At 65.0% G+C, this 90,337-nt stretch carries 86 protein-coding genes and 2 tRNA genes; 33 read left to right on the forward strand and 55 right to left on the reverse strand.

What is annotated here, in order from left to right; genetic code table 11:
- On the reverse strand, positions 1-255 hold a 255-nt coding region (locus tag B3446_RS19505; RefSeq protein ID WP_291384359.1), incomplete at its 3' end, for a winged helix-turn-helix domain-containing protein.
- A 184-nt stretch (positions 256-439) separates the two neighbouring features.
- Between B3446_RS19505 and B3446_RS19510 the strand changes: the two genes are divergently transcribed.
- Positions 440-1,363 carry a DMT family transporter gene (locus B3446_RS19510; RefSeq protein WP_291384244.1) on the forward strand — a complete coding sequence of 308 codons (924 nt, stop codon included), beginning with the start codon at positions 440-442 and terminating at the stop codon, positions 1,361-1,363.
- The gene (locus B3446_RS19515; protein WP_191578164.1) at positions 1,360-2,004 is read left to right on the forward strand and encodes a LysE family translocator; all 645 of its coding nucleotides are present in this window, start codon (positions 1,360-1,362) and stop codon (positions 2,002-2,004) included. Before B3446_RS19510 ends, B3446_RS19515 begins: the two co-directional genes overlap by 4 nt.
- An 8-nt stretch (positions 2,005-2,012) precedes the next feature.
- Here B3446_RS19515 and B3446_RS19520 read toward each other — a convergent pair whose 3' ends face one another.
- Both B3446_RS19520 and B3446_RS19525 read right to left on the reverse strand, forming a co-directional pair.
- Positions 2,013-2,705, reverse strand: a complete 693-nt coding sequence (locus B3446_RS19520; RefSeq protein ID WP_291384247.1) for an LrgB family protein — start codon at positions 2,703-2,705, stop codon at positions 2,013-2,015.
- Positions 2,695-3,099 carry a CidA/LrgA family protein gene (locus B3446_RS19525; RefSeq protein ID WP_291384249.1) on the reverse strand — a complete coding sequence of 135 codons (405 nt, stop codon included), beginning with the start codon at positions 3,097-3,099 and terminating at the stop codon, positions 2,695-2,697. Before B3446_RS19525 ends, B3446_RS19520 begins: the two co-directional genes overlap by 11 nt.
- 97 nt (positions 3,100-3,196) lie before the next feature.
- Here B3446_RS19525 and B3446_RS19530 point away from each other — a divergent pair, with 97 nt between their 5' ends.
- Entirely contained in the window at positions 3,197-4,084 is an 888-nt protein-coding gene (locus tag B3446_RS19530) for a LysR family transcriptional regulator (RefSeq protein WP_286939675.1), read from the forward strand.
- Positions 4,085-4,189: 105 nt separating this feature from the next.
- Positions 4,190-5,077, forward strand: coding sequence for an alpha/beta hydrolase (locus B3446_RS19535; protein ID WP_291384253.1), 888 nt, complete (start codon positions 4,190-4,192; stop codon positions 5,075-5,077).
- Between the two features lie 7 nt (positions 5,078-5,084).
- On the opposite strand, the gene B3446_RS19540 is transcribed toward B3446_RS19535, so the two are convergent.
- Positions 5,085-5,546, reverse strand: coding sequence for a multidrug/biocide efflux PACE transporter (locus tag B3446_RS19540; RefSeq protein WP_291384255.1), 462 nt, complete (start codon positions 5,544-5,546; stop codon positions 5,085-5,087).
- Positions 5,547-5,656: 110 nt separating this feature from the next.
- On the opposite strand from B3446_RS19540, the gene B3446_RS19545 reads away from it, so the two are divergent.
- Positions 5,657-6,520: a LysR family transcriptional regulator gene (locus B3446_RS19545; RefSeq protein WP_291384257.1), complete on the forward strand. Its 864-nt coding sequence runs from the start codon at positions 5,657-5,659 to the stop codon at positions 6,518-6,520.
- Here the strand turns inward: B3446_RS19545 and B3446_RS19550 are convergent.
- Positions 6,507-7,361 (reverse strand): ChbG/HpnK family deacetylase, encoded by an 855-nt coding sequence (locus B3446_RS19550; protein ID WP_291384259.1) that lies wholly within the window; start codon positions 7,359-7,361, stop codon positions 6,507-6,509. The genes B3446_RS19545 and B3446_RS19550 overlap by 14 nt on opposite strands.
- A 36-nt stretch (positions 7,362-7,397) precedes the next feature.
- Between B3446_RS19550 and B3446_RS19555 the strand changes: the two genes are divergently transcribed.
- Complete coding sequence (locus B3446_RS19555) at positions 7,398-7,793, forward strand: GtrA family protein (protein ID WP_291384261.1); 396 nt, start codon at positions 7,398-7,400, stop codon at positions 7,791-7,793.
- On the opposite strand, the gene B3446_RS19560 is transcribed toward B3446_RS19555, so the two are convergent.
- Both B3446_RS19560 and B3446_RS19565 read right to left on the reverse strand, forming a co-directional pair.
- Positions 7,753-9,336 carry an ArnT family glycosyltransferase gene (locus B3446_RS19560; RefSeq protein ID WP_291384361.1) on the reverse strand — a complete coding sequence of 528 codons (1,584 nt, stop codon included), beginning with the start codon at positions 9,334-9,336 and terminating at the stop codon, positions 7,753-7,755. The two genes, B3446_RS19555 and B3446_RS19560, sit on opposite strands and share 41 nt — an antisense overlap.
- Before the next feature lie 2 nt (positions 9,337-9,338).
- Positions 9,339-10,385, reverse strand: coding sequence for a glycosyltransferase family 2 protein (locus tag B3446_RS19565; RefSeq protein WP_291384263.1), 1,047 nt, complete (start codon positions 10,383-10,385; stop codon positions 9,339-9,341).
- A gap of 150 nt (positions 10,386-10,535) precedes the next feature.
- Between B3446_RS19565 and B3446_RS19570 the strand changes: the two genes are divergently transcribed.
- The 5 genes from B3446_RS19570 to B3446_RS19590 all read left to right on the forward strand — a co-directional run bounded on the left by B3446_RS19570 (position 10,536) and on the right by B3446_RS19590 (position 14,706).
- A complete protein-coding gene (locus B3446_RS19570; RefSeq protein WP_291384363.1) occupies positions 10,536-11,063 on the forward strand; it encodes a GNAT family N-acetyltransferase in 528 nt (175 codons plus the stop codon).
- Positions 11,064-11,216: 153 nt separating this feature from the next.
- Complete coding sequence (gltS, locus tag B3446_RS19575) at positions 11,217-12,425, forward strand: sodium/glutamate symporter (protein ID WP_291384265.1); 1,209 nt, start codon at positions 11,217-11,219, stop codon at positions 12,423-12,425.
- Positions 12,426-12,427: 2 nt separating this feature from the next.
- Positions 12,428-13,924: a TAXI family TRAP transporter solute-binding subunit gene (locus B3446_RS19580; protein ID WP_291384267.1), complete on the forward strand. Its 1,497-nt coding sequence runs from the start codon at positions 12,428-12,430 to the stop codon at positions 13,922-13,924.
- Between the two features lie 42 nt (positions 13,925-13,966).
- Positions 13,967-14,233 carry a ribbon-helix-helix protein, CopG family gene (locus B3446_RS19585; RefSeq protein ID WP_175139078.1) on the forward strand — a complete coding sequence of 89 codons (267 nt, stop codon included), beginning with the start codon at positions 13,967-13,969 and terminating at the stop codon, positions 14,231-14,233.
- 5 nt (positions 14,234-14,238) lie between these two features.
- Positions 14,239-14,706 carry a YaiI/YqxD family protein gene (locus B3446_RS19590; RefSeq protein ID WP_191578175.1) on the forward strand — a complete coding sequence of 156 codons (468 nt, stop codon included), beginning with the start codon at positions 14,239-14,241 and terminating at the stop codon, positions 14,704-14,706.
- A gap of 36 nt (positions 14,707-14,742) precedes the next feature.
- On the opposite strand, the gene B3446_RS19595 is transcribed toward B3446_RS19590, so the two are convergent.
- Positions 14,743-14,910, reverse strand: a complete 168-nt coding sequence (locus B3446_RS19595; protein WP_175125403.1) for a hypothetical protein — start codon at positions 14,908-14,910, stop codon at positions 14,743-14,745.
- On the opposite strand from B3446_RS19595, the gene B3446_RS19600 reads away from it, so the two are divergent.
- Entirely contained in the window at positions 14,899-15,168 is a 270-nt protein-coding gene (locus B3446_RS19600; RefSeq protein ID WP_291384272.1) for a hypothetical protein, read from the forward strand. The genes B3446_RS19595 and B3446_RS19600 overlap by 12 nt on opposite strands.
- Before the next feature lie 15 nt (positions 15,169-15,183).
- Here B3446_RS19600 and B3446_RS19605 read toward each other — a convergent pair.
- The 6 genes from B3446_RS19605 to B3446_RS19630 all read right to left on the reverse strand — a co-directional run bounded on the left by B3446_RS19605 (position 15,184) and on the right by B3446_RS19630 (position 21,817).
- Positions 15,184-15,258 (reverse strand) — tRNA-Val (locus B3446_RS19605).
- A gap of 87 nt (positions 15,259-15,345) precedes the next feature.
- Positions 15,346-16,071 carry a DNA polymerase III subunit epsilon gene (gene dnaQ / locus B3446_RS19610; protein WP_291384274.1) on the reverse strand — a complete coding sequence of 242 codons (726 nt, stop codon included), beginning with the start codon at positions 16,069-16,071 and terminating at the stop codon, positions 15,346-15,348.
- 44 nt (positions 16,072-16,115) lie between these two features.
- The gene (locus tag B3446_RS19615; RefSeq protein ID WP_291384276.1) at positions 16,116-19,214 is read right to left on the reverse strand and encodes an efflux RND transporter permease subunit; all 3,099 of its coding nucleotides are present in this window, start codon (positions 19,212-19,214) and stop codon (positions 16,116-16,118) included.
- Between the two features lie 30 nt (positions 19,215-19,244).
- Complete coding sequence (locus B3446_RS19620) at positions 19,245-20,327, reverse strand: efflux RND transporter periplasmic adaptor subunit (RefSeq protein WP_175139094.1); 1,083 nt, start codon at positions 20,325-20,327, stop codon at positions 19,245-19,247.
- A 198-nt stretch (positions 20,328-20,525) separates the two neighbouring features.
- A complete protein-coding gene (rnhA, locus tag B3446_RS19625; protein WP_175125411.1) occupies positions 20,526-20,987 on the reverse strand; it encodes a ribonuclease HI in 462 nt (153 codons plus the stop codon).
- A gap of 50 nt (positions 20,988-21,037) precedes the next feature.
- Positions 21,038-21,817 (reverse strand): class I SAM-dependent methyltransferase, encoded by a 780-nt coding sequence (locus B3446_RS19630; RefSeq protein WP_175125413.1) that lies wholly within the window; start codon positions 21,815-21,817, stop codon positions 21,038-21,040.
- A gap of 19 nt (positions 21,818-21,836) precedes the next feature.
- On the opposite strand from B3446_RS19630, the gene gloB reads away from it, so the two are divergent.
- From gloB to fabI, 3 genes are all read left to right on the forward strand, one after another.
- Entirely contained in the window at positions 21,837-22,658 is an 822-nt protein-coding gene (gene gloB, locus B3446_RS19635) for a hydroxyacylglutathione hydrolase (protein WP_291384278.1), read from the forward strand.
- A 7-nt stretch (positions 22,659-22,665) separates the two neighbouring features.
- Positions 22,666-24,084 (forward strand): transglycosylase SLT domain-containing protein, encoded by a 1,419-nt coding sequence (locus B3446_RS19640; RefSeq protein ID WP_191578180.1) that lies wholly within the window; start codon positions 22,666-22,668, stop codon positions 24,082-24,084.
- Between the two features lie 141 nt (positions 24,085-24,225).
- On the forward strand, positions 24,226-25,011 hold the full coding sequence (gene fabI / locus B3446_RS19645; RefSeq protein ID WP_175125419.1) for an enoyl-ACP reductase FabI: 786 nt from the start codon (positions 24,226-24,228) through the stop codon (positions 25,009-25,011).
- 81 nt (positions 25,012-25,092) lie between these two features.
- On the opposite strand, the gene B3446_RS19650 is transcribed toward fabI, so the two are convergent.
- Positions 25,093-25,491, reverse strand: a complete 399-nt coding sequence (locus B3446_RS19650; RefSeq protein ID WP_291384282.1) for an OsmC family protein — start codon at positions 25,489-25,491, stop codon at positions 25,093-25,095.
- 206 nt (positions 25,492-25,697) lie between these two features.
- Here B3446_RS19650 and B3446_RS19655 point away from each other — a divergent pair, with 206 nt between their 5' ends.
- Positions 25,698-26,375, forward strand: a complete 678-nt coding sequence (locus B3446_RS19655) for a tellurite resistance TerB family protein (RefSeq protein WP_105237303.1) — start codon at positions 25,698-25,700, stop codon at positions 26,373-26,375.
- A 59-nt stretch (positions 26,376-26,434) separates the two neighbouring features.
- On the opposite strand, the gene B3446_RS19660 is transcribed toward B3446_RS19655, so the two are convergent.
- From B3446_RS19660 to B3446_RS19670, 3 genes are all read right to left on the reverse strand, one after another.
- Complete coding sequence (locus B3446_RS19660; protein ID WP_291384284.1) at positions 26,435-27,421, reverse strand: tripartite tricarboxylate transporter substrate binding protein; 987 nt, start codon at positions 27,419-27,421, stop codon at positions 26,435-26,437.
- A gap of 20 nt (positions 27,422-27,441) precedes the next feature.
- Positions 27,442-28,326 (reverse strand): carboxylating nicotinate-nucleotide diphosphorylase, encoded by an 885-nt coding sequence (gene nadC / locus B3446_RS19665; RefSeq protein WP_291384286.1) that lies wholly within the window; start codon positions 28,324-28,326, stop codon positions 27,442-27,444.
- Between the two features lie 82 nt (positions 28,327-28,408).
- Positions 28,409-29,338, reverse strand: a complete 930-nt coding sequence (locus tag B3446_RS19670; protein ID WP_291384288.1) for an NUDIX hydrolase — start codon at positions 29,336-29,338, stop codon at positions 28,409-28,411.
- Between the two features lie 221 nt (positions 29,339-29,559).
- Here B3446_RS19670 and B3446_RS19675 point away from each other — a divergent pair, with 221 nt between their 5' ends.
- Positions 29,560-29,787 (forward strand): hypothetical protein, encoded by a 228-nt coding sequence (locus B3446_RS19675; protein ID WP_291384290.1) that lies wholly within the window; start codon positions 29,560-29,562, stop codon positions 29,785-29,787.
- A gap of 76 nt (positions 29,788-29,863) precedes the next feature.
- Here B3446_RS19675 and B3446_RS19680 read toward each other — a convergent pair whose 3' ends face one another.
- The 9 genes from B3446_RS19680 to ribD all read right to left on the reverse strand — a co-directional run bounded on the left by B3446_RS19680 (position 29,864) and on the right by ribD (position 41,123).
- The gene (locus B3446_RS19680; RefSeq protein WP_291384292.1) at positions 29,864-30,829 is read right to left on the reverse strand and encodes a Bug family tripartite tricarboxylate transporter substrate binding protein; all 966 of its coding nucleotides are present in this window, start codon (positions 30,827-30,829) and stop codon (positions 29,864-29,866) included.
- 69 nt (positions 30,830-30,898) lie between these two features.
- Positions 30,899-32,077, reverse strand: coding sequence for a CaiB/BaiF CoA transferase family protein (locus B3446_RS19685; RefSeq protein ID WP_291384294.1), 1,179 nt, complete (start codon positions 32,075-32,077; stop codon positions 30,899-30,901).
- A gap of 29 nt (positions 32,078-32,106) precedes the next feature.
- Positions 32,107-33,045, reverse strand: a complete 939-nt coding sequence (locus tag B3446_RS19690; RefSeq protein WP_291384296.1) for a hydroxymethylglutaryl-CoA lyase — start codon at positions 33,043-33,045, stop codon at positions 32,107-32,109.
- Between the two features lie 196 nt (positions 33,046-33,241).
- Positions 33,242-34,174 carry a LysR substrate-binding domain-containing protein gene (locus tag B3446_RS19695; RefSeq protein ID WP_291384297.1) on the reverse strand — a complete coding sequence of 311 codons (933 nt, stop codon included), beginning with the start codon at positions 34,172-34,174 and terminating at the stop codon, positions 33,242-33,244.
- A gap of 115 nt (positions 34,175-34,289) precedes the next feature.
- Positions 34,290-34,380, reverse strand: a tRNA-Ser gene (locus B3446_RS19700).
- Positions 34,381-34,525: 145 nt separating this feature from the next.
- Positions 34,526-36,079: a SpoVR family protein gene (locus B3446_RS19705; protein ID WP_291384299.1), complete on the reverse strand. Its 1,554-nt coding sequence runs from the start codon at positions 36,077-36,079 to the stop codon at positions 34,526-34,528.
- A complete protein-coding gene (locus B3446_RS19710) occupies positions 36,076-37,335 on the reverse strand; it encodes a YeaH/YhbH family protein (protein WP_175125456.1) in 1,260 nt (419 codons plus the stop codon). Before B3446_RS19710 ends, B3446_RS19705 begins: the two co-directional genes overlap by 4 nt.
- Before the next feature lie 12 nt (positions 37,336-37,347).
- Positions 37,348-39,264: a PrkA family serine protein kinase gene (locus B3446_RS19715; protein ID WP_370633001.1), complete on the reverse strand. Its 1,917-nt coding sequence runs from the start codon at positions 39,262-39,264 to the stop codon at positions 37,348-37,350.
- Positions 39,265-40,007: 743 nt separating this feature from the next.
- Entirely contained in the window at positions 40,008-41,123 is a 1,116-nt protein-coding gene (ribD, locus tag B3446_RS19720; protein ID WP_409558264.1) for a bifunctional diaminohydroxyphosphoribosylaminopyrimidine deaminase/5-amino-6-(5-phosphoribosylamino)uracil reductase RibD, read from the reverse strand.
- 213 nt (positions 41,124-41,336) lie between these two features.
- On the opposite strand from ribD, the gene B3446_RS19725 reads away from it, so the two are divergent.
- Together B3446_RS19725 and B3446_RS19730 are read left to right on the forward strand one after the other, a co-directional pair.
- The gene (locus tag B3446_RS19725; protein WP_291384305.1) at positions 41,337-41,900 is read left to right on the forward strand and encodes a cysteine hydrolase family protein; all 564 of its coding nucleotides are present in this window, start codon (positions 41,337-41,339) and stop codon (positions 41,898-41,900) included.
- 19 nt (positions 41,901-41,919) lie between these two features.
- Positions 41,920-42,912, forward strand: coding sequence for a GlxA family transcriptional regulator (locus tag B3446_RS19730; RefSeq protein ID WP_291384306.1), 993 nt, complete (start codon positions 41,920-41,922; stop codon positions 42,910-42,912).
- A 49-nt stretch (positions 42,913-42,961) separates the two neighbouring features.
- Here the strand turns inward: B3446_RS19730 and nrdR are convergent, their stop codons facing one another.
- The 4 genes from nrdR to tyrS all read right to left on the reverse strand — a co-directional run bounded on the left by nrdR (position 42,962) and on the right by tyrS (position 47,152).
- Positions 42,962-43,441, reverse strand: coding sequence for a transcriptional regulator NrdR (gene nrdR / locus B3446_RS19735; RefSeq protein ID WP_191578192.1), 480 nt, complete (start codon positions 43,439-43,441; stop codon positions 42,962-42,964).
- A 223-nt stretch (positions 43,442-43,664) separates the two neighbouring features.
- Positions 43,665-44,915, reverse strand: coding sequence for a serine hydroxymethyltransferase (gene glyA, locus B3446_RS19740; RefSeq protein WP_175139111.1), 1,251 nt, complete (start codon positions 44,913-44,915; stop codon positions 43,665-43,667).
- A 282-nt stretch (positions 44,916-45,197) separates the two neighbouring features.
- Positions 45,198-45,851: a YbhB/YbcL family Raf kinase inhibitor-like protein gene (locus B3446_RS19745; protein WP_175125462.1), complete on the reverse strand. Its 654-nt coding sequence runs from the start codon at positions 45,849-45,851 to the stop codon at positions 45,198-45,200.
- Positions 45,852-45,922: 71 nt separating this feature from the next.
- Complete coding sequence (gene tyrS / locus B3446_RS19750) at positions 45,923-47,152, reverse strand: tyrosine--tRNA ligase (protein WP_291384310.1); 1,230 nt, start codon at positions 47,150-47,152, stop codon at positions 45,923-45,925.
- 256 nt (positions 47,153-47,408) lie between these two features.
- Here tyrS and B3446_RS19755 point away from each other — a divergent pair, with 256 nt between their 5' ends.
- Positions 47,409-48,818 carry a M23 family metallopeptidase gene (locus B3446_RS19755; RefSeq protein ID WP_175139114.1) on the forward strand — a complete coding sequence of 470 codons (1,410 nt, stop codon included), beginning with the start codon at positions 47,409-47,411 and terminating at the stop codon, positions 48,816-48,818.
- An 87-nt stretch (positions 48,819-48,905) separates the two neighbouring features.
- Positions 48,906-50,039, forward strand: coding sequence for an anhydro-N-acetylmuramic acid kinase (locus tag B3446_RS19760; protein WP_291384314.1), 1,134 nt, complete (start codon positions 48,906-48,908; stop codon positions 50,037-50,039).
- A gap of 150 nt (positions 50,040-50,189) precedes the next feature.
- On the opposite strand, the gene erpA is transcribed toward B3446_RS19760, so the two are convergent.
- The 12 genes from erpA to pmbA form a co-directional block, all read right to left on the reverse strand.
- Positions 50,190-50,561 (reverse strand): iron-sulfur cluster insertion protein ErpA, encoded by a 372-nt coding sequence (gene erpA / locus B3446_RS19765; protein ID WP_063951957.1) that lies wholly within the window; start codon positions 50,559-50,561, stop codon positions 50,190-50,192.
- A gap of 86 nt (positions 50,562-50,647) precedes the next feature.
- Positions 50,648-51,397 carry a DUF6776 family protein gene (locus tag B3446_RS19770; RefSeq protein WP_175186499.1) on the reverse strand — a complete coding sequence of 250 codons (750 nt, stop codon included), beginning with the start codon at positions 51,395-51,397 and terminating at the stop codon, positions 50,648-50,650.
- A gap of 42 nt (positions 51,398-51,439) precedes the next feature.
- On the reverse strand, positions 51,440-52,504 hold the full coding sequence (argC, locus tag B3446_RS19775; RefSeq protein WP_191578195.1) for an N-acetyl-gamma-glutamyl-phosphate reductase: 1,065 nt from the start codon (positions 52,502-52,504) through the stop codon (positions 51,440-51,442).
- A 193-nt stretch (positions 52,505-52,697) separates the two neighbouring features.
- Positions 52,698-53,090, reverse strand: a complete 393-nt coding sequence (rpsI, locus tag B3446_RS19780; protein ID WP_008163098.1) for a 30S ribosomal protein S9 — start codon at positions 53,088-53,090, stop codon at positions 52,698-52,700.
- A 9-nt stretch (positions 53,091-53,099) separates the two neighbouring features.
- Positions 53,100-53,528, reverse strand: coding sequence for a 50S ribosomal protein L13 (gene rplM, locus B3446_RS19785; protein ID WP_056564379.1), 429 nt, complete (start codon positions 53,526-53,528; stop codon positions 53,100-53,102).
- Between the two features lie 290 nt (positions 53,529-53,818).
- On the reverse strand, positions 53,819-54,529 hold the full coding sequence (locus tag B3446_RS19790; RefSeq protein ID WP_175139116.1) for an ABC transporter ATP-binding protein: 711 nt from the start codon (positions 54,527-54,529) through the stop codon (positions 53,819-53,821).
- Positions 54,526-55,314 carry an ABC transporter ATP-binding protein gene (locus B3446_RS19795; protein WP_175139117.1) on the reverse strand — a complete coding sequence of 263 codons (789 nt, stop codon included), beginning with the start codon at positions 55,312-55,314 and terminating at the stop codon, positions 54,526-54,528. The genes B3446_RS19790 and B3446_RS19795 overlap by 4 nt, the downstream gene beginning before the upstream one ends.
- Positions 55,307-56,182, reverse strand: a complete 876-nt coding sequence (locus tag B3446_RS19800) for a branched-chain amino acid ABC transporter permease (protein ID WP_105237282.1) — start codon at positions 56,180-56,182, stop codon at positions 55,307-55,309. Before B3446_RS19800 ends, B3446_RS19795 begins: the two co-directional genes overlap by 8 nt.
- Positions 56,183-56,185: 3 nt before the next feature.
- Positions 56,186-57,067, reverse strand: a complete 882-nt coding sequence (locus B3446_RS19805) for a branched-chain amino acid ABC transporter permease (protein ID WP_291384324.1) — start codon at positions 57,065-57,067, stop codon at positions 56,186-56,188.
- Positions 57,068-57,235: 168 nt separating this feature from the next.
- Entirely contained in the window at positions 57,236-58,390 is a 1,155-nt protein-coding gene (locus B3446_RS19810; RefSeq protein ID WP_191578196.1) for an ABC transporter substrate-binding protein, read from the reverse strand.
- A gap of 254 nt (positions 58,391-58,644) precedes the next feature.
- Positions 58,645-59,739 (reverse strand): TRAP transporter substrate-binding protein, encoded by a 1,095-nt coding sequence (locus B3446_RS19815; RefSeq protein ID WP_291384326.1) that lies wholly within the window; start codon positions 59,737-59,739, stop codon positions 58,645-58,647.
- A gap of 197 nt (positions 59,740-59,936) precedes the next feature.
- Positions 59,937-61,301, reverse strand: coding sequence for a metalloprotease PmbA (pmbA, locus tag B3446_RS19820; RefSeq protein ID WP_191578198.1), 1,365 nt, complete (start codon positions 61,299-61,301; stop codon positions 59,937-59,939).
- A gap of 58 nt (positions 61,302-61,359) precedes the next feature.
- Here pmbA and yjgA point away from each other — a divergent pair, with 58 nt between their 5' ends.
- The 6 genes from yjgA to B3446_RS19850 all read left to right on the forward strand — a co-directional run bounded on the left by yjgA (position 61,360) and on the right by B3446_RS19850 (position 66,349).
- Positions 61,360-61,911, forward strand: coding sequence for a ribosome biogenesis factor YjgA (gene yjgA, locus B3446_RS19825; protein ID WP_175125487.1), 552 nt, complete (start codon positions 61,360-61,362; stop codon positions 61,909-61,911).
- A gap of 19 nt (positions 61,912-61,930) precedes the next feature.
- Positions 61,931-62,605, forward strand: coding sequence for an alpha/beta hydrolase (locus B3446_RS19830; RefSeq protein WP_291384330.1), 675 nt, complete (start codon positions 61,931-61,933; stop codon positions 62,603-62,605).
- A 382-nt stretch (positions 62,606-62,987) separates the two neighbouring features.
- On the forward strand, positions 62,988-63,992 hold the full coding sequence (locus B3446_RS19835) for an ABC transporter substrate-binding protein (RefSeq protein WP_175139120.1): 1,005 nt from the start codon (positions 62,988-62,990) through the stop codon (positions 63,990-63,992).
- Positions 63,992-64,807, forward strand: coding sequence for an ABC transporter ATP-binding protein (locus tag B3446_RS19840; RefSeq protein WP_056564409.1), 816 nt, complete (start codon positions 63,992-63,994; stop codon positions 64,805-64,807). Before B3446_RS19835 ends, B3446_RS19840 begins: the two co-directional genes overlap by 1 nt.
- Positions 64,808-64,810: 3 nt before the next feature.
- Positions 64,811-65,647, forward strand: a complete 837-nt coding sequence (locus B3446_RS19845; protein ID WP_191578201.1) for an ABC transporter permease — start codon at positions 64,811-64,813, stop codon at positions 65,645-65,647.
- 9 nt (positions 65,648-65,656) lie between these two features.
- Positions 65,657-66,349: an isochorismatase family cysteine hydrolase gene (locus tag B3446_RS19850; RefSeq protein WP_291384332.1), complete on the forward strand. Its 693-nt coding sequence runs from the start codon at positions 65,657-65,659 to the stop codon at positions 66,347-66,349.
- Positions 66,350-66,436: 87 nt separating this feature from the next.
- Here B3446_RS19850 and B3446_RS19855 read toward each other — a convergent pair whose 3' ends face one another.
- Complete coding sequence (locus B3446_RS19855; protein WP_291384334.1) at positions 66,437-68,875, reverse strand: GNAT family N-acetyltransferase; 2,439 nt, start codon at positions 68,873-68,875, stop codon at positions 66,437-66,439.
- A gap of 134 nt (positions 68,876-69,009) precedes the next feature.
- Here B3446_RS19855 and gltX point away from each other — a divergent pair, with 134 nt between their 5' ends.
- Positions 69,010-70,416, forward strand: a complete 1,407-nt coding sequence (gltX, locus tag B3446_RS19860) for a glutamate--tRNA ligase (protein ID WP_291384336.1) — start codon at positions 69,010-69,012, stop codon at positions 70,414-70,416.
- Positions 70,417-70,538: 122 nt separating this feature from the next.
- Here the strand turns inward: gltX and B3446_RS19865 are convergent, their stop codons facing one another.
- The 3 genes from B3446_RS19865 to B3446_RS19875 form a co-directional block, all read right to left on the reverse strand.
- Entirely contained in the window at positions 70,539-71,738 is a 1,200-nt protein-coding gene (locus B3446_RS19865) for an MFS transporter (protein WP_191578205.1), read from the reverse strand.
- 98 nt (positions 71,739-71,836) lie between these two features.
- Positions 71,837-72,343, reverse strand: coding sequence for a hypothetical protein (locus tag B3446_RS19870; protein WP_191578206.1), 507 nt, complete (start codon positions 72,341-72,343; stop codon positions 71,837-71,839).
- 232 nt (positions 72,344-72,575) lie between these two features.
- Positions 72,576-73,025: an Lrp/AsnC family transcriptional regulator gene (locus tag B3446_RS19875; RefSeq protein WP_175126229.1), complete on the reverse strand. Its 450-nt coding sequence runs from the start codon at positions 73,023-73,025 to the stop codon at positions 72,576-72,578.
- Positions 73,026-73,155: 130 nt separating this feature from the next.
- On the opposite strand from B3446_RS19875, the gene B3446_RS19880 reads away from it, so the two are divergent.
- The 5 genes from B3446_RS19880 (at position 73,156) to B3446_RS19900 (ending at position 82,950) form a co-directional block, all read left to right on the forward strand.
- Positions 73,156-76,662: an indolepyruvate ferredoxin oxidoreductase family protein gene (locus tag B3446_RS19880; protein WP_291384339.1), complete on the forward strand. Its 3,507-nt coding sequence runs from the start codon at positions 73,156-73,158 to the stop codon at positions 76,660-76,662.
- A 304-nt stretch (positions 76,663-76,966) separates the two neighbouring features.
- Entirely contained in the window at positions 76,967-79,897 is a 2,931-nt protein-coding gene (locus B3446_RS19885; protein WP_191578208.1) for a ribonucleoside-diphosphate reductase subunit alpha, read from the forward strand.
- Between the two features lie 20 nt (positions 79,898-79,917).
- Positions 79,918-81,117: a ribonucleotide-diphosphate reductase subunit beta gene (locus tag B3446_RS19890; protein WP_191578209.1), complete on the forward strand. Its 1,200-nt coding sequence runs from the start codon at positions 79,918-79,920 to the stop codon at positions 81,115-81,117.
- 350 nt (positions 81,118-81,467) lie between these two features.
- Positions 81,468-82,199: a histone H1-like DNA-binding protein gene (locus tag B3446_RS19895; protein ID WP_286939723.1), complete on the forward strand. Its 732-nt coding sequence runs from the start codon at positions 81,468-81,470 to the stop codon at positions 82,197-82,199.
- A gap of 190 nt (positions 82,200-82,389) precedes the next feature.
- Entirely contained in the window at positions 82,390-82,950 is a 561-nt protein-coding gene (locus B3446_RS19900) for a YggT family protein (RefSeq protein WP_056566878.1), read from the forward strand.
- Between the two features lie 76 nt (positions 82,951-83,026).
- Here B3446_RS19900 and B3446_RS19905 read toward each other — a convergent pair whose 3' ends face one another.
- From B3446_RS19905 to B3446_RS19940, 8 genes are all read right to left on the reverse strand, one after another.
- Positions 83,027-84,475, reverse strand: a complete 1,449-nt coding sequence (locus B3446_RS19905) for a D-alanine--poly(phosphoribitol) ligase (protein ID WP_291384344.1) — start codon at positions 84,473-84,475, stop codon at positions 83,027-83,029.
- Between the two features lie 16 nt (positions 84,476-84,491).
- Positions 84,492-85,619, reverse strand: a complete 1,128-nt coding sequence (locus tag B3446_RS19910) for an MBOAT family O-acyltransferase (protein WP_175126234.1) — start codon at positions 85,617-85,619, stop codon at positions 84,492-84,494.
- Between the two features lie 7 nt (positions 85,620-85,626).
- Entirely contained in the window at positions 85,627-85,800 is a 174-nt protein-coding gene (locus B3446_RS19915; protein WP_191578213.1) for a hypothetical protein, read from the reverse strand.
- Positions 85,797-86,984, reverse strand: coding sequence for a D-alanyl-lipoteichoic acid biosynthesis protein DltD (locus B3446_RS19920; protein WP_175126236.1), 1,188 nt, complete (start codon positions 86,982-86,984; stop codon positions 85,797-85,799). The genes B3446_RS19915 and B3446_RS19920 overlap by 4 nt, the downstream gene beginning before the upstream one ends.
- On the reverse strand, positions 86,962-87,201 hold the full coding sequence (locus tag B3446_RS19925; RefSeq protein WP_008159625.1) for an acyl carrier protein: 240 nt from the start codon (positions 87,199-87,201) through the stop codon (positions 86,962-86,964). The genes B3446_RS19920 and B3446_RS19925 overlap by 23 nt, the downstream gene beginning before the upstream one ends.
- 328 nt (positions 87,202-87,529) lie before the next feature.
- On the reverse strand, positions 87,530-88,033 hold the full coding sequence (locus B3446_RS19930) for a glycine zipper 2TM domain-containing protein (protein ID WP_279974948.1): 504 nt from the start codon (positions 88,031-88,033) through the stop codon (positions 87,530-87,532).
- A 205-nt stretch (positions 88,034-88,238) separates the two neighbouring features.
- Positions 88,239-89,180, reverse strand: coding sequence for a carbohydrate kinase family protein (locus tag B3446_RS19935; RefSeq protein ID WP_175126238.1), 942 nt, complete (start codon positions 89,178-89,180; stop codon positions 88,239-88,241).
- 12 nt (positions 89,181-89,192) lie between these two features.
- The coding region (locus tag B3446_RS19940; protein ID WP_409558263.1) for a DUF3426 domain-containing protein at positions 89,193-90,337 on the reverse strand (1,145 nt) is incomplete at its 5' end.

The following is a 90,337-nucleotide window of genomic DNA, read 5'->3' on the forward strand; positions in this document are numbered from 1 at the left end:
AGCCACCGCCGTCAGCGGGCCGCTACGCGCCTTTACGAAAAACCCCGCGCCCCGGCGCGACTGCACCAGCCCGCGCGCCACGAGGCGGTCGTAGGCTTCGACCACGGTGAAGCGGCTGACGCCCGACTGTTCGGCCATCTTGCGGATGGACGGCAGGCGCGTGCCGGGCCGCAGGCCTTGCTCGTCGATGCGGCGGGGCAGGCCATCGGCCNNATCGGCCAGTTGCGCCACCAGCGTGGCATCGGCCTGGCGCACGGGCTGCCAAGGCAGGGAAGAAGGGGGGGAGTGAGCAACTGTCATGGAGATTTGACCAGGCCAGTGGTTAAAGTGACTGCAAAGGTGTACCGGTACTGTACTGACGGCTGTGCGTAGAGTGACAGCAATGCCGCAAACCTGCAACCGCAGGCGCTGCGGCCATGTCACTTTTTACGGTGCCGTCATGTCCCGTCCCGCGCTTTATGCCACGCCTTCGGCCGCCTCCGCCGCCTCGTCTTCCCTCTGGGAGGGATACGGCTACGGTTTCCTGGGCGTGCTGGTGTTTTCGCTGACCCTTCCGATGACCCGCGTCGCAGTGGCCGAGTTGTCGCCCTTGCTCGTCGGATTGGGTCGTGCGCTGATCGCTGCCCTGCCCGCCATCGCCCTGTTGTGGCTCACGCGAAGCCGCCGACCCAACCGGCACGAATGGCCGGGCGTGATTCTGGCGGCGCTGGGCATCGTGGTCGGCTGGCCGCTGGCATCGTCGATGGCGATGCAGACGGTGCCTTCGTCGCAGGGCGCGGTATTCAACGGTCTGCTGCCGCTGTCCACCGCCGCCTTTGCCGCCCTGCGCAGCGGCGAGCGTCCGTCGGCCGCCTTCTGGGGCTGGGCCGTCGCCGGCGCCGCGCTGGTCACCGCCTATGCGCTGCGCCAGGGCGAAGGCACGCTGACGGCCGGCTACCTGTGGCTGCTGGTGGCGGTCGTGCTGGGCGGAATGGGGTACGCCGAGGGCGCGCGGGCCTCGCGCACGCTGGGCGGTTGGCGCACAATATGTTGGGCGCTGACCATCAGCGCACCGGTGGTGGCCCTGCCCGTCGGCTGGATGGCGGCGCAGCAGCCCCACTGGCCCAGTTCCGATGTGGTTGCCGCCTTCGCCTACCTGGCTTTCGGCTCAATGTTCCTGGGATTTTTCGCCTGGTATCGCGGCTTGGCCGCCGGCGGAATTGCCCGGGTCGGACAAGTGCAATTGCTGCAACCCTTCCTTACCGTCGTGGCCGCTGCTTTGCTGTTTGGCGAAACCGTGGAGGCGACGACGTTCGTGTTTGCCGCCGCCGTGATCGCCGTTATTGCCGGCGGACGCCGCGCCATCGTAAGGACCCCGACATGAACCTGTTTCCCGCCAATTGGGCCGACGTCCCGCTGGCCTCGCTTTCCCTCCTGGGTCCGCTGGCGCTGTTTGCACTGGTCAGCTCGATCACGCCCGGCCCCAACAACGTGATGCTGGCGTCGTCGGGCCTGAACTTCGGATTCCGGCGCAGCGTGCCGCACCTGCTGGGCGTGAACCTGGGCTTCACGCTGATGATTTTTCTGGTCGGTGTCGGCCTGGGCTCGGTGTTCCAGCAGACGCCTGTGCTCTACACCATCCTGAAGTATGCCGGCGCGGCCTATCTGCTTTACCTCGCCTGGAAGATCGCCACCTCGGGTCCGCTGGACGAGGGCGAGACGCGCGGCAAGCCGTTCACGTTCCTGCAGGCCGCCGCCTTCCAGTGGGTCAATCCCAAGGCCTGGGTGATGGCGGTGGGCGTGGTGGCCACCTACACGCCGCAAAACGGGTTCTTTGCCAACCTGGTGATCGCGACTCTGGTCTGCGGCATCGTCAACCTGCCCAGCATCGGCATCTGGGTGACGTTCGGTACAGCCCTGCGCCGCGTCCTGCACCGGCCTGCCGCGATCCGCGCCTTCAATGTGGGCATGGCCCTGCTGCTCGTCGCCTCGCTGTATCCGGTCGCGCTGGAACTGCTGCACTGAAAAGCGGCTCAGGCCAGCAATCCCACCACGACGGCCGGCGTGACCAGCACGTTGAACAAGCCCGCCATCACCATCACCAGGCCCGCGACCGCCCCCTCTTCTGCGGCAAGCTCGCGGGCCTTGGCCGTGCCGGCGCCATGTGCGCCCATGCCGAACAGCGCGCCGCGCGCCAGCGCCGAACGCAGCGGCAGCCAGCGGCACATGAGCTGGCCGATGGCCGCGCCGAAAACGCCCGTGACGATGACGAAGACCGCCGTCAGGTCGGGCACCCCGCCCACGTGGGAAGACACCGCGATGGCGAACGGCGTGGCGACCGATCGCGGCACCAGGCTGAGCCGCAGGTCGGGCGGTAAATCCAGCAGGCTGCCCAGCAGCCACGCGCTGACGCCCGCGATGCCGCTGCCCACGGCCACACCCGCGGCCAATACCGGCCAGTACCGCCGGATCAGCGCCCGCTGCTCGTAAAGCGGCAGCGCGAACGCCACGATGACCGGTCCCAGCATGGCCATCAGCCAGTGCGAACCGGACATGTAGTCGCGATAGCCGGTATGCAGCAGAATGGCCAGCGTCAGCAGAAGCGCGGGCGCGACGACCAGGGTGGATGTCCACCAATAGGCAAAGCGGCGGTAGAACAGGCGCGCGCAGACATACGCGGCGACGGTGGCCGCCGGCCAGAACAGCAGGTTGAATTCAGGCTGCATGGCGGTTCATCCAGCGATAGCAAAAATCGATCGTCAGCGCCGTGCCGGCCATGACAAGCGCCGTGCCCAGCAGGATCACGGCCAGCAGCTTCACGCCGAGCAGACCAAGAAATTCGCGGTGGTCCAGCAACGACATCACCGCCGGCACAAAGAACAGCAGCATTTCCCCCAGCAGCCAGCTCGCCCCGCGCTGCACGTTGCGCACGCGCAAGCGCCGCGTCGCCAGCAGGATGAGCACCAGCGCCATCCCGATGACGCCGCCCGGCACCGGCAGCCCTGAGGCCTGCGCCATCGCCTGGCCCAGCACGGAAAAAAGGACGATCAATGCAATCTGCAGCAAACGGCTGCGGCGCAGCGCGCTGCGGATAAGGATGGAATGGCGAAAGCGGGGCATGAGACGTAGAACCAGCGGCAAGCCCTTGTTTTACGCTTCGTAGGCGCATAGATAAAATGAATTCGATGAATCCCATTTATTCCAAACTGGCATAGCGATGGAACTGCGAACGCTGCGCGCGCTGGTGGAGGTCGTCAGGCAAGGCGGTTTCTCCCAGGCGGCCAAAGTGATCCACGCGACCCAACCCACGATCAGCAAGGCCGTTCGGCAGCTGGAGGATGAGCTGGGCATGCTCTTGCTGGACCGGCAGGCGCAGCCGCTGCGGCTGACGGCCGCAGGCGAGATCGTGTATCGGCGCGCCCTGAACATGCTGGCCGAACGCGACGACCTGAACGCCGAGTTGGATGACCTGAAGGGCCTGAAACGAGGTGTGCTGCGCCTGGGCCTGCCGCCGCTGGGCAGCAGTTCGCTGTTTGCGCCGATGTTCGCGCGCTTTCGCAGCCGCTATCCGCGCATCGAGATCAGTCTGGTCGAACACGGCAGCCGCCGGCTTGAAGAAATGGTGATGGCCGGCGAAATCGAACTGGCGGGATCGCTCAAGCCCGTGCCGGACCACTTCGAATGGCAGCCCGTCGCGCGCGAACCGCTGGTGGCGCTGATGCCCGCCGATCACCCTCAGGCCCGCGCCGAGTCGGTAGGGCTGCACGATCTGCGCGACTCGCCCTTCGTGCTGTTCGAAACAGGGTTTGCCCTGAACCGCATCATCCACGACGCGTGCCAACGGGCGGGGTTCGTCCCGACCATCGCCGCGCGCAGCGGTCAGATCGATTTCATCGTGGCGCTGGTGGCGGCGGGGCTGGGCGTGGCGTTTCTGCCGCGCATGAAGGCCAACGAGGAACTGCACGCGAGCGTGGCTCGCGTGCCTTTGCGCGATTCGGGGACGGACTGGGAGATGGTCCTGGTGTGGCGCCGTGGCGGTTATCTGTCGTATGCCGCGCAGGCGTGGCTGGCGTTGACGCGCGAGGTCCATCCCGGCACCGCCTGATGGCGGGCCGCGCCCGGACCGGCAGACCTCGGGACAAACTTCCGGCGACCGCGCCGGAGTATGCTGATGCCGGAACCCGGCCCGACTTGCCGGGTCACACCATACATGCCCGCCCTGCCCCGACTCTCCGCCCGCCGACTGTTTGCCGCCGCCGTGCTTGCCGCCGCCGGCGTGGTCGGCTGCTCCCAGCTGGATTCCTGGCAGCGCCAGACCATTTTTTCGCCGCAATCCGAGCCGCAATCCTGGTGGCGGGACCCTGCCGCGGGAACGCAGGTGTACGACCTGACGCTCGACAACGGCGACAAGATCCGCGCCTGGTATCTGGCCAGCCCCAAAAAAGGCGCCCCCACCGTGCTGTATCTGCACGGCGCGCGCTGGAACCTGAATGGCAGCGCGTTCCGCATCGACGGCTGGAGCCGCATGGGGTATTCCATACTGGCGATCGATTACCGTGGCTTCGGTGCGTCCACGCCGCGTCTGCCCTCTGAAGACAGCGCGCTAGAGGACGCCATGGCGGGCCTGAAGGAACTGGCGCGCCTGCAGCCCGATCCGGCGCGCCGCTTTGTGTACGGGCACAGCCTGGGCGGCGCGATTGCCATCGACCTGGCCTCACGCCCCGAGCAACCGGACTTCGCGGGCCTCATCGTGGAATCCAGCTTCACCAGCATTGGCGCCATGCTGGCCACCCTGCGCTGGGGCAATGTGCCCGGCGCCAGCCTGCTCGTCACGCAGCCGTTCGCATCCGTGGACAAGCTGGCCCAGCTGCACACGCCCATGTTGTTCATGCACGGCACGGCGGACCGCGTGGTGCCTCACACCATGAGCGACGAACTCTTTGCCGCTGCCCGCAACGTGGCGCCGGACCTGAAGCGGCTGGTGAAGATAGAAGGCGCCTCGCATTCGGGCGCTTTCCGCAGCGGCACGCAGTACGAGACCGCTGTCAGAACCTTCATGCAGGACGCCAGCCAGGCGTACCAGCGCAAGAAGGGCTGACGAGGCGTCAGACGCCGGCGGCAGCGGCGCCGCTGCGGCGGGACAGCCACGCCATCACGCGGGGACGGCTGCGGTCGTACGCCAGGTTGTAGAAGAACGCGTAGGGCAGATAGAACAGCACCAGCGCGATGTCCAGGACGAAGGCTTCCCACAGGCTGATGCTGAGCCACCAGGCCGCCAGCGGAATCACGATCAGGATCAGGCCGAACTCGAAGCCGAACGCATGCAGTACGCGGATGCGGAACGTACGGGTCCAGCCGAAGCGGTTTTCGACACGGTCGAAGCCCGCGTTGTAGATCATGTTCCAGACCAGTGCGATCCAGGCGATGACCGCGGTGAGCACGCCCATTTCGAACAGCGACTTGCCCATGGCCCACGCGGCCACGGGGGCACACAGGCCGATGGCGATGATTTCGAACAAGAAGGCGTGGATGAAACGTTCTTTGAGGGTTTTCTTGGCTTGGGTCATGACCCACCTGCGGTCGATTGCTGAAGAGTGACCGCATTGTCCGCGACATTTCCGTTACGAAAAAGATAATATCCATCGGAAAAACCGATACAACTACCGACGGGCCACTGATGCGCCACTCCCTCGAATCCCTCGCCGCCTTCGCCCAGGTCGCCTCTGAAGGCTCGTTCTCGGCCGCGGCCCGCAAACTGGGCAAGAGCCAGTCCACCATCAGCGAGACCATCGCCAATCTCGAGGTGGACTTGAACGTCGCCCTGTTCGACCGCAGTCAGCGCCAACCTTCCCTGACCGCCGCCGGCAAGGTGCTGCTGGGGCAGGCCTTGCAGGTGCTGGCCGCCAACGATCGCCTGAACCGCAGCGCCAGCCAGTTATCCGAAGGCCTGGAACCCCGGCTCACGGTCGTGCTGTCCGACACGTTCCAGTCGCGCACATTCGAGGCCATGCTGAGCCAGATCGACGCGCGCTATCCGGCGCTGCGCTTCGAGTGCCTGATCGCGGAATACGAGGACGTGGTGGCGCTGGTGCAGCAGGGCCGCGCGCACGTGGGGCTGATGGCGGCGCAGGAAAGCTATCCGCCGGACGTCGCGCACGCCTGCCTGGCCGAACGTTCTGAAATCGTCTTGTGCGTGGGGCGTTCGCATCCGCTGGCCAGCCTGCCGGCGGTCACTTCCGATCACTTGAAGACCGAGCGCGAACTGCGCCTGAGCACGTACGAGCTCGACGACAAAGAGGCGACGCCCGCGCATTCGACGTGGTCGGCGCCGGGCTATCTGATGCTGCTGGAAATGGCCAGCCTGGGTTTTGGCTGGACCGAGCTGCCGCGTTGGATGATTCAGCGCTTCGGCCGCGACCAGCTCGTGGAATTGAAGGTGCCGGGTTGGCCGCGCCACATCCATGTCGACGCGGTCTGGTCCACACGCCGCGCGCTGGGACCGGCGGGCGCCTGGCTGCTGGAAAGCCTTACGCAGGGATAGCGCGCGCCGCCAAGGGGCACACGGGATCCGCGTGCGTTGACGCCAAGCGCGTGATGCTGACGCCATTGGCGCGCAGCCATTCACCCAGCTTCGGATCGGCCAGCACGTCGAATTCGGCGCGCCGCTGGCGAGCCATGGCGCTGCCCCGCTCGCTGCCCAGCGCCGGATGGCACATGACGAGGTCGCCTTCACGCGCGTTGAACAGCCAGGTCTGCAATAGGTGCGCGTAGCGGCGCTTGCCGCCGTCGAACGCATAGACGCCCAGCAGCCGTCTGTTGGTTCGCAAGCCGCATGAACGGGCCTCGCGCGCCAGCGCCGACGCCCCCAACGCGCCGATCACGCGCGCCTTCAACGACTCCTTCAGCGGAATTCCGCACTGCATGCCGGGCGCGGTCTGGCGCAGCCAGGGCGCCTGCGTGCCATAACGTCGCGCCAGCAATGCCAGCAAGCGCTGACGGATGCCGGGCAGCTGATGCACGTGCTGGTGTCCATCCACATAGTCCGGCGCCCGGCCGAACGCCGCCTCGAACGCATCGAACTGCCGGACAAGCTGCGCCTCGACCCACGCCGCGTCGAGCAGGCCCGCGTAGGCCTTGAGGATCAGCGCGCCTAACGCGGGCATCGGTTCGGCGCCCACGCTCAGCGTTTCCGACAGATTCAGGTGCAGGCCGATGTCCACGTCCAACGCGGCGAGCCGCGGCGCGTTGGCCGCGAAGGTGGGTCCCAGCGTCAGGCAGCTGACCGCACTGACGCGCCCCATGTCGGCCAGCGCAATCATGCCCTCGTCGACATCCGCATTCATGCCAAAATCATCACCGCACACCACGACGCGTTTGTTCATCACCGCCTCTCCATCTTTCCGTCCGCCATATCCCACATGCGCGCCCTCATCCGGCAAATCAGCCTGTTCATCGCCGTCGGTTGCGCCGCCGCGGCAACGCATTGGGCCGTTGCCGTGGGCTGCGTCGAAGCGTTCGGCGCCCCCCCGCTGGCGGCCAACCTGATCGGCTGGATGGTCGCCTTCGTGGTGTCTTTCAGCGGCCATTACCGGCTCACGTTCCGACATTCGCCCATCCCCTGGACCGTAGCTGGCCGTCGTTTCCTTTTCATTTCAACGATCGGCTTTTTGATCAATGAAACGGCCTACGCCTGGCTGTTGCACGCCACCGACGTGCCGTACGACACGCTACTGGCGCTGATTCTGATCGGCCTGGCGTTCGCGACGTTCATCGCTAGCCGGCTGTGGGCGTTCCGGCACAAAGCCGGTTCTTAAGCGCCGCGTCCGCCTGCAGTAACCACATTGCATGCCGGGCACTGGCGACGGCAGGCTTCACGCCTTGCAGCGGCGCGTAGACCGCGCCGTCGCCATGATTGCCCCACACCCAGAACCGCGCGCCCTCCGGCGCCGCGCACAGGCGGGCATTGAACTGGGCCGCGCTGACCAGCACCAGCCCGCCGGTGACCGGATCGAACTTCGCGGCGTCGTACAGCTCCTTGCGCCAGTTGTCGCGCACCGGCACTTCCGGATTGAGCCAGTCGTCCACGACCCACGTGGGCCGCGGCGCGCGCGCGTACAGCGCCAGATCGAAGGGGTAGGCGTGCAGCGAGACAAAGGTGTCGTCCGGCCGCGCCTCCTGCCGCACCACCGTGGCCAGCGGCGAGGCGCTGCCCCGGCCATTGAACGCCGCAATGCCCACGGCGATGACGCAGATCCCGGCTGCGACGGCGGCGCTGATGCGCACCAGACGCGGCGTCATCCCACCGGTGTCGCCGCGCCACGCCGCCCGAATGACCTCGGCCAGCAGAAAAGCGAGCGGCGCCAGCGCCGGCAGCACATACCCAATCAGTTTGGAATGCGGCAACGAAAAGAACACCACCACCACGGCAAACCAGACCGCCGCCAGGCGCCGCAGACTGCGCGCCGGCCCTTCGGCCCAGAAGGCGCGGCGCAGGATGCCGCCGCCCCATAGTGACCACGGCAGGCTCAGGCCAGCCAGCACCGGCAGGTAGAACCAGAACGGCTGGGCGTTGTTGAAGCCGCTGGCGGCGAAGCGCTGGAAATGCTGATAGACGAAGAAATAGTCGTAAAAGCCGGGATACCGCACCTGCATCAGCACGAACCACGGCGCCGCCACTGCCATGAACACCAGCAGCGCCGGCGGCCACACCAGCGCCGCCAGCCCGCGCCAGCGCCGCTCCCAGACCAGCCAGAGCAGCAGGATCGCCCCCGGCAACACCAACCCGATCAGCCCTTTGGCCAATACCGCCAGCGCGGCCAGCGCCGCGGCAGCCACGGACATCCCGCGCGCCCCTTCCGCGCGTTCAACGCGCAGCGCGGTTTCAGCAGCGGCCAGTACGCACAACGTGATGAGCCCCGCGACCAGCATGTCCAGGTTGGCGAACTGCGCGCCTCCATAGAAGAACGGCATGGTGCAAAGCGCCAGCACGGTCAGCGTGGCGGCAAACGCATCGCGATGACGCCGCACAAAAAAATACAACCCCGCGGCGGCGGCCCACGCAGCCAGCCACGAGGGCACGCGCGCCGCCCACGGATGCACGCCGAACACCGAGAACGACAACTCTGTCAGCCAGTAGTACAGCGGCGGCTTGTGGAAGTACGGCATGCCGTCCAGCAACGGCACGGCGTGCGAGCCGCTGCGCAGCATGTCCCAGGCAACGCCGGCATAGCGCCCTTCATCGGGCAAGGTCAGCGGACGTATCCACGCCAGCCAGGCCAGCCAGATGCCGACGGCCAGCAAAAACCGTCCTGCCGGCGGGGTCCATTCGGAGCGCGCCGGTGTGCTGGAGTCCGCCATCATCAGCCCTGCGCCTTACCAGCGGGGCGGCCGCGGTTGCGCCGCACGACGAACAGCGGGCGGCCCTTCACCTCGTCGAAGATGCGGGCGACGTATTCGCCCACCACGCCCAGCGAGATCAGATTGACGCCCGCAAAGAACAGCACCGCGGTGACGATGGTCGTCCACCCGGAGACGGCGTTGCCGGACATCAGGTAATCGCCCACGAGAAAGGCCGCGTAGGCCAGCGCCAGCACGGCAAACGCCACGCCCACCAGGCTGACCATGCGCAGCGGCCACGTCGTGAATGCCGTCAGGCCGTCAAGCGCCAGGCGAAAAAGGCGCAGCCCGCTATAGGTGCTGGTACCGTGCATGCGCTCGTCCGGCGTGTAGGGCACGGCCTCACCCTTGAAGCCGACCCAGGCATACAGGCCCTTCATGAAGCGGGTGCGCTCGGGCAGCGCGATCAGCGCATCGACCACGCTGCGGTCCATCAGCCGGAAGTCGCCGGCGTGCGCTGGCACCTGCACGCCGCGTGCATTGCTGAGCAACTGATAGAACCAGCGCGCGCCCGAGCGCTTGAGCCAGGATTCGTCGGCGCGGTCGCGCCGCACGGCGTACACCATCTCGGCCCCCGCGGACCATCGCGCCAGCATCAGCTCGATCAACGCGGGCGGATGCTGCAGGTCGGCGTCCAGGCAGATGACCACGTTGCCGCTGGCGGCTTCCAGACCTGCGCTCAGTGCCGCCTCCTTGCCGAAATTGCGGGACAACTGCACGTGGCGAAAGCCTTCGTACTCGGTCCATTCCGCCATCAGCGCGTCCGTGCCGTCGGTGCTGCCATCGTCGGCCACGATGATCTCCCAGCTGGTGCACAGCGCGGAAAGGCGGTTGCGCAGCAGCGGCAGCAACACGCGCAGGTTCTCGCACTCGTTCAGGCACGGAATCACGCAGGTGACGCGGATGTCATACGGCACGTCGGCGGCCTGCGGCGGCCACACGGACCTGAGCGGCAGAGATTTTGCCAGCACCTGCGGCGCAGGCGGGTCGGACCGGAACTGGATGTGCATGAGGTTCTGCAATGACGGAATGCGGGACACGATGCGGTGCAGTATGCGCAGGGGCTCGTCGAATTTTCATGAAATGCCGGCCCGCGCCCGGCCGCTAAAATGGCGGGCATCTCCAGTCTTCGGGTTGTCATGCAATACCAAGTCCGTGCCATGATGGTCAGCGATGTGGACGCCATCCTGCAGGCCCAGGCGCTCGCTTATCCACGCTTTCTGCTGGAAGGCGCCGGCTTCTTCCTGAACCGTCTCGCGCTTGCGCCGCAATATTGCTGGGTCGCCCAACCCGCCTCGCCCATGTCTTCTGGCGCGCTGCTGGGCTACCTGATTTCCTACCCGTGGGACGCGGGCCTGCCGCCCGCCCTGGACGTGCCGCTACCCGCGCTGCCGGCGCGGGCCGATCACTGGTTTCTGCATGACTGCGCGGTCGTGCCGGCGGCGCAGGGCATGGGCGTGGGCCAGGCGCTGGTGGGCGCCGCCGCCGCAAGCGCCATGGACAACGGCCTGACGCGCGCCAGCCTGGTGTCCCTGGCATCGGCGGCCGGCTATTGGTTGCGTCACGGCTACGCGCCGCTTGCGCCGCAGACGCCGGGTCTCGCCGAAAAACTCGCAGGCTACGGCGAGGGCGCCAGTTACATGTCGCGCGCCTTTCCCTTCCCGGCCGCGCGCCCGTCACGCGCCTGACGGCGTCCCCCTCGTGTACACGAGCACTGGCCTGGACGTAAGATAGCTTCGCAGTCCGCGAGCGATGCGGCGGAAAATGGCCTGAACAGCGGGCTTGAACATCGGGTTTGAACAGCTAGTCTTGCTGCGCCCCGGCGGGGCGCGAAGGTTCATATGATCTCCCTTTCGCCCGTCCAATCCCTCCTCGCCTGCTGCCTCGTGCTCGTCATCGGACGCGTCATGACCACGCGCATCGGCGTCCTGGCGCGCTACAGCATTCCGGACCCCATCGTGGGCGGGCTGCTGTTCGCGGTATTGGCCTATCTGCTGTCGACGTGGGGCGGCGTCGCCGTCTCGCTGGAGACCAGCATCAAGCCCACGTTGCTGCTGCTGTTCTTCGGCTGCATCGGGCTTACCGCCAACCTCAAGCTGCTGGCGCGCGGCGGGCCCCGTCTCATCGCCTTTCTCCTCGCGTTGATTCCGTTTCTGGTCCTGCAGAACGCGGTGGGACTGGGGATGGCATGGCTGCTAGACATGCACCCGCTCATGGGCCTGCTGGGCGGCACGATCACGCTGGTGGGCGGCCACGGCACCGGCGCGGCCTACGCGACGCGCTTTGCCGACTTCAACAACATCCAGGACGTCATGCCGCTGGCCATGACGGCGGCGACGCTGGGACTGGTGCTGGGCGGCGTGGTGGGCGGCCCCGTGGCGGAATGGATCATGCGCCGCCATAAGGTGTCGGGCAGCCTGGACCACACCGCAGCCGAGGGCCACCAGGCCATCGACCTGAATGAAGCGCATCAGCCGCCCACCCCCGGTACGTTCATCCTGTCCATGACCGCCGCGTTCGTCTGCCTGGTCGTCGGCGGCATGCTGGCAGCGCTGGTGGAAGATGCCCCGGTCAGCCTGCCCAACTTCCTGTGGTGCCTTGCGACCGGGGTACTCATCCGCAACGCAGGGCCGCTGGTGGGCATCCGGCTCGACGATCGCGCCACCGACATCATCGGCACGATCTCGCTGTCGCTGTTTCTGGGGATGACCATGATGACGCTGGACCTGTCCAGCGTCGCGCGCCTGGCCGGTCCGCTGGCGCTGATGCTGGCGGTGCAGACGCTGGTCTGCGCGCTGTACGCCGCCTGGGTGGTGTTCCGGATGCTCAAGCGCGACTACGAGGCCGCCATCATGTCCGCGGCGTTCTGCGGCTTTGCGCTGGGCGCCACCGCCACCGCCATCGCCAACATGCAGGCGCTCACGCGCCGCCACGGCCCGGCGCCGGAAGCGTTCATCGTGGTGCCGGTCACCGGGGCCTTCCTGGTGGACATCCTGAACGTGATCGTACTGAGTTCGCTGATTTCCTTGCCGTTCGTGGGAGGGATGTAGCCATGTTCAAAAGACTCTTGATGGTCTTGCTGTGCGCGGTGCTGGCCGCGTGCGGCCGCGCGCCCGATGCCGACGCGCTTCGCGCGGACGTCACGCGCAGCCTGGACGCGACTTACGGGCAGGACCTGTTCCGCATCGCTGACCTCAAGCGCATGGGATCGGCCACGGACAGCACCGCCCCGGCGGGCGAAACCCGTCGCGTCGTGTACTACGACATCGACCTGGAACTGACCCGCGACATTTCGCTGGGCGCATGGGACCAGCCCGGCGCGGCGTCGCTGGTGACGTTGCTGGGCGCCGGTCCGCGCAGCATCAGCGGCGTGAAGTCCGGCGGCAACAAGGCCGGCGACCGCATCGTTGCCCACGCCAGCGCCATCTACCGTGAAGCGGACGGCGCGTGGAAGCTGGTGACGCCCGCAGGCTTCAAGGCAGCCGAGGCGCCCTCCCTGGATACCGGGGCCCCGCCGCCCGTCACGCGTCAGCTGCTGGACACGCTGGACCAGATCACCCACTCGGTAACCTACAGCGCGTCCAGCACGGCCCAGCACGTCGTCCAGCAGGAGCTGGAACGCTCGGTGGCGCGCATCAATGGCCGGCTGTCCCGGCTCCAGCAGGGTTACCCGCTGGCCGGCGGTCCGGACCGCGGCGAGTACCTGGCCTTTTCCCGCGCCCTGAGCGACGTGGCGCGCGCGCGCCAGATCCGGGTGTCGCCGCTCATCACCGGCGGCGGAGCCGACAACATCGCATTGCTGCGCAGCGGCGACGCCGTCGTCGGCCTGGCGCAGGCCGATACCGCACAGATGGCCTACGAGGGCACGGGTCCCTTCGCGGGTCAGGGGCCGTTTCCCGGCCTGCGTGCCCTGGGCAGCCTGTATCCGGAAATGGTCCATATCGTCGTGCGCGACGATCCCTCGATTCGCGGTGTGCGGGACCTGAAGGGCAAGACGATCGCGCTCGGCCCGGAAGGGTCGGCCGTGCGGGCCACATTGCAAACCGTGTTGGCGGCGCATGGCCTGCAGGCCGGCCGTGATTACCAGGTGTCCGATACGCCGTTCGTTGCCGCCCTGCCGCTGCTGCAATCCGGTGCGATCGATGCTGCCGCCCAGGTGATCGGCGTGCCGGCCACGCCGCTGCGCGACGCGCTGATTCCCGCGCAGCTCAAGCTGTTGCCGCTCGACGCCGATGCCATCAAGACCCTCACGGCGGGCGACAGCGTGCTGATGCCGCTGGACATCGCGGCCGGCACGTATCCCAATCAGCAGGAACGCATCCCCACCGTCGGCGTGGCCGCGCTGATGTTGACCACCACCGACCTCACGCGCGACGAAGCGCTGGTCGTGGTGCGCGCGGTGTACCAGGCAGGCCAGGACCTGCTGGCGGCCGGTTCGACGCAGGGCTCGCAGGTATCGGCGGCCACCGCCCGGCTCGGCCTGAGCGTGCCGCTGCACGACGGCGCCGAAGAAGGGATCGCCCAACTGGAGCACGCCAAACCGCGCTGAGGCGCGTTGCGTCTATGATGGCGCTCCCTATCAGGAATTCCGATGAACAAATTCGATCTTCAAAAGAACCAGGCCCTCAAGCTGGCCGGCCAACTCAAGCAATCGGCGACGCCCGACCGTTTTGGCGCCTCGTCCCAAGTGCCCGACCGCCGCGAGCAACGCAAGCTGGATCAGGCCGCCGGTCTGGTGCCCTTCCCGCTGAAGCTGTCGCAGGCGCAGGCCGACAAGCTGCGCGCCGCCGCCGCCGAACGCGGCGTGTCGACCAACGACCTCGTGGCCGAGGCGCTTGAGAAAGCGCTGGGCAAGTAAGCGCTATGCGCATCTGGGTCGACGCGGACGCCTGCCCCGCCGTCATCAAGGACATCCTGTTCCGCGCCGCGCAGCGCTGGCAGGTGCCCCTGACGCTGGTGGCCAATCAGGCGCTGTACACGCCGCCGTCGCCGCTGATCCGGGCCGTGCAGGTGCCGCGCGGCTTTGACGTGGCCGACGCGCATATCGTGGAGCGGGCAGAAAAGGGCGACCTGGTCATCACCGGCGACATTCCGCTAGCTGCGCAGGTGCTGGAAAAGGGCGCGATGGCGCTCAACCCCCGCGGCGAACGCTACTCGCCGGAAACCATTCGCGAGCGGCTGGCGATGCGGGACATGATGGAAGAACTGCGCGCCAGCGGCGTGGACACGGGCGGCCCGTCGTCATTCAGCCAGTCCGACCGCAAGGCGTTCGCGAACCAACTCGACACGCTGCTCGCGCGGGTGGCCCGCCAGCAGGCGCAGAAAAACTGAAAACCGCCGGCAGCCCCGGCGGTCAATTATAAGTGGTCAGTAAAAGGTGATGTACGCCTTGTAGATGATCGCGCCGATCGCGGTGACAAGGCCCAGGCCCATCAGGGTCATGCCGAGATTGCGGTCACGGAACCCGAAGCCGATCAACATGAGCGCCACGCCGGTGCAGATGATGATGAGCATGGTGTTGGTATGCGGACCCATGGCCTTCTCCTGTTTTGCTCGGCAGTCATTCGCCGTTTTATCGATGATAGACAGGCGTGGAACAGGCTTGGCGCAACCGAAAGCTGGCCGATTGCGACAGATCAGAAGAAGATTAATGAATCAAAAACAAAAAAGCCAACCGATGAAGGTTGGCTTTTTGCATACTGCCCGAAGAACAAAACCGATATCGCTGAATTACTGCTGCATTGCTGCGACGACATGGGCGTTGTCTTTTGGGGCTCTTCAAAGAGCCGTTAAGCCCCAGAAGGTCTTTGGTGGGTAGTACTGGGTTCGAACCAGTGACCCCTGCCGTGTGAAGGCAGTGCTCTACCACTGAGCTAACCACCCCGAAAGAGGCGAAATAATAGCACGAATTTTTAAACGTGCGCAAGTCGCCTCGGGAAAACTTCTTTGCGGCCGTGCTGTGCAGCCCTTTTACGCTGCCGTTGCAACAGGCGCATCGAGCTTGCGCCAGATGCTCTCGCCGCCCACGCTCTTGTCCAGCGCAGCCACGTAAGCCTCGTGCTCGGCCAGCTCTTCCGCATTGGCATACAGCACCGGCAGCCCCGAGGCGTCGAACTTGGCCAGCACCAGGCCATCGCTGCCGGTGCCTGCGTTGTCGTCCACGTCGATCAGCAGCGCGTCCTGGCCGCGCGTCATCGCCAGCCAGACTTCGGCCAGAAGCTGCGAGTCGAGCAATGCGCCGTGCAGCGTGCGGTGCGCGTTCGAGATGCCGAAGCGGTCGCACAGCGCGTCCAGCGAGTTGCGCTTGCCGGGGAACATGGACCGGGCATGCAGCAGCGAGTCGGTGACGGTCTCGCAGAATTCGGTAATGGGACCGCGCCCGGTCTTGGCAAGCTCGGCGTTGAAGAACTTCACGTCGAACGCGGCGTTGTGCGCGATCAGCTCGGCGCCCTGGATGAACTTGACGAATTCGTCCGCGACCTCGGAAAAGCGCGGCTTGTCCGACAGGAACTCAGTGGTCAGCCCGTGCACCGCGAGTGCCTCGGGATCGCTGTCGCGGTCAGGATTCAGATAGATGTGCAGGTTGTTGCCCGTGGCCATCCGGTTGACGAGCTCCACGCAGCCGATTTCGACGATGCGATGACCCTGTGCAGGGTCCAGTCCGGTGGTTTCAGTGTCAAAGATGATCTGGCGCATAACGATTCCGACCCGTCGATTCCGACGGGTCTATTCCGAAGGGTTTATTCCGATGCTTGAGGCTGCGAGGCCGGCGGCGTATGCGGTTGATGCGCTTCGCTGCCGGACTCGCCTGCCTTCTTGCGTGCGGTGGCAATCAGCGTGTAGGCCACCGGCACGACGAACAAGGTCAGTAGTGTACCCAGCAACAGCCCCCCGACCAGAACCCAGCCGATCTGCTGCCGCGATTCCGCGCCCGCGCCCGTAGACAGTGCCAGGGGGACGGTACCGAGCACCATGGCGCCCGTGGTCATCAGAATGGGCCGCAGGCGCAGCACGCTGGCTTCGACCACGGCCTCGAACAGCTCCCTGCCCTCGTCGCGCAACTGGTTCGTGAATTCCACGATCAGGATGCCGTGCTTGGTGATCAGGCCGACCAATGTAATGAGCCCGATCTGGCTGTAGATGGACAGCGTGCCGCCCGTCAGCCACAGCGCCAGCAACGCCCCCGTCATGGACAGCGGCACCGACAGCATGATGATGAACGGATTGCGCCAGCTTTCGAACTGCGCGGCCAGCACCAGGTAGATGAACGCCAGCGCCATCCCGAACACCAGATAGATGCTGCCCGACGAATCGCGGAACTCGCGCGACTGGCCGTCCAGGTCCGTGATGATCGTGTTGGGCAGGACCTCACGCGCCACCTGATGCATGTGTTCCAGCACTTCGCCCAGCGCGTAGCCCGGCGCGACAGCCGCATCGATCTTCACGGCGCGCAGGCGGTTGAAGTGGTTGAGCGACTGCGGCGACACGCCTTCGTGCACACCCAGCAGGTTGTCCAGCTGGACCATGCTGCCGTCGCGCGCGCGCACATAGATGCCCGAGATATCGGTGGGATTGGCGCGGTCGCGCGGCGTGACCTGCACGATCACGTCGTACTGCTCGCCCTCGTCCTTGTAGCGGGTGACCTGGCGCCCGCCCAGCATGGATTCCAGCGTGCGGCCCACGACGTCCACGTTGGCACCCACGTCGGCCATCTTGTCGCGGTCCACGCGCACGCGCAGCTCCGGCGTGTTCAGGCGCAGGTCGGTGTCCAGGTTCAGCAGGCCCGGATACTTGCGCAGCTCGGTCAGGAAAATCTGGGTCAGCCGCGACAGCTCTTCATACGAGGCCTGGCTCATGATGATGAACTCCACCGGCTTGGACCGGGCGGACTGGCCCAGCGACGGCGGATTCGTGGGAAAGGCGCGCACGCCCGGCAGCGAGGCAAACTGCGGCTGCAATTGCTGCGTGATGGCCTGCTGCTTGCGCTCGCGCTCTTCCCAGGGCTTCAAGCGCAGGATCGCGGTGCCGTCCGTGACCGTCGGAAAGCCCACCGTGACCTGGCTGCCGCTGGCTTCCGGAATGTCGGCATAGAACTTCTCGATGCCCAGCATGCTGTCCAGCGTGTAATTCAGCGTCGCGCCCTCGGGCGCGTTCACGATGCCGAACACCACACCGCGGTCCTCGACCGGCGCCAGCTCGCTCTTGACCACCTTGAACAGCACGCCGCTGCCTGCAGCGACGGCCAGACCGATCACCACGACGATCCAGCGATGCCGAAGCGACGCGCCCAGCATGCGGCGATAGCCGTTGCTCATGCCGTTCAGCCAGCCTTCGATCAGGTTGTACCAGCGGCTATGGCTGGTCTCGTGCCGCAACAGCACGGAACACATCATGGGCGTGAGCGTCAGCGCCACGAAGCCCGACACCAGCACCGCGCCGGCCAGCGCCAGCGCGAACTCAATGAACAGCCGGCCCGTACGCCCCGTGGCGAACGCCAGCGGCGCATACACGGTGACCAGCGTCATGGTCATGGCGACCACCGCAAAGCCGATTTCCTTTGACCCCCGAAGCGCCGCTTCCTTGCGCGGCATGCCGTCCTCGATGTGGCGGTAGATGTTCTCCAGGACCACGATCGCGTCGTCCACCACCAGGCCGATCGCCAGCACCATGGCCAGCAGGGTCAGCGTGTTGATGGAAAAGCCGAACAGGTACATCAGCGCACACGCGCCCACCAGCGACACCGGGATGGTGACGATGGGAATGATGCTGGCGCGCAGGTTGCGCAGGAAGAAGAAGATCACCAGCACCACCAGCACGATGGCCTCGATGATGGTGTGGAACACGGAATCGATCGACCGCTCGATGAACACCGACGAGTCGTACGCGATGTTCAGCTTCATGCCGGCGGGCAAGGTCTCGTTCAGCCGGGCGACTTCCTGGCGCGCCGCCTTGGACAGTTCCAGCGGGTTGGCGGTGGACTGCCGCGTGACGCCGATGTTGATGGCGGGTTTGCCATTGAAGCGGGACAGGATGCGGTCATTGGCGGCGGCGATCTCGACCTTGGCCACGTCGCGCATCCGCACCGGATAGCCCTTCACGTTGGCGACGATCACGTCTTCAAATTGGGCCGGCGTCTGCAGGTCGGTCGCGGACACCACCGAGAATTCCCGCGCGCGCGATTCGATGCGCCCCGCCGGAATTTCCACGTTCTGGCTGCGCAGCGCGGCTTCCACGTCCTGCACCGTCAGGCCGTACGCGGCCAGCTTGTCGCGGTCGACGTAGATGCGCATGGACGGCAGCCGCTCGCCAAAGACGCGCACTTCGGCCGCCCCCGGCAGCACCGACAGGCGGGTCTTGATATAGCGATTGATGTAGTCGGACGTCTGGATGGCCGAAAACGATCCCGATTCCACCGCGATGTAGATGATGGGCTGGGAATCCGCCTCGACCTTGCCGATGATGGGCTCGTCGATCTCATCCGGCAGAAAGCGCCGCGCGCGCGAGACCTTGTCGCGGACTTCAGCCGCCGCGGCGTCCGGGTCGCGCGTCAGGTTGAACTTGATGTTGATCTGGCTGCGCTCGGAGCGGCTGCGTGAGGTCATCACGTTCACGCCTTCGATGCCGGCCAGCTGGTCTTCCAGCGGCTTGGTCACCTGCGATTCGATCACCTCGGGCGAAGCGCCCTTGTACGTGGTGTCGACCGATACGATCGGTTCGTCGATCTTGGGGTATTCGCGCACCGTCAGGCGCGAATACGAGATCAGGCCGATCAGCACGATGATCAGCGACAGGACCGACGCGAACACCGGGCGCTTGATACAGGTTTCCGAGATACGCATGGCGCTATCGCTGAAAGGGTAAGGGGCCGGCTATTGGCCGTTGCCCACGATGGTCACGGGCGCGCCATCGGTCACGCGCTGCAGGCCCGAGACCACCAGCTGGTCGTTCAGGGCGACGCCGGTCAGGATCTCGACTCGGCCCTCTCGGCGCTCGCCGATGGTCACTTCGCGCCGGTGCGCCACGCCGTTCTCGACCCGGTAAACGTACTGCGTTTCGCCCGACGGCGATAGCGCGGCCTCGGGCGCGACCAGCGCCTTGTCCTCGTTGAACAGCAGTTGCACCCGGGCGAACATGCCGGGGCGCAGCACGCCGTCCTGGTTGGCAACGGTGGCGCGCAGCAGGATGGACCGCCCCCCCGCGTCGACCAGCGGGCTGACCGCGTAGACGAGGCCCCGGCGCTCCTGGCCGGGCAAGGCGTCCAGACGCAGCGTCAGTTGCTGGCCGACCCGCACCTTGCTCAAGTACATCTCGGGCACGCGGAAATCCACCTTGAGCGGATCGATCGCCTCGAGCGGCGCCAGATCCTGCCCCTGATTCACGTAGTCGCCCACCGACACGCTGCGCAGACCGACGATGCCGGCGAATGGCGCGGTGATCGTCATTTTGTCGAGGCGAGCCTGGGCCAGCGCCACGGCGGCCTCCTGCACCTTCAGCGTGCTGGCCGACTCGTCGCGCGCCTGCTGGCTGACGAATCCCTTGCCCTGCAGTTCGACGGCGCGGCGGTAATGGCTTTGTGCCAGCGTCAGGTTCGCGCGCGCCTGTGCAAGTTCGGCGCGCGGCACCGAATCGTCCAGACGGATGAGCAACTGACCCTGCTTGACGGGCTGGCCTTCCTTGAAATCAATGGCCTGGATGCGCCCGGCCACTTCGGGGCGCAGGACGACGGACTCATCGGAACGCAGGCTGCCCACTGCGGACAGGCCGCGAGCAAAGGGAATTTCCTGGACGGCGGCCACCGCCACGCGGGACGGCGCGGCGGGCGCGGCTTGAGATTTGGTGGTGACCGGGGCGGGAGCGGCGGTCGGCGCCAGCCAGCGCGGCACAAATACGCCGAGCGCGGCCCCCGCGGCCAACCCTGCCGCGACGGCGGCCAGCAGTACAGCTTTTTTCATGCGCGAAAGTGGCGGTGTTGCGGCGCGGACCGGGCATGCCCCACTCGGACGTCGCCGCAGGAACTGGAGGAAGGGAAGGCACTTTAGCACCCGGATTTACATACTGGAACAATCCTGAAGCGCGATGAAAGAACTAAATCTGCCCTAGTGGGCCGATTTGAGGGTATTTCCGGATGCCGGCGGGGCGGCCGATACCGTTCAGGCGCGGCGCGCGACCTCGACGCCCATGTTGGCAAGCTGGTCGGCGCGCTCGTTGCCGGGGTCGCCCGCGTGACCGCGAACCCAGCGCCACGACACCGTGTGCCGCTGCACCTGCTCATCCAGCGCCTGCCAGAGCTCGGCATTCTTGACCGGCTTTTTCTCGGCGGTGATCCAGCCGCGCCGTTTCCAATTGGCCAGCCACTCGGTCATGCCTTTCATGACGTATTGCGAGTCGGTGTGGATGGTGACGACGCACGGGCGCTTGAGGGCGCGCAGGCCTTCGATGACCGCCAGCAGTTCCATCCGGTTGTTCGTGGTCTGGAGTTCGCCGCCATGCAGCGTCTTTTCATGCGCGCCGGCGCGCATCAGCACGCCCCAGCCGCCGGGACCCGGATTGCCCTTGCAGGCGCCGTCGGTCCACATTTCCACTTTCTGATCGTTCGCTTTGTTGTCCTGCATGGTGCTGCGTGCTTGTCCTTGTTCTTGCAATGTGAGGCCGGCCCGGCCGTTCAGGAGGGGTCGAAGCCGTCGTCCGCCTGGCGGTTGACCACCACCGACGCCGCGCGTGCGCGCTTGGGTTTGGTCTTCCAGGCAGGCCCGATGATACGCATGCCGGTCACGCGCTTGACTGCCGAGACCATGTACACCGCGCCGCCAAGGCTCCACCAGCGGGCGCCGGCGGACTCCAGGAAGCTCCAGCGCTGCAGCCATTTTTCGCTGCGGCAGGCCGGTGCGTAGCAACCGAACTGGCTTTCATCGACTTCCAGCGACAGCAGCTTGAACCAGTCCTTGAGCCGCACCAGCGACACCTGGGACGACGGCGGCTGCGGCAGCCAGGGTTCCATGCCGGGCATGCGGGTGCGCGCGCCCCACATGCTCCAGGGATTGAACCCCGAAATGACGACCCGCCCCTCGGGCACCAGCACGCGCTCGACCTCGCGCAGCACGTTGTGGGGATCGGGCGTGAGTTCGAAGGTGTGCGGCAGGATCAGGAGGTCGACGCTTTGCGATTCGAACGGCAGGGCCTCGGGCTCAGCGACGACCACGCGCGACTGCCAGCCGGGCATGTTTTCCGGCGCGGGGGTCTCGGTGCCCACATAACCCTTGAACGGCATCCGGTTCGCCCGCAACAGGTTCAGGTCGGCAAGGCCGACCTGCCAGGCGTAATATCCGAAGACATCCGCGACGGCCGCGTCGAACTGGGCCCGCTCCCAGGCCAGCACGTACTGGCCCGGCGGCGTCTGGAACCATTCGGCCAGTTCTACAATCGGCGGAGTTTCTTCTGCCACGTTTTTTCCTTCGAATCCCATGCAAGCCTTGACCGCCCCCGCAGGCGGCCGCGAACGCAACGCCGCGGTCTTGCCTTTGCCAGCCTTTTCCGACAACTACATCTGGGCAATCGTCCAGGACGGCCTGGCGGCTGTCGTGGACCCCGGCGAGGCCGGCCCCGTGTTGCAGTTCCTGGATCAGCATGGCTTGAAGCTGCGCGCCATTCTACTCACGCACCACCATGGCGACCATGTGGGCGGCGTGCTCGAATTGTCCCGCATCGAGGGCATCACCGTATATGGTCCGGCGCGCGAAAAGCTGCCGCGCTGCGACGTCCGTTTGGCCGAAGGCGACCGCGTGACGCTGCCGGAACTGGACCTGGACCTGGCCGTGCTGGACGTCCCGGGCCACACCGCCGGGCACATCGCCTATGCCGGCCGCGCGGCCGGCGTCGAGCACGCGCTGTTCTGTGGCGACACGCTTTTCGCGGGGGGGTGTGGCCGGCTGTTCGAAGGCACCCCAGCGCAAATGTTTGATTCCTTGGAAAAATTTTCTGCTTTACCGCCGGATACAAAAGTTTTTTGCGCACACGAGTACACTCTAGCGAACCTTCGCTGGGCATCGGCCGTCGAACCGGCCAACCGCGACCTGCAAACGTGGCAACTGCGGGCCCAGCAATTACGCGCGGATGGTCACCCCACGCTTCCTTCGACCATCGGCCAGGAACGCGCGACCAATCCGTTCTTGCGCACGCAGCAGCCCGACGTCGTCCAGGCCGCCGCAAGCTGGGCCGGACGCCACCAGCAAACGCCGGTAGAGGTTTTTGCCTCCCTTCGTGAATGGAAGAACGATTTCAAGTGACCACCTGATGAATCTATCCCGACTCCTTCTGCCGCTCATGCTGGCAGTCCTCGCCGGTTGCGCAGGAACCAAAGCCCCCGATAGCAAGAACCTCACCACCAATTCCCAAGGCCGATACATCGCCCGGGACACGTCCCGCACGATCGACCTGACCAACCCGCCGGCCGACGCCTGGGACCGCATCCGCCGCGGTTTCGCGATCCCCAACCTGAACACCGACCTCTCCAAGCAGTGGACCGACTACTACGCGTCCCACCCCGAGGCGGTGCAGCGCATGGCGGAACGTGCGGGCAAATACCTGTATTTCATCGTCGACGAGATCAACCGCCGCGGTCTGCCGACCGAACTGGCGCTGCTGCCCTTCGTGGAAAGCGCGTACAACCCGACGGCGCTGTCGCGCGCGCAGGCCTCTGGCCTGTGGCAGTTCGTGCCGGCCACGGGCCAGCACTTCAACCTGAAGCAGGACTGGTGGCGCGACGAGCGCCGCGATCCCATCGCCTCGACCAACGCAGCGCTGGACTACCTGGAAAAGCTGTTTGAAATGCAGGGCGACTGGTACCTCGCCCTGGCCTCGTACAACTGGGGCGAAGGCTCGGTGCAGCGCGCCATGGCCAAGAACGAGGCCGCCGGCCAGAACACCGACTACCTGTCGCTGAACATGCCGGACGAGACCCGCAACTACGTGCCCAAGCTGCAGGCCATCAAGAACATCATTGCCGATCCGCAGCGCTACGCAGTGGCCTTGCCGCCCGTCGGCAACACGCCGTACTTCGTGACGGTGCAGAAGAACAGCGACATCGACCTTGAAATTGCCGCCAAGCTGGCCGAAATGCCGCTGGACGAATTCAAGGCCCTGAACCCGTCCTTCAACCGCCCGGTCATCCGCGGCGACCACGGCCCCACCCTGCTGCTGCCAGCCGATCGCGTCGAAATCTTCAACGCCAACCTCACCAATTACAAGGGCGACCTGTCCGCCTGGAAGGTCTACCACTCCCGGCGCGGCGAATCCTACGCGGCCATCGCCAAGCGCTTTGGCGTGTCCGAGGCCTCGCTGCGCGAGACCAACGACATCAGCCGCCGCCAGAAGTCCGCCAACGGCCAGGCGCTGCTGGTGCCGGGCGAACCCGGCACGGGCGGCGTGCAGATTGCATCGCTGGCTCCCCCGGTGGGCGCGCTGGACGCGGCGCCGCAGGACAACAAGGCCGCCGCCCCGCGTGGCCGCACCACGCAGGCGCCCGCCGCCCGCGTTTCCAGCGCCCGCCCCAATGTCCGCAGCCACAAGGTCCGCCAGGGCGACACCCTGTTCTCGCTGGCCAAGCAATACGGCACCACGGTCGACGCGCTGCGCGCGCTCAACAACATCAAGGGCAGTGCCCTGAAGATCGGCACGCAGCTTCGTGTGCCGGGCACGAACGCGCGCGGGTAATCCCCCGCCACAATCGACGCACACTCGGCGCGACACCCCGGCGCGGCGCTCCGCAAGGGGGCCGCGCCGGCTCGCCCGCTGGACCGCCAAATTCCCTAAAATAGGCGGCCTCCAGAAGGGAAAAATTTCAAGGACACATCTATGGGCTTTCTCGCCGGCAAGCGCATCCTGGTCACCGGGGTGCTTTCCAACCGTTCCATCGCCTACGGCATCGCGCGCGCCTGTCATCAGCAAGGCGCAGAACTGGCGTTCACCTACGTGGGCGACCGCTTCAAGGACCGCGTGAGCGAATTCGCCGCCGAATTCGGCAGCAACATCGTGCTGCCCTGCGACGTGGCCGAAGACAGCCAGATCGACGGCGCCTTCGCCGAACTGGGCAAGCACTGGGACGGCCTGGACGGCCTGGTCCACTCCATCGGCTTCGCCCCGCGTGAAGCCATTGCCGGCAACTTCCTGGACGGCCTGTCGCGCGAAGGCTTCCGCATCGCCCACGACATTTCGGCCTACAGCTTTGCCGCCATGGCCAAGGCCGCGCTGCCCCTGATGGAAGGCCGCAACGGTTCCGTGCTGACGTTGACGTACCTGGGCGCCGAGCGCGTGGTTCCCAACTACAACACGATGGGTCTGGCCAAGGCGTCGCTTGAAGCCAGCGTGCGCTACCTGGCCACGGCGCTGGGCCCGCGCGGCATCCGCGCCAACGGCATCTCGGCCGGCCCGATCAAGACCCTGGCCGCCAGCGGCATCAAGGACTTCTCGGCCATCCTGAAGTTCGTGGAAAACCAGTCCCCCCTGCGCCGCAACATCACCATCGAAGACGTCGGCAACGTCGCGGCCTTCATGCTGTCGGACCTGGCTGCCGGCGTGACCGGCGAGATCACCCACGTGGACGGCGGTTTCTCGACCATCGTTCCGGGCATGGAAGAGTAAGACTTTCCTGGGACGGGGCCTGGCGCCCCGCCTTGCCGAACGGGGCCGGTTTCTCCGGCCCCTTCTCCGATTTCCTGTTTCTCAGTCCGGCCGCACGATCAGCGTGGACACCTGCACGTCCACCGCCGTCATCAGCTTGTGGATGGGGCACTTCTCGGCCACGGCCAGCAATTCGTCGATCTGCGCATCGGACAACTCGCCGTGCAGCGTCAGCTTGGCGGTCAGGCGGTAGATGCCACGGCGTTCCTCGCTGGCATCGCGCACCACTTCCACCCCCACCGATTCCAGCGGCAGGCCCTTGCGCTGCGCGTAGACCATCAAGGTCATCGCCTTGCAGCCGCCCAGCGCGGTATCGAAGTAATCGTGCGGATCCGGCCCCTCACCTTGCGGCTTGGGCATATCCAGCGGCAGGTCGTGGCCTTCGGCCGTTGCAGTGAATTTCAGGGACTGGGGCGCATTCTGGCGCACGCGGATGCTCATGAATCGGTTCTCCTGTGTTGGGACTATCAGGGACAGCCTGAATGAACTGGCTGCGCCTGCATGGGGCGGCCGGTCGGCCGGCGGCAAGGACGGTTGTAGCACTTGCCGCAGCCGTCCGGGGCCGGATCGGCCGCCTGACGGATAGCTGAACTTCCTGCGACGGCCGCGGTCCGATATCCCTGACCGACCGTTTTACAGGAGGCCGCATGAGCGCCCGGCAATTACTCGATCAACTGTTGCAGTCCGGACAAGGGCTGCTTTCCGACACCACGAACCGCGTGCAGAACGCCACCGGCGGCAAGGGATCTTCCCTGCTGTCCGGCCTGGGCGGCGGCGCCCTGGGCGCAGGCGCCCTCGGACTCTTGATGGGCAGCAAGAAGGCCCGCAAGATCGGCGGCAAGGTCGCCATGTATGGCGGCATGGCCGCGCTGGGCGCATTGGCCTATCGCGCCTATGGCGACTGGCAGCGCAAGCAGGCCGGCGCGCCCACTGCCCCGCCCCAGACGCTGGACCGCCTGCCCGCCCCCGAGGCCGAACAGCACAGCAACGCCGTCCTCACCGCCATGATCGGCGCGGCCAAGGCCGACGGCCACATCGGCCCCGAGGAAAAAACCCTGTTGGAAACGGAACTGGCCAAGCTGTCGTCCGACGCCCAGGACCGCCGCTGGCTTGAGGCCGAGCTGTCCCGTCCGCTGGATCCCAGCGTGATCGCCCAGTCGGCCAAGACGCCTGAAATGGCGGCGGAAATGTACCTGGCCAGCCTGCTCGTGGTGGACGAGGAAAGCTACATGGAGCGCGCGTACCTGGACGAACTGGCGCGTCAGCTCAAGCTGGAACCGGGCCTGAAGGAGCAACTGGAGCAGCACGCCAAGGCGGCTGCCTGATAGCAGCGGCTGACGCTGCAGCTGTGGTTTCAGCCCCCGGATCGGCCGCTTTGCCGTTCTCAATCCGCCCGCAGCCCGATCGCCTCGGTCAGCGCGGTATAGCGGTCGATATCCGCGCCGATCATCTGCTGAAATTCCTGCGGCGAGCTGCTGGCAGGCGTGAAGCCCTGCTCACGCAGCGCGGCCTGCACATCCGGCCGCCGCACGATCTTCCCCACCGCCGCATTCAGCTTGTCGACCACTGCCGGCGGCGTCGCCGCCGGGGTCAACAGCCCGTGCCACTGGTCCAGCGCATAGCCTGACACGCCCTGCTCGGCCACCGTCGGCACGATGGGCATGAGCGGTGACCGCGCGGGCGACGTCACGGCCAGCGCGCGCAGCTTGCCCGCGGCAATCAACGGCGCCGCGCTGGAAGCCGTCACCACCCCCACGCCCACCTGCCCCGCCATCACATCGGTCAGCGCCGGGCCACATCCCTTGTACGGCACCTGCTGCATCACCGCACCCGTCTTGCGCGACAGCATCTCGCCCGCCAGATGCTGCGGTGTGCCGTTGCCGCACGTCGCAAACGCCAGCGGCTTGTCCGGCACGGCGGCCACGATCACGTCATCAAGATTGCGCAAAGGCGACGCCGCCGGCACGACAAACACCGAGGGCACGAAAGCCACATTGATGACCGCCGCAAAATCCCGCTTCGGCGAAAAACCGAGATTGCGATAGACCCCCGGGTTGATCGCAAACGAGCTGTTCACCATCAGCAGCGTGTAGCCGTCGGGCGGCGACTCGGCCACGATCCGCGCGCCGATGTTGCCGCTGGCGCCCGGCCGGTTCTCCACCACAACCGGCTGACCCAACGACTCCTGCAGACTGGCGCCGATGCGGCGTGCAAGCAGATCGGTCCCGCCGCCGGGCGGAAACGTCACCACGATCGTGATGGGGTGCGACGGATACGACGCATCGCCCGGCGCCTCGCCCGACGGCGGATTACCGCAGGCCGTCAGCGACAGAACAACAAGCGTAAGAGACGAAAGCAGTTGGCGTTTCATGTTCGGGGACCAATCAAAAGTCAGGCGTCCAGACCGATGTCCAGCACCTTGGCGCTGTGTGTCAGCCAACCCACGGCGATCTGGTCCACGCCGGTAGCGGCCACGGCCGCCGCGGTCTCGGGCGTGATGCGGCCCGAGGCTTCGGTAATCGCCCGGCCTCGCGCCATGGCGACGGCGCGGCGCAGGTCATCCAGGCTCATGTTGTCCAGCAGCACCACGTCCACGCCCAGCGACAGCGCCACCTCAAGCTGCTCCAGCGTGTCCACTTCCAGCTCGATCTTCACCATGTGGCCCACGCCGGCGCGCGCCCGTTCGACGGCCGTCGCCACGCTGCCGGCCAGCGCGATGTGGTTGTCCTTGATGAGCACCGCGTCGTCCAGCCCATGGCGGTGATTGCTGCCGCCGCCCACGCGCACCGCGTACTTCTGCACCGACCGCAGCCCCGGCATGGTCTTGCGCGTGCACGTGACGCGAGCGCCAAAGCCGGCGATGGCCCGGGCAATCGACGCCGTGGCTGTCGCCACGCCACTCAGGTGACACAGAAAGTTGAGCGCCACGCGCTCCGCGCTGAGCATCGCGCGCGCATTGCCCTGGATGCGCGCGATTTCCATCCCGGGCTCGAGATCGCTGCCGTCGCGGCGCGACACCGTGAATGCCAGGCCCGGATCCATCGTGCGGAACGCCAGCCGGGCCAGATCCAATCCCGCCAGCACGCCCTCCTGCCGTGCCACGAGCCGCGTCTCGGCGGTGGCGTCGGCCGGCACGATGGCGTCGGTGGTCAGGTCGCCGGCGCGGCCCAGATCCTCCAGCAACGCCGCCCGCACGAGCGGCTCCAGCATGACGTCCGGCAGCGGCGGAACGGGAAGGCGATCGGCTGCGAGGGGCTTTGCGGCTTTAATGCTCATTTTGAGTATTTGTAGCGTAAAAAAAGGCGCGCAAGATTTGCGCACCACTTATGCTAAATATGAGTATAAGCCTTGTCAAGCGTCAAACGACGCGCGACACGGGCAGCTTGCTGCCTGCAATGGCCCGTTCCAGCAGCACATCGCGCCGGAATCGGAACAGCTTGGCGGGTCTGCCCGCAGTGCCGGTCGCCATGGCGCCGGTCTCTTCAACCAGATCCTGCTGCTCGATGAAGCGGCGAAAGTTCTGCTTGTGCAACCCACGCCCCGCCAGCGCCTCGACTGCCATCTGCAGTTGCAACAGCGTGAATTCGTCCGGCATCAGTTCAAACACCACCGGGCGGTACTTGATCTTGGCGCGCAGCCGCGCAATGCCGGTGGCCAGGATGCGCCGGTGGTCGTGGCGCATCGGCTGTCCGGGCACCACCGCGGTTTCGCCGGTGCGCCGCACCGCCTCGGGCACCAGCCCGGCTTCGAACAGCAGTTCGTAGCGCTGCAGCACCATATCCTCATTCCACGCCGCGCCATCCAGTCCGAACGTGATCGCCGCGCGCTGCTGGCGGCGCGCGCGGACCGATGCGTCCGCGCTGCCTTCGCACCACGCGGTAAGCCGCGGCACGATCACCTCCTCGACGAGCGCCGGCGTGCCCGCGCGCCGGTCTTCCCACGGAAAGTAGCGATACCAGTCCTGCCAGCCCACTTGCGCAACGCCCGTCTCGCCCGCTTCGCGCGTGAGGCCCAGGTAGCTGACCGAGATGACCCGCCCGCCGGACTCATCCGAGCGATCGCCGTCCGCAAAGGTATATAGCTGCTCGACATACCCCAGCGGATGATGCGTCTGCGCCTCCACCCAATCGCGCAGGCCAGCCTGCAGTGACCGGTGCGACAACTCGAACGGGCCGGCCGGCAACGCCCGCGCATCGTCCGTCGTCAGCACGCGCGGCTCGCCGTGGGTCACGGCAACCAGCACGGCAACGAGTTCAGCATGGACGGAGCGTTCGACGGATTCGGTCAAGGTGGGCGTGGGGTATCGAGAATGGGCGGTCGGCAGAAAACGGCAGCGCGAAGCTCGAGATTATAAGGACGCAGTGTGGCAACTTTTGATGGCCTCGTCCTGCAACAGCCCCTTGCAATCGTGACATCCAGAACGCTGCCTCACCCCGACGACGGTTCTAAGATGGATCAATGTCCAGGCGCGGCGCCATCCTGGCCTCGCGCGCAGTCGGAGCAATCGCCATGCTGAAAACCACCCCTGATCCCACCACTGCGTCCAAGGGTGCGGACGAACAAAAGCCCCCGACCGACCCGCGCAAGGGCACCGAGACCTTGCCCATGCCCGAGGAAAGCAACATCGTCGCAGGCATGCCGCGGCGTGGCCGCGCCATTGCGGAACCCGGCGAACCGGGCGTCATCACGCCGGAAGACGACGTGTTGGATACGTCGTACGACACGCCCAAGACGTGACGCGCGCGGAGTTCCGCGCATAGGGATCGCCGGCGTAAAGCCGGCGATACCGTCAGTCCAACTTCACCTTCGCCCCTCAGTCCAACTTCACCTTCGCGCCCTCGATCACGGGCTTCCATTTCTGGTAGTCCTGCTTGATGGTCGCCGCGAACTGCTCCGGCGTCGTAGGCATGGCCTGCGCGCCCTGAGCCGCCAAGGCCTCCTGCATCGCCGGCAATGCCAGCACCTTGTTGAGCTCCGTGTTCAGCGTCTGGATGATGGGCTTGGGCGTCTTGGCGGGCGCCAGCAAGCCATACCAGACCCGTACGTCAAAGCCGGGATAACCCAGTTCCGCCACGGTCGGCACGTCGGGCAGCGCCGGGCTGCGCTGCGGCGAGGTGACGGCCAGCGCGACCGCGCTGCCTGCCTTGAGTTGCGGCGCTGCCGAGGGGATCGACGTGAAGATCACTGGCACCTGACCGCCCAGCAGGTCGGCCATGGCGGGTCCCGACCCCTTGTACGGCACGTGGACCAGCTTGACGTCCGCGCGCTGCTGAAGCAATTCGGCAGCCAGGTGCGTGATGGTGCCGGCGCCCGGCGACCCGTAGTTGACGGCTCCGGGCGCCTTGCGGGCCGCTTCGATCAGCGCCTGCAAGGTCTGGTAGGGACTGGATTTGCCGGCCACGATGACCAGGGGTGCTTCGCCCACGATGCCAATCGGCGCAAAGTCCTTGATCGGGTCGTAGGGAAGCTTGCTGTAGATCGAAGGCGCCACCGCCAGGTTGTCGACCTGCCCCATGACGATCTCATAGCCGTCCGGCTTGGCGCGCGCAGCCGCGCCGATGCCGATGGTGCCGCCGGCGCCCGGCCGGTTCTCGGCCACCACGTTCCATTTGCTCGTCTCGCCCAGCTTGGCGCTCACTGTGCGGGACAGGAAGTCCGTGCCGCCGCCCGGCGTGAACGGCACGATGATGCGGATAGGTTGATTCGGGTAGGACTCCTGGGCCTGGGCGCCTGCCGCGACGCCCAGCACGCAAGCTGAAAGCAGAAGGTTGCGTAGCATGTCGTTTGTCTCCGTCGTTATTGCTTTATGGGCAGGCTGTGTCGCCTTGGTGGTCCTGCCGCGGCGCGCTCAGATGACGCCACGTTCCTGCAAACCGCGAATGTCCTCCTGCGCGAATCCGAATCGCAGCAGCACATCGCGGGTATCGGCGCCCAGCGCGGGCGCGGCTTGCACGGGCCGGGCTTCGGCCTGCGCAAACTTGATCGGGAAGCCCAGCATCCGGACGTCACCATGGTCGCCATGCGGCACGTCGACGGCCATGCGCTGGTCCTGCACCTGAGGATCCTCGAACACTTCCTGCAGGTTCAGCACCTGGCCGCACGGCACGCCGAACCGGTTCAGGCGTTCGATCCAGTGGGCGCTGGTGTGCTGGCGCGTGCGCGTCTGGATGGCCTCGGTGATGGCGCCACGATTGCGCATGCGATCGGCGTTCGTCGCAAAACGGGGATCGGCGCGCAGTTCCGACAGCTCCAACGCGTCCAGCAGCTTGTGATAGACGACGTCGTTGCTGGGCGCGATCGCGACCTGCCCGTCGGCCGTCTCGAACAGCCCGTAGGGCGACGCGATGCCATGATCGTTGCCCGTGCGCGCCGGCAGCCGGCCGTCGGCGAAATAGTTCGACGCCTGAAAACTCAAGAGGCCGATCATGCTGCCCAACAGGCTCACGCTGACGCTGTCGCCCTGCCCGGTGCGCTCGCGGCGCAGCAATGCCGCCACGATGCCGAGCGCACCATTCATGCCGGCCACCAGATCGCTGATGGGAGGGCCCGCGCGCATGGGCGGCTGACTTTCTGCGCCATTCAGGCTCATGAACCCGCTCATCGCCTGCGCGATGAAATCGAACGCCGGCCGGTCGCGATAAGGCCCCGTCGTGCCAAAGCCGTTGATGCTGCAATGAATGATGTCGGGTTTCAACGCCTTGAGCGCCTCGTCGCCCAGCCCCATCTTCTGCATCACGCCCGGCCGGTAGTTCTCGACGATGACATCGCATTCAGCGATCAGGCGCCGCAGCACGGCCTTGCCTTCCTCGCTGTAAAGGTCGAGCGTGACGGATTTCTTGTTGCGGTTGTAGTTGGCGAAATACCAGCTCAGGCCATCGCGTATCACGCCCTGGGCGCGCACCGGGTCGCCTTCGCCCGGCGTCTCGATCTTGATGACCTCTGCGCCCATGTCGGCAAGCAGAGAGGTGCAGAACGGGCCCGAGATGATGCGGGTCAGGTCCAGAATGCGAAATCCGGATAAAGGCATAGGATCTTATGAATCAAGAGTTGCTGAAATCAGCCCACGGCGGCCAAGGCGCCGTCGTAGTCATGCAATGCCAGTCGCGGCCCGGCCTTCATCACCTGTCCTGATAACGGGCGCTTCATCACCTGCTCAAGATGCCGCGACGCCTGGATCAGCGCCGCCAGGTCGATGCCCGTCTCGATGTCCATCTCGTGCAGCAGGTTGACCGTGTCCTCGGTGCAGACATTTCCCGTCGCGCCGGGCGCGAAGGGACAGCCGCCCAAGCCGCCCAGCGACGATTCAAAGGACGTGATGCCGGCGTGCAGCCCCTCGACCACGTTCACCAGCCCGAGGCCGCGCGTGTTGTGAAAGTGCAGCGAAAAATCCATGTCGGGAAACGCGGCGCGCAGCGCGTCGACCGTCTTGCGCACGAGCCGCGGCGTCGCCATGCCCGTCGTGTCGCCCAGCGTGACGGCGTCGAAATCCAGGCGGGCAAACTCGGCCACGATGGTCTTCAACGTGGCGATATCGACATCGCCTTCAAACGGACAACCGAAGGCGACCGCGATAGCGCCCTTGCGCCGCATGGGATGTTCCTGCAACAGCGCCGCCACATCCTCGATGTCGCGCAGCGATTGCTCCACGGACCGGTTCAGGTTCTTTCTGTTGTGGCTTTCGCTGGCCGACAGGAACACCACGACTTCATCGGCACGCGATGCCAGCGCGCGTTCAATGCCGCGCGGGTTCGGCGCCAGCGCGCTCAACACGACGCCCGGCCGCTTGTCCGCCAGCGCCAGCAACTCTGCAGCGTCGCGCATCTGCCGCACCGCCCGGGGCGAAACGAACGAGGTCGCCTCAATGTGCTGCACGCCAGCAGCAATCAATTCATTCAGGATGGCAGCCTTGGTGTCGGTGGGCACAAACTCGGGTTCGCTTTGCAGTCCGTCCCGCAGTCCCACCTCCACGATCTGCACTCGGCTTGGAAGGCTCACGTCTCTCTCTCCTCGCGCCCGCGCGGCGGGCGGTCCATGGGCTTGATGAGCCATCTTCCGAGGTCCACCGCCGTGGCACAAATCGCGATTCTTCAGCGGGCCATCGCCATTCACGATGGCTGAGCGCGGCGGCGCCTGCGTTGGCCGTCCGGATTTTGCTACGCAACATCCGCGTCCGAATCCCGAAAGACCTGCCTCAACTGCCGGAGGCGGCGGCCTCTTGCAGCAGGTGCTCCATCAGCAACCGGGCAGCGCCGGACAGGGGCTCATTGCTGCGCACGCACAACTTGAGCTGGCGACGCGCCCACGCGTCCGTCAAAGGGATAATCCTTAGATCGCCGCAATCGAAGAGGGACAGCGCCTCCACCGGCACAATCCCGATACCCAGCTCGCAGCGCACCATCGACACCAGCGCGTCGTATGACGTGACCTGGAACCGCAGCCGCACCGTCCGATTGATGGCTGCCGCCTCGCGCGTGAACAGGTAGTTCGCCGCGCTGCCCCTGTGCATGCCGACGTGGTCGTACTCCAGCGTGTCGGCAAACGCCACACGCTCCCGCGCGGCCAGCGGATGAGACCGGTTGGCCAACAGCGTCATCACATCGCGCCGATACGGAAAACTCTGCAGCCCGCTGTCGTCGTCGGTCTGGGTATAGATACCGATATCGCTCATGTTCTGCTGCACCGCGCGCGTCACCGCGGAACTGACGTTCTCCTCCAGATCGATCTGCACGCCGGGGTGCAGATCCAAAAAGCGCCGCAGATCCTGGGGCAGGAACTGCGTGATGGAAGACAGGTTGGCCGCAATGCGCACATGCCCGCGCACGCCCGATGAAAAATCGCGGATCTCGTCGGTGAGGCCGCGCGCCTGATGCAGCAGCGCCCGCGCATGCCGCGCCAACGCATGGCCAGCGCCCGTCGCCGCCACCCCTCGAGCATGCCGCGTGATCAGCACCACATCCAGGATGCGCTCCAGCTCCGACAGCCGCTTGCTCAGCGCCGAGGGGGCAATGTGCTCACGCGCGGCGGCCGCGGCAATGCTGCCCTCTTCAACCACGGCCACAAAGACCTGCAGGCTGTAGAGATCCAGGCGAGGCGCGGATGATCGGATCGGCAGGTCGAAAGTCATGGGACGAGCGTACCGTAACGATTCCCGGAAATGCAAAAAGCCCCGATTTCTGGGAAATCGGGGCTTTTTGGGGCTTGGCCGCTTTTTTGAGGCTTGGCGGCCTTGCCAGTATTCCTGGCGGACAGAGGGGGATTCGAACCCCCGATACGCTTTTGACGTATACACGCTTTCCAGGCGTGCGCCTTCAACCACTCGGCCACCTGTCCTACTGCACTTCCAGGGGCCTTTCGGTGCTGATGAAAGACGCTGCTGAAAATGCGAATCCGCGATTCTAGCAGAATCGGCGACAGCACAGCAAGCGGGCAAACAAAAAGGGACGCACTACGCGCGTCCCTTCCCCTGCCGGCGCCATTACTTCGACGCGGGCGGGTCCTGCTCCCGGTAGGAGCTGATCGTGCCGTCCGGTTCGGTTTCTTCCAGCCGGACGCGGAATCCCCACAGACGTGCCAGGTGCTTCATGACCTGTTCGGCATCTTCACCGGCCAACGGCCGGCCGCGGCTCTTCAAGTGGCGCAGCACCAGCGAGCGGTCGGTGTCGCGATTGAAGCGAACAACCTGGATGTCGGGCACCAGGTTGTCGCGGTTATGCTGCGCGGCGAGCAAGCGCCGGATGTCGCGGTAGCCCTCGTCGTCGTGGATCGCGGCCACTTCCAGCTTGGGGTTGGCCTGGTGGTCCGAGATCGCGAAGAAACGGAATTCGCGAATGAGGCGCGGGGACAGATACTGCGAAATGTAGGACTCGTCCTTGAAGTTGCGCATGGCGAAGTCCAGCGTCTTCAACCAATCGCCGCCCGCGATGTCGGGGAACCAGCGGCGGTCTTCGGGCGTGGGCGATTCGCAGATGCGGCGGATGTCAGACATCATCGCAAAGCCCAGCGCGTACGGGTTGATGCCGCCATAGCCGCGCTCGTCAAAGCCGCGCTGGCTGACGACGTTGGTATGGCTTTGCAGGAACTCCATCATGAAGCCATCGTTCACCAGGCCCTTCTCGTGCAGGCGGTTCAGGATGGTGTAGTGCCAGAACGTCGCCCAGCCCTCGTTCATGACCTTGGTCTGGGTCTGCGGATAGAAATACTGCGCGACCTTGCGGACGATGCGCACCAGCTCCTTCTGCCAGGGGGCCAGCTTGGGCGAGTACTTCTCGATGAAGTACAGCAGGTTTTCCTCGGGCTCGGGCGGAAACACGGACGCCGCGACGCGCGTGTCCTTGTCTGCTTCGATGCGCGGCAACGTGCGCCACAAGTCGTTGTACTGCAGGCGCGCGTGTTCCTCGCGCTCAGCCTGACGGGTGGCCTCTTCCTTGAAGGAGACCGGCGTCGGGCGCTTGTAGCGGTCCACGCCGTGATGCGACAGCGCATGGCACGAATCCAGCAGCGACTCCACGGCGTCGATGCCGTAGCGGTCTTCGCACGCCATCACGTACTTGCGCGCGAACACCAGGTAATCCAGCACGCCGTCGGCGTCTGTCCATTGTCGGAAAAGGTAGTTGCCCTTGAAGAAGGAATTGTGCCCGTAGCAGGCATGCGCGATCACGAGCGCCTGCATCGGCATGGAATTCTCTTCCATGAGGTAAGAAATGCACGGGTTGGAATTGATGACGATTTCGTACGCCAGCCCCTGCATGCCGCGGCGGTAGTACTGCTCGTTGCGGATGAATTCCTTGCCGTACGACCAATGCGGGTAGCCAATGGGCAAACCCGCCGACGCGTACGCGTCCAGCATCTGTTCCGAGGTGATGACCTCGATCTGGTTCGGATAGGTGTCCAGGCCGTACTCGCGCGCAATCTGCGAGATCGCGTCGTCATAGGTCTGGATCAGTTCGAACGTCCATTCGGAACCCTGCGAGATCGGCCGGACACCGCCGTCCGATCCCGGCTCCACGAGCGCACCCATGTTGGCGTTCATGCGGTCTCCTTCTTGAACAGGTCGTGGAACACGGGGAAGATCTCCCCGCGGTCGCAGATGCGCCGCATGACGAAGTGCGGTTCCAGTTTCTGTTCATACTCGGCCCACAGACTGCTCTTGCGGGCTTCCTGCGAGTCGGGGATTTCGATGTAGGCAAAGTAGCGCGACGAAGGCAGCAGATGCTCGGCCAGGAATCGCGCACTCTTGCCCGCATCGGCGCCAAACGAGTCGCCGTCGCTGGCCTGCGCCGCATAGACGTTCCACGCGGACGGCGGATAGCGCTTTTCCAGGATCTCGCGCATCAGCTCCAATGCCGACAACACGATCGTGCCGCCGCTCTTGGGGTCGTAGAAGAACGTGTGCTCGTCCACTTCCTCGGCGTTGTCGGTGTGGCGGATGAACACCAGATCGACGTGCTCGTACTTGCGCGACAGGAACAGGTAGAGCAGCGTGAAGAAGCGTTTGGCCAGATCCTTTTTGCCCTCGTCCATGGAGCCGGATACGTCCATCAGGCAGAACATGACGGCGCGCGCCATGGGGATGGCGACCGACACGCGGTTGCGATAGCGCAGATCCAGGTCGTCCAGGAACGGCACGCGCGCCAGACGCTCGCGGCAATCCTCGACCTCCTGTTCCAGCTCGCGGATTCGAGCCTGCGACACCCCCGCAGCCTTAGCCTCTTCGAGCGCGTCCTCGGCATCGCGCAGGTCAGCGCGCGCCTTCACGCCCAGCGACACGCGACGCGCCAGCGACGACTTCAGCGTGCGGCTGATGCTCAGCGTGCTGGGCGAGCCGGTGGTGGTGTAACCGGCGCGCTGCCACTTCTTCTGGCTGACTTCGCCAAGCTGGTTGCGCGCCAGGTGCGGCAGTTCCAGATCCTCGAAAAAGAGGTTCAGGAATTCGGCGCGCGAGAGGCTGAAGGTGAACTGGTCCACCGATTCACCTTCACCCGGCTCGGAGCCGCCCTCGCCCTGCCCGCCCTGCGGCCGGTCGAAGGTGTCGCCCTTGGCGAATTCGCGGTTGCCCGGATGCACCATTTCGCGGTCGCCGCCCGCGCCGTGCCGGAACGTCGGCTCGGAAATATCGCGGGCGGGCAGGTTGATCTCGCCGCCTTGATCCATGTCCTGGATCGAGCGGTCACGGATCATCCCGTGTACCGCCTTGCGGATCTGATCCTTGTAACGCCGCAGAAAGCGTTCCCGGTTAACGGCGCTCTTGTTGCGACCGTTAAGACGGCGATCGATCAGTGAATTCATGATTCACCTCGCTCAGGAAGACTTCCTCACACGGAGATACCACTCGCACAGCAGCCTGACCTGCTTTTCCGTGTAGCCCTTCTCCACCATCCGGTCGACGAAGCTCTGGTGTTTCGTCTTGTCCTCGGCCGAGGCCTTGGCGTTGAACGAAATCACCGGCAGCAGGTCTTCCGTGTTCGAGAACATCTTCTTCTCGATCACTTCGCGCAGCTTTTCATAGCTGGTCCAGTTCGGATTGCGGCCGCTGTTGTTGGCGCGCGCCCGCAGCACGAAGTTCACGATCTCGTTACGGAAGTCCTTCGGATTCGCAATGCCTGCGGGCTTCTCGATCTTTTCCAGCTCATCGTTCAGCGCGCTGCGGTCGAAGCTTTCGCCGGTTTCAGGATCGCGGAACTCTTCGTCCTGGATCCAGCAGTCGGCAAACGTCACGTAGCGGTCGAAGATGTTCTGGCCGTATTCGGAGTACGACTCCAGGTAGGCGGTCTGGATCTCCTTGCCGATGAACTCCGCATAGCGCGGCGCCAGGAAGCCCTTGATGAACTCCAGATAGCGCCGGCGGATCTCGTCGGGATAGTCTTCGCGGCCGATGCGCTGCTCCAGCACGTACATCAGGTGCACGGGATTGGCGGCCACTTCAGTCTGGTCGTAGTTGAAGACGCTGGACAGGATCTTGTACGCGAAACGCGTTGAGACGCCGGTCATGCCTTCGTCGGTGCCCGCGTAGTCCTTGTATTCCTGCAGCGCCTTGGCCTTGGGATCGACGTCCTTCAGGCTTTCGCCATCGTAGACCCGCAGCTTGGAATAGATGCTGGAATTCTCGGGTTCCTTCAGGCGCGTCAGCACCGAGAACTGCGCCATCATGTCCAGCGTTCCGGGCGCGCACGGCGCTTCGGACAGCGAGCTGTGATGCAGCAGTTTTTCGTAGATGCGGACCTCTTCGGACACCTGCAAGCAGTAAGGCACCTTGACGATATAGATACGGTCAAGGAACGCCTCGTTGTGCTTGTTGTTGCGGAAGGTCTGCCATTCCGATTCGTTCGAGTGGGCCAGGATCGTGCCGTTGAACGGGATGGCCGAGAAGCCTTCCGTGCCCTTGAAGTTGCCTTCCTGGGTGGCCGTCAACAGCGGATGCAGCATCTTGATCGGGGCCTTGAACATTTCCACGAACTCAAGCAACCCCTGGTTCGCCAGGCACAGACCGCCGGAATAGCTGTACGCGTCCGGGTCGTCCTGCGAATGGCGGTCGAGCTTGCGGATATCAACCTTGCCCACCAGCGACGAAATGTCCTGGTTGTTTTCGTCGCCCGGTTCGGTCTTGGCGATGGCGATCTGGCGCAGCACCGACGGATTCAGGCGCACGACACGGAACTTCGAGATGTCGCCGTCGAATTCCTTCAGGCGCTTGACTGCCCACGGCGACATGATGCCGGTCAGGTAGCGCTTCGGGATGCCGTATTCCTTTTCGAGCGTGTCGCCGAACCGTTCAGGATGGAACAGCCCAAGCGGCGATTCGTTTACCGGCGATCCCTTCAACGCGTAGATGGGAAAACTTTCCATCAGCGCCTTTAGCCGTTCCGCAATGGACGACTTGCCGCCGCCCACCGGTCCCAGCAGATAGAGAATTTGCTTACGCTCTTCCAGTCCCTGCGCAGCGTGTTTGAAGAACGCGACGATCTGTCCGATCACGTCCTCCATGCCGTAGAACTCCTGGAACGCGGGATAGCGCCGGATGGTCCGGTTGGAAAACAAACGGGAAAGACGTGGGTCGTTGCGCGTATCCACGATTTCAGGTTCGCCGATCGCGGCCAGCATGCGCTCAGCGGGGCTGGCGTAGGCCATGGGATCGCGCTTGGCGAGGCTCAGATACTCCTCGAGTGAGAGCTCTGACTCCTGCTCTCTTGCATACTGCGACTTGAAGCCTTCGACGATGTTTTGCACGGAAACCTCCTACATACAACACGCGAAAAATTCAATACGTCCCTACATGCCCATTGTGCATCAGCGTCTGCGAATTACTAAACAACTTCGCGGTTGGCGCTTTCGGCAAGTTGTTATGTTGCTTTCGCCACACATCAACCATAAGCACGATCGGACCCTTTGTGTTTAGGCTGCACCCCTTTCGCACTAGTTCCGTCAGGGATTGCAACTAACGTGAGCAAGTTAACTCGTCGTCTCGAGCATAGACCCGCATATAGCGTGCCTGACGCAACCGCACATGAAATGGTCGGCAACGAAACGACGGAATGAGCGATATCCGATGGATTCTTGTTGGCCCGGGATAAACCCGGAGCGTTCGCCATGCGATCGCAGCGAACGGGCTGAACGGCGCTGGGCGACTTCGTTCAGTGGCGTGCCGGTCGGTGTTGAACTGCGCCGATTCGCGGCACGGGAATCCGTGGTGACGAGGGCGCGCGGCGGCTGTGCGGGTGGTCCGTGAGCGCGTAGCGCCAAGTCATGCCGCTTATGCTAAGCCCGTGACTCTTTTGTGGCAATTCATTTTGCGCGAATATTTACTCGCGTAATCACGCGAAACGCCTTCGTGCGCTTTGCGGCGCACGCCCATCGCGCATGCCGATCTCCTCGCATCGAGAAGGTGCATCGTGCAGACGCAGGCTGCGCGCGGCCTTCAAACCATTGGCAGCCGAACGCGCGGAGTGCTAACAGCAAATCCGTTACGACAACGTGGGCAACGCCACGCTTTCCATCAACTGCCGCCACGTGCCTGCCACGCGCGCGCGCACGCACAGATCGGCGCCTACGCGCTTGGTATCGGTAAATTCGTAGCGCCGCGCGGCGTCCAGGTGTTCGAGTATCGGCAAGCGCACCATGCCCGCCGCGTCGCCCAGCAGCACAGGCGCCAGATACAACAGCAGTTCGTCAACGCAGCCAGCCGACACCAGCGCACCGCTCAAGCCCGCGCCTGCCTCGACGTGAACCTCATTGAACTGCTGCTCGGCCATCCAGCGCATCATATCGAGCAGATCGACGCGGCCAGGCTCCGTGCCCGGCAAACACACCACGCGAGCATTCTTGCCGGCCAGGCGCGCTGCCTTCGCGGCATCTTCGCGCGCGGTGAACACGATGACTTCTGCGCCATCGAACAACCGCGCGGTTTCCGGGATCTGGAAATGTCCGTCCACCACAGCCTTGCGCGGCTGGCGCGGCGTATCGACGTCGCGCACGTTCAGTTGCGGATCGTCCTTGAGCACGGTGCCCATGCCGGTCAGCACGACGCAGCTGCGCGCCCGCCAGCGGTGTCCGTCCGCCCGCGCTTCCGGTCCGGTGATCCATTGCGACATGCCGTTATGCAGCGCGCTGCGGCCGTCCAGCGACGCCGCCATCTTCATCCACACCCACGGCAGGCCTCGGCTCATGCGCGAGATGAAGCCAGCGTTCACCGCCAGCGCCTCTTCGCGGCAGACGCCGGTGGTCACCGCGATACCCGCTTCGCGCAGCCGCGCCAGCCCCTGCCCGTTGACGAGCGGATTCGGATCACCCATGGCGACCACCACGCGCGCCGGCCGCGCCGCCAGCACCGCATCGACGCATGGCGGCGTGCGGCCAAAGTGGCTGCACGGCTCCAGCGTGACGTACAGCGTGGAACCGGCGACCGTCTCGCCGCGCGCTTGCGCGTCGCGCAGCGCGCAGATTTCGGCGTGCGGACCGCCGGGCGGCTGTGTCGCGCCTTCGCCCAGCACGCGGCCGTCACGCACGATCACGCAGCCGACCCGGGGATTGGGCGCGGTGGTGAACATGACGGTGTGCGCCAGCGCCAGGGCGCGTCGCATCCAGAAGAGATCGTCGGAGTCGCGGGTAATGTCCATGCCGAGGATTGTATGTCCGCCGCGCACGGATCTACCGCGCGCCCCGTGCGCATTCCGGCTGCCAGCCCGCCATGTCCGTTTTGGGCCGCCGGCCGTCTTGGAACGCGCTCGCGGATCCGGCCAATCGGGAGTAAAAATGGCGTCACCCCCACGAATCCATGGCTAGGAGGCCCGGAAATGAAACAGGCACTTATCGTCATCGACGTCCAGGAATCCTTTCGCCAACGTCCGTTTTGGGACGAATCGGAGTATCCGGCGTTCATTTCGCAGATCCAGCCGCTGATCGACGCCGCCGCCGAAAAGGACATTCCGGTCCTGCAGGTATTCCACACCAGCCCCTCCGACGACCCCGCCAATCCGTTTTCGCTCGCCTCCGGCCACGTCAGGACGCTCAAGGAAGTGCGAATTTCGCCCACGGCGGTGTTTCACAAGACGGTGCATTCGTCGCTGTACGCCAAAGACGAGAATGGCGCCTCGCTGCACGATTGGCTGCTCAAGCACGGCGTCGAAGGCATCATCGTGGCCGGTATCCGCACGGAACAATGCTGCGAAACGACGTCGCGCCATGCCAGCGACGCCGGCTTCAAGGTGGTGTTTCCCACCGACGCCACGCTGACCTTTGCCATGCAAAGCCCGTCCGGCAGGCACTACACCCCGGCCGAGATCCGCGACCGGACCGAGCTGGTTCTACAGGGCCGCTTCGCCCGCATCGTTCGCGCTGCCGACGCGCTGGCGGCGTAGCGACCGGCGGGAAGCGCAGATGATCCCGGTGTATTTCGTGGTGCCGCGGGGCATCGTCCTGCTGGACCTGGCGGGTCCGGCGGAAGCCTTTCGCGTGGCCAACAAGCTGTGTCCGGGCACGTTCGCGCAGCATTTCTGCGGCCCTTCCCGCGACGTCGAAAGCGGCATTCCGGGCCTGCACCTGGCGCACGTGCAACCGCTGCCGGCGGCCGTGCCCGGCAACGCGCTGGTCATCATCTCGGGCGTGGTGGGCAAACACACGCGCCTGGACGACGACGATGCGCGCGCCATCGTCGACTGGCTGGCGGTTCGCCATCCGGCCGACGGCTTCACCTTGATGACGGTGTGCGCGGGCGCGCTGTTCGCGGCCGCAGCCGGCCTGACGCGGCAGCGTGAGTGCACCACGCATCACACCTGTCTGGAACAGCTTGCCGCGCTGGATCCCACCGCCCGCGTGCTGGACAACCGCATCTTCGTCGAGGACGGCAACCTGGTCAGCAGCGCGGGCATTACGGCCGGGATCGATCTGGCCTTGCACATGGTGTCGCGCCATTGCGGCCCACGTGCGGCCAGCGAGGCGGCGCGCGACATGGTCGTCTACCAGCGCCGGGCGGGCTCGGATTCCGCGTTGTCGCCCTGGCTGGACCATCGCAGCCATATGCACCCGGGCGTGCACCGGGTCCAGGATGCCGTCATCCGCGATCCGGCCGCGCCCTGGTCGGCCCAGTCGCTGGCGGATCAGGCGCACACCAGCGCCCGGCATCTGACGCGCCTCTTTCGTGAACACGCCGGCTGCACGCCGATGGACTATCTGTATCAGATCCGCGTGGCGCTGGCGCGCGACTTGTTGCGCGACACCCGGCTGGACCTGGAGCGCGTGGCGGAAAAGTCCGGATTCGGGTCGGCGCAACACATGCGCCGGGTATGGCGCAAGTTTCAGCCGCTGACGCCGAGCCTGATGCGCGGGGAGTTCACGCCTGGAGATGCCCTGCTCGGGACGCCAATGCAATGAACGGCGCCCCAGGCGCCGTTCATTGTCAGTCAGGCCGCGCCGTGCAGCGCTAGTCCTTGCGCAGCTTGCCGGGCAGCAGCGGCCCCTGCATCTCGCGGATCGCCTCGACGAACTCGCCGATGTCCTCGAAGCTCTTGTAGACCGAGGCAAAGCGCACGTAGGCCACCTTGTCGAGCTTGCGCAGTTCGGTCATGACCAATTCGCCGATGTGCTCGGACGGTACTTCACGCTGGCCGCTGGCCAGCAGCTGTTCCTCGATGCGCGCGACGGCCGCATCCACGTCTTCCGTGCTGACGGGGCGTTTGCGCAGGGCCAGGCTCAGGCTGGCGCGCAGCTTGGCCGGATCGTATTCGCTGCGGCTGCCATTGCGCTTGACGATCGAAGGCATGGCGAGCTCCACCCGTTCATAGGTGGTGAACCGCTTGTCACAGGACAGGCAACGGCGGCGACGGCGAATGGCGTCGCCCTCTTCGGAGACCCGGCTGTCGACGACCTGCGTTTCGGCATTGCCGCAAAATGGACACCGCATGTGTGATCCCTAAAGGCGCTGAAGGCAAAAATTGAGCATATTGTAACGACGGCATGATGCAAAGCGGCATTAGGGACGAATCCGACGCCGCCGCGACATCGGCTCATCGTGCGGCAGATGCCAACGCCTGCCCGCCCATAAAGATCAAGGGACGGCACCCTTCGGCGCCGTCCCTTGGTATGAATCTGCCCGGAAGCGGCCAGGCCGCGTCCGGGGCACCTGCTTACTTCTTGCCGTACACCGGCAGACGCGAGGTCAGTTCATTGACCTTGGCGCGCACGGCGGCGATGTTCGCTTCGTCGCGCGGGTTGTCGAGCACGTCGGCGATCAGGTTGGCGGTCAGCTCGGCATCGGCTTCGGTGAAACCGCGGGTGGTCATGGCCGGCGTGCCCAGGCGGATGCCGCTGGTCACGAAGGGCTTTTCCGGGTCGTTCGGGATGGCGTTCTTGTTGACCGTGATGTGGGCCTGGCCCAGCACCGCTTCGGCTTCCTTGCCCGTGATGCCCTTGGAACGCAGGTCCACCAGCATGACGTGGCTTTCGGTACGACCCGAGACGATGCGCAGGCCACGCTTGACCAGCGTGTCGGCCAGCACCTTGGCGTTCTTGACCACTTGCTGCGCGTAGTCCTTGAACGAGGGTTCCAGCGCTTCCTTGAAGGCCACGGCCTTGCCGGCGATGACGTGCATCAGCGGACCGCCCTGGATGCCGGGGAAGATCGCCGAGTTGATGATCTTCTCGTGCTCGGCCTTCATCATGATGACGCCGCCGCGCGGGCCGCGCAGCGACTTGTGCGTGGTCGAGGTGACGAAGTCGGCGTGCGGAACCGGGTTGGGGTAGGCGCCGCCGGCGACCAGACCCGCGTAGTGGGCGATGTCCACCATGAACAGCGCGCCGTTCTCACGAGCGATGCGGGCCATGCGTTCGAAGTCGATATGCAGGGCATAGGCCGATGCGCCTGCCACGATCAGCTTGGGCTTGTGTTCCTTGGCCAGCTGTTCGACCTGCTCGTAGTTCAGGACTTCGTTTTCATCCAGGCCGTACGAGATGAAGTTGTACAGCTTGCCCGACGCGTTGACCGACGCGCCGTGCGTCAGGTGACCGCCTTCGGCCAGGCTCATGCCCAGCACGGTGTCGCCCGGCTTGAGCACGGCCATGTACACGCCCTGGTTCGCCTGCGAGCCGGAGTTGGGCTGCACGTTGGCGGCCTCGGCGCCGAAGATCTGCTTCAGGCGGTCGATAGCCAGTTGCTCGACCACGTCCACGTATTCGCAACCACCGTAGTAGCGCTTGCCCGGGTAGCCTTCGGCGTACTTGTTCGTGAGCTGCGTGCCTTGCGCTTCCATGACGGCCGGGCTGGCGTAGTTCTCCGAAGCGATCAGCTCGATGTGCTGCTCTTGGCGCTGATCTTCCTTCTGGATGGCGGCCCAAACGTCCGGGTCAGCCTTGGACAAGGTGAGGTTGCGGTCAAACATGACGGGGGTTTCCTGAGGCGGTAAATGAGGAGAAACGGCAAAAATGAAAACAGCGTCGGGTGGGTAAACCCGCAGAATGCTGAGTAGTTTACCCCGTCACGCGGGATCATTTGCGCTCAAAACGGCCGGAACCGGGCCAAATTCCGGCGGACGGGCGCGAAAACCACGGCATCGCCGCGGGCCGGGAAACGGCTCTCATGACGACTTGAGAAAGATTCATGCAAAGGGCAGCGGCAATAAAAAGGGCCGCGCTTGGCGGCCCTGCGTACATGGCGGTGTCGATCAGGCCGACGTGGCCCCGATTTGCTTGGGCGCCAGCGCCGGATTGAGCGTATAGGTGCCGGTCAGCGACGCTTGCGCCAGCACATGCTTCTGAATGGCCCGCAGCGCGTCTTCGCCATTGAAAGAGCCTTGCAGGTTCAGGCTGGGCACGTCCAGCGCGTACAGCGTGAAGATGTAGCGATGGACCAGGGCATCGTTCCAGGGCGGGCACGGGCCGTCGTAGCCGAAGTACTCGCCGCTCATGTCGTGGTCATTGGCGAACCACGACGAGTAGGAATTGATGCCTTGGCGCGCATCCATGGGGGCCAACGGGCCGCCCTTGCCGCGCGGCGTGATGCCGTTGGAAAACGCGCCTTCGTCGATCTCGCGCAGGTCGGCCGGCAGGTCGACCAGCACCCAATGGAAAAAGTCGACGCGGGCGAGGTCGGCGGGGACTTCGCGGCCTTCCTGGTTGACGTCGTCAGGACGCGAGGGCACATCGGGATCATGGCAGATCAGTGCAAACGACTGCGTGCCCGCGGGGACGTCGTCCCAGGAGAATTGCGGGTTGCAGTTGTCTGCCAGCGCGACGTGCGATTGCGCATCGATCTTGCCGAAAGCGTAGCGTTCGGGAATCGACTCGTGATCGGAAAAAGACAAACTCGAAAGTTCCATGTCGTGCTCCTTTAAATGCCGCAAAGGCGCCAGGCGTTTGTATGTACCCTGAGCGTATCAAAACTTCGCATTTACGGGTTCAAGTTAACACGCGCAAACTTGCGCTTGCCCACCTGAACGACGTAAGTCCCGGCCGGCAATTGCAACGATTTGTCTTCCACGCGATCGCCGTTGACGCGCACGCCGCCTTGCTCGACGTTGCGCTGCGCTTCCGAGCCGGAAGCGACCAGCCCAGCTTCACGCAACAGCTTCAGGATGCCCACTGGCGCGCCGCCGATGTGGACTTCGGGCATGTCGTCAGGCATGGCGCCGTCGCGGAACCGTGCCTCAAACGAGGCCAGCGCGTCGTCCGCCGCCTTGGCGGAATGGAAGCGCGCGATGATTTCCTGGGCCAGCATGACCTTGGCGTCGCGCGGATTACGGCCGCCGTCGATTTCCTGCTTGAGCGCGGCGATGTCCTCCAGTGAGCGGAAGGAAAGCAGCTCGAAGTAGCGCCACATCAGCGTGTCGGAGATCGACATGAGCTTGCCGAACATGGAATCCGGCGACTCTGAAATGCCGATGTAGTTGCCCTTGGACTTGGACATCTTCTCTACGCCGTCCGTCCCGACCAGGAGCGGCATCGTCAGGATGCACTGCGGCTCCTGTCCATATTCCTTTTGCAGCTCGCGTCCCACCAGCAGGTTGAACTTCTGATCGGTGCCCCCCAGCTCCAGATCGGACTTCAGCGCGACCGAGTCGTAACCCTGCATCAGCGGATACAGGAATTCATGCACCGAGATGGGGATGCCGCCCTTGAAGCGCTTGGTGAAGTCTTCGCGCTCCATCATGCGGGCGACCGTATAGCGCGATGCCAGCTGGATCATGCCGCGCGCGCCCAGGGGATCGCACCACTCGGAGTTGTAGCGGATCTCGGTGCGGGCCGGATCCAGCACCAGGCTGGCCTGCGCGTAATACGTCTTGGCGTTGGCCTCGATCTGTTCGCGCGTCAGCGGCGGGCGCGTGCTGTTGCGGCCGCTGGGGTCGCCGATGGTCGAGGTGAAATCGCCGATCAGGAAGATGACGTTGTGCCCCAGGTCCTGCAGCTGGCGCATCTTGTTCAGCACCACCGTGTGGCCCAGGTGAATGTCCGGTGCGGTCGGATCCAGGCCAAGCTTGATGCGCAGCGGCACGCCGGTGGCGCGGCTCTTGGCCAGCTTGCGGGCGAATTCGGACTCGACCAGCAGTTCATCGCAGCCGCGCTTGGCTATACGCAGATCCGCTTCGACTTCGGGGGTAATGGGGGCTTCGGTGGGTGACATGACAGGGGGCCCAAGGCGGCTTCAGCCGACAAAAAGGTGTAAAAAGTGACGAAAACTATCGTAAATTCTAGCCGAATCGGCTAGGATACCGGCCTAATCATACGCAACTGCCATATGTACGCAGGTGCGTTCGCTCTACCATCCCTTGTTCACAAGATGCGCCCCGCGCCAGCCCTTGCCCCGGAAACGTGGCGCGCGAGGGCCGTTCGTGTACCGCACCCTGAGAGTTCAAGCCACCTGAGAGGGTATTTTCACGATGACTCGTGGCCTCCACGAACTGGCGAGTGGCCTCAAGCGCAAAGTCGCTGCCGTATTTGCGCCCGTTGAGCCCAAGCCCCATCGCTCGGGACTTTTCCGCCGCACGCTTCTCGTCACCGCAATTGGTCTGTTCGCAGGCGCCGCCGCTCTCGGCATGGTGCAGCAACCCGACCGCACCGAACTCCCCCCCTCGCGCGTCATCCAGAGCATTCTGCCGCTGACCGCCGAGCAAGTCGAAGTCAGCACGCCCAGCGCCGCCCCTTACATCAGCGAAACCCGGATCCGTCCGGGCGACACGCTGTCGGCCGTGCTGCAGCGTCTGGAACTCGACGCCCCCAACCTGCAATCCTTCCTGACGCACGACGCCAGCGCCCGCAGCATCTACAAGCTGTACCCGGGCCGCTCGGTGCAGGCCGCCACGGACGAACAGGGCAATCTGGTCTGGCTGCGGTACATCCACACCCCCGGCAACGAAACCGACGGCCAGGTCGTGACGCGCATGCTGCACGTGGCCCCGTCCGGCGACAGCTACAAGGCCGAGGAAGTCACCGAAAGCACCGAACGCCAGACCCGCGTCGCCGTCGGCACCATCAAGTCTTCGCTGTTCGGCGCCACGGACTCCGCCGGCATCCCGGACTCGGTCACCATGCAGATGGCCGACATCCTCAGCGCCAAGATCGACTTCCTGCGCGATCTGCGCCAGGGCGATCAATTCCGCGTGGTCTACGAAGTGCGCTCGCACGACGGCCGCTACGCCGGCGCCGGCCGCGTGCTGGCCCTGGAATTCATCAACGGCGGCAAGACCTTCAACGCCGTCTGGTTTAGCCCCGACGAAAAGTCGGGCTCCTACTACGACTTCGACGGCACCAGCCTGCGCGGCGCATTCCTGCGCACCGCCCTGAAGTTCAGCCGAATCAGCTCGACGTTCGGCATGCGCATGCACCCCATCCACAAGACCTGGACGGGACACAAGGGCGTCGACTACGCCGCGCCGTCGGGCACGCCGATCCACTCTACCGCGGACGGCACGGTCGAATTCTCGGGCTGGCAGAACGGCTACGGCAACGTGGTCATCGTCAAGCATCACGGCAAGTATTCGACGCTGTACGCGCACCAGAGCCGCATCGCCGAAGGCGTCACCAAGGGCTCCAAGGTTTCGCAAGGCCAACTGCTGGGCTATGTCGGCTCCACCGGCTGGGCCACCGGCCCTCACCTGCACTACGAGTTCCGCGTCGACAACCAGCCTATCGACCCGCTGTCGGTAGACCTGCCCGTGGCCCGCGCCCTCGAGCCCGCGGAAGTCCGCGCGTTCAACCAGGCGGTCGGCCCCTACAAGCAGCAGATCCAGTTGCTGACGCAATTCCAGCAGACGCTGCCCGACGCGCTGACCAACGTGGCCAGCCGCTAAGGCAGGTCCGCAATAAACAAGCCCGCGCGCAGCGGGTGCGGCGGCGGGGCGAAAAGCCCCAGCCGCCTTTTTTATTTGGAGGCGCCCGTGAATGCCACCCTGCCCTTGCAGCAAGACCGCCGCACGCTCTACATCGGCCTGATGTCGGGCACCAGCGTTGATGGCGTCGACGGCGTGCTGGCCCGCCTCGAGGACGGCCGGCCGCCGCAGGTATTGGCCAATGCCAGCCTGCCCATGCCTGAGAATCTGCGGCGAGAGCTGCTGGCGCTGAATGTCTCCGGCGGCGACGAGCTTGCCCGCGCCGCCCTCGCGGCCAATGCGCTGGCGCGCGTGTATGCCCAGGCCGTGGCAAAGCTGCTTGCGGATGCCGGCGTGGCCGCGGCCGATGTCAGCGCCATTGGGGCACACGGTCAGACCGTGCGGCACCGACCTGACCTGGGCTACACGCTGCAGCTCAACGCGCCTGCCCTGCTGGCGGAACAGACCGGAATTTCGGTGATCGCCGACTTCCGTACGCGCGACGTCGCCGCAGGCGGCCAAGGCGCGCCGCTGGTGCCGCCGTTTCACGCCGCCATCTTCGGCGCCAGCCACGGCCGCGCCGTGCTGAACCTGGGCGGCATTGCCAATGTGACATTGCTTGAGCCGGGGCAGCCAGCGCGCGGCTTTGACACCGGTCCGGCCAACGTGCTGCTGGATGGCTGGTGCCAGCGCCACCTGGGCCGGCCTTACGATGCCGGCGGCCGCTGGGCCGCAACGGGGCAGGTGCTGGCGCCCCTGCTCGAACAACTGATCGGCAGCGAGCCGTGGTTCGGTTTGCCGCCCCCCAAGTCCACGGGCCGCGACCTGTTCAACATGCAGTGGCTGGACGCCCGACTGGCGGAGTTCGACGGTGCCGCGCCCGCCCCTCAAGATGTGCAGGCGACGCTGCAGCGGCTGACCGCCAGAACGGTTGCCGATGCGATCGACCGGGCCGCCGCGGGGACGCAGGAAGTCTTTGTGTGCGGCGGCGGGGCGCACAACGCCGGCCTGATGCAGGAACTGGCGTATTGCCTGCAACGCCCCGTTCGCCCCACCGATGCGCTTGGCGTGCCGGCGCAGCAGGTGGAGGCCTTGGCATTTGCGTGGCTGGCGCATGCGTTCATGATGGGCAAGCCGGCCGGCCTGCCCAGCGTGACCGGCGCACGTGGCCCGAGGATTCTTGGAGCGCTGTATCCGGCTTGAGCTCCGCATCAGCCCCAGGCGGCGGTCTAAGCTTGGCGTGCCAAGCCCACGGCAGGGACGCGCCGCATCCCCCGCCGCGCGTCAAGCGCCACCCCAATGCAAAAAGCCCTTCGGAAAACCGAAGGGCTTTTTTCTTTCCTGCCTTGGCGATTACACCGAGAACGAGGAGCCGCAGCCGCAGGTGGTGCTGGCGTTGGGATTGCGGATGACGAACTGCGCGCCTTCCAGGTCTTCTTTGTAGTCGATCTCGGCGCCGACCAGGTACTGGAAGCTCATCGGGTCGACGAGCAATTGCACGCCGTCCTTGTCCAGCACGGTGTCGTCTTCGTTGACGACTTCGTCAAACGTGAAACCGTACTGGAAGCCAGAACAGCCGCCGCCCTGCACGAACACACGCAGCTTCAGTTCGGGATTGCCTTCTTCGGCCAACAGGTCTTTCACTTTGGCGGCAGCCGAGTCGGTGAACACCAGGGGAACAGGCGGGGGGGCCTGAAGGTCGACGGTTTCGGTCACTGCATTCATGGTTCACTCCTGGCCGATTCGGCCATATTTCAGTGAGCGGCGTCGCCGCTCGTATGGTGTCACTATAGCGCAGGGCTTGACCAGACTCAAAGTTCCAGTTTGACACTGCGCGACGCGCGGACGGTTTCACCCTCGAGGACGCTGACGGTCACACTTTCGGGGACAAATCCCTCGGGCACGGCCAGGATGCCCTGGCTGCGCTGGTATTGGTCGAACTGCAGGGCGAGCGAGGCGGCGGCCAGGTTTTCGCCCGTGGCTGTAACGGGACCGGTTTCGGCCTTGACCTGCATGGGCGCGAGGTCGACGGTGACGGTTTCGCCCTTGAGCACCCCGGTGGCCTGGAAGCGCAGTGCACCCGCGAAGGGCGTTCCGCCATTGCGGCCGCTGCGCATCAGCAGCACCTTGTAGCGCAGACCGCCGCCTTCGCGGTCGATCTGCACGCCGCGGATGTCCACAGACCCTTCAGGACCGGGCGGCAGCAGTTGCTCATAGAACGCAAGCTGGTCGCGCACGCGGCCGACTTCGGCTTGCGCGGCGTGGAGTTGGGTTTCGAGCTCTTGGCGGGCGGATCGTTCGATGACCAGTTCGCCGTCGGCGGTATCGAGTTGGCCGCGGATGTAGCGCAGCTGCGTGGCCTGCTGTCGCATGGCCTCGTCCTGGGCTTCGGCCTGCTGGACGCTGATGACCACGGCGTCCTGCGGACGGTAGAGGTGCCGCGCATGAAAGAACCCGGCGGCGCCACCCGCCAGCACGCCCAGCAGCAGCATCGCGCATAGGCGCACGATGGCGCCATGACGGGCGCGAGGCGGGGAACTGACTGACGGATCTGCAGGCATAAAGAGCATTATTGGCGGCCCGCCGAGCGGGCCGCCCTGGCCTTACGGCAGGATGGCGACCTGGTCGAGGCCGACCGTTTCGGAGATGCCGAACATGAGGTTCATGTTCTGCACCGCCTGGCCGGCGGCGCCCTTGACCAGGTTGTCCTGCACCACCATGACGATCAGCAGGTCGCCATTGTCCGGGCGGCTGAGCGCGATGCGCAGGTTGTTGGAGCCGCGCACCGAACGCGTTTCGGGATGGCTGCCGGCGGGCATGACGTCCACGAAGGGTTCGTCGGCATAGCGCTGCTCGAACAGCGCCTGGAAATCGGTGTCGCGCGCTTCGGGCTTGATGCGGGCATAGATGGTGGAGAACATGCCGCGGATCATCGGCACCAGATGCGGCACGAACGTCAGGCCCACCTTGCCGCCGGCCAGCTTTTCGAGCTGGGCGGAGATCTCGGGGTGGTGACGATGGCCGGCCACGCCGTAGGCCTTGAAGTTGTCGGAGGCTTCGGAGAACAACGAGCCCACTTCAGCTTTGCGGCCCGCGCCGGACACGCCCGACTTGCAGTCGGCGATCAGCGTTTGCGTATCGACCAGCGCCTTGCCGCCTTCAAGTAGCGGCGCCAGGCCCAGCAGCACCGTGGTCGGGTAGCAGCCGGGGTTGCCGATGACGCGCGCCTTGGAGATGGCTTCGCGGTTCAGTTCAACCAGACCGTACTGCGATTCGGCCAGGATGTCCGGGCAGGTATGGGGAATCTTGTACCAGCGTTCGAACGTGGGGATGTCCTGCAGGCGGAAGTCGGCGGCCAGGTCGATGACGCGGGTGCCGGCGGCGATGAGCTCTTGCGCCTGCGCCATGGCCACGCCGTGCGGCGTGGCAAAGAAGACGACGTCGCAGTCGGTCAACGAGGCCTTTTCCGGCGCCGAGAAGGCAAGCTTCACACGGCCGCGCAGGTTGGGATACATGTCGGCGACGGGCAGGCCGTCTTCCTTGCGGGACGTGATGGCAGTCAGTTCCACGTTGGGATGCTGCGACAGCAAGCGCAGCAGTTCGACGCCGGTATATCCGGTGCCGCCGACGATACCAACCTTGATGCGGGTGTTCGATGCTTGGGCCATGATGGATGCTCTTCGGAGAACGAATGACGATTGTATCGCTCGGGAATCGGGGGATTGCACCGGCGTGCCGGATTTGGCACTGCAAACCTTTTTTCCGACCGGGCGGGTGGCGCGGAGTTCCGCGCTGGGCTGGCGATGACGCATTGCCGGCCCAAAAACAAAAAGCCCGCCGAAGCGGGCTTTTTGCAGGGCATTAACGCTTGCTGAACTGCTTGCGACGACGCGCCTTGCGGAAGCCGACCTTCTTACGTTCGACTTCACGGGCATCGCGCGTGACGAAGCCAGCTTGCGACAGCGAGGGCTTGAGCGTGGCGTCGTAATCGATCAGGGCACGCGTGATGCCGTGACGGATTGCGCCGGCTTGGCCGGTTTCGCCGCCGCCGTGCACGTTGACCTTGATGTCAAACGACTCCAGGTGGCCGGTCAGTTCCAGCGGCTGGCGCACGACCATACGGCCGGTTTCACGAGCGAAGAACTCGTCGACGGGCTTGCCGTTGACGACGATCTTGCCAGTGCCCTTCTTGATGAAAACGCGAGCCACCGAAGTTTTGCGACGGCCGGTTCCGTAATTCCAGTTACCGATCATGGCGTTTCCTTAGAGATCCAGCGTCTTGGGCTGCTGGGCGGTATGCGGGTGCTCGGCACCGGCATAGACCTTAAGCTTCTTGATCATGGCGTAGCCCAGAGGACCCTTGGGCAGCATGCCCTTGACGGCCTTCTGAATGGCACGGCCGGGAAAACGCTCTTGCATTTTCTCGAAGTTCGTTTCACGGATACCGCCCGGGTACGTCGTGTGGCGGAAGTACTTCTTGTCCTTCGCCTTGGCACCGGTAACAACGATATCGGACGCGTTGATGATGACGATGTAGTCACCGGTATCAACGTGAGGCGTGAATTCAGGTTTGTGCTTGCCACGCAGACGACGTGCGACTTCGCTGGCCACACGACCGAGGACTTTGCCCTTGGCGTCGATCACAAACCAGTCACGTTGGACTTCATGCGGCTTGGCCACAAAGGTCTTCATGATGGTTCCTAAGAATAAAAATTTGCTCTGGCCGGAACATCCCGCCAGTGTTCTTTCCCAAACTAGGCCGCGTATTGCAGCGCTTTGGCCACAAACTACAGCCCTTAATCGCCCCCCGCCTAAGCGTTATGAATCCGCCCGTGCAAAGGTCAAAATGAGGGAAAGCCTGAAATTCTAACACGGTTGCTCAAAAAATGGGCAAGCGGAAAGAATTCGAGTGACTTACGGCTGACCGCCGCCAGACGGCAGCCGCAATTTGGATAAGGGGACAAATGATGCCCCCTGCCCGCTCAGGCGCCCAGATAGGCTTCCAGCACGCGGGGATGGCCGAGCAGTTCGCGGCCGGTGCCCTTCAGCGCCAACGCGCCGTTTTCAAGCACGTAGCCGTGTTGCGCGATCTTCAAGGCCTGGCGCACGTTCTGCTCAACGAGGAACAGCGTGAGGCCGTCGGCGTTGATGGCGCGCAGTGAACGGAAGATTTCCTGGACCACGATCGGCGCCAGGCCCATCGACGGTTCGTCCAGCAGCAACAGGCGCGGCTTGGCCATCAAGGCGCGGCCGATGGCCAGCATCTGCTGTTCGCCGCCGGACAGGTTGCCGGCCATGCCGTTGATCCGTTCCTTCAGGCGCGGAAACAGGTTGAACACGTATTCCAGATCGGTGGCGACGTTCTTCAGGCCGCGGCGATAGGCGCCGAGTTCCAGGTTTTCCAGCACCGTCATGGTGGTGAGGATGGCCCGGCCTTCCGGCACCTGCACGATGCCGCGCGCGACCAGCTGGTTCGGCGCGAGATTGGTGACGTCTTCGCCCTCGAAGAGGATGCGGCCGCGCGCTTTGGGCAAGAGGCCCGACAGCGCCAGCAGCGTGGTCGACTTGCCGGCGCCATTGGCGCCGACCAGGGCGGTGATTTCGTTGGCGTTCAGGTCCAGGTCGATGCCGCGCACGGCTTCGATGTGGCCGTAGTTGACCTCGAGTCCGCGGACTTCCAGCATGGCGCTCATTTGGCGGCCTCCGCTTGTTCGGTGTCTTCGTCGTCTTCACGGCCCAGGTAGGCCTCGATGACCTGCTCGTTGTTGCGGATTTCCTCGGGACCACCGCAGGCGATGATCTTGCCGAAGTTCAGCACCGCGATGCGTTCGCACAAGCCCATGACGAAGCGCATGTCGTGCTCGATCATGAGGATGGTGTAGCCGCGGTCGCGGATCGCCAGGATCTCGCGCATCAGTTCGGCGCGTTCGCCGGTGTTCATGCCGGCGACGGGCTCGTCCAGCAGCAGCAGCTTCGGCTCGGTGGCCAGCGCGCGCGCCAGCTCCAGGCGGCGCTGCTCGCCGTAGGACAGGTTATCGGCCAGATCGTTGGCCTTGTGATCCAGGCGCATCCACGTCAGCAGCTCGTGCGCGCGTTCACGGGCGCGCTGCTCGTGCTCGCGGTAGCCGGGCAGGCCCAGGAGCAGGCTGGGGAAACCGTAGTTCATGTGGCGGTAGGCGCCCACGACGACGTTTTCCAGCAGCGTCATTTCCTTGAACAGACGGATGTTCTGGAACGTGCGGGCGATGCCCATGCGCGTGATGCTGTGCGGCTTCTTGCGCAGGACGCTTTCGCCCTGGAACGTGATGGTGCCGCCGCTGGGCGGCAGCAGGCCGGTGATGAGGTTGAAGACCGTGGTCTTGCCTGCGCCGTTCGGGCCGATCAGGCCGAAGATGGCGCCTTCGGGCACGGACAGGCTGACGTCATGCAGCACATGCAGGCCGCCAAAGCTCTTGGAGACGGAGGACAGCTCAAGCATGACGCTTTCCTCCCTGGCGGCTTTGACGCATCCAGCGCTTGAAGCGCGCCGGATCCCAGATGCCTTGCGGCAGGAACAACACAATCACCACCAGGATCACTCCATTCGCGATCAGGCGCAGATCCGCAAATCCACGCAGCAATTCAGGCAGCACCGTAATGATGAAGCTGCCGATCACGGGACCAGCCAAGCCGCCGATGCCGCCCAGGATCGCCATCGTCAGGATTTCGACGCCACGATCGAAGCCGTATTCGTTGGGACCGATGAAGAACGTCAGGTGCGCGTTCAACGCGCCAGCCAGGCCGGCGATCATGGCGCCGGCAACAAAGGCCAGCATCTTGTTCGAACGCACGTTGATGCCCATCAGGCCAGCCGCCGTCTCGTCGCCACGAATGGCGTCGAAGGAGCGGCCGATCTTGGAAGCACGCACGCGCCACAGCACGAACAGCACGATGATGACGGCCAACAGGACGTGCCACCACTGCGTGAGTTGCGGGATGCCGTTCAGGCCCAGCGCGCCGCCGGTAATGGACTCGGTGTTCAGGATGGTCACGCGGACCACTTCACCGAAGCCCAGCGTGGCCATCGCCAGGTAGACCCCCGACAGCCGCAACGTCGGCAGGCCGATCAGGGCCGCCACCAGCGCGGGCGCGGCCATGCCGCCAGCCAGCGCCACCGTGAACGGGGCGTCGTAGTTCATGGTGAGCAGCGCGGCGGTGTAAGCCCCGATGCCCATGAAGGCGGCGTTGGCCATGGCCAGCATGCCGCAGGCCAGCGTCAGCCAGATGGAGAGGGCCAGGAGTGCATTGGTGCCAAGCGTCAGCACCAGGTTGCCGTAGATGGCCCAGAAATTTTCGAATCCGCTCATACCTTAAGCCTTGCGTTGAACCACTTTGCCGAACAGACCTTGCGGGCGGACCAGCAGGATCAGGAACAGCAGGCCGAAAGCCACCGCGTCGCGCATGGTGGAGCCGATGTAAGCCACGGACAGCACCTCGGCGAAGCCCAGGAAGAGACCGCCCAGCATGGCGCCGCGGATGTCTCCCATGCCGCCCAGGATGATGACCGCGATGCCCTTGTGCAGCATCGGCTGGCCCATCAGCGGGAACAGCGCGTTCGAGTACAGGCCGATCAGCACGCCGGCCACGCCGCCCAGCGCGGCCGCGGCGAACGAGGTGGTGATGAACAGCTTTTCGACGTTGATGCCCAGCAGCCAGGCGGCCTTGGGCGATTCGGCGATGGCGCGCAGCGCGCGGCCGAACTGCGTGCGGCGCATGACGTACATCAGCACGGCCATCAGCGCGAACGACAGGAAGATGATGCCCAGTTCGATGACGGTCAGGTGCAGGCCGACGACTTCGATGACTTCCTCGGGCACGGTGCCGTGCGGGAAGCGCAGGTTGCTGGCGCCAAAGATGCTTTGGGCGCCGTTGTTCAGGATGATCCCGACACCGATGGTGGCGATCATGGGAATCAGGTGGGGTGCGTTGCGCTTGCGCAGCGGCTTGAGGACCAGGTAGTCGATGATGACCCCGGTGAAGCCGGCGACGAAGAACGCGACCATCAGCGCGGCCCACAAGGGCAGGCTGAACTGCTGGACCACGACGAGTGCTGCGTAGGCGCCAACCATGAAGACGGCGCCATGCGCCAGGTTGATCACCCCGAGCACGCCGAAGATCAGCGTGAAGCCCAGCGCGAACAGTGCATACACACAGCCCAGCGACAAGGCATTGACGAATTGTTGTTCGAACATGATGGGACTTTCCAGATCTGAGAGGGCCACCTCGCCGTGCCCACAGCGAGGTCTTTTCTGCTTCCGGGGAAGCTTTCTACTTGGGACGGCCCTGCGATAAAAAGCGCCTTGCAGACGGCCGGCAGGCCATCCGCAAGGCGCATCCCCCCGCGCGGGGATGCGTACTGCTTACTTCTCGATGACGTACTTGCCGTCCTTGGTCACGCTGACGATCGGCGCCTGGTCGGCGTCGTAACCGGCCGGCTTGCCGGCGCGGTCGTTGGCCTGGCGGAACTTGAACGGGCCGGTGGCGCCGGTCCAGGTCACGGACGGCAGCGCATCGCGCAGGGCAGCGCGATCCTTGGCCAGCTCGCCGGTGATCTTGGTGTTCTTCAGGGCCTGGGCAACGATGTACATGGCGTCGTACGACTGCGCCGCGAACTGGTCGGGGGCATTCGTGAACTTGGCCTTGTAGGCGTCGATGAACTTGACGTTCTCGGGAGCCTTGTTCTCGATCGACCACGGGCTCCCGATCCACAGATTGTTCGACGCGCCGCCGGGGGCCAGGTCGAAAATCTTGACCGAGTTCATGCCGTTGCCGCCGATGACCGGCACGTTCAGGCCGAGCTGGCGGGCCTGGACCATGATCGGGGCGCCTTCGGCCAGCAGTGCGGACAGCACGATGGCGTCGGGGTTGGTGCCCTTGATCTTGGTGAGCTGGGCCTTGAAGTCCACGTCGCCCTTGGCGAACGTTTCGGTCGTGGTGACCGGGATCTTCTGGTCTTCCAGAGCCTTCTTGAAGTTGTCGTAGCCGCTCTTGGTGAAGACGTCGTCGTTGCCGTAGAGCACCGCCACGTTCTTCAGGCCGGTCTTGGCCTTGACGGTGGAGATGGTGGCGGGCAGCACGTCGGCTTCGGTGACCGAGTTGCGGAACACGTAGTTGCCGATGGAGGTGATGCCGTCAGCGGTATTGGAGGTGCCGAAGGCGACCGTCTTGGCGGCCTGGGCGACCGGGTCGGCGGCCTGGGCGGAGTTCGACAGGGTGGGACCGAAGACCATCAGGACGTTGTCCTTGAAGATCAGCTTCTTGAAGACGTTGATGGCTTCTTCTTTCTTGCCTTGTTCGTCTTCGATCACCAGGACGATCTTGTTGCCGTTGATGCCGCCTGCGGCATTGATTTCATCGGCAGCGAGCTGGAAACCGTTGCGGATCGACACGCCGTACTGGGCGGCGCCGCCGGACAGGGCTTCAGCCACGCCCAGCTTGATGTCGGCAGCGTGGGCAGCCGGGACGATACCGGCGGCGATCAGCGCGGCCAGCAGCTTTTTGGTCTTGGATTGCATGGTTGTTACCACCTTAAAGTCTGTCTCGGAATATTGGTAATCCGGGCTGATGTAATCCTGCCGGATTGACGTCGATGCCGCCTAAAGGCCGCATGTATGCGCGTCAAGACCCGGGATATTACTCCTTTGTATCAGGCCGAAACTCGAATGCCGTTCAACAAAAGCCTCAAAACCGCCCATTTTTTTGTAAAAAACGTGTGGTTACTAGCACAAACCCTGAAACTCGCCGAATGCCATTCGGCACCGGCTTCCTCCTAACTCCTGGCCGAAAGCGCCACGCCCAGGTACTGGCCGAACGCGCCTTCAGTCAGGCGAAACCAAGGCATCTCGCTGTCGCGAAAGCCCATGTAACTATCATGCATTGCCTTGAATCTGGGGTCTTTGGCGCCCAAGTCCTTGTAGACCTGCTGCGATGCCTCAAACGCGGCGTCCATGATCGACCGGGGGAATGCGCGCACTTGCGCGCCATTCGAGGTCAATTGGGCCAGCGCTTGAGGGTTCAGCGCATCGAACCGCGCGGTCGCGGTGGTATGCGCGGCTAACGCGGCGGCCTGCACCACGGACTGGTAATGCTTGGGCAGCTGGTTCCAGGCCTCGTCGTTGATATACAGCGACAACTGTTCGCCGCCGGCCCACCAACCGGGTGCGTAGTAATACTTAGCTACTTTATTCAGTCCGAGCTTGGCATCTTCGTACGCGCCCGCCCCCGCCACTGCCTGCAGACCCTCTTTTTCGAAGAGCTCGGCCAGCTTGGCCAGATCGGCCTGCTGGGGGACAACGCCCAGACGGGACAGCACATCGCCGGCCAAGCCGCCGACTCGCATCTTCAGGTCTTTCAGGTCGCCGGTGCGCTTGATTTCCTTGACGTACCAGCCGCCCATCTGGGCGCCGGTGTTGCCCAGCGGAAAGTTGATGATCTTTTCGGGTTTGAAGAGCTCGCGCGTCAGGCGCAGGCCCTCGCCTTCGTTCATCCAGGCGTTCATCTGGCGTGCGTTCAGGCCGAACGGCACGGCCGCGTCGAAGCTGAATGCGGGGTTCTTGGCGTAGTAAAGGCGCGAGGAGACGTGACCGCATTCCACCTTCTTGGTGGACACCGCTTCCATCAGGTCGGCGGCGGCAACGACGTCGCCGTCGGGGAAGTGGCGGATATTGAATTTGCCGCCCGTGGATTCGGCAACGAACTTGCAGAAGTTTTCGGCAGCGCCGACGCGCAGGTCCAGGGCGCTGGGAAAGCCTGAAGACAGGCGCCAGCTCACCGAGGGCATGTCCTGGGCGAACGCGGGCGCGCTGACGGCGGCGCCAGCGACGGCGCCCAGGCTGGCGCGCTTCAGGAATGAACGTCGTTGCATCACTTTGCTCCTATACAGCAACACCCGGGACTTTGAGCAATACCCGCCGGATATTACACGGTGGCAGTGGCCGGAACGGCTAGAGGAAATCCCGAGCGTAAAGGCCTTGCAATGCGGGGGGATTGCAAAGGGGGGGATTGCAAAGCGGACAAATTGCAGGAACCCGGCGGCGCATTGCGCGCCGCCGGTCCGCGGGATCAGATCCCGGCGATTGCCATTTGCTCGATGAGGATCGAGCCGGTGGTCTTGGTGCCGCGCGAGATGGTGTCGGCGCCGATCGCGACGATCTGCTTGAACATGTCGGCCAGGTTGCCGGCAATGGTCACTTCCTGCACCGCATGCTGGATCTGGCCGTTCTCGACCCAATAGCCGAAAGCGCCGCGCGAGTAGTCGCCCGTCACGTAATTGACGCCCTGCCCGATCAGTTCGGTGACGAGAAAGCCCGTGCCGAGCTTTTTGAGCATGGCTTCAAAGTCGTCGCCGCGGCGGGTCTGCGTGGAGCTGAACACCAGGTTGTGCGAGCCGCCGGCGTTGCCGGTGGTGGTCATGCCCAGCTTGCGGGCGGTGTAGGAAGACAGGAAATAGCCTTCCAGCACCCCGTCCGACACCACGTTGCGGCGGCGCGTGCGCACGCCTTCGTCGTCGAACGGCGAGCTGCCCATGGCGCCGCGGATGTGCGGATCTTCAACCAGATTGATGTGCTTGGGAAAGAGCGGCTTGCCCAGCGAATCGACCAGGAAGCTGGCCTTGCGGTACAGCGCGCCGCCGTTGACGGCCTGCGTCAGCGCGCCGACCAGGCCAAGCGCCAGCGGCGCCTCGAACAGGACCGGAAACTTGCCGGTGCGCACGCGGCGGGCCGACAGGCGCGACAGCGTGCGTTCGGCGGCATAGCGGCCGATGGCTTCGGGCGAAGCCATCTTGGCGGGATCGCGTTCGGACGTGTACCAATAGTCGCGCTGCATGCCGTTGCCGCGGCCCGCGATGGGCGCAACCGACAGGCTGTGGCGCGAATACGGGTAGCCGCCCAGGAAGCCGCGCGTGTTGCCCATCACGAACTGGCCTTCGTACGTGCCGACCGTGGCGCCGTCGGTGTTGGTGATGCGCGGATCGACCTCGCGTGCGGCGCGCTCGGCGCGCAGCGCCAGTTCGGCCGCTTCCTCGGTGGAGACGGTCCAGGCGCGGTGCAGGTCCAGATCGGGAAATTCGGTGGCCAGCTGGTCGGCGTCGGGCAGGCCGGCGGCCGGGTCGGCGGCGGTATGGCGGGCAATGTGCCAGGCGGCTTCGACCGTCTGGCGCAGGGCGGCCTCGGAGAAGTCGGACGTCGATGCCGAGCCGCGGCTCTGGCCGGCGTAGACCGTCAGGTCCAGCGCCCGGTCGCGCGTCTGCTCAACGGTTTCGATGTCGTTCTTGCGGACCGAGACGGACAGTCCCAGGCTTTCGGAGACTTCCGCGGCGGCGTCGGAGGCGCCGATCTGGCGCGCGTAGGCCAGGGTTTGTTCGACAAGTTCGGAAAAACGCGCGTGATTCGCCGCCAGCGGCAAGGATGAGGAGGTTTTAACCATTGCAGTCCAATTTGCAGAGACGGTTATCATAGCCAAGTCTGTCATTGCGCAGTTTTCCATGAATTCCCATCCCCAAGAAGATTCCGTCGACGACGGTTACGACGAGAACGGCTACGACCGTCCCAGCAAGTCCCAGGTCAAGCGTGAGATGCACGCCCTGCTGGACCTGGGCAAGCAATTGATCGCGCTGTCGCCCGAACGTCTGAAGCAACTGCCGCTCGAAGAACGGCTGTACGAGGCCATCCGCATGGCCCAGCGCACCACCGGCCGCGAAGGTTTGCGACGTCAGGTCCACTTCGTGGGCAAGCTGATGCGCGACGCGCCGGCTGACGTCATCCGCAAGCAGCTCGATGTCTGGGAGAACGGCTCCCGCGAAGAAACGGCCGCCATGCACCGTCTTGAGGGGCTGCGTGACCGCCTGCTCGACGACGACGACGCCCTGACCCGCCTCCTGACCAACAACCCGCAGGCCGACGTGCAGCAATTGCGCACGCTGATCCGCGCCGCGCGCAAGGAAAAGCTGGCCAACGCATCGTTGTTGCAGGGCCAGGAGCCGCAGAAGAAGCACTATCGCGCGCTGTTCCAGGCGCTCAAGACCCTTACCCTCTGATATTCCCTACGGCCCGCCCATGACCGCACCCGACCTGCTCGACTGCATCGAGATCGAAACCGCCCCCAATCCCACGCACGCCGTGATCTGGCTGCACGGCCTGGGCGCCGACGGCAACGATTTCGCGCCCATCGTGCCGGAGCTGCGCCTGCCCGCCGGGCGTGGCGTGCGCTTCGTGTTTCCGAATGCGCCGGTTCAGCGGGTCACCATCAACAACGACATGTCGATGCGCTCGTGGTACGACATCCTGGTGATGGATCTGGTGCGCGTGGAAGACGGCCGCGGCATCCGCGCCTCGGAAGCCGCCATCCACCAATTGATCGCGCGTGAAAACGCGCGTGGCGTCCCGACGTCGAACATCGTGCTGGCCGGGTTCTCGCAAGGCAGCGCGATGACCCTGCACACGGGTCTGCGCCTGAAAGAGAAGCTGGCCGGCATGATGGCGCTGTCCGGCTATCTTCCGCTGCTGGACACCGCGGAAGCCGAGCGCCAGCCCGCCAACAATGCCACGCCTATCTTCATGGCGCATGGCCAATACGATCCGGTGGTGTCGCTCGCGCGCGCCGAAGCGTCGTTGGCTGAATTGAAGCGTCTGGGTTACGACGTGCGCTGGCACACGTATCCGATGCCGCACTCGGTCTGCGCCGAGGAAGTGGCGGACATTTCGGACTTTTTGAACGAAGTGCTGGTCTAGCGCAGCACGGGCCAGGAGCGAAGACGAGCGGCGCGCAAGGCGCGGCTCGTGTTCCTGGCCGATGGGCGCGCCGGCATTGCGCGCCTACGATGGGATGAGCCCTGCCCCGTCACGATTCACCCCCGAAGCGGCTCAAAATCTTATTTTGTATACCAACTGGTATTCCAGCCTCGCATTGTCCCGGCTCGGAAGACTTGCGTCCATAGAGAAAAACGCCAATCTCAAAACGCTTGTCGCCCACTTGTCTTGAATATAGTATTCGATCCAAGCCTTACCGGCCCGGGCCTTCTCTGTTCGGGCTTCCCTGTTGTTGCAGTCGATCCATCCCATTGGCCGTGTTGCGCCGATCCGTCGGCGCATTCAAGACGCAGGAGAAAGTCCCGTGAAGACCTCGCCCTTGCCCCGCCTGGCAGGCGCGGCGCTGCTCGCGCTGCTTGCCCCTCTGGCCGCTCAGGCCGAAGCCCTGAACCCTCCCGTGAAGGTGCGCTACGAAGAAGTGGTGCGATCGATCCTGTACGTGCCGAAGTATGTCGCGTTATCGCAGGGCTATTTCAAGGACGCAGGACTGGACGTGTCCATGAAGACGTCGCAAGGCACCGACAAGGGCATGACCGCCCTGCTGTCGGGCAGCGCGGACATCGTGCTGATCGGGCCCGAGGCGTCCATCTACGTGCAGAACAGCGAATCACCGGTCAAGCCCAAGATCTTTGCCGGCCTGACCGCCACCGACGGCTTTTTCCTGCTGTCGCGCAAGCCGGTCGACAAGTTCGACTGGTCCATGCTCAAGGGCAAGGAAGTGATCGGCTTTCGCCCGGGATCGAATCCCATCGTGTTCCTGGAGACAGCGCTGCGCAAGCATGGCCTCGATCCTCAAAAGGACGTGAAGCTGCTCAACAACATCGGCATCCCCGCGCGCGCCGGCGCCTGGATGGCGGGCCAGGGTGAATACGGCATCTTCCTGGAGCCCGAGGCCGGCGAGTTGGTGCGCAACGGCAAGGGGCACATCGTCGCGTCGGTGGGACATGAAGTGGGCCAGGTGGACTACACGGTCTTCACCGCCACCGACAAATACATCCGCGACAACCCCAAGGTCATCCAGGCCTGGACCGACGTGGTCGCGCGCGCCGAGAAATACGTGAAGGACACGCCCGCCGCCACGCTGGCTCCGCAGATCATGACCTTCTTTCCCGGCATGGATCAGGCCGCGGTGACCGAGGCGATCGAACGCTACAAGCAATATCAGATCTGGAAGACCACACCGCTGGTGACCGCGCAGGCGATGACGCAGCTGCAGGACATGCTGGTGGCCAGCGCCGTGATGAAGGACACCGCCCGCGTCAAGTACGAGGACGTGGTGATCGCCGACTTTGCCAAGAAGGCGCAATGATGGGCGCCGCCATCCACAACCTGAAGCCGGCGCCCGCCACGGCCAAGATCGAACTGCGCGAGGTCTGTCTTTCGTACTTCACGCCGGAAGGCGAGACCGAGGCGCTGTCCAACGTCTCCTTCAGTCTGGCGCCGGGCGAGTTCGTCAGCCTGATCGGGCAGAGCGGCTGTGGCAAGAGCACGCTGCTGTCGTTGATCGCGGGTTTGATTCCGCCGACCTCGGGCGCGGTGCTGGTCGACGGGCAGGCGGTGACCAAGCCGAATGCCCGCATCGGCTACATGCTGCAGCAGGACTATCTGTTCGAGTGGCGCACGATTCTGGACAACGTGATGCTGGGCGCCGAGATCCAGGGGCGGCGTGATGCGCGCAGCGAGGCGCGCGCCGTGCACCTGCTTGAAAAATGTGGCCTGGGCGCGTTCCTGTCGCACACGCCGCGGCAGCTGTCCGGCGGCATGCGCCAACGCGCGGCGCTGGCGCGCACGCTGGTCACCGAGCCCGACGTGATCCTGCTGGACGAACCGTTTTCGGCATTGGATTCGCAGACGCGGCTGGCGATCTCCGATGAAGTCGTGGACATCCTGCGGCGCGAAGGCAAGACGGTAGTGCTGGTGACGCACGACATCGGCGAGGCCATCGCAATGACCGACCGCGTGATCGTGCTGTCGCGCCGGCCAGGACGCTTAAAGAGCCAGTACCGCATCCATTACGGCGACGGCCAGGTCCGCCCAACGCCATTCCAGGCGCGTTCGCGGCCGGAGTTCAACACCTACTTCAAACAGCTCTGGGACGAGCTGGATGTTCACGTGGAGGGCTGACCCATGAACGCGCCGATTGCCAATACCGTTCCGCTGCGCGCCGTGCCCGGCCCCAGCGAGAAATACCTGAACTACCTGCGCCGCGACCGCGCGCGCCGCCGCAACATCCGCGTGGCCCAAGCGCTGCTGCTGGTGGTCTTTCTATGCGCGTGGGAAATCCTGCCGCGCATGCACATCGTCAATCCGCTGCTCACCAGCTATCCCAGCGCGCTGTGGCCCACGTTCCTGGAACTGTGGAACCACGGCAGCCTGGGCAAGCACATCATGACGACGCTGTCGGCGACGCTGGTCGGCTTTGTGCTCAGCATGGGCATCGGGATCGTGGTGGCCGCCGCGCTGTGGTGGTCCGATTTTCTGTACAAGGTGCTGGACCCCTTCCTGGTGGTGGCCAACGCCATGCCCAAGATCGCATTCGTGCCGATCTTCTATCTGTGGCTGGGTTCCGACTATGCGGTCTACGGCATGGCGGTCGCCATTGCGGTGTTCGTGACCATCATGGTCGTGTACGCGGGTTTCCGCGGCATCGACCTGAACAAGGTGAAGCTTGCCCACACCTTCGGCGCCAGCCGCTGGCAGGTGCTGACCAAGGTCGTACTGCCGGGCAGCGTGCCCACGTTGATCGCGGCCGTGAAGATGAACATCGGCCTGGCGCTGGTGGGCGTGATCGTGGGCGAGTTCCAGTCGGCGGATTCGGGATTGGGCTTTCTCATCATGAACGGCAGCCAGGTGTTCAAGCTGAACATCGTCATGACCGCCATCGTGATGCTGGCGCTGATTTCCAGCGTTATGTATCTCATCATCTACCGCGTCGAGTCCGCCGTGGCGCGGCGCTACGGCTAAGGAGGCAGCATGGAATTCCCCCAGTGGGTAAAGGATCGCGTCGTGGCCCGTCAGGGCTGCCTGCATCCCTATGACGAACTGCCGGCCGCGCGCACCGCGGTGGTGGTGATCGACATGCAGCAGTATTTCCTGATGCCGGGTTATCAGGGCGAATGCGCCCCCGCGCGCCAGATCATCGACCCCATCAACCGCCTGTGCAGCGCCGTGCGCGATGCGGGCGGGGTCGTGGTGTGGGTGCAGACCGCGTCGGACAACGCGGACGTGTTCTGGTCGCATCATCATGGCGTGATGCTCACGCCCGAACGCAGCGCCCGCCGCCTGGAGACCCTGCGGCGCGACTCGCCGGGCTTTGCGCTGCATCCGGACCTGCACGCGCAGGCCACCGACCTGCGCGTGGTCAAACGCTTCTACAGCGCCATGGCGCCCGGTTCGTCGGAATTGGAACCCCTGCTGCGCGGGCTGGGCGTGGATACCCTGCTGATCGCCGGCACGGTCACCAACGTGTGCTGCGAATCCACCGCGCGCGACGCAATGATGCGGGACTTTCGGACCATCATGATCGACGACGCGCTGGCCGCCGTGACACCGGCCGAACACGAGAACGCGCTGCACGGCTGGATGCTGTTCTTCGGCGACGTGCTGTCGGTGGACGAAGCGGCCGCGCGGCTCAAACCCGCGCAGCTGTCGCGCCGGACCGCCTGAAGCGTCCCGGCGCGACGGGTGACGGGTCCAGACCCGGGCCCAGCCCAAGGTCCAGACCCAGGCCCAGACCCAGATCCTGAATCAGACTCAGCCCAGGTCCAGCCAGACCCGGCGCATCGTCGGATCCTCGGGATCGCGATCGTTCGTGAATCCCAGGCTGGTCATCAGCGCCAGCATGGGCCGGTTCGTCGACAGCACCAGGCCGTCGATGTATTCCAGCCCCTGCTCGCGCGCGGCGTCGATCAGCGCGGTCATGAGCTGACGTCCCAACCCCCGCCGTTGCCAGTCGTCGCCGATCACCAGCGCGTACTCCGCGCCCCGCCCGTCGGGATTGCGCAGGTAGTGGGCAAAGCCCACCAGCACCTCGCGCGGATGGCCGCGATTGGCGGGATTGGGCACCTGCGTCGCCGCCACCAGGGCCAGTTCGCGGTGATAGTCCACCTGTGTGTAGCGCGACACCATTCGCGGCGTGAGTTCGCGCATCATCGACACGAACCGCATGTAGCGCGACCGCTCCGACAAGCCACGGATGAATTCCTGCAGCGCCTCCCCGTCTTCGGGGCGGATCGGGCGCAGCACCCACGGGATGCCGTCATCGAACCGGCGCACCTGCACCAGCCGAGCCGGATACGGGTGGATCGCCATGTGCGGGTAGCCCGTGGTCTGCGGCGAAGCGCAGCCCGGCGTATCGGTCAGCGTCATGCGCAGGCCGCCGGCGCGCAGATGCGTTTCACCGGCGTAGAGCGGATCGATGTCCAGGGATTCGATGTCGGGCAGTTCCGACACCAACTCGGACACCAGCACCAAGGTTTGCTGCAGCGCCTCCGCGGCCAGGTGGCCGACCCGGGGAGCCAGCACGCGACGCCAAAGCCGGCTGCGCTCGATGAGTTGGCGCGCCAGATAGCCGTTCAGCGGCGGCAGGTCCATGCCGCGCTCGGCCAGCGACAGCACCGCGTCCGGCCCGCCCGCGCCAAAGCGGATGACAGGGCCGAATTGCGGATCGCGACGCACGCGGATCGCCATGGGCCGGGACTCGGCTTCGGCGGCTGATGGTGCGGCGGCGTCGGACAACGGCACATAGAACAGCCCCAGCAACGTGCGGATTTCTGCGGTGTTCAGTTCGCGCCGGCAATCGGCGCGCACGCGCGCGACGATTTCGCGCGCCGCCGCCAGGTCCGGCACGTGACTGGCAGGTTCGGGCGGCTGGGTCTGCAACAGCAACTGCTGGTTGTAGTGGTGCGACGCCAGCACGCCGAACGCGTCCGCGGCCGACTCGGGCGTGCGGAATGCCGACGTGCCCGCATCGTCCAGCATGCGCCGCAGCGGCCGCATCCCCGCGTCGCCCATGAAGCAGGTCACGACGGGCTTCTTGGCGGACGGCGCGATCTGCGCCAGTTCGCGCGCGACTGCCGGCATGTCGGCCAAGGCGTCGGGCGCCAGCAGCACCAGCACACCATCCACGCCGGTGTCGTCCAGGACGACTTCTAGCATGGCGCGAATGCGCTCGGGCGTCATCGGCAGATAGGTGATGACGGGGTTGGCGGTGCCGGCGTCCGGCTCCAGCATCTCGGCCAGCGCGCGTTGCGTGGCGGGCGCCAGATCGGCGCGCAGGACGGCGGCGTCGGGGCCGATCAGGTCCATGGCGAGCTGCGGAGGTCCGCTGCCGTTGGAGATGAGAGCAACGCGGCGGCCTTTGGGGCGGCGCGTGTAGCCCAGCACCTTCACGGCCGAGAAGAGCTGCACGAAGTAGCGCACACGCACCGCGCCAGCCCGGCGCAGCGCCGCATCGAAAACGGCGTCGCTGCTGTCGGCATCGGAGCGGCCGGCCTTGAGCACGATTACCGGCTTGATGCTGGCCGCGGCCCGCAGCGTGCTCATGAACTCGCGGGCGGGCCCGACGTCTTCCAGGTAGAGGACGATGCTGTCCGTGCGCGGATCGCTGGCCAGGTAGTCCAGCAGCTTGGGCAAGCCCACCACGGCTTCGTCGCCCAGCGACACGGCGGTGGAAAAGCCGATGTGCACGTCCTCGGCCCAGTCCATGACGGCGGCCATGATGGAGCGCGACTGCGCCACCAGCGCCACGCGGCCGCTGCGCGCCAGCACCGGGTGCTGGCTGAAGTTCAGGCCGGCGTGCGGCCGCTGCGCGCCGAAGGAGCGCGGCCCCAGCAGTTCGCAGTGGTTTTCCTCGGCCCAGGCCCGGCACAGCGCCAGCGTGCCGCGCGGATACGGGTCGGGCAGTTCGTGGGGCAGCAGGATCACGGCGCGGGGCGACAACGGCGCCAGGCGGCGCAGCGTTTCGGGCAGCACGGCAGGCGACACGCAAACCAGGGCCAGATCAGGCCGGTCGCCCTGGGCCAGGCCTTCAAGCCTGTCCGGCAGGTCGGGGGCTGCGCCGGGTTCGACGGCGACAACCGTGGTCTTCGCCTTCAGGGCAGGAGACAGGGAACTTGCCGCGGGAAGCGGCCGATCGGCCACGATCACCAGCGAGGCGGGTTCGAACATCGGCGCAAGAGCGTGTCTCAACATGGGGAGGTCGGGCCAGGGCCTGTTCACACTAATCTAAAATAGCGTTCATCGTATCAAGACAAGCCCGCTGTCCGCTTGATGAGGACACTGCCCGACGCCGCTTTGTGGCGCCGCAGCCGCTAACACTGCCACCTATGACTTCCAACGCCACTACTCCCATTCGCACCCGCTTTGCGCCTTCGCCCACCGGTTTCCTGCATTTGGGCGGCGCGCGCACCGCGCTGTTCTCCTGGGCCTTCGCGCGCCATCACAAGGGCACCTTCGTGCTGCGCATCGAAGACACGGACGTCGAGCGGTCCACGCCGGAAGCGGTGCAGGCCATTCTGGACAGCATGGAATGGCTGGGCATGCAGCCGGACGAAGGCCCCTTCTACCAGATGCAGCGCATGGACCGGTACCGCGAAGTCGTGGCCCAGATGCTGGCCGCCGGCACTGCCTACCATTGCTACAGCTCGCCCGAAGAAGTCGAAGCGATGCGCGAGGCCGCCCGCGCCCGCGGCGACAAGCCCCGTTATGACGGCACCTGGCGCCCGGAACCGGGCAAGACGCTGCCCGCCATCCCCGAGGGCCGCAAGCCCGTCGTGCGCTTCAAGAATCCCCAGGACGGCGCCACGTCCTGGAACGACATGGTCAAGGGCACGATCAGCTTCGACAACACCGAACTCGACGACCTGATCATCGCGCGCCCGGACGGCACACCCACCTATAACTTCTGCGTCGTGGTCGACGACTGGGACATGGGCATCACGCACGTGCTGCGCGGCGATGACCACGTCAACAACACGCCCCGCCAGATCAACATCCTGCGCGCGCTTGGCGCCACCCTGCCGGAATACGGCCACGTGCCGATGATCCTGGGCCCCGACGGCGAAAAGCTGTCCAAGCGCCACGGCGCGGTCAACGTCATGGAGTACGACAACGAGGGCTACCTGCCCGAGGCCATGATCAACTACCTGGCCCGTCTGGGCTGGAGCCACGGCGACGACGAGCTCTTCTCGCGCGATCAGCTCGTGTCGTGGTTCGACACCAAGCATCTGTCCAAGTCGGCGTCGCAGTGGGATCCCAAGAAGCTGAACTGGGTCAACGCCCACTACATCAAGCAGATGGACAATGCCGAACTGGCCGAACGCGTCGCCACGCGCGTGGCGACGCGCGGCGGTTTTCCCGAGCAGATCGACCTGCCGGGTGTCATGGGCCTCCTGAAGGACCGCGCCGAAACGCTGGAGCAACTGGCCGATGGCGCCATGCTGTTCTGCGGCGAGTTCAAGGGCGCGCCGGCGGAGCTGACCGAACAGCACCTGACCGCGCCGGCCCGCGAGGCGCTGGCCGATTTCGCGCAGCGCGCGCAGGATGCGGCGTGGACGCGCGAAGCGCTGTCCGCGCTGATCAAGGGTGTACTGGCCGACCGCGGACTGAAGATGCCGCAACTGGCCATCCCGCTGCGCGTGGCGGTCACCGGTCAGACGCAGACGCCTGCGGTGGATGCGGTGCTGGCGCTGCTGGGCAAGGAAACCGTGCTCAAGCGGCTGTCGGCGATTTGAACCTGGGTGTCTGACACCTGCATGATCCCTGGGTCTCTGACACCCCCATAAAGAAAGGGCCTTTTCATCCAACGATGAATAAGGCCCTTTCTGTTTTCAGTCTGGCTTGGCGCGAAGTCCGTTCACGCCTGCTGCATCCCCGCCCTCGCCTTCAGCGCCCGGGCAAAGAACGCCCCCAGCAGCGGCAGCAGCACGGCCGAGCCGCCGAATAGCGCGCCGGGTCCGATCTCATCCACCACCGCCCCCGCCAGCGCCACGCCCGCCGCCTGCCCCATGAACAGGCATGACGCAAACCACGCGACCGCCGTGCCGCGCGCCGACGGCACCATCTGTGTTGCGTTCGTCTGCAGCGTCGCGTGCAGCAGATAATACCCAAAACCCGCCAGGACGCTCGCCAACAGGCTCCACATCCACACCGGCCCCAGCAGGTACGACAGGAACGCCACGCCCAGCACCAGTCCGCCCGCGACAGCCAAGCCGCGCTCGCCGAGCCGCTTGAGGATGCGCCCGGCGACGACCGTGTAGATCAGCCCCCCCACCGCGTACACGGCAACCAGCGCGCCCGCGGCCGTTAGCGAGATATCGAATCGCTCATGCAGGTACGACGGCGCAAAGGCCAACGCACCGAACACCAGCAAGCCTTCGATGAACACCGTCGCCAGCACCACGCGCGCCCATGGCGCACCGAGCACCAGCCGCGCCTGCGCGATGAAGCCCTGCCGTGGCGCGCTGGGATCAACCTGCGCGAAGCCTGCCGCCCGCTGGCGACGCACTTCCAGATGCAGCAGCACGCCCACGATCAGATAGCCCGCCACGAGCGCGGCAAAGGCCCAGCGCCAGCCGACGGTATCGGCGAACAGGCCGCCCGCAAGCTGGCCGGCGGACATGCCGAGGATGGTGCCGGTCAGAAAGCGCGCCAGCGTCGCCTGCCGGCGTTCATAGGGGACGTTGTCGCCGATCCAGGCCATCGACAGCGGCACGATGCCCGCGCCCGCGGCGCCCGACAAGGCGCGGCAGAACACCAGCATGTCCAGCGATCCGGCCATGACAGCGCCGGCGCTGCCCAGCGCGCACGCCACGGTGGCGACGCTAACCACGCGGTATTTGCCGTACCGGTCGCCCACCGGACCGAAGAACATCTGCAGCACGCCATACGCCACGGCAAACGCCGTGACCGCGCGCGCGGCCTGCCCGGTGGTGGTGCCGAATTCCGCCGCCAGTTGCGGCAGCATGGGATCACAGATACGGAAAGCGCTGGCGCTGACGAAGGCGGCCAGCGCCAGCAGCGCGATCGCGCGTGCTTCGGAGGACAGGGCAGGCATGGATATCCGGCGGCGGGGCGAAAGTCGAAGCCCGCACCTTACCGCAGCCCGGCCCGCTTGGCGAAGCCGCCGGGCGAAGTGTCCGCCCGGCGCAACGCTCAGTAGGCGAGGCGATAGCCCGCCGGCATGCGGCGCGCGGTGAGCAGCATGCCGCCGCTCTTGAGTTCACGCATCGACAGCTTGGATTGCTCGACCTTTTCGACGCGGTAGCGGTTCAGATAGATCGGATCGGTGGGGTCCACCGGCTCGCCCGCCGACTTGGTGGTGCGCATCGTGTAGACACCGTTCTCCACGCTCCAGCAGCCCGTCTCGCGCAGCGCGGGTCGCGTCTTGCGGCCGATCTTGAGCAGGGATTCGTAGGACATGGTGCCGTCGGCCGACAGCACGATCAGCGCCTGCATGTCGCCGGCCACGTCGCGCGGACGCGAATTGGACAACCAGGTGCCGACCATCGGGTCACCGGCCTTGGCGGGCGTGCAAGCCACCGGCTTGGGCGGATCCGCAGGCTGGGCCTCGGTTATGGCGGCAGGCTTCCTGGCGGCGCAACCGGCCAGGATCACGAGGGCGCAGGCAACGCCTGCCGTACGCAAAAACACACTGCTCATGACTTCCTCAAGACGTCCGCCGTCGCGCCGCGCCGATCACACCGGCACGTCCCAGGCGCAGCGGACTTCACGCACTCTAAATAGGCGTCAGGGAAGAATCAACGAGGATCCGCGCCGTGTGCAAATGCGCAACAGTGCGGCCGCGAGCGCGCCCGGAATCCGCGCGGAAACCGCAAAAATGCGTTGGTTTCTAGCGACAGAGCCTCTCTATATATAGTGCGCCCCGAAATGGCTACAGCGGCAGCCGCTGTTCGTGCTTGATCTCGCGCAGCGCCACGATGGTGCGCGTCTGCCGGATGCCCGGCATGTTGAAGAGGAACCGGTGCAGGAAGCGGTCATAGGCTTCGGGACTTTCCACGAGGATCTTCAACAGGAAGTCCGAATCCCCGGTGACCGCATAGCACTCCAGGATTTCCGGCGCATCGCGCACAGACCGCTCGAAGTGTTCAACGGTGTTGGCCGAGTGCCGCTCCAGGCTGATCTGCGCAAACATGCAGCCCAGCCCCACCTTGCTGCGGTCGACCTGGGCGCTGTAGCCCTGGATCACCCCGCTCGCCTCCATCGCCTTCACGCGCCGCCACACCGGCGCGGCGGACAGCCCCACCTTCTCGGAAAGCTGCTGCGCCGAGGCCCGGCCGTCTTCCTGCAGGGCCTTCAGGATGCCGATATCGGTCTTGTCCATTCGCTTGTCTCCTGGTTTTTTTGAAATACGAAATGTTCATTGCGAATTATAGGGATAGCACGATCCGAAAACGCAATAAACCTGATCCCTCGCGAACCTATCATGGTGCCAAATACGAGGAGCATTGACTATGGACGGTACCCCCGCCGCCGCACCCGAGCTGGACCTTGAGTATCAGCTCGCCGATAACCTGACGCGCGAGTCCGGCCGCATCTTCCTGACCGGCACGCAGGCCCTGGTGCGCATGATGCTCACGCAGCGCCGGGTGGACCGCGAGCGCGGCCTGAACACGGCCGGTTTCGTGTCGGGGTATCGCGGATCGCCGCTGGGCGGCGTGGACATGGCCATGTGGAAGGCGCAGAAGGCGCTGGACGCCAACCAGATCACCTTCCTGCCGGGCATCAACGAAGATATGGCCGCTACTGCGGTCATGGGGACGCAGCAGGCCGGTGTGCGCGACGACCGCAACGTCGATGGCGTGTTCGCCATGTGGTACGGCAAAGGCCCTGGCGTGGATCGCGCCGGCGACGCGCTGCATCACGGCAATGCCGCGGGCGCCTCGCGCAATGGCGGCGTGCTGGTGGTGGTGGGCGACGACCACACCGCCGTATCGTCCTCGATCCCGCACGCCAGCGAAGCGTCGCTGATCGGCTGGCAGATGCCCATCGTGCACCCGACGTCCATCGACGAATACGAGACCTTCGCGCTGTGGGGCTGGGCCCTGTCGCGCTATGCGGGCACGTGGGTCGCGTTCAAGGCGGTGTCCGAGACCATCGAAAGCGGCCACTCCTTCACCCCTGCCCCGATCCAGACCTACGACATGCCCGCGGATCCGGACATGCCGTCCGGATCGCTTGAATATTCGGCGCGCGACTTCCTGTCCCTGGCGGTCGAGACGCGCATGAACCAGCGCATGAAGGCGGTCGCCGCCTTCGCGCGCCGCCACAGCCTGGACAAGCTGACCTGTCCGGCGCCCAAGGCAACGGTGGGCATCGTCACCGTGGGCAAGGCGCACCTGGACACCATGGAAGCGCTGGCGCGACTTGGCGTGGATACGGTCACGGCGAACGCGCCCGTACGCATCTACAAGCCGGGTCTCACCTGGCCGATGGATGAGAGCCGCCTGCTCGAATTTGCGCGCGGCCTGTCGCACATCCTGGTCGTCGAAGAAAAAGGCGCGGTGGTCGAAAGCCAGATCAAGGACATGCTGTTCAACCTGCCCGAGCGTCCGACGGTCGTGGGCAAGAAGGGGCTGGACGGCGAGCCGATGGTGACGTCGGCCGGCCAATTGCGCCCGTCGCTGCTGGCCGCGCCGCTGGCCGGCTGGCTGTCGCGCGCCGCGGGGCTGCCCGTGAACCGCGACCTGTCGGCCTTCGAATGCCAGGCGCCGCTGTCCAACGATGCGGACGGCATGCGCCGCCGCCCCTACTTCTGCTCGGGCTGTCCGCACAGCACGTCGACCAAGGTGCCCGAGGGCAGCCAGGCGCTGTCCGGCGTGGGCTGCCACTACATGGCGGCCTGGATGGACCGCGACACGGGTGGCCTGACGCAGATGGGCGGCGAAGGCGTCGACTGGATCGGCCTGTCACGCTACACGAAGATGCCGCACATCTTCCAGAACATGGGCGAAGGCACGTACTACCATTCGGGTTACCTGGCCATCCGCCAGGCCGTCGCGGCGCGCGCCAACATCACCTACAAGATCCTGTTCAACGATGCCGTCGCGATGACGGGCGGGCAGCCGGTCGATGGCCCCATCTCGGTCCCGCAGATCTGTCAGCAGTTACGCGGCGAGAACGTGGCGCGCATCGTGGTCACCACGGACGAGCCCGAAAAGTACCAGGGCGTGGACCTGGGTCCCGGCATCAAGGTCCACCACCGCCGCGAGCTGGATGCGCTGCAGCGCGAGCTGCGCGAGATCCCTGGCGTGACCGTGCTGATCCATGACCAGACCTGCGCCGCCGAAAAACGCCGCCGCCGCAAGAAGAACCAGTTTCCGGATCCGGCGCGCCGCATGCTGATCAACAGCGCGGTGTGCGAAGGCTGCGGTGACTGCGGCGTGAAGTCGAACTGCCTGTCGGTCGTTCCGCTGGAAACGCCTTACGGCCGCAAGCGCGCGATCGATCAATCGAGCTGCAACAAGGACTATTCCTGCGCGGAGGGCTTCTGCCCCAGCTTCGTGTCCGTGATGGGCGGCAAGCCCAGAAAGAGCGCGGCGCCGAAGGCCGACCAGGAACGCCTGCAAGCCCTGATCGCCGGCTTGCCGCTGCCCGACATCCACGCGCTGGAGCATCCCTATCGCCTGCTGGTCGCCGGCATGGGCGGCACCGGGGTCATCACCATCGGCGCCATCGTGTCGATGGCCGCTCACCTGGAAGGCCTGTCTGCTGCCGTGCTGGACCTGACCGGGCTGGCGCAGAAGGGTGGCACCGTCGTCAGCCACATCCGCCTTGCCCCCGCCGGCGCGACCGCGGGCCCCGTGCGCCTGGACTGGCAGCAAGCCGACGCGGCCATCCTGTGTGATCCGGTCGCCGCCGTGGCGCCCGATTCGCTGGGCGCCCTGCGCCGCGGCCACACCAAGGTCACGGTGAACACCTACGTGGCGCCCGTCTCCGACTTCACGCGCAATCCCGATGCCGCGATGCGCCCCGAAGCGCTGCTCGCCAAGATCCGCCACGCGGCCGGCGACACGCACACCGCGGCGATCGACGCGCACGAAGCGGCCCTGGCGCTCTTCGGCGACAGCATCCTGTCGAACATGTTCATGCTGGGCTATGCCTGGCAACGCGGCGGCGTGCCGCTGTCGCAGGCTGCCATCTACCGCGCGATCGAGCTGAACGGCGTGGCGGTCGCGGCCAATCGCGCCGCCTTCGACAACGGCCGGCTCGCGGCGCATCAACCTGACGCGCTGCAAGGCGCCCTCCGCCCCCGTGCCCAGGTCGTGCAGCTCCACGTGCCCGAAACGTTCGAACGTGCCGTGGCGCGCCGTGTCGAAGACCTGACGGCTTATCAGGATGCCGCGTATGCCCGCACCTACCAGCAGGTCGTCGACGCCGTCGCGGCACACGAGCGGGAGCTGGCGCCGGACGCCAAGTCGCCCCGGCTGGCCATGGCGGTGGCGCGCGGCCTGTACAAGCTCATGGCCTACAAGGACGAATACGAAGTGGCGCGCCTCTATACCGGCGACGCGTTCAAGGCGCAGCTGGAGGGCCAGTTCGAAGGCGAGTACAGCCTGCGCTTTCACATGGCCCCGCCGATCTTCGCGCGCAAGGATCCGCGCACCGGCGTGCCGCGCAAGATGACGCTGGGTCCGCGCACGATGTCGGCACTGAAATTGCTGACGCGTCTGAAGGGCCTGCGCGGTACGTGGTTCGATCCGTTCGGCCACACGGCCGAGCGCAAGATGGAACGGGCGCTGGTTCAGGAGTACCGCCAGACCATAGACCAGCTCGTTGCAGGGTTGACCTCGGACAACCTCGCGCAAGCGGCTACAATCGCCGCCCTGGCAGAAAACATTCGCGGTTTCGGCCACGTGAAGGCCGCGAATGTCGACAAGTATCGGACCGATCTGGTCCGACTCATGCAGAGCTATACAGCACCGGCCTCACACGCCGTCCCCTTGCGGAAAACCGCATAAACAGCCGGTCTGAGTGGTCACTGACCTGGGCGCGCCTTACGGGGCGCGCCTAGTGCATTTGGTTACAATCTTTTGTGGGATTCGTCTTATCTTCTTCTTGTCCCTGTAAACCTCGATCACTAGAATTAGTGGCCAACGAGGGGTGCTACACTACATCTTGTGGTCGCCCAAGCGCGGATTCCCGCCGGCCACGCCTTACGGACTAGCCTGTCCGGACGTTGCGACCCCCATTACAAGATCCAATTTTGACCCGACATGACGCCGTCATGCCGTTATCTACGCGCTTTTACGCACAGGAGCTTCCATGCAGACTACGATCGCCTCTGTGACCCGGCCTTCGGCCGTGCCGCCCTCCCAAACCGACTCCCCCGCCGACGCCAACAACGGCAAATGGGCCAGCTACAACATCATCCGCCGCAATGGCTCGGTGGTTGGCTTTGAGCCCAGCAAGATTGCCATCGCCATGACCAAGGCCTTCCTGGCCGTCAATGGCGGCCAAGGCGCCGCATCCGCCCGTGTGCGCGAACTCGTCGAAACGCTGACCGGCCAAGCCGTCAACGCGCTGGTTCGCAACCGCCCCAACGGCGGCACCTTCCATATTGAAGACATCCAGGACCAGGTCGAACTGGCGCTGATGCGCTCTGGCGAGCATGACGTCGCGCGCGCCTATGTCCTGTACCGTGAAAAGCGCACGCAAGAACGCGCCGCCGCTGCTGCCGCCGAAGGCCAGCAGAAGGCCGCCGCCGCGCCGCAGGAACACGTGCTGAACGTCACTGACGGCGGTGTGCGCCGTCCGCTGGACGTCGCCGAACTGCGCGCGACCATCGTCGCCGCCGGCGAAGGCCTGTCTGAATTCATCGACGCCGAAGCCATCCTGAAGGAAACGGTCAAGAACCTGTACGACGGCATCCCCGTCGACGAAGTCTTCAAGTCCGCCATCCTGTCCGCGCGCGCGCTGGTCGAAAAGGATCCGGCCTACAGCCAGGTCACCGCCCGTCTGCTGCTGCACACGATCCGCAAGGAAGTGCTGGGCGAGGAAGTCTCGCAAGACGGCATGGGCGCGCGTTACGCCGAATACTTCCCCACGTTCATTGCCCGCGGCATCGAAGGCGGCCTGCTGTCGCCCGAACTGGCCAACTATGATCTGACGAAACTGGGCAAGGCGCTGAACGCCAAGCGCGACCTGCAATTCGGCTACCTCGGCCTGCAGACCCTGTACGACCGCTACTTCCTGCACATCCGCGGCACCCGCATCGAACTGCCGCAGGTCTTCTTCATGCGCGTGGCCATGGGCCTGGCGCTGCGCGAGACCGACCGCGAAACGCGCGCCATCGAGTTCTACGAGATCCTGTCCTCGTTCGACTTCATGAGCTCCACGCCGACGCTGTTCAACTCGGGCACGCTGCACTCGCAGTTGTCGTCGTGCTACCTGACCACCGTCTCCGACGACCTCGAAGGCATCTACGACGCCATCAAGGAAAACGCGCTGCTGGCCAAGTACGCCGGTGGCCTGGGCAACGACTGGACTCCTGTCCGCGCGCTGCGCAGCCACATCAAGGGCACCAACGGCGAAAGCCAGGGCGTCGTGCCGTTCCTGAAGGTCGTCAACGACACGGCCGTCGCCGTGAACCAGGGCGGCAAGCGCAAGGGTGCAGTCTGCACGTACCTCGAGTCGTGGCACCTGGACATCGAAGAATTCCTGGAACTGCGCAAGAACACCGGCGACGAACGCCGCCGCACGCACGACATGAACACGGCGAACTGGATTCCCGACCTGTTCATGAAGCGCGTCATGGAAGGCGGTGAGTGGACGCTGTTCTCGCCGTCCGACTGCCCCGACCTGCACGACAAGTACGGCCGCGCGTTCGAAGAAGCCTACGTGGGCTACGAAGCCCGCGTCGCCAGCGGCGAACTGAAGCTGTTCAAGAAGATGCCGGCGCTGACGCTGTGGCGCAAGATGCTGTCGATGCTGTTCGAAACCGGCCACCCGTGGATCACGTTCAAGGATCCGTGCAACATCCGTTCGCCGCAGCAGCACGTGGGCGTCGTCCACAGCTCGAACCTGTGCACCGAGATCACGCTGAACACCAACGAATCCGAAATCGCGGTTTGCAATCTGGGTTCCGTGAACCTGGTCGCACACATGAAGCCGGCTGCCGGCGGCGGTTTCGAACTGGACCACGACAAGATCAAGCGCACGGTCAGCATCGCCATGCGCATGCTCGACAACGTGATCGACATCAACTACTACGCCGTCGACAAGGCCCGCAATTCCAACGCGCGCCATCGTCCGGTGGGCATGGGCATCATGGGCTTCCAGGATTGCCTGCAGATGATGCGCGTGCCGTACGCATCGCAAGCCGCTGTTGAATTCGCGGACCGTTCGATGGAAGCGGTGTGCTATCACGCGTACTTCGCGTCGAGCCTGCTCGCTGAAGAACGCGGCCGCTATCAATCGTATGAAGGCTCGCTGTGGTCGCGTGGCATCTTGCCGCAAGACACGTTGAAGATGCTGCGTGACGAACGTGGTGGTCACGTTGAGGTTGATGAATCGAGCACGCTCGATTGGGATACGTTGCGCACGCGCATCAAAGAACACGGCATGCGCAACTCCAATTGCATCGCAATCGCCCCAACCGCCACTATTTCCAATATCATTGGCGTATCTGCGTGCATCGAACCCACTTTCCAGAACTTGTACGTCAAATCGAATCTCTCCGGCGAGTTCACGGTCGTTAACGATTACCTCGTGCGTGACCTGAAGAAACTCGGTCTCTGGGACGAAGTCATGGTCGCCGACCTCAAGTACTTCGACGGCAGCCTGTCCCGCATCGATCGCGTTCCTTCCGAACTCCGCGAACTCTACGCCACCGCGTTCGAAGTCGAACCGAGCTGGCTGGTTGAATGCGCGTCGCGCCGTCAGAAGTGGATCGATCAAGCCCAGTCGCTGAACATCTACATGGCCGGCGCATCGGGCAAGAAGCTGGACGACACCTACAAGCTGGCATGGACGCGTGGCCTGAAGACCACGTACTACCTGCGTACCCTTGGCGCCACCAGCGCCGAGAAGTCCACCGGACGCGGCGGCGAACTTAACGCCGTCAGCGCGGGTAATCCGTCCACTGCTTCCGCCGTTGCCGCAGCACCTGTTTTGCCGGAACCCGAAGTTCTCGGGGCGGTTTGCACCATGCGGCCGGGCGACCCCGGCTTCGAAGAGTGCGAAGCCTGCCAATAACCGCCTCCGGAGAATGAATCATGATTAATTGGGACGACGACACCACCGCCACGCAACCTGCACAACCTGCCGCGCCCGCGGCGGGCGGTCAGGCTGCCCCGGAAGTCCGGGCGGCGACCGGTGTTTTCGGCGACACCGCCATGCCCACGCCCGCCGCGCCTGAACACGCGGCCGGTCTGGCCACCAGCGGCGCCGCCACCTCGCAGCGCGTGAAGGTTGCCGACAAGCGCATCATCAATGGCCAGACCGACGTCAACCAGCTTGTGCCTTTCAAGTACAAGTGGGCGTGGGAAAAGTACCTGGCCACTTGCGCCAACCATTGGATGCCGCAAGAGATCAACATGTCGCGCGACATCGCCCTCTGGAAGAACCCGAACGGGCTCACCGAGGACGAGCGCCGCATCGTCAAGCGCAACCTCGGCTTCTTCGTGACCGCCGACTCGCTGGCCGCCAACAACATCGTGCTGGGCACCTACCGCCACATCACGGCTCCCGAATGCCGCCAGTTCCTGCTGCGCCAGGCCTTCGAGGAAGCCATCCACACGCACGCCTATCAATACATCGTCGAAAGCCTGGATCTGGACGAAGCCGAGATCTTCAACGCTTATAACGAAGTGCCGTCCATCCGGGCAAAAGACGAGTTCCTGATCCCGTTCATCGACGCGATCGCTGATCCCAACTTCAAGACGGGCACGCCCGAAGCCGACCAGACGCTGCTGAAGTCGCTGATCGTTTTCGCTTGCCTCATGGAAGGCCTGTTCTTCTACGTTGGCTTCACGCAGATCCTGGCGCTTGGCCGCCAGAACAAGATGACCGGCGCTGCCGAGCAGTACATGTACATCCTTCGCGATGAATCCATGCACTGCAACTTCGGCATCGATCTGATCAACACCGTCAAACTGGAAAATCCGCATCTCTGGACGCCGGAATTCCGCGAAGAAATCCGAGAACTCTTCCGCAAAGCGGTCGAACTCGAATACGCTTACGCCGAAGACACGATGCCGCGCGGCGTGTTGGGCTTGAACGCACCCATGTTCAAATCCTACCTGCGCTTCATCGCCAACCGTCGTTGCCAGCAGATCGGTATCGAACCTCTGTACCCCCAGGAAGAAAATCCCTTCCCGTGGATGGCGGAAATGATCGACCTTAAAAAGGAACGCAACTTTTTTGAAACTCGCGTGATCGAATACCAAACCGGTGGCACGCTGAGCTGGGAGTAACGTAGTACGCCATCAAGCCCGGCGCGGGCACGCCCTCTTCTCTTCGATGGGCGTCGCGTTCGCGACAGGCTTGATGGCAATCTCCTTGGTCAGGGTGTCTTCGAACACGTAGAACAAGCGGTCGGCGGCCTGTGGACAGGCTGCCTGCCGGCGCCATTTGAAATGGCTCGCGCCAAAGGAGCGGGGGCCATATCAAATGGCTGTGCCGAATTCATTAGCGCAAACCGTAGTAGCTGTTGCTCGCACAGAACAGCGGCATGCGCCGATGAATAGCCCGGGCACGGTCCGCCGATTGGCGGGTCGGGGCACGGGTTTAAGTTCTGGGACCCCTGAACCTAAGGAGCATGACCATGGCAACAGCCAAGAAAGCCGTCAAGAAAGCAGCGGTGAAAAAACCCGCCGCCAAGAAGGCAGCAGCAAAGAAGGCCGCTCCGGCCAAGAAAGCTGCCGTCAAGAAAGTCGCAGTGAAGAAAGTCGCAGCCGCCAAGAAGCCGGCCGTGAAGAAGGTTGCCGCCAAGAAGGCGCCGGCCGCCAAGAAGGCCGTTGCCAAGAAGGCAGTCGCCAAGAAGGCCGTAGCAAAGAAGGCTCCGGCCGCCAAGAAGGCTGTCGCCAAGAAGGCCGTTGCCAAGAAGGCAGTTGCCAAGAAAGCCGTCGCAAAGAAGGCCGTAGCCAAGAAGGCTGTCGCCAAGAAGGCGGTTGCCAAGAAGGCTGTAGCCAAGAAGGCCCCGGCCGCCAAGAAGGCTGTTGCCAAGAAGGCTGTCGCCAAGAAGGCCCCGGCCGCCAAGAAAGCCGTAGCCAAGAAGGCTGCTGCCAAGAAGGCCCCGGCCGCCAAGAAAGCGGTTGCCAAGAAGGCCGTAGCCAAGAAGGCCCCGGCTGCCAAGAAGGCTCCCGCTGCCAAGAAGGCTCCTGCTTCCAAGCCGGCTGTCGCCGCAAAGAAGCCCGCCGCCGCCAAGAAGCCCGCTGCGAAGAAGGCCGCTCCGAAGAAGCCCGCCACGCCGCCGACCACGGCTGCTGCCCCGGGCGCGAAGACCGCGCTGAACCCCGCCGCGTCGTGGCCGTTCCCGACGGGTGGCCGTCCCTAATCCGGACGCGCCGAAGCGTTAGCTTCATCAGAGCCGCCTGGTATTTACCGGGCGGCTTTTTTGTTGTCCCCGCGTCAATGCCATCCAAATGGCTGACCCTTTGCACTAGGCCTGAAGCACTAGGACCGTACGCAATTTTTACGTCTGGCCGTGCGACAATTGACTCCTCTTTTTTGGGGTGATCGCGTCCATGCTCGGTGAAATCTTCCGCTTCCTTCTCGAAATCGTGTTCACGCTGTTTGGCGCGGCACTGATTGCCCGCGCCTGGATGCACGCGATACGGCTGCATCCCTTCAACCCGCTGGCGCGCGCGATCTACGGCGCCACGAACTGGCTCGTGATGCCGCTGCGCAAGATCATTCCCGCGGGCAACAAGATCGACTGGACCAGCCTCGTGTGCGCATGGCTGTCGGCGCTGGTCTATCTGGTGCTGCTGTGGCTGGTGGCCATCGGCGCGCTGATTCCCGCCGCGCTGCTGCCCGCCGCCATGGGCTCGGCGCTCATCATGACCGCAAAGTGGGCGCTGAACCTGGTGGTCTGGCTGACGCTGATCCAGGCAGTGCTGTCGTGGGTCAACCCGATGGCGCCCATGATGCCGCTGCTGCAGTCGCTGACCGCGCCGTTGCTCGATCCCATCCGCCGCATCCTGCCGCGCACCTCGATCGACTTCTCGCCGCTGATCCTGTTGGTGGCCGCGCAGATCCTCTTGATGGTCCTGGCTCGCCTGAGCTACGGCATGATGGGCGTGTAATCGCCCGCCGCACCATTGCTTTGCACAGCGCCCCCAGCAGCGGGGCGCTGGTCCATCCGGCCGGCGGCGTCTTGCGCTAGACCGGAATGGCGCTGTAGATCTCGATCAGCTTCTTGCGATCGATCTTGTGGTTGTTCGACATGGGCAGCGCCGGGCAGGCAACCAGCTCTGAGGGCACCATGTACGGCGGCAGGCGCTCGGCCAGCCGCTCCTTCCAGCCAGACAACGCCTCCGGCGCAAGTAGCGACGCTTCCTTTACCGCCCCCTCCAATCCCGTCACGAAGCCGATCAACCGCACCGCGGTGCCATCGGGTCGGCGTAGCACCGCGCAGGCGCTACCCTCGACGCCCGGCAGACCATGCAGCGCCTCGTCGATCTCCGCCAGCTCGATACGGTAGCCGTTGAGCTTGATCTGATCGTCCATCCGGCCGCGGCAGAACAGCAACCCGCCCTCCTCCATCAGACCCAGGTCGCCCGTGCGGAACGCGCGGCGGCCATCGTCGTAGGTGTAGAGCTTGGCCGCGTTCAGGTCGGCGCGGTTCAGATAGCCGCGCATGACGTGGTCGCCCACGATGCAGATCTCGCCCTCGTCCACCAGCAGCACGCTATCCGGCTTGGCATGCCCGACCGGCAGCGGATCGTGCGCCGCCAGCACGGCGTCGGTAACTTCGATCCAGGTGGTGGCCACCGTGGCTTCGGTCGGACCGTAGGTGTTCAGGATAGACGCGTCGGGAAAGCGCTGACGCAATTTCTTGGCCAGCGCCGCCGGCAGGGGCTCGCCGCAGAAGAGGAACGTGCGCAGGGTCGGCAGCGTGGCGGGCGAGAAGTCGCGGTTGGCCAATTGCTGATGGGCGAACGACGGCGTGGACACCCATACCGTGATGCCGTGGCCGGCCAGCCGTTCCATCCACGGGCCGGGCGCGGCGATCTGTTCGCGCGCGTTGAGCACGCAGCTGCCGCCGGACGCCAGCGTGGCAAAGACCTCGTACATCGACAGGTCGAAACTGAACGGCGCCTGGTTCATGAAGACGGGCGCCTCGCCCAGGCCAAAGCTGCCCAGCATCCAGTCGCCGAGCAGGCCGACGCTTTCGCGGCCGATCTGCACGCCCTTCGGATCGCCCGTGCTGCCCGACGTGAACATCACGTAGGCTAGGCCACGCTCTTGCAGCACTTCGCCCTCGCCCGCCGTGAAGGTGCCGGCCGCGGCGTCGAAGACGGCGGCGGCGCGCACGATCTCGACGATGCGGCGCAGGCGCTCAGCAGGATAGATGGTATCCACCGGCACGAACGGCGCGCCGATGAGCAGCGCGCCGACCATGGCGACGAAGAACGCGGCTTCCTTGTGACCGTAGATGGCCACCGGCACGTCGGGCGCCACGCCGTGCTGGCGGGCGGCGTCGGCCCAGGCCTCGGCCTCGGTGCGCAACTGCGCCCAGGTCAGGCTGCGGTCGGCGGCGGCGACGGCCAGCGCGTCGGGCGTGCGTTCGTCGTCGGCGAACTGGAAGGACTTCAAGTCGAAACGCATGCCGAAGCTCCCGGCGTCAGATGGGACTGCGGCCGCTGAACACGTACAGCGCCAGCGCGGCCAGAATCAGAGTGAGCACGCGCCCCAGAAAGCGCATGACGGGCTTGGCCAGCAGCGCCTGCAGACCGGGCCGCGTGCGCGCGGCGTTAATCAGCAGGTTGTGGCCCACCGAGTACGCGCCAAACATCAGGCCGCTGACGATGTAATGCAGCGACAGGCCGTTCCACACACCCATCGCCAGCAGCGTCGCGAAGATGCCGATGTTCTGCGCCGCAAGGCGATGGCGGCCGAAGAAGCTGGTCTTGCTCAACGCCTTGTAGATCGGCATGAACACGACGTCGCGCAGCCATTCGGACAGGCTGATGTGCCAGCGCCGCCAGAAATCCTGCGGGTTCAGCGTGGCCAGCGGATTGCGGAAGTTGATCGGCAGCGTGAAACCGAACAGCATGCCGATCCCGATCGCCATGGTCGAGTAGCCGGCAAAGTCGAAGAACAGGTAGGCGCTGTAGAGCGAGGCATTCAGCGCCACGCCCGTGAACGAATAGTCGTGAGCGTCCAGCGTGGCCAGCCCGTAACGCCAGATGAGCTCGGCGAGGCCAAACTTCTGGATCACGCCCACCATGATGAGTTCCAGCCCGGTCAGCCAGGTGTTCAGGTTGACGCCTTCATAGCCGCGCTTCAGATCGGCCTGGAAGGCGCGCCAGCGGTACATGGGACCGGCCAGCAGCGTCAGCGGGAAGAACAGGTAGATGAAGTAATCCAGCGGCGAGACGCGCTCGTTGCGGGGCGCGAACAGCAGCACGTCGATGGCGCGGAAGGTGGCGAAGGACAACCCGAGCATGGCGCCCAGATGCGATACGCCGGTCTTGACCAGCAGCAACGGCGTCATCGTGATGATCACCGCCAGCCAGGTCGGGATATAGTTGCGGCGCATGGCCCACAGCGCGGCGCCGGAGATGGCGAAGAGCGCAATGGGTTGGTACGGCCGTGCCCAGAACACCGCCATCCAGACGCCCAGGCAGATGACGCCGATGATGTGGCGATAGCCGATGCGCAGGGGCATGCCGGACGACCGGTAGGCGACCAGGCCGAGGCCGCCGAACAGGGCGCCGCCGAAGAAGCTCAAGCTTGCGAAGAGTTCCATGGTGCGCTCAGAACTGCTGGTATTGGAATTCGACCTTGATCGGTCCGCCGCTGCCCGTCGTGGGCTGCGCCTGCAGCACGAACACGAGGATCACGCCCACGTACAGGCACAGGTGCCAGAAGAAGCGGCGCGCCCAGGCCACGCCCGCATTGCGGGCTTCGTCTTTACGAAAGAATTTCATCGGGAAAAGTACTCCGCAATGCCTTGATCGGCCATGGCCCAGCCAAGTTCGGCCAGGTGCATGTCATCGCGCAGCATGCCCGGCTCGAAAGGAATGCTGTAAAGATCCAGGCACCCCATCTGATAACGCGTGCACATGCCGGTGATGGCGGCCACCACGGGATCGAACCGTTCGACGTCCAGGATCAGCTTGGGATTGAAGGGCTGGATGACGAAGTACGCCTTGACCTTGCGCTTTTGCAGCAGCGCCATCACACGTGAGAGGTCGCCCAGCTCGGTGCGGGTGATGGGATCGACGTCCGCGAATTCATTGCGCGCGGGCGAGTACAGCGGCGCGAGGTACTGCTGGTAGTAGTCGTCGCGCACATCGTAGGGGTTGTTGCCGCCCAGGTTGTGTTCGACGACGCGCGCCTCGTGCGTGATCCGCGACCACTGCCCGGCATTCAAGCGGGCGGACATCGGCCAGGACACGTAGCGGTGCGCGGGCACGGACAGCTTGGTGCGCGGCTTGTCGGGCGCCGGTTCCTGGCGCGCATGCCACCAAAGCGCCAGCTTATCCTTCAGCTCGGACACCTGACCATTGGCGATGAGCCACAGCAACCCCCAGTTCGCGTTGTCGCTGATCCAGTTCTGCATCTGCTCGCGCGTACTGGGCTGGTCCCACAACCGGTCCCAGACCGGCCCCGTGACGTGCTCGGCAAACGCGCTGCGCGGCAACTGCCCGCCCGAGGCGAACCAGGCCGGCGACAGCATGATGACCAGGCGCGTGTTGGGCGTGAGCGAATCAGATACCGATTCCAGCACGCTGACGATGCCATACGACTGGAACATCGCATGGCCGTACGCGAGCGTCGGCACCTTGAGCTCTTCGGGGAAGAAGCGGTAGGGAACGAAGCGCAGGTCGTGGCTGGACAGCTCGGAAGAGCCCAGCACCACCAGCGTGCCGTCGCTGAGTGCATTGCCCAGACGATTCAGGTTGACGTGCTGCGTGCCCCAATCTGGCCCCAGATTGGGCAGGTAGTTGCTCTTGTCGGCCGCGATGGCCGAGGGCGATGACGACGGATTGACGACGCGGCTGAGCAGATCGTCCGCCCCGCAATACGCCCCTACCGCCAACGCCACCGCCGTCGCAGCCGCCGCGACGTGCGACAGGAACCGGGTATTACGAAGTATGGGCAGCGACATAGCCGGCAAGCACGCGGACCGACTGAAGGTGCTCTGCGATTTCGGGAGCCGGGATGCTGCAGCCGTACTCGGACTCGACCGCCAGCGTGATGTCCACGGCGGCGAGCGAATCGACCAAGCCGGTGGCAATCAGTTGCGTGTCGGGGGTGACTTTCTTCATGACGATCGACTCGACGATCTCGCCGATCTTGGTGTGGAGTTCTTGCTCGGTATGCATAGGTATTGCAGCGTAACGTTGCCTGTTCGGCAAACCATCCCCCGCCCCGGGATTCAGGCGACGAGGATACAGAAAATAGCTGAAACCAAACTGAAAAATTCCAGCCAGCAAGCGGGGCTTCCGGAAGCACGTGGTTACATTAAATCCGGACTGCCGCGACGTCGCAATCATTGCACTTCGGCCGTCGAATCGCCATGAAACTTATGGAGTAAATGGCGAGAAAAGGCTCGGAAAGGTAACGTTCGCGGGTAAATCCCGGGGGGCTGCGTTGCGGCCGAGCGACAAAAAAAGCCCGCTTGCGCGGGCTTTTTTGATGCGGCTGGGCCGATTACATCGGCGTGACGCGGGTCGGACCGGCGCCACTGATCACCTGAACGCGCTGGCCCACGCTGATGGGCACGTCGGCTTCCTGGGCGACCACACGGGTCTCGCCGTTATCCAGGCGCACCGTGATTTCCAGGCCGGAATTCTTCTGTGCGCGGTTTTCGACGGCATTGCCGGCCAGCGCACCAAGGATGACGCCGCCGACAGTGGCGATGGTGCGGCCCGTGCCGCCACCGATCGCGTTGCCGGCCACGCCGCCCAACGCACCGCCGGCCACCATGCCGACGCCGCTGGACTTGTCGTTCTGGATGACGATCGGACGCACGCCGGTGACCGTTCCGTTACGGACGATCTGTTCGCGCTGCGCTTGATCGTAGCTGTATACGCCGCTGGAGGCGCTGGGGTTTGCGCAACCGCCAAGTACTGCCATCGATGTCACCACTGCCGCGACAGCCAGCCAACGGCCGGCACGCGGCGTCACCAGGGAAAAAGACTTTATATGATTCATTTGGACTCCTCATTCGGGCACGACCGACGGTGACTGATAATACTCCGCCCGCAACGCCCGGCAAGCGCACCCGCAACAGACTGAAACGCTCCGCCAGAAGCTGCAAACTCAGGCGCGAAACAACGGGCTACAGCCCGTTGCCATTGAATATGCGCTGACGTTCGACCTGTGTACGGGGTGTCGGTTCCCGGGAAGTCCTGGCCGATCAGGCGGGCAGATGGATGCCGTACGTGGCGTGCAGCACGGCGTCGATTTCGGCACGCGTCGGCACATGGTTCTGCGGGCCGCGCGACGCGATCTTGATGGCGCCCATGACATTGCCCAGGCGGCAGCTGTCTTCCCAGCTCCAGCCGCTGGTCAGGCCGTACAGCAGACCACCGCGCTGCGCATCGCCGCAGCCGGTGGGATCCACCACCTGCGAGGCGCGCACGGGTTCGATCTGGATGGTCTTGCCTTCGGTGTGCAGGGTCGCGCCTTCGGCGCCACGCGTCACGACCACGGCCTGCAGCGTGCGCGCAATGTCCGCGACGCTGCGGCCGGTGCGTTGCTCGACCACGCCGGCTTCGTAGTCGTTGACCGTGAGGGCCTGCGCCAGCTTGAGCATGCGCTCGAGGTCTGCGCCGTCAAACAGCGGCATGGCCTGGCCCAGGTCGAAGATGAAGGGGATCCCGCGCTTGTGCAGGCGTTCGGCGTGGGCAAACATGCCTTCCTTCGCGTCCGGCGCAACGATGGCCCAGGCGGCGTCGGCGTCGCTCAGGTCGTTTTGCGCGGCAAACGACATGGCGCCCGGGTGGAAGGCGGTGATCTGGTTGTCGTCCAGGTCGGTCGTGATGAAGCACTGTGCGGTGAACGTGTCGGGAATGACCTTGACGCGGCTGACGTCGATGCCCAGGCCCGACAGCCGCTGCATGTATTCGCCGGCGTCTTCGCCGATGGTGGCCACCGGCACCGGCGCGCCCCCCAGCAGGTTCATGTTGTAGGCGATGTTGCCCGAGCAGCCGCCAAATTCCTTGCGCATGCTCGGCACCAGGAACGACACGCTCAGCGACTGGATGCGGTCGGCAAGAATGTGCTCCTTGAAGCGGCCTTCAAACACCGCGATGGTGTCGAATGCCATCGAACCGCAGACCAGAACAGGAGTTGCCATGCTTGTCATCCTTTACGGGAAAAACTTGTCGAGTTGGTAGCCATTGACCTGAACGCCGGTCACTTCAATGGGGACTGAAATCTTCAATGCACCCTGGGGACCGAACGGTCCCTTCAACTGCTCGGGCGTGAGGTAATTCTCGGGCATCAGCACCTTGCGCACGACCACCGTGTCGGACAGGTCGTTCAGTTCAAGCACCAGCGCCGGCCAATGCTGCGGCTTGTCGTAGCGGTTGTGCAGCATCACGGTCAGCACCAGACGGGTGCGGCCGTCGTCGATGGCGGCGGCGCCCGTGGGCGGCTGCAACGACGACGACGAGATGCTGATGAGATCGCGGCGGCGCGCGTAGCCGACCGTGCAATCGAGCGGCTTGCAGGCGGCCTCCAGGACCGGGCGCAGCGCCGGCACGGAATTGGCGATGTCCGTGCGGTATGCGTAGAGCAGTTGCAAGCCAAGCACGATCAGGCCGATAAGGCAGGCGTAGGTCCACAGCTTGCGCACCAGACCGCTGCGCTCGATCCGGTCCTGGTCCAGGAACTCGGGCGGCGCACGGCCCACATCGGTGGCGCTGGAATAACGCGTGCGCGTGTCACCCAGCACCGGTTCGTGGGCGGCGCGATCGAGGTCGTCTTCGTCCTCGTATTCGTCGTCGCGCTCGATGTCGCGGACATCGTCGCGATGCTGGTCGCGAAAATCGTCGGTGATGTCGTGGCGAGGATCTTGGCGGGGGCCTTGGCGCGGGTCGTGGCGCACATCAGGGCGCACATCAGGGCGCGGATCACTGCGCACGTCGCTGCGCGGCTGCCCTGCGCGCTGGTCAAACGTTGGCTCGCCGGACCGGCTGGCGACGATGGGTTCGTTGCGAAACACGGGGGCCCGAGGCGCGGGCGCGGTGCGGGGCGGCTCCGGCTCGCGCAGGAATGGTTCGCCGTCATCGTCGAGGTAGTCGTCGTCTTCGGCGTGGTCATCCGGCATGGCCGCTTCCGGCTCGGCGCGCTTGCGGATGTCGTCGCGGCCGCGCAGCACGGCGGGCGGAATCGAAGGCGCCGGCGGAATCGAAGGCGCGGGCGGCGCCTCGGGCTCGTCCTCCCAAGGCAGAACCAAACGCGGCTCAACCGGTGCGGCAGGCGTTGCGCGCGGCGGCACGATGGCGGGCG

This window comes from Achromobacter sp. UBA5777 (assembly GCF_002418565.1).
In the GTDB taxonomy this organism is placed as follows: Bacteria; Pseudomonadota; Gammaproteobacteria; order Burkholderiales; family Burkholderiaceae_B; genus Achromobacter; species Achromobacter animicus.

What these genes read in the sequence shown, in the direction of transcription:
- B3446_RS19515 (WP_191578164.1), top strand. Translation starts at nt 1,360, where the DNA reads ATGAACCTGTTTCCCGCCAATTGGGCCGACGTCCCGCTGGCCTCGCTT.
- B3446_RS19525 (WP_291384249.1), bottom strand. Translation starts at nt 3,099, where the DNA reads ATGCCCCGCTTTCGCCATTCCATCCTTATCCGCAGCGCGCTGCGCCGC.
- B3446_RS19530 (WP_286939675.1), top strand. Translation starts at nt 3,197, where the DNA reads ATGGAACTGCGAACGCTGCGCGCGCTGGTGGAGGTCGTCAGGCAAGGC.
- B3446_RS19935 (WP_175126238.1), bottom strand. Translation starts at nt 89,180, where the DNA reads ATGGCAACTCCTGTTCTGGTCTGCGGTTCGATGGCATTCGACACCATC.
- rplM (WP_056564379.1), bottom strand. Translation starts at nt 53,528, where the DNA reads ATGAAGACCTTTGTGGCCAAGCCGCATGAAGTCCAACGTGACTGGTTT.
- B3446_RS19845 (WP_191578201.1), top strand. Translation starts at nt 64,811, where the DNA reads ATGAACGCGCCGATTGCCAATACCGTTCCGCTGCGCGCCGTGCCCGGC.
- B3446_RS19550 (WP_291384259.1), bottom strand. Translation starts at nt 7,361, where the DNA reads ATGAACAAACGCGTCGTGGTGTGCGGTGATGATTTTGGCATGAATGCG.
- tyrS (WP_291384310.1), bottom strand. Translation starts at nt 47,152, where the DNA reads ATGTCACCCACCGAAGCCCCCATTACCCCCGAAGTCGAAGCGGATCTG.
- B3446_RS19730 (WP_291384306.1), top strand. Translation starts at nt 41,920, where the DNA reads ATGATCCCGGTGTATTTCGTGGTGCCGCGGGGCATCGTCCTGCTGGAC.
- B3446_RS19555 (WP_291384261.1), top strand. Translation starts at nt 7,398, where the DNA reads ATGCGCGCCCTCATCCGGCAAATCAGCCTGTTCATCGCCGTCGGTTGC.
- B3446_RS19510 (WP_291384244.1), top strand. Translation starts at nt 440, where the DNA reads ATGTCCCGTCCCGCGCTTTATGCCACGCCTTCGGCCGCCTCCGCCGCC.
- B3446_RS19710 (WP_175125456.1), bottom strand. Translation starts at nt 37,335, where the DNA reads ATGAATTCACTGATCGATCGCCGTCTTAACGGTCGCAACAAGAGCGCC.
- nadC (WP_291384286.1), bottom strand. Translation starts at nt 28,326, where the DNA reads ATGAGCATTAAAGCCGCAAAGCCCCTCGCAGCCGATCGCCTTCCCGTT.
- B3446_RS19850 (WP_291384332.1), top strand. Translation starts at nt 65,657, where the DNA reads ATGGAATTCCCCCAGTGGGTAAAGGATCGCGTCGTGGCCCGTCAGGGC.
- B3446_RS19745 (WP_175125462.1), bottom strand. Translation starts at nt 45,851, where the DNA reads ATGGAACTTTCGAGTTTGTCTTTTTCCGATCACGAGTCGATTCCCGAA.
- B3446_RS19815 (WP_291384326.1), bottom strand. Translation starts at nt 59,739, where the DNA reads ATGCAACGACGTTCATTCCTGAAGCGCGCCAGCCTGGGCGCCGTCGCT.
- B3446_RS19910 (WP_175126234.1), bottom strand. Translation starts at nt 85,619, where the DNA reads ATGGAACTCTTCGCAAGCTTGAGCTTCTTCGGCGGCGCCCTGTTCGGC.
- B3446_RS19800 (WP_105237282.1), bottom strand. Translation starts at nt 56,182, where the DNA reads ATGAGCGGATTCGAAAATTTCTGGGCCATCTACGGCAACCTGGTGCTG.
- gloB (WP_291384278.1), top strand. Translation starts at nt 21,837, where the DNA reads ATGCAAGCCTTGACCGCCCCCGCAGGCGGCCGCGAACGCAACGCCGCG.
- B3446_RS19540 (WP_291384255.1), bottom strand. Translation starts at nt 5,546, where the DNA reads ATGACCCAAGCCAAGAAAACCCTCAAAGAACGTTTCATCCACGCCTTC.
- B3446_RS19790 (WP_175139116.1), bottom strand. Translation starts at nt 54,529, where the DNA reads ATGAGCGCCATGCTGGAAGTCCGCGGACTCGAGGTCAACTACGGCCAC.
- erpA (WP_063951957.1), bottom strand. Translation starts at nt 50,561, where the DNA reads ATGAATGCAGTGACCGAAACCGTCGACCTTCAGGCCCCCCCGCCTGTT.
- B3446_RS19755 (WP_175139114.1), top strand. Translation starts at nt 47,409, where the DNA reads ATGACTCGTGGCCTCCACGAACTGGCGAGTGGCCTCAAGCGCAAAGTC.
- B3446_RS19590 (WP_191578175.1), top strand. Translation starts at nt 14,239, where the DNA reads ATGCGCATCTGGGTCGACGCGGACGCCTGCCCCGCCGTCATCAAGGAC.
- B3446_RS19885 (WP_191578208.1), top strand. Translation starts at nt 76,967, where the DNA reads ATGCAGACTACGATCGCCTCTGTGACCCGGCCTTCGGCCGTGCCGCCC.
- B3446_RS19855 (WP_291384334.1), bottom strand. Translation starts at nt 68,875, where the DNA reads ATGTTGAGACACGCTCTTGCGCCGATGTTCGAACCCGCCTCGCTGGTG.
- glyA (WP_175139111.1), bottom strand. Translation starts at nt 44,915, where the DNA reads ATGTTTGACCGCAACCTCACCTTGTCCAAGGCTGACCCGGACGTTTGG.
- nrdR (WP_191578192.1), bottom strand. Translation starts at nt 43,441, where the DNA reads ATGCGGTGTCCATTTTGCGGCAATGCCGAAACGCAGGTCGTCGACAGC.
- fabI (WP_175125419.1), top strand. Translation starts at nt 24,226, where the DNA reads ATGGGCTTTCTCGCCGGCAAGCGCATCCTGGTCACCGGGGTGCTTTCC.
- dnaQ (WP_291384274.1), bottom strand. Translation starts at nt 16,071, where the DNA reads ATGCGCCAGATCATCTTTGACACTGAAACCACCGGACTGGACCCTGCA.
- B3446_RS19930 (WP_279974948.1), bottom strand. Translation starts at nt 88,033, where the DNA reads ATGAATCATATAAAGTCTTTTTCCCTGGTGACGCCGCGTGCCGGCCGT.
- gltS (WP_291384265.1), top strand. Translation starts at nt 11,217, where the DNA reads ATGATCTCCCTTTCGCCCGTCCAATCCCTCCTCGCCTGCTGCCTCGTG.
- B3446_RS19585 (WP_175139078.1), top strand. Translation starts at nt 13,967, where the DNA reads ATGAACAAATTCGATCTTCAAAAGAACCAGGCCCTCAAGCTGGCCGGC.
- B3446_RS19915 (WP_191578213.1), bottom strand. Translation starts at nt 85,800, where the DNA reads ATGAAATTCTTTCGTAAAGACGAAGCCCGCAATGCGGGCGTGGCCTGG.
- B3446_RS19680 (WP_291384292.1), bottom strand. Translation starts at nt 30,829, where the DNA reads ATGCTACGCAACCTTCTGCTTTCAGCTTGCGTGCTGGGCGTCGCGGCA.
- B3446_RS19675 (WP_291384290.1), top strand. Translation starts at nt 29,560, where the DNA reads ATGCTGAAAACCACCCCTGATCCCACCACTGCGTCCAAGGGTGCGGAC.
- B3446_RS19770 (WP_175186499.1), bottom strand. Translation starts at nt 51,397, where the DNA reads ATGCCTGCAGATCCGTCAGTCAGTTCCCCGCCTCGCGCCCGTCATGGC.
- argC (WP_191578195.1), bottom strand. Translation starts at nt 52,504, where the DNA reads ATGGCCCAAGCATCGAACACCCGCATCAAGGTTGGTATCGTCGGCGGC.
- pmbA (WP_191578198.1), bottom strand. Translation starts at nt 61,301, where the DNA reads ATGGTTAAAACCTCCTCATCCTTGCCGCTGGCGGCGAATCACGCGCGT.
- B3446_RS19615 (WP_291384276.1), bottom strand. Translation starts at nt 19,214, where the DNA reads ATGCGTATCTCGGAAACCTGTATCAAGCGCCCGGTGTTCGCGTCGGTC.
- B3446_RS19640 (WP_191578180.1), top strand. Translation starts at nt 22,666, where the DNA reads ATGAATCTATCCCGACTCCTTCTGCCGCTCATGCTGGCAGTCCTCGCC.
- B3446_RS19865 (WP_191578205.1), bottom strand. Translation starts at nt 71,738, where the DNA reads ATGCCTGCCCTGTCCTCCGAAGCACGCGCGATCGCGCTGCTGGCGCTG.
- B3446_RS19620 (WP_175139094.1), bottom strand. Translation starts at nt 20,327, where the DNA reads ATGAAAAAAGCTGTACTGCTGGCCGCCGTCGCGGCAGGGTTGGCCGCG.
- B3446_RS19925 (WP_008159625.1), bottom strand. Translation starts at nt 87,201, where the DNA reads ATGCATACCGAGCAAGAACTCCACACCAAGATCGGCGAGATCGTCGAG.
- B3446_RS19795 (WP_175139117.1), bottom strand. Translation starts at nt 55,314, where the DNA reads ATGCTTGAGCTGTCCTCCGTCTCCAAGAGCTTTGGCGGCCTGCATGTG.
- B3446_RS19580 (WP_291384267.1), top strand. Translation starts at nt 12,428, where the DNA reads ATGTTCAAAAGACTCTTGATGGTCTTGCTGTGCGCGGTGCTGGCCGCG.
- B3446_RS19570 (WP_291384363.1), top strand. Translation starts at nt 10,536, where the DNA reads ATGATGGTCAGCGATGTGGACGCCATCCTGCAGGCCCAGGCGCTCGCT.
- B3446_RS19895 (WP_286939723.1), top strand. Translation starts at nt 81,468, where the DNA reads ATGGCAACAGCCAAGAAAGCCGTCAAGAAAGCAGCGGTGAAAAAACCC.
- B3446_RS19890 (WP_191578209.1), top strand. Translation starts at nt 79,918, where the DNA reads ATGATTAATTGGGACGACGACACCACCGCCACGCAACCTGCACAACCT.
- B3446_RS19560 (WP_291384361.1), bottom strand. Translation starts at nt 9,336, where the DNA reads ATGGCGGACTCCAGCACACCGGCGCGCTCCGAATGGACCCCGCCGGCA.
- B3446_RS19830 (WP_291384330.1), top strand. Translation starts at nt 61,931, where the DNA reads ATGACCGCACCCGACCTGCTCGACTGCATCGAGATCGAAACCGCCCCC.
- rpsI (WP_008163098.1), bottom strand. Translation starts at nt 53,090, where the DNA reads ATGATCGGTAACTGGAATTACGGAACCGGCCGTCGCAAAACTTCGGTG.
- B3446_RS19805 (WP_291384324.1), bottom strand. Translation starts at nt 57,067, where the DNA reads ATGTTCGAACAACAATTCGTCAATGCCTTGTCGCTGGGCTGTGTGTAT.
- B3446_RS19595 (WP_175125403.1), bottom strand. Translation starts at nt 14,910, where the DNA reads ATGGGTCCGCATACCAACACCATGCTCATCATCATCTGCACCGGCGTG.
- gltX (WP_291384336.1), top strand. Translation starts at nt 69,010, where the DNA reads ATGACTTCCAACGCCACTACTCCCATTCGCACCCGCTTTGCGCCTTCG.
- B3446_RS19660 (WP_291384284.1), bottom strand. Translation starts at nt 27,421, where the DNA reads ATGAAACGCCAACTGCTTTCGTCTCTTACGCTTGTTGTTCTGTCGCTG.
- B3446_RS19905 (WP_291384344.1), bottom strand. Translation starts at nt 84,475, where the DNA reads ATGCGTTTCGACTTGAAGTCCTTCCAGTTCGCCGACGACGAACGCACG.
- B3446_RS19655 (WP_105237303.1), top strand. Translation starts at nt 25,698, where the DNA reads ATGAGCGCCCGGCAATTACTCGATCAACTGTTGCAGTCCGGACAAGGG.
- B3446_RS19520 (WP_291384247.1), bottom strand. Translation starts at nt 2,705, where the DNA reads ATGCAGCCTGAATTCAACCTGCTGTTCTGGCCGGCGGCCACCGTCGCC.
- B3446_RS19565 (WP_291384263.1), bottom strand. Translation starts at nt 10,385, where the DNA reads ATGCACATCCAGTTCCGGTCCGACCCGCCTGCGCCGCAGGTGCTGGCA.
- B3446_RS19600 (WP_291384272.1), top strand. Translation starts at nt 14,899, where the DNA reads ATGCGGACCCATGGCCTTCTCCTGTTTTGCTCGGCAGTCATTCGCCGT.
- B3446_RS19685 (WP_291384294.1), bottom strand. Translation starts at nt 32,077, where the DNA reads ATGCCTTTATCCGGATTTCGCATTCTGGACCTGACCCGCATCATCTCG.
- B3446_RS19535 (WP_291384253.1), top strand. Translation starts at nt 4,190, where the DNA reads ATGCCCGCCCTGCCCCGACTCTCCGCCCGCCGACTGTTTGCCGCCGCC.
- B3446_RS19705 (WP_291384299.1), bottom strand. Translation starts at nt 36,079, where the DNA reads ATGAACGCCAACATGGGTGCGCTCGTGGAGCCGGGATCGGACGGCGGT.
- B3446_RS19545 (WP_291384257.1), top strand. Translation starts at nt 5,657, where the DNA reads ATGCGCCACTCCCTCGAATCCCTCGCCGCCTTCGCCCAGGTCGCCTCT.
- yjgA (WP_175125487.1), top strand. Translation starts at nt 61,360, where the DNA reads ATGAATTCCCATCCCCAAGAAGATTCCGTCGACGACGGTTACGACGAG.
- B3446_RS19650 (WP_291384282.1), bottom strand. Translation starts at nt 25,491, where the DNA reads ATGAGCATCCGCGTGCGCCAGAATGCGCCCCAGTCCCTGAAATTCACT.
- B3446_RS19900 (WP_056566878.1), top strand. Translation starts at nt 82,390, where the DNA reads ATGCTCGGTGAAATCTTCCGCTTCCTTCTCGAAATCGTGTTCACGCTG.
- B3446_RS19870 (WP_191578206.1), bottom strand. Translation starts at nt 72,343, where the DNA reads ATGAGCAGTGTGTTTTTGCGTACGGCAGGCGTTGCCTGCGCCCTCGTG.
- rnhA (WP_175125411.1), bottom strand. Translation starts at nt 20,987, where the DNA reads ATGCAGGACAACAAAGCGAACGATCAGAAAGTGGAAATGTGGACCGAC.
- B3446_RS19880 (WP_291384339.1), top strand. Translation starts at nt 73,156, where the DNA reads ATGGACGGTACCCCCGCCGCCGCACCCGAGCTGGACCTTGAGTATCAG.
- B3446_RS19695 (WP_291384297.1), bottom strand. Translation starts at nt 34,174, where the DNA reads ATGACTTTCGACCTGCCGATCCGATCATCCGCGCCTCGCCTGGATCTC.
- B3446_RS19810 (WP_191578196.1), bottom strand. Translation starts at nt 58,390, where the DNA reads ATGCAATCCAAGACCAAAAAGCTGCTGGCCGCGCTGATCGCCGCCGGT.
- B3446_RS19725 (WP_291384305.1), top strand. Translation starts at nt 41,337, where the DNA reads ATGAAACAGGCACTTATCGTCATCGACGTCCAGGAATCCTTTCGCCAA.
- B3446_RS19920 (WP_175126236.1), bottom strand. Translation starts at nt 86,984, where the DNA reads ATGTCGCTGCCCATACTTCGTAATACCCGGTTCCTGTCGCACGTCGCG.
- B3446_RS19840 (WP_056564409.1), top strand. Translation starts at nt 63,992, where the DNA reads ATGGGCGCCGCCATCCACAACCTGAAGCCGGCGCCCGCCACGGCCAAG.
- ribD (WP_409558264.1), bottom strand. Translation starts at nt 41,123, where the DNA reads ATGCGACGCGCCCTGGCGCTGGCGCACACCGTCATGTTCACCACCGCG.
- B3446_RS19875 (WP_175126229.1), bottom strand. Translation starts at nt 73,025, where the DNA reads ATGGACAAGACCGATATCGGCATCCTGAAGGCCCTGCAGGAAGACGGC.